72 protein-coding genes, 1 pseudogene and 1 riboswitch (1 of these 74 running past the window's edge) are annotated in these 99,339 nt (G+C 71.6%); of the genes and pseudogenes, 33 read left to right on the top strand and 40 right to left on the bottom strand.

Annotation, left to right across the window (positions count from 1 at the left end):
• From ABGB16_RS07725 to ABGB16_RS07715, 3 genes and pseudogenes are all read left to right on the top strand, one after another.
• Positions 1-191: pseudogene (locus ABGB16_RS07725) on the top strand (transposase); the annotation flags it as partial.
• 159 nt (positions 192-350) lie between these two features.
• On the top strand, positions 351-1,643 hold the full coding sequence (locus ABGB16_RS07720; RefSeq protein ID WP_347667268.1) for a serine/threonine-protein kinase: 1,293 nt from the start codon (positions 351-353) through the stop codon (positions 1,641-1,643).
• Positions 1,644-1,734: 91 nt separating this feature from the next.
• Positions 1,735-3,495, top strand: a complete 1,761-nt coding sequence (locus ABGB16_RS07715; protein WP_347667267.1) for an extracellular solute-binding protein — start codon at positions 1,735-1,737, stop codon at positions 3,493-3,495.
• Between the two features lie 47 nt (positions 3,496-3,542).
• Here ABGB16_RS07715 and ABGB16_RS07710 read toward each other — a convergent pair whose 3' ends face one another.
• Entirely contained in the window at positions 3,543-3,776 is a 234-nt protein-coding gene (locus ABGB16_RS07710; protein ID WP_347667266.1) for a LysR substrate-binding domain-containing protein, read from the bottom strand.
• A 2-nt stretch (positions 3,777-3,778) separates the two neighbouring features.
• Between ABGB16_RS07710 and ABGB16_RS07705 the strand changes: the two genes are divergently transcribed.
• A complete protein-coding gene (locus ABGB16_RS07705) occupies positions 3,779-4,384 on the top strand; it encodes a hypothetical protein (RefSeq protein ID WP_347667265.1) in 606 nt (201 codons plus the stop codon).
• Positions 4,385-4,433: 49 nt separating this feature from the next.
• Here ABGB16_RS07705 and ABGB16_RS07700 read toward each other — a convergent pair whose 3' ends face one another.
• The 3 genes from ABGB16_RS07700 to ABGB16_RS07690 form a co-directional block, all read right to left on the bottom strand.
• Positions 4,434-5,003 carry an MBL fold metallo-hydrolase gene (locus ABGB16_RS07700; RefSeq protein WP_347667264.1) on the bottom strand — a complete coding sequence of 190 codons (570 nt, stop codon included), beginning with the start codon at positions 5,001-5,003 and terminating at the stop codon, positions 4,434-4,436.
• The gene (locus ABGB16_RS07695) at positions 4,994-5,386 is read right to left on the bottom strand and encodes a winged helix-turn-helix domain-containing protein (RefSeq protein WP_347667263.1); all 393 of its coding nucleotides are present in this window, start codon (positions 5,384-5,386) and stop codon (positions 4,994-4,996) included. The genes ABGB16_RS07700 and ABGB16_RS07695 overlap by 10 nt, the downstream gene beginning before the upstream one ends.
• Positions 5,387-5,970: 584 nt before the next feature.
• Positions 5,971-6,567, bottom strand: coding sequence for a TetR/AcrR family transcriptional regulator (locus ABGB16_RS07690; protein ID WP_347667262.1), 597 nt, complete (start codon positions 6,565-6,567; stop codon positions 5,971-5,973).
• A gap of 99 nt (positions 6,568-6,666) precedes the next feature.
• Here ABGB16_RS07690 and ABGB16_RS07685 point away from each other — a divergent pair, with 99 nt between their 5' ends.
• Together ABGB16_RS07685 and ABGB16_RS07680 are read left to right on the top strand one after the other, a co-directional pair.
• Positions 6,667-7,605, top strand: a complete 939-nt coding sequence (locus ABGB16_RS07685) for an ABC transporter ATP-binding protein (protein ID WP_347667276.1) — start codon at positions 6,667-6,669, stop codon at positions 7,603-7,605.
• Complete coding sequence (locus ABGB16_RS07680; protein ID WP_347667261.1) at positions 7,589-8,323, top strand: ABC transporter permease; 735 nt, start codon at positions 7,589-7,591, stop codon at positions 8,321-8,323. Before ABGB16_RS07685 ends, ABGB16_RS07680 begins: the two co-directional genes overlap by 17 nt.
• A gap of 157 nt (positions 8,324-8,480) precedes the next feature.
• Here ABGB16_RS07680 and ABGB16_RS07675 read toward each other — a convergent pair whose 3' ends face one another.
• Positions 8,481-9,155: a LuxR C-terminal-related transcriptional regulator gene (locus tag ABGB16_RS07675; RefSeq protein WP_347667260.1), complete on the bottom strand. Its 675-nt coding sequence runs from the start codon at positions 9,153-9,155 to the stop codon at positions 8,481-8,483.
• Positions 9,156-9,560: 405 nt separating this feature from the next.
• Between ABGB16_RS07675 and ABGB16_RS07670 the strand changes: the two genes are divergently transcribed.
• Positions 9,561-10,295, top strand: a complete 735-nt coding sequence (locus ABGB16_RS07670; RefSeq protein WP_347667259.1) for a M23 family metallopeptidase — start codon at positions 9,561-9,563, stop codon at positions 10,293-10,295.
• A 144-nt stretch (positions 10,296-10,439) separates the two neighbouring features.
• Here ABGB16_RS07670 and ABGB16_RS07665 read toward each other — a convergent pair whose 3' ends face one another.
• The 14 genes from ABGB16_RS07665 to ABGB16_RS07600 all read right to left on the bottom strand — a co-directional run bounded on the left by ABGB16_RS07665 (position 10,440) and on the right by ABGB16_RS07600 (position 46,798).
• Positions 10,440-10,775: a hypothetical protein gene (locus ABGB16_RS07665; protein ID WP_347667258.1), complete on the bottom strand. Its 336-nt coding sequence runs from the start codon at positions 10,773-10,775 to the stop codon at positions 10,440-10,442.
• A gap of 20 nt (positions 10,776-10,795) precedes the next feature.
• Entirely contained in the window at positions 10,796-13,099 is a 2,304-nt protein-coding gene (locus ABGB16_RS07660; RefSeq protein ID WP_347667257.1) for an MMPL family transporter, read from the bottom strand.
• Positions 13,100-13,177: 78 nt separating this feature from the next.
• Positions 13,178-13,384: an MbtH family NRPS accessory protein gene (locus ABGB16_RS07655; protein WP_347667256.1), complete on the bottom strand. Its 207-nt coding sequence runs from the start codon at positions 13,382-13,384 to the stop codon at positions 13,178-13,180.
• A 46-nt stretch (positions 13,385-13,430) separates the two neighbouring features.
• Positions 13,431-14,087 carry a 3-isopropylmalate dehydratase small subunit gene (gene leuD, locus ABGB16_RS07650; RefSeq protein ID WP_347667255.1) on the bottom strand — a complete coding sequence of 219 codons (657 nt, stop codon included), beginning with the start codon at positions 14,085-14,087 and terminating at the stop codon, positions 13,431-13,433.
• A gap of 15 nt (positions 14,088-14,102) precedes the next feature.
• Complete coding sequence (gene leuC / locus ABGB16_RS07645; RefSeq protein ID WP_347667254.1) at positions 14,103-15,509, bottom strand: 3-isopropylmalate dehydratase large subunit; 1,407 nt, start codon at positions 15,507-15,509, stop codon at positions 14,103-14,105.
• 64 nt (positions 15,510-15,573) lie between these two features.
• Positions 15,574-16,953: a hypothetical protein gene (locus tag ABGB16_RS07640; RefSeq protein WP_347667253.1), complete on the bottom strand. Its 1,380-nt coding sequence runs from the start codon at positions 16,951-16,953 to the stop codon at positions 15,574-15,576.
• Between the two features lie 52 nt (positions 16,954-17,005).
• The gene (locus tag ABGB16_RS07635; protein ID WP_347667252.1) at positions 17,006-18,451 is read right to left on the bottom strand and encodes a pyridoxal phosphate-dependent aminotransferase; all 1,446 of its coding nucleotides are present in this window, start codon (positions 18,449-18,451) and stop codon (positions 17,006-17,008) included.
• A gap of 53 nt (positions 18,452-18,504) precedes the next feature.
• Positions 18,505-19,626 carry a 3-isopropylmalate dehydrogenase gene (gene leuB / locus ABGB16_RS07630; protein ID WP_347667251.1) on the bottom strand — a complete coding sequence of 374 codons (1,122 nt, stop codon included), beginning with the start codon at positions 19,624-19,626 and terminating at the stop codon, positions 18,505-18,507.
• A gap of 59 nt (positions 19,627-19,685) precedes the next feature.
• Positions 19,686-20,942 (bottom strand): enterochelin esterase, encoded by a 1,257-nt coding sequence (fes, locus tag ABGB16_RS07625; protein ID WP_347667250.1) that lies wholly within the window; start codon positions 20,940-20,942, stop codon positions 19,686-19,688.
• A gap of 60 nt (positions 20,943-21,002) precedes the next feature.
• On the bottom strand, positions 21,003-30,659 hold the full coding sequence (locus ABGB16_RS07620; protein WP_347667249.1) for an amino acid adenylation domain-containing protein: 9,657 nt from the start codon (positions 30,657-30,659) through the stop codon (positions 21,003-21,005).
• A gap of 16 nt (positions 30,660-30,675) precedes the next feature.
• Positions 30,676-41,376, bottom strand: coding sequence for an amino acid adenylation domain-containing protein (locus ABGB16_RS07615; RefSeq protein WP_347667248.1), 10,701 nt, complete (start codon positions 41,374-41,376; stop codon positions 30,676-30,678).
• A gap of 1,024 nt (positions 41,377-42,400) precedes the next feature.
• Entirely contained in the window at positions 42,401-42,778 is a 378-nt protein-coding gene (locus tag ABGB16_RS07610) for a MoaD family protein (RefSeq protein ID WP_347667247.1), read from the bottom strand.
• A 328-nt stretch (positions 42,779-43,106) separates the two neighbouring features.
• A complete protein-coding gene (locus ABGB16_RS07605) occupies positions 43,107-43,799 on the bottom strand; it encodes a LuxR C-terminal-related transcriptional regulator (protein WP_347667246.1) in 693 nt (230 codons plus the stop codon).
• Between the two features lie 293 nt (positions 43,800-44,092).
• Positions 44,093-46,798: a hypothetical protein gene (locus ABGB16_RS07600; RefSeq protein ID WP_347667245.1), complete on the bottom strand. Its 2,706-nt coding sequence runs from the start codon at positions 46,796-46,798 to the stop codon at positions 44,093-44,095.
• Positions 46,799-47,170: 372 nt separating this feature from the next.
• On the opposite strand from ABGB16_RS07600, the gene ABGB16_RS07595 reads away from it, so the two are divergent.
• From ABGB16_RS07595 to ABGB16_RS07575, 5 genes are all read left to right on the top strand, one after another.
• On the top strand, positions 47,171-48,154 hold the full coding sequence (locus ABGB16_RS07595) for a small ribosomal subunit Rsm22 family protein (protein ID WP_347667244.1): 984 nt from the start codon (positions 47,171-47,173) through the stop codon (positions 48,152-48,154).
• Positions 48,155-48,381: 227 nt separating this feature from the next.
• Complete coding sequence (locus ABGB16_RS07590) at positions 48,382-49,359, top strand: SRPBCC family protein (protein WP_347667243.1); 978 nt, start codon at positions 48,382-48,384, stop codon at positions 49,357-49,359.
• A gap of 12 nt (positions 49,360-49,371) precedes the next feature.
• Positions 49,372-50,547: a zinc-dependent alcohol dehydrogenase gene (locus tag ABGB16_RS07585; RefSeq protein WP_347667242.1), complete on the top strand. Its 1,176-nt coding sequence runs from the start codon at positions 49,372-49,374 to the stop codon at positions 50,545-50,547.
• 279 nt (positions 50,548-50,826) lie between these two features.
• On the top strand, positions 50,827-51,594 hold the full coding sequence (locus tag ABGB16_RS07580; protein WP_347667241.1) for an ABC transporter permease: 768 nt from the start codon (positions 50,827-50,829) through the stop codon (positions 51,592-51,594).
• Positions 51,595-51,928: 334 nt separating this feature from the next.
• Complete coding sequence (locus ABGB16_RS07575) at positions 51,929-56,293, top strand: ExeM/NucH family extracellular endonuclease (protein ID WP_347667240.1); 4,365 nt, start codon at positions 51,929-51,931, stop codon at positions 56,291-56,293.
• Positions 56,294-56,447: 154 nt separating this feature from the next.
• Here ABGB16_RS07575 and ABGB16_RS07570 read toward each other — a convergent pair whose 3' ends face one another.
• A complete protein-coding gene (locus ABGB16_RS07570) occupies positions 56,448-57,956 on the bottom strand; it encodes a glycosyltransferase family 2 protein (protein ID WP_347667239.1) in 1,509 nt (502 codons plus the stop codon).
• Positions 57,957-58,201: 245 nt separating this feature from the next.
• Between ABGB16_RS07570 and ABGB16_RS07565 the strand changes: the two genes are divergently transcribed.
• The 4 genes from ABGB16_RS07565 to ABGB16_RS07550 all read left to right on the top strand — a co-directional run bounded on the left by ABGB16_RS07565 (position 58,202) and on the right by ABGB16_RS07550 (position 61,864).
• Positions 58,202-58,645, top strand: a complete 444-nt coding sequence (locus ABGB16_RS07565; protein WP_347667238.1) for an ATP-binding protein — start codon at positions 58,202-58,204, stop codon at positions 58,643-58,645.
• A 161-nt stretch (positions 58,646-58,806) separates the two neighbouring features.
• Complete coding sequence (locus tag ABGB16_RS07560) at positions 58,807-60,051, top strand: DUF2786 domain-containing protein (protein WP_347667237.1); 1,245 nt, start codon at positions 58,807-58,809, stop codon at positions 60,049-60,051.
• A 206-nt stretch (positions 60,052-60,257) separates the two neighbouring features.
• Entirely contained in the window at positions 60,258-60,617 is a 360-nt protein-coding gene (locus tag ABGB16_RS07555; RefSeq protein ID WP_347667275.1) for a YciI family protein, read from the top strand.
• The gene (locus tag ABGB16_RS07550; protein WP_347667236.1) at positions 60,614-61,864 is read left to right on the top strand and encodes a sigma-70 family RNA polymerase sigma factor; all 1,251 of its coding nucleotides are present in this window, start codon (positions 60,614-60,616) and stop codon (positions 61,862-61,864) included. The genes ABGB16_RS07555 and ABGB16_RS07550 overlap by 4 nt, the downstream gene beginning before the upstream one ends.
• Before the next feature lie 16 nt (positions 61,865-61,880).
• Here the strand turns inward: ABGB16_RS07550 and ABGB16_RS07545 are convergent, their stop codons facing one another.
• The 6 genes from ABGB16_RS07545 to ABGB16_RS07520 form a co-directional block, all read right to left on the bottom strand.
• Positions 61,881-62,021, bottom strand: a complete 141-nt coding sequence (locus tag ABGB16_RS07545; protein ID WP_347667274.1) for an alpha/beta hydrolase — start codon at positions 62,019-62,021, stop codon at positions 61,881-61,883.
• A gap of 33 nt (positions 62,022-62,054) precedes the next feature.
• Positions 62,055-62,558 carry a hypothetical protein gene (locus ABGB16_RS07540; protein ID WP_347667235.1) on the bottom strand — a complete coding sequence of 168 codons (504 nt, stop codon included), beginning with the start codon at positions 62,556-62,558 and terminating at the stop codon, positions 62,055-62,057.
• Between the two features lie 190 nt (positions 62,559-62,748).
• Positions 62,749-62,922 carry a CsbD family protein gene (locus ABGB16_RS07535; RefSeq protein WP_347667234.1) on the bottom strand — a complete coding sequence of 58 codons (174 nt, stop codon included), beginning with the start codon at positions 62,920-62,922 and terminating at the stop codon, positions 62,749-62,751.
• 174 nt (positions 62,923-63,096) lie between these two features.
• Positions 63,097-65,358 carry a heavy metal translocating P-type ATPase gene (locus ABGB16_RS07530; RefSeq protein WP_347667233.1) on the bottom strand — a complete coding sequence of 754 codons (2,262 nt, stop codon included), beginning with the start codon at positions 65,356-65,358 and terminating at the stop codon, positions 63,097-63,099.
• A 12-nt stretch (positions 65,359-65,370) separates the two neighbouring features.
• Complete coding sequence (locus tag ABGB16_RS07525; RefSeq protein WP_347667232.1) at positions 65,371-66,387, bottom strand: hypothetical protein; 1,017 nt, start codon at positions 66,385-66,387, stop codon at positions 65,371-65,373.
• Positions 66,388-66,418: 31 nt separating this feature from the next.
• Positions 66,419-66,628, bottom strand: a complete 210-nt coding sequence (locus ABGB16_RS07520; protein ID WP_347667231.1) for a copper ion binding protein — start codon at positions 66,626-66,628, stop codon at positions 66,419-66,421.
• 150 nt (positions 66,629-66,778) lie between these two features.
• Here ABGB16_RS07520 and ABGB16_RS07515 point away from each other — a divergent pair, with 150 nt between their 5' ends.
• Positions 66,779-67,081, top strand: a complete 303-nt coding sequence (locus tag ABGB16_RS07515; RefSeq protein ID WP_347667230.1) for a metal-sensitive transcriptional regulator — start codon at positions 66,779-66,781, stop codon at positions 67,079-67,081.
• Positions 67,082-67,142: 61 nt separating this feature from the next.
• Here the strand turns inward: ABGB16_RS07515 and ABGB16_RS07510 are convergent, their stop codons facing one another.
• From ABGB16_RS07510 to ABGB16_RS07500, 3 genes are all read right to left on the bottom strand, one after another.
• Positions 67,143-67,796 carry a DUF305 domain-containing protein gene (locus ABGB16_RS07510; protein WP_347667229.1) on the bottom strand — a complete coding sequence of 218 codons (654 nt, stop codon included), beginning with the start codon at positions 67,794-67,796 and terminating at the stop codon, positions 67,143-67,145.
• An 88-nt stretch (positions 67,797-67,884) separates the two neighbouring features.
• Positions 67,885-68,388, bottom strand: a complete 504-nt coding sequence (locus ABGB16_RS07505; protein ID WP_347667228.1) for a hypothetical protein — start codon at positions 68,386-68,388, stop codon at positions 67,885-67,887.
• 9 nt (positions 68,389-68,397) lie between these two features.
• The gene (locus tag ABGB16_RS07500; RefSeq protein ID WP_347667273.1) at positions 68,398-70,407 is read right to left on the bottom strand and encodes a copper-translocating P-type ATPase; all 2,010 of its coding nucleotides are present in this window, start codon (positions 70,405-70,407) and stop codon (positions 68,398-68,400) included.
• A gap of 306 nt (positions 70,408-70,713) precedes the next feature.
• On the opposite strand from ABGB16_RS07500, the gene ABGB16_RS07495 reads away from it, so the two are divergent.
• Positions 70,714-72,105, top strand: a complete 1,392-nt coding sequence (locus tag ABGB16_RS07495; RefSeq protein WP_347667227.1) for a YibE/F family protein — start codon at positions 70,714-70,716, stop codon at positions 72,103-72,105.
• Between the two features lie 166 nt (positions 72,106-72,271).
• A riboswitch (cyclic di-AMP (ydaO/yuaA leader) is annotated at positions 72,272-72,402 on the top strand.
• A gap of 4 nt (positions 72,403-72,406) precedes the next feature.
• A complete protein-coding gene (locus ABGB16_RS07490; protein ID WP_347667226.1) occupies positions 72,407-73,429 on the top strand; it encodes a hypothetical protein in 1,023 nt (340 codons plus the stop codon).
• 170 nt (positions 73,430-73,599) lie between these two features.
• On the opposite strand, the gene ABGB16_RS07485 is transcribed toward ABGB16_RS07490, so the two are convergent.
• Positions 73,600-74,280 carry a carbonic anhydrase gene (locus ABGB16_RS07485; RefSeq protein ID WP_347667272.1) on the bottom strand — a complete coding sequence of 227 codons (681 nt, stop codon included), beginning with the start codon at positions 74,278-74,280 and terminating at the stop codon, positions 73,600-73,602.
• A gap of 198 nt (positions 74,281-74,478) precedes the next feature.
• On the opposite strand from ABGB16_RS07485, the gene ABGB16_RS07480 reads away from it, so the two are divergent.
• Positions 74,479-74,814: a helix-turn-helix domain-containing protein gene (locus ABGB16_RS07480; protein WP_347667225.1), complete on the top strand. Its 336-nt coding sequence runs from the start codon at positions 74,479-74,481 to the stop codon at positions 74,812-74,814.
• A 28-nt stretch (positions 74,815-74,842) separates the two neighbouring features.
• The gene (gene mycP, locus ABGB16_RS07475; RefSeq protein ID WP_347667224.1) at positions 74,843-76,084 is read left to right on the top strand and encodes a type VII secretion-associated serine protease mycosin; all 1,242 of its coding nucleotides are present in this window, start codon (positions 74,843-74,845) and stop codon (positions 76,082-76,084) included.
• A gap of 93 nt (positions 76,085-76,177) precedes the next feature.
• On the opposite strand, the gene ABGB16_RS07470 is transcribed toward mycP, so the two are convergent.
• From ABGB16_RS07470 to eccCa, 6 genes are all read right to left on the bottom strand, one after another.
• Positions 76,178-77,488, bottom strand: coding sequence for a hypothetical protein (locus ABGB16_RS07470; protein ID WP_347667223.1), 1,311 nt, complete (start codon positions 77,486-77,488; stop codon positions 76,178-76,180).
• Positions 77,489-77,504: 16 nt separating this feature from the next.
• Positions 77,505-78,047 carry a hypothetical protein gene (locus tag ABGB16_RS07465; protein ID WP_347667222.1) on the bottom strand — a complete coding sequence of 181 codons (543 nt, stop codon included), beginning with the start codon at positions 78,045-78,047 and terminating at the stop codon, positions 77,505-77,507.
• A 37-nt stretch (positions 78,048-78,084) separates the two neighbouring features.
• Positions 78,085-79,644: a S8 family serine peptidase gene (locus ABGB16_RS07460; protein ID WP_347667221.1), complete on the bottom strand. Its 1,560-nt coding sequence runs from the start codon at positions 79,642-79,644 to the stop codon at positions 78,085-78,087.
• Positions 79,645-79,727: 83 nt separating this feature from the next.
• Positions 79,728-80,009 carry a WXG100 family type VII secretion target gene (locus tag ABGB16_RS07455; RefSeq protein ID WP_347667220.1) on the bottom strand — a complete coding sequence of 94 codons (282 nt, stop codon included), beginning with the start codon at positions 80,007-80,009 and terminating at the stop codon, positions 79,728-79,730.
• 28 nt (positions 80,010-80,037) lie between these two features.
• Entirely contained in the window at positions 80,038-80,346 is a 309-nt protein-coding gene (locus ABGB16_RS07450) for a WXG100 family type VII secretion target (RefSeq protein WP_347667219.1), read from the bottom strand.
• A gap of 186 nt (positions 80,347-80,532) precedes the next feature.
• Positions 80,533-84,498 carry a type VII secretion protein EccCa gene (gene eccCa / locus ABGB16_RS07445; RefSeq protein WP_347667218.1) on the bottom strand — a complete coding sequence of 1,322 codons (3,966 nt, stop codon included), beginning with the start codon at positions 84,496-84,498 and terminating at the stop codon, positions 80,533-80,535.
• 242 nt (positions 84,499-84,740) lie between these two features.
• Between eccCa and eccD the strand changes: the two genes are divergently transcribed.
• A complete protein-coding gene (eccD, locus tag ABGB16_RS07440) occupies positions 84,741-86,138 on the top strand; it encodes a type VII secretion integral membrane protein EccD (RefSeq protein ID WP_347667217.1) in 1,398 nt (465 codons plus the stop codon).
• A 26-nt stretch (positions 86,139-86,164) separates the two neighbouring features.
• Here eccD and ABGB16_RS07435 read toward each other — a convergent pair whose 3' ends face one another.
• Positions 86,165-87,358, bottom strand: coding sequence for a type VII secretion protein EccE (locus tag ABGB16_RS07435; RefSeq protein WP_347667216.1), 1,194 nt, complete (start codon positions 87,356-87,358; stop codon positions 86,165-86,167).
• Between the two features lie 153 nt (positions 87,359-87,511).
• Here ABGB16_RS07435 and eccB point away from each other — a divergent pair, with 153 nt between their 5' ends.
• From eccB to ABGB16_RS07395, 8 genes are all read left to right on the top strand, one after another.
• Positions 87,512-89,113 (top strand): type VII secretion protein EccB, encoded by a 1,602-nt coding sequence (gene eccB / locus ABGB16_RS07430; protein WP_347667215.1) that lies wholly within the window; start codon positions 87,512-87,514, stop codon positions 89,111-89,113.
• 106 nt (positions 89,114-89,219) lie between these two features.
• On the top strand, positions 89,220-89,588 hold the full coding sequence (locus ABGB16_RS07425; RefSeq protein WP_347667213.1) for a hypothetical protein: 369 nt from the start codon (positions 89,220-89,222) through the stop codon (positions 89,586-89,588).
• Entirely contained in the window at positions 89,581-90,798 is a 1,218-nt protein-coding gene (locus ABGB16_RS07420) for a WXG100 family type VII secretion target (RefSeq protein ID WP_347667212.1), read from the top strand. Before ABGB16_RS07425 ends, ABGB16_RS07420 begins: the two co-directional genes overlap by 8 nt.
• 154 nt (positions 90,799-90,952) lie before the next feature.
• Positions 90,953-91,489, top strand: a complete 537-nt coding sequence (locus ABGB16_RS07415; protein WP_347667211.1) for a hypothetical protein — start codon at positions 90,953-90,955, stop codon at positions 91,487-91,489.
• A gap of 181 nt (positions 91,490-91,670) precedes the next feature.
• Positions 91,671-92,528 (top strand): hypothetical protein, encoded by an 858-nt coding sequence (locus tag ABGB16_RS07410; protein WP_347667210.1) that lies wholly within the window; start codon positions 91,671-91,673, stop codon positions 92,526-92,528.
• 95 nt (positions 92,529-92,623) lie between these two features.
• Positions 92,624-93,001 carry a YkvA family protein gene (locus ABGB16_RS07405; protein ID WP_347667209.1) on the top strand — a complete coding sequence of 126 codons (378 nt, stop codon included), beginning with the start codon at positions 92,624-92,626 and terminating at the stop codon, positions 92,999-93,001.
• 295 nt (positions 93,002-93,296) lie between these two features.
• Positions 93,297-93,938, top strand: a complete 642-nt coding sequence (locus tag ABGB16_RS07400; protein WP_347667208.1) for a C39 family peptidase — start codon at positions 93,297-93,299, stop codon at positions 93,936-93,938.
• A 201-nt stretch (positions 93,939-94,139) separates the two neighbouring features.
• A complete protein-coding gene (locus tag ABGB16_RS07395; RefSeq protein ID WP_347667207.1) occupies positions 94,140-95,027 on the top strand; it encodes an aminoglycoside phosphotransferase family protein in 888 nt (295 codons plus the stop codon).
• 77 nt (positions 95,028-95,104) lie between these two features.
• Here the strand turns inward: ABGB16_RS07395 and ABGB16_RS07390 are convergent, their stop codons facing one another.
• Positions 95,105-95,353, bottom strand: coding sequence for a ferredoxin (locus tag ABGB16_RS07390; RefSeq protein ID WP_347667206.1), 249 nt, complete (start codon positions 95,351-95,353; stop codon positions 95,105-95,107).
• Positions 95,354-95,578: 225 nt separating this feature from the next.
• On the bottom strand, positions 95,579-95,764 hold the full coding sequence (locus ABGB16_RS07385; RefSeq protein ID WP_347667205.1) for an antitoxin: 186 nt from the start codon (positions 95,762-95,764) through the stop codon (positions 95,579-95,581).
• A 225-nt stretch (positions 95,765-95,989) separates the two neighbouring features.
• Between ABGB16_RS07385 and ABGB16_RS07380 the strand changes: the two genes are divergently transcribed.
• A complete protein-coding gene (locus ABGB16_RS07380) occupies positions 95,990-97,222 on the top strand; it encodes an AI-2E family transporter (RefSeq protein WP_347667204.1) in 1,233 nt (410 codons plus the stop codon).
• A gap of 27 nt (positions 97,223-97,249) precedes the next feature.
• Here ABGB16_RS07380 and ABGB16_RS07375 read toward each other — a convergent pair whose 3' ends face one another.
• Positions 97,250-97,888 carry a dienelactone hydrolase family protein gene (locus tag ABGB16_RS07375; protein ID WP_347667203.1) on the bottom strand — a complete coding sequence of 213 codons (639 nt, stop codon included), beginning with the start codon at positions 97,886-97,888 and terminating at the stop codon, positions 97,250-97,252.
• A gap of 357 nt (positions 97,889-98,245) precedes the next feature.
• On the opposite strand from ABGB16_RS07375, the gene ABGB16_RS07370 reads away from it, so the two are divergent.
• Both ABGB16_RS07370 and ABGB16_RS07365 read left to right on the top strand, forming a co-directional pair.
• Positions 98,246-98,620, top strand: coding sequence for an SCP2 sterol-binding domain-containing protein (locus tag ABGB16_RS07370; protein WP_347667202.1), 375 nt, complete (start codon positions 98,246-98,248; stop codon positions 98,618-98,620).
• Positions 98,617-99,339, top strand: partial view of a glycogen debranching N-terminal domain-containing protein gene (locus tag ABGB16_RS07365; protein ID WP_347667201.1) — the 5' end (the start) only. It continues 1,299 nt past the right edge of the window; only the first 723 of its 2,022 coding nucleotides appear in the window; the start codon lies at positions 98,617-98,619; the stop codon falls past the right edge of the window. The genes ABGB16_RS07370 and ABGB16_RS07365 overlap by 4 nt, the downstream gene beginning before the upstream one ends.

The following is a 99,339-nucleotide window of genomic DNA, read 5'->3' as shown; positions in this document are numbered from 1 at the left end:
CCCGGGTCCGCCGCGGGTTTCGGAACCTCCGGCCGAAGACCAGCCATCCCGCACAGGCACCAAAACCCACCCGGCCAGGCCCCGGACGCCCACCCGGCAGCCCCAACCGACACCGCGCACCCCGCCACGACGTCGGTAAAACCATCCACCGCGCCCGCACCCAAGCCGACCAGCAAAAACGCAAAGGTTAAAAATCAAGACTAGTCGAACCGGGAGACGACAGGACACGCGAAAGGCGAGTGGTTCGTGCTGGCCGGGTCGTGACACCATACCTGTGTCGTCCGTAGCATCGGCGCGGCTCGTCAAGGGTTTCGGTGGAGTCACAATGGCCGGGCTGACAGGGGGCAACGATGCCGGGTACCACGCCGCTGAGTCCGCATGATCCACGCACGGCGGGGCCCTATCAGCTGATCGGGCGGCTGGGTGCGGGCGGCCAGGGCATCGTCTACCTGGGCAGAGACGGGGACGGCAACCAGGTGGCGGTCAAGATGATCGACGTTGACCTGCGCCACAGCCCCCGGATCAAGTCTCAGTTCGCGAAGGAGATCGCCGCCGCGCGACGGGTCGCCCCTTTCTGTACGGCTCAGATCCTGTTCGCCGAGGTGGACGCGGACCCACCGTACGTGGTCAGCGAGTTCATCGAGGGCCCGACCCTGCAACGGCACGTCCGTGAGCGGGGCCCGATCTCCGGGAACGCGTTGCACCGACTGGCCGTTGGCACCGCCACCGCGCTGACCGCGATCCACCAGTCCGACGTGGTCCACCGCGACCTGAAGCCGGACAACGTCATTCTCGGGCGGGACGGTCCACGCGTGATCGACTTCGGCATCGCCCGCGCGCTCGACGTCACCGAAACGATGACCAAGCAGGTGATGGGAACGGCGCCGTACATGGCACCGGAGCGGTTCCACAACCACCGGGTGGGCCCGGCCTGTGACGTGTTCGCCTGGGCGGCGACCATCGCCTTCGCGGCAGCGGGCCGACCACCGTTCGGCAACGATTCGATCGTCGCGGTGATGAACCGCGTCCTGCACGAGCCACCGGACCTGCATGGCCTCTCCGACGCGCTGGAGGACCTGATCCGGCAGTGCCTGCAGAAGGACCAGGATGCACGGCCGAACGCCGAACAGGTCCTGCTGCGGCTGCTCGGGCACACCGCGCGGCCCTCGACGGCCCTGCTGCTCGAGAGCGTCCTCAAGCAGGGCAACGAAGCCGCCACGGCGGCGGCGCCGTCGTACCCGGCGCCCGGATTTCCACCCCTGGGCCATGCGGCCGGGCCAACCCTGCCCGACGTCCCCGAGCACTCGCCGGTCACGCACGCCGCCGGCGCCCCGACGCTTCGAAGGAACAGCGAGCCCACCGCCCCGGTACGGCGGGGCTCCTGGTCGGGTCGGCTCCGCCGGGAGCTCGGGGACCCGTGGGGCATCTCGATCGCGATCTTCCTCGGTGCGGTCGGAATGGCGTCCGGCTACGTCGCCTCGACCGCGGTCACCGCCGCAGTACTCACCGGCGCGGTAACCTTCGTCGTGGCGTACGTCGTCCGCCTGCTGGTCGCCGCCGCGTTGGCCCCAAGCACCGAGCCGGATCCCGCGGAGGCATCGACAGCCGACCAGGCCACGGCCCTGCTGCGGGACGGGCCCTGACCCACGAACACGATCCGGTCGGTCCGCACGGCGGCTCGGCCGGGCTGCTGGCTGATGTCGACGCCGTCAGCCGACACCCTGGAGGGACCACATGGTTTCAGGCCGACCGACTGCCCGGCCGTGGCTGCCGTACACCGCGGCCATCGTGGCCGGGGTCGCGGTCGTCACGGCGGCCTACCTGATCGTCCAGCCGGCGGCTGACGTCGGATGCACGCCGCTGGAGGTCAGCTCGTCGACCGAGAAGGACGTGCTGCTCGGCGAGCTGGCAGAACGCTACAACAAGAGCGATCGGCGGGTCGGTGACCGGTGCGCTGTTGTGACCGTACACGGCCTCACCTCCGGTGCGGCGACGGACGCGCTGGCCGGCGACTGGGCAGTCAAGCAGCCCAACCTGCCCCGGCCGCAGGTGTGGTTGCCGTCGTCGACCCTGTGGACCGGGCAGTTGAGGTTGCTGGACGAGGCCGCCGGGCGTCCGGCACAGACCCCCGGCCGGTATCCGTCGATCGCGAACAGCCCGCTGGTCATCGCCATGCCGCAGCCGAAGGGAAAGCTGCTCCAACAGCAGGGTCCACTCGGCTGGGGTGACATCCTGGGCTTGTCCGGGCGCACGGGCTGGGCCACCTACGGTCGCCCCGAGTGGGGGCGGTTCACCTTCGGCAAGGTCAACCCGCACCTGTCCACCTCTGGGCTGGCAGCCACGATCGCGACGTATTACGCGGCCATCAACCGGGCCAGCGACCTTACCGAGAGTGACCTCGCGAATCCAGCGGTGACCCAGTTCGTCCGCCGCATCGAGGCCAACGTGTCCCACTACAGCGACGACATCGTGGATCTGCTGAAAACCCGCGCCGAGGCGGACCTGTCCGGCGTCGGCGCGGCGGTCGCGGCCGACATGAGCGCGGTGGTGACGCAGGAGGAGTTGGTCTACCAGTACAACGAGGGGGAGCTGAGCCCGACCCGGGGCGAAAAGCCGAGAGTTCCCCTGGTCGCGGTGTATCCGAAGGAGGGCACGTTCAACCTCGACCACCCGTACGTGGTCCTCCCCTCGGCCAGCCCGGAGCAACGTGACGCCGCTGCCGACTTCCTGGCGTTCCTCCAGGAGTCGCCGCAGCAGCGGAGCTTCAGCCGGCTCGGTTTCCGCGATCACGAGCGGAACGCGTCCGGCCCGCTGATCGCCTCCGTCGGCGGGCGCGGGGCCCACGACCTCACCTACTTCGACCCGCCGGATCCCACCGTGGTCAAGGCGATCCTCGCCGGCTGGGGCACGCTGCGCAAGAAGGCGAACATCCTCGTGGCTGTCGACACGTCCGGTTCGATGAACGCGAAGATCGGTGACCGGACCAGGTTCCAGGTGGCGACCAGGGCCGCCGCCAAGGGCTTTGGCCTCTTGAACGCCGAGGACCAGGTCGCGCTCTGGTCGTTCTCGTCCGAGACGGGACAGCGGCCGAAGTCGCCGTACAGCGAGGAGGTCCGGCTGTCGGCGTTCGACCAGGCGGCGCTCACCAATGAGATCAACAATCTCCATGTCGAGGGCGGCACCGCTCTGTACGCCACCGTACGGGCGGCACACCGTCACATGCTCGACCACTACGACCAATCCCGGATCAACGCGGTGGTCGTACTGACGGACGGCAAGAACGAGTACAACAAGGACAACGATCTCGCCCGGTTGCTCCAGGACGTCGCGCTGGATCCGGAACGACCGGTCAAGATCTTCTGCATCGCCTTTGATGAGCAGTCCGATTTCGGGACGCTGGACCGGATCGCCAAGGCGTCCGCGGGCAAGGCATTCGATGCCCGCGACCCGGCGAAGATCGACGACGCATTCGTCAAGCTGGTCAGTAGCTTTTAGCTGTTAGTGCTTTGCCAGGTCGTTGTGGCGTGTCGCTTGTAGGAACATCATGGTGGTGTATGGCTGCGGCGGTGGATGGGCCGGCGGGCGATTGTGTGGAGGTCGCGGACGGGGCCGGTGAGCTCTCGGCCGGCGGGCCAGACGGCGCGGAGCTGGCGGTGCAGGCTCAAGCCGCTGACGGCTACGGCGACCAGAGCGCCGGCCGGGAGCTCGGTGCTGACCGCCAGGGAGCTGAGGACGGCGGGACCGCTGCCCGCCGCGACGGCGTGCGGTGGTCCCACCGATGGTCTCGGCCGCCAACGGTGCGCTGCTCGTGCCGCACCTGCCGGCCGGGCAGGCCCGGCTCGACATGGTCGTCGCCTGCTACGCGATGTTCGGCGCCAGCCTGCTCGCCACCCTGATCATCCTGCCGCAGCTGTGGTCACGGCTGGTCGTGCACGGGGTCGGGGCCGCGCGGATGGTCCCCACCCTGTGGATCGTGCTGGGGCCGCTGGGGCAGTCGATCACCGCCGCCCACCTGCTCGCCCGGTCCGCCGACGGCGTCCTGCCTGAACCGTACGCGGCAGGGGCGCAGATGCTCGCCGTGCTCTACGGCGTACCGGCAATGGGGTTCGCCCTGCTCTGGCTGACCCTGGCTGCCGCGATCACCATCCGCACGGCCCGCGCCGGGCTGCCGTTCTCGCTCACCTGGTGGAGCTTCACCTTCCCGGTCGGCACCCTGGTCACCGGCGTCTCCGGCCTGGCCGCGCGGTCCGGCTCGGCCATGCTGGCCACGCTCGCCGTGCTGCTGTACGGGCTGCTGCTCGCCTCCTGGGCGGCGGTCGCGACCCGTACTGCCCGGGGTGCGCGGCACGGGCACCTCTTCCTCCCCCCTGCCGCGCCCAGGTGACCAGTGGCAGAAGTAGCGCCGGGGTGCCGCGCCGCCGACCCGTACGGGCTCAGACCGGTTGCCCCGGTTTCCAGCCCATGATCGTCCGGGGCACCTCGCCGGTGCCGTCCCAGGCGGCCGCCTGCACCATGAACTGGTTCTCGACCCGTTCCCGGCCCACGGTGCTGTCCTCGCCGTGGCCGGTCAGCAGCACCGTCCGGTCGGGCTTGCGGAGGAGGCCGCGCAGTGAGGTGAGGGTCTGCGCGCGGCTGCCGCCGGGCATGTCGGTGCGTCCGATGGTGCCGGCGTAGAGGGTGTCACCGACCAGACAACGATCCCCGGGCAGGTTGAACATGACCGAGCCGGGGGTGTGCCCGGGCGTGTGGTCGACCCGCAGTTCCAGCCCGGCCAGGGCGAGCAGGTCGCCGTCGCCCAGGGAGCGGACGTCGTGTGGCTGCCGCCAGGTCCACTCCGGGCCGAGCACCTGCGCGAACTGCGGGCCGAACTCGTCGCCCAGCCCGCTGAACGGGTCGGCCAGCATGCCGTGGTCGGCCGGGTGCAGGTAGATCGGCAGGCGGTGCGCGGCCTCGATGGCCGCCACCGAGTAGGTGTGGTCCAGGTGGCCGTGGGTCAGCAGCACCGCCCGGGGGGGGTGAGGCCGTGCCGGTCCAGGGTCTGCGCCGCGGTGATCTCCTGGGCCGCCTCGGCCGGCCGGCCCGCGTCCAGAGCCGCCCGTGCCGCACGCACGCCCCGGTCGAAGACGTGCAGGTCGAGGGCGTTCTGTCCGATGTGCAGCTGATAACCGGCGCCGTGGCGCACGATGCACTCGGGGCCCAGTTTCGTACGTAGTTGGGACACGTACTTGTGCAGTTGGGCGACGGCGGTGGGGGGTGGTTGCTCGCCCCAGAGCATGGACACCAGCCGCTCGGTCAGGACGACATGGTTGGCCCGCAGTAGCAGTGCGGCCAACATGGCCCGCATCTTGCGGCCGCTGAGCTCGACCTCACGACCGTCTCGCCACACTTCTATGGGCCGAGCACGCGAAATTCGAGCATCGCGCCTGCGCTCTCGAGACACACATCGCTGACCGATCCACCTAGATCCCGTACGCCCCGAAGCACGGCAACTCGCAACTCCGAGGACTCTACCCACGCCGATTCGGAATGTCCAAGGTGGACGTCATGTCGGCGGAATTCCCGCGCTTGCCACCGCTTTGGGGCTGGCGTAACGGGACGTCACGGGCCCGGGGGTGGACCCGTGCGCCGATCGCAACCAGCACCATGGCTGAGTCGGCGATCAGCCGAGAACGCGTTAAAGCGGAACGTATCGCCAGATTCCTGCCACCTCCACGGTAATTGAACGCCATCTAGGTTCATATGGCGCCGACGGGTCGACACCCCGATAATGAGCAGGCGCCCGCGCCGCCCTTGAACGAGAGGAACGCCGGCGATCAGACGCGCAATTCCTGGTTGTCGAGGTGCCGCGCGACGGAATGGTTGTTCCGCGTCGCCGTCCGCAATTCTCCGAAGGAGCGGTGCGACGGGCCCGACCGCACACCGTTCCGCGGCCCCCGGACGCGCGTGTCACGACTTCGGAGACCGGACGGGTCAGCCGCCCGCGCCGCCGGAGTCCATGATCGCCTTGAGGCCGAGGGCGTACACGTCGGCGGGGACACCCTCGGGATCGATGAGGTGCTGGAGGGCGACACCCACGTCCAGCGCGGTCATCAGGATCGCCAGCTGACTGGCCGGGATCGGCGGCTGGCCGCCGGTCCGCTCGGTGATCCGCTTGGCGTTGTGCTCGCGTACGGCCTGGAGCCACTGCGCCATGGCGTCACGGGCGGCCGGGGTCCGCATGCTGTACAGCCAGAACTCCAGGAGCGCCATGGCGAACCTGCGGGTCTCCGGCAATGAGATCACGGACTCGTAGCTGTCACCCAGCGAATCGGCCGCGGCACCGGGGTCGACGGCGAGGCCGGCGTCGGCGACCTGATCGGTGTAACGGCGCTCGAGGATCGCCGCCAACAGGCCGTGCTTCCCGTCGAAGTTGGCGTAGATCGCACCCTTGGTCAGCTCCGCCTCGGCGGCGACCTCCTCGAGCGAGGTCTGGTGGATCCCCCGCTCGGCGAACAGCGTCTCCGCCGCGTCGAGCAGGCGCTGGCGGGTCCGCTGCTGTTGTTGCGCCCGGGTCAGTCGCTCACCCATGTCGCGATCCTTCCACACCACCAGGGTGCTTGACATCCCCGACGGTATCCAGATACTCGACGGTATGCGGATATCGGCCGGAATCTGGAGGATGTGATGTTGCTCCAGATCGATCACTTGACCAAGATCTACCAGCGCGACGTACGGGCCAACGACGACCTCTCGCTACACGTAGCCGAGGGAGAGGTGCTCGGCCTGCTCGGGCACAACGGTGCGGGGAAGACGACCCTGCTCAATCAGGTCGCCGGCCTGGTGAAGCCGACAGAGGGCACGATCAGGATCGACGGCCGGGACCCCGTCGCCGACCCGGCGTTCGCGCGACAGGTCTGCTCGCTGCAGCTGCAGGCCCAGGCGCCGCTGACCGGGGTCACCCCGAGGCAGGCGATCGACATCCTCGGCCGGATCCGTGGCGGCAGCCGCCAGCAGGTGAAGGAACGCTCCGAGCAGCTGATGTCCGCCCTCGACATCACCGAGTGGGCCGACACGCCGGGTGAGAAGCTGTCCGGCGGCATCCGCCGGCTGACCGCCTTCTGCATGGCGGTGGTCGAGCCCGGTCTCCTGGTCATGCTCGACGAGCCCACCAACGACGTCGACCCGGTGCGCCGCCGGTTGATGTGGGAGCAGGTCCGCAAGCTCGCCACCGACGGCTGCGCCGTCATCATCGTCACGCACAACGTGACCGAGGCCGAGCGCAGCGTCGACCGGCTCGTCGTGCTCGACCACGGCCGCGTCGCCGCTACCGGCACGCCGGCCGAGCTGCGCCGCCAGGCCTCCAGCGATCTCCGGCTGGAACTGACGCTGACGCCCGGCGCGGCCGTGCCCGAGGCACCGGCCTGGGCGAGCTCCACGAACGTGACCGACCAGCGCATGGTCATCTCCATCGCCTCGGCCGACGCCCCGCAGGCGATCGCGTGGGCGCAACAGCTGCACGCCGCCGAAGGCGTCGCCCAGTTCGTCCTGAACCCGATCAGCCTCGAAGACATCTACGTCGGCCTGACCAACACCTCCGAGGAGAACCACGATGCGGTGGCTGCGTAGTTACCTGCTGCTCCTGCGCTGGCACGCGATCCGGCTCAAGTTCATACTCCCGCTGATGCTCGTCATCCAGACGCTGCTGGCGGTCGGCATCGTGGTCGGCTTCTCGTTCCTCATGCCCGAGGTCGACAAGGCCACCGCCCTCTACCTGGCGACGGGGGCCCCCACCCTCGGCCTGATCACCGTCGGCATGGTGCTCGCCCCTCAGATGATCGCGCAGAGCAAGACAGAGGGAACGTTCGAGTACAACCGGACGCTTCCGGTGCCTCGGACGGCGATCCTGGCCGCGGACGTCACCACCTGGCTCCTGACGTCCCTGCCGGGCCTGGCCCTGGCCCTGCTCACCGCCACGCTGCGGTTCGACCTCGACCTCGACGTCAGTCCACTCGTCGTCCCGGCGATCCTGCTCGTCGCGCTGACCGCCACCGGCCTCGGCTACGCCGTCGCCTACGCGGTGCCACCCGCCGTCGCCAGCCTGATATCTCAGGTGATCGTCTTCATCGCCCTGATGTTCTCCCCGATCAACTTCCCGGCCGACCGGCTGCCGGGCTGGTTGCAGGCCGTGCACGAGGTGCTGCCCTTCCAGTACATGGCCGACGCCATTCGTGACACCCTCGCCGCCGGCGGGAACGGTGTCAGCGGCCTCCCGTTCGCCGTACTCGCCGTCTGGTGCGTGGCCGGTCTCGCGCTCACTCTGCGGGTCATGACCCGCAGGAGCTGAGCAGGCGTTCGGAGAGCTGGAATGCGGGTGCGGGGTGTGGCGTCCTTTGACGGCGCCGCACCCCGCCACCGGCAACCGCGGTGCGCCGGGCGCCCGCACCCGAAACGCCGAACCGGCCCAGGGCAGCGCCCGGAGCCGGTTCCTTCAACCGCCCGCCCTACACCTCTTCGAGCAGGCCCTGCTTGATCGCCACCGCCGCGGCCAACGTCCGGTTCGAACAGTTCAACTTCAACAACACACTCGCCACCAGCCGCTTCACCCCATGCTGACTGATCAACATCCGACGAGCGATCTGCTTGTTACTCAACCCCTCAGCCAACAACACCAACGTCTCACGCTCCCGCGGCGTCAACCGCACACCCTCCACCCGCTCCGGCGACACCGCCCCACGCGCCCGCTCCAACAACCGATTCGCCAACACCGCCGGCATCGGCACCTCACCCACCAACATCCGACCCAACGCCTGCCCCAACGCCTCCCGCGTCACCTCGTCCTGAATCAAAAACCCATTACTCGGCAACCGCGTCACCGCATCCAGACACGCCCCACCACGACCGATCAGATGCAGAATCCTCACCCCCCGACGATGCGCCGCCTCAACAACCCCATCCAGACTCCCCACACCCACGTCCTCACACGCCACAACCAGCACGTCAAAAGAACGACCAGCAGGAAACCGCTCCAGATCCGCCACCACCGCATGCACCTCAGCCACCAGATCAAGCGAGCCGAGCATGTCGTGGAGACCCCGACGCGTCACCTCGTTGTCGGCGAGAACGAGGACGGTGAGGCCGGGTTGCCCCTGTTCAAGCGGGTTGCCGGATTGCTCCACATCGACCAGCCCCTTCCCCGTCGCGACCCCGTGAAGGAGAGTGTTACTTGGCTGTTACAGCCTACGACAGAAATCCGCAAGAGATCAAATCCCCATGCAACAAATCCCGCCGATCGGATTAGCTAGTGACGCCAACCGATAGGTCAACATGTTTTGGCAGGTCGGGACCGGTCTTGGGGCCCAACCCCCGACACCATCGGACACAGCGGACCTGACGGCCGACGCCGTGCCGAGCGGCGAACCGACGGGTGACCCGCCGCGGCGTCCGCAGCGAGAGTCCGCAGGTCCGACCGGCTCTGTCCACCAGTCACACAGGACATGCCGCCCCCCGGAACCAGTTCCGCCAGGCCCGGTCGAGCGTGCTCGATTCGGGCCGATGCCTGGAATCCTGCCTATACTAGGTCGATGGTCGAGAAACTGCCCGCCGAGAGTTCAGTGACCCGGGAGGTCGTGCTCTCGCTGCCGTTCACGGGCTTGTGGCTGGCACGCAACAGCCCGGCCCGGCGGGTCCCGAGCCACGGGTCCGACCTGTTGGGCGAGCGTTACGCCATCGACTTCATCGGTGTGGACGACCACCGCCGGACCGCCGGCACCCGCGACTGGCGGACCTTCCTCGCCACCGAACCGCCCGAGCGGTTCTACGCCTTCGGCCGGCCGATCCTGGCACCGGCCGACGGCGTCGTCGTCGACGTACACGACGGCGAGGTCGATCATGCCGGACGACGGTCACAGCTGGCCCTCGTGCCGTACATGTTGGGTCAGATGGAGCGGCTCCGGCAGGGAGTGGGCGCCGTTGCCGGCAACTACCTGATCATCGCGCTGCGCGACAGCGACGTGTTCGTCGCCCTCGCGCACCTGCGGGCCGGCTCGATCCGGGTAGCCGTCGGCGAGGAGGTACGGACCGGGCAGCCGGTCGCGGACTGCGGCAACTCCGGCAACTCGACGCAGCCGCACGTGCACGTGCAGGTCATGGACAGCGTGGACCTGTCCGTTGCCCGCGGCGTACCGATGGCCTTCCGGCACTTCCGCGAACGCCCCCGCGGCGCGCGGCAGTTCCAGGTGAGGGAGTCCGGCATTCCGGGCGAGGAGGCTGTCGTCGAGCCGCTGCCCGTATCGGCCGCGGAGGACCTGGGCACCTGACGAGGCACCACACGCCGCGGCGTCGCGCCGCGGCCCGGGGTGGGGCCGCGACGCGACGCCTACGCGACAGTTGGACCGGCCGGGTCGGGTACCCGATGATGCCCGTGCGGGCGTCAAGGGTGAGCACGATCCGGCCGCCCGCGACTACGCGGCCTGCGCCTCCTCCAGCTTGAGGTGCCCGGTGCCGCTGAGCGACGCCAGGTCGATGTCGGCGACGCACCGGACCTTCACGTAGTCGAGGGTGAGCGTCCCCTCGATGTGGGCGCTACCGCTGCCGTTGGCGAAGTCGGCGCGGCTGAGATCGGTGGCCGCCTCGTCGACGCGCACGCCCAGGTCGGTTCCGCCGCTGGTGTCCGGGAACTTGATGAAGACGTACCCGATCTCGGTGGCACGCTTCTGGAGCTCGTCCAGGGAGGGATCGGGGCCGCCGACGACGACGCTCTGATTCTCCACGGAGAGGCGCTGAATAAGGTCGTTCACAGGAACATCCTCCACATCTGCTAGTAGGCGGCCGGTACGGCTTCCTTGGGTTCGACCGGCACGTCGTCGATGATTTCCCGTCGCTTCCCCGGCCACCAGCTGCGCTCACCGACCTTCACGGCGATGGCCGGCACGAGGAGAGTCCGGATCACGAATGTGTCCAGCAGGAGGCCGACGACGATGGCGAAGCCCATCTCGAGGTACGACTTGATCCCGGAGAACAGCAGCGGCATGAACGTGCCAGCCAGGATGATGCCGCACGAGGTGATGACGGACCCCGTGCCGGCAAGTCCCTTCCTGACGGCCGCCACAGTCGCCTGCCCCTGCGTGTGGTACTCCTCCTTCACCCGCGTCATCAGGAAGATGCTGTAGTCGATGCCGAGGGCGACCAGGATGACGAAGGCGGCCACCGGCGCGTCGATCCACAGGCCCTCGTGGCCGAAGCCGTACTGGAAGACGGCGACGGTCAGTCCCATCGTCGCCGCGTAGGCCAGGACGATGGTCGCCACCAGGCAGATGGGGGCGACCAGGCTCCGCAGGAGCAGCGCCAGGATGATGAAGATTCCGACGAGCACGATGAGGGCGATGACGACGGAGTCCCGCTTCTGCGTCGCCAGGTTGTCCCGCACCTCCGCGGTGCCACCGCCGACGTACGCGGTCGCCGATGCGAGATTCGTCCCCTCCAGGGACTCCTTCAGCCTGTCCCTGATGTCGGTGATGGTGTCGAGCGCCTCGTTCGAGTAGGGATCCTGGCTCAACGTGGCGCTCAGGCGGACGGTCGTACCGTCCGCGGAGACGAACCCCTGGCTCGCTGCCTGCGTGGGGGTGACCACCGTGCTCACGCCCGGCAGAGCGTCGATGTCGCGGGCCACCTCCTCGATGGTGGCCAGCTTGTCGCTGCCCCAGCCGGCCTGGTCGGACTCGATGAGGATCGGTACCGCGTTCTCCGCTCCCGCCGCCTGACCGAAGTTCTCCCGCAGCACGGTCAGCCCCTGGTAGGAGTCGGTCGACGTCGGAAGCAGGGCCCGCAGCTCGTTGTTGTCGAAGCGGAACCCGGCCAGCAGGGCGATGAAGGGAATCAGCGCGATCAGGGTGATCGCGATGAACCGGTTCGGCCTGCCGGTGACGGTGGCGGCGATCCTCTCCCAGACCCCCGCCTTCTTCGCCTGCCCCTCAGTCCCCTTCCGCACGCGGCGGGCCCGTGCCCTGGACGGAAGGAACGGCCAGAACACCTTCTCCCCGAGGATCGCCATCGAGGCCGGGATCAACGTCATGATGACGAGGAACTCGATGGCCACCGCGATCGCGAGCGCCGGGCCGATTCCCTTGAGGTTCAGGTCCTTGGCGAAGAACATGCCGCCGAAGGCGACGATGACCGCGCAGACGCTCGCGAAGATGGCCTCGCCGCCGTAGCCGACAGCACTGCGCAACGCCTCGCTCTTCTCCTTGCCGGCGAGCAGGTTGTCACGGAAGCGAGAGAACATCAACAGCGAGTGGTCGGTGCCGAGGCCGAAGAGCACGATGACCAGGAACACCAGTGCGTTCGGCGAGACGCCGAGCCCCGCGTCGGCCGCGAATCCCAGGACCGCCTGCGAGATCGCCAGCGCGAGGCCGACGGCGACCAGGGGGAAGAGGGCGGCCACCGGCGAGCGGTAGATGATCAACAGGACGACCAGGATGAAGATGAAGGTCATCACCAGGGTACGCGCGAGGCTTTCCTCCTGCAGCCTGAAGATCTCTTCCCAGATGGCGTTCCCACCCGTGAGGTGCACATCCAGGCCCGCCGGTACGGCCGGAGCCCCTTCCCGCTCACTCGCGTCGGTGGACAGGTGACTCCTGATCTGCGGGATGACATCCTGCGTCTGGCTCAGCCATTCGTTGCTGTCCCCGTCGAAGTACTCCATGTCGAGGTTGAGCGCCAACAGAGCGGCTTCTCTGTCCGCGCTCAGGAGGGTGCTGGAGTTCTGCGGGTCCGAGAATGGCGAGACAGTCGACTTCAGCCGGATGTTTTCCTTCCGGGTGGCAAGAAACTGTTCCAGGGCCTGGGCGTAGGCCTCGTCCTCGGAGGTCAGGCCGTTCTCCCGGTAGAGGGTCACGGTGACCTCGTTGTTCATGGCCTCCCGGACGTCCGGAAACTTCTCGGCAACCAGTTCGTTGGCCTTGAACGCCTCCAGGGTCGACTGTGAGCGGGCCTCCTGCTGGCTGCTGTTCGCTTCCTCCTGCAGATTGGGCGCGACTTGCACTCCGACCGCCGCCAGGACGATCCAGAGCAGCACAGACAGCCAGCGACCAGCGATAATCGCCTTGCTAGCCTTCAGAAACAACGCCGTCTCTTTTCTGTCGCACACGCCCAGGCCGTTTGACCGCCGAGCCCTTCACAGTTTCTTGCCCACGCCGCGGTCCTAGGCCCCCTGAGCCGACTCCTCCATCTTCTTGCGGAGGCTCAGCGGGCGCATGTCGGTCCAGACCTCCTTGACGTAGGCCAGGCACTCGTCCTTGGTGCCGGAGACCCCCGTGTCCTTCCAGCCGGCGGGAACGTCGAGGAAATCGGGCCAGAGCGAGTACTGCTCCTCGTGGTTGACGAGAACCTTGACGGCGGTGTCTTCCATCGGATTCGCTTCCTATCTGCGTCGGGTGCTTTTTCTCAGTGCACGATCAGCTTGCCGGAGCGGAGGCGCTTCGCCGGTCGGCATCCTTGCCGATGAAGAGCCACGGCGCCTCCTTGCGGCGCCGCTCCTCGTAGGCCAAGATCTCGCCCTTGCGGGAGAGCGTCCAGTCGACGCTGTCGAGGCCTTCCAGGAGGGCACTCTTCTTGAACGGGTCCAGGTCGAAGCCGAAGGTCCGCCCGTCGGGCATCGCGACGGTCTGGGCGGGCAGGTCGATCTGCAGCTTGTACTGCTCCTGGCCGGCGAGGGTCGCCTGGATGTCCTCCACCGTCGATTTGTCCAGGACGACCGGAAGGATGCTGCTGTTGAAGCAGTTGTTGTAGAAGATGTCCGCGAAGCTGGGCGCGATGATGCAGCGGAAGCCGAACTCGCGGAGCGCCCAGGGAGCGTGCTCGCGCGAGGAGCCGCACCCGAAGTTCGGGCCGGCGACCAGGATGGTGGCGTCCGCGTAGGCCGACTGGTTCAGCTCGAAGTCGGGGTTCGGCGCCTTGTCGTCGTTGATGTAGCGCCAGTTCGCGAAGAGGGCGTCGGCGAATCCGGTGCGTCGGATCGTCTTCAGGAAACGGGCCGGCACGATGTCGTCTGTGTTGACATTCGACCGGGCCAGCGGCGCGGCCACCCCGAGATGTGTGACGAACTTTTCCATGGGAGCCTGGCCTTTCTACAGGTTGCGAGCGTCGACGAAGTGCCCGGCAACCGCCGCGGCGGCGGCCATGAGCGGGCTGACGAGGTGGGTGCGGCCGCCGCGTCCCTGACGGCCCTCGAAGTTCCGGTTGCTCGTCGAGGCACACCGCTCGCCGGGGGCGAGGCGGTCGCCGTTCATGGCGATGCACATGCTGCAACCCGCCTCGCGCCACTGGAAGCCGGCCGCCCGGAAGATGTCGGCCAGCCCCTCCTCCTCGGCCTGGCGGCTGACCAGCATCGAGCCGGGTACGACCAGGGCGCGCACGTTCGGCGCCACCTGCTTGCCCACGACGTAGCTGGCCGCCATGCGCAGGTCTTCGATGCGCGAGTTGGTGCACGAGCCGATGAACACCGTCTGGATCTCGATGTCCTCGATCTTCTGGCCCGGAGTCAGCCCCATGTACTCCAGAGCCCGTTCGTACGCCTGGCGGGTGACGACGTCACTTTCGTCCGCCGGGTCGGGTACGACGCCGGTGATGTCGGCGACCATGCCCGGATCCGTGCCCCAGGTGACCTGAGGTACGAGATCATCGACGTTGATGTCGAGGACGGCGTCGAAGTGGGCGCCGGGGTCGCTGGCCAGCTCCCGCCAGTTGGCTGCGGCCAGCTCGAAGAGGTCGCCCTCGGGAGCGTACGGGCGGCCCTTCACGTACTCGATCGTGACCTCGTCGGGGGCGACCATGCCGGCGCGCGCGCCGGCCTCGATCGCCATGTTGCACAGGGTCATGCGCCCCTCGACGGAGAGGGAGCGGATGGCCGACCCGCTGAACTCGATGACGTGGTTGGAGCCGACGTTCGTGCCGAACTTGCGGATGATCGCCAGCGCCACGTCCTTCGCCGTGACGCCGGGCGAGAGCGTCCCCTCGACCCGGATGTTCATCGTCTTCGGCTTCTGCTGCTGCAGGCACTGGGTCGCCATGACGTGCTCGACCTCGCTGGTGCCGATGCCGATGGCGAAGATTCCCAGGGCGCCGTGGGTGGAGGTGTGCGAGTCTCCGCAAACGACGGTCATGCCCGGAAGAGAGATGCCGAGCTCAGGGCCGACGACGTGGACGATGCCCTGGTACTCGTCCTTCATGTCGAAGAGGGTGACCCCGAAGTCGCGGGCGTTCTCCTCCATCGTTTCGATGCATTTCACGCTCGCGGCGTCGACGACGTCGATCATGCGACGACCAAGAACGGTGGGCACGTTGTGGTCGATCACGGCGATGGTGGCGTCGGTGCGGTGGACCGGGAGGTTACGGGCCCGCAGACCCGCGAAGGCCTGGGGCGACGTCGCCTCGTGGGTGAGGTGACGGTCGATGTAGATGACCGGCACCTCACCGGGCTCGTCGCGCACCACGTGGGCGTCCCAGATCTTGTCGAACATTGTTCGTGGACTCATGTCGTATCTCCAACCTGGGGGATCGTGTGTGGTTCCCCCGCGTCTTCTGCGTGTTCGAGCGGACTCAGGACTTCGCGAACCAGGCCTCCAGTTCCTCGCCTTCCAGTTCGCGACCCAGGCCCTTGGCGTAGTTGAGGATTTCCTCGGCGCGCTCGGTGGAGAGCTTCTCGGGGTCACGGCCGCTCTCCAGCCAGGCGAGCTTCACCGAGCTCAGCCCGCTCCACTGGCTGACGCCCACCGAGTAGGCGCCGCCGATGGTGGCGGGGTCGATCGCCGAGTAGACGGTGCGGGCCATCGTGCGCAGCTTGCTCTCCAGCTCGAAGTCCTGCGCCTTCCGGGCGTTCTCGGCGAGGGCGTTCGCCTTGAGAATGGCGTCGGTGTGGATGCCGGAGCTGGTGTAGCTGTAGCGCTTGCCCAGCACACCGTGCTCGGCGGTGGCGACGCCGACCATCTCCTGGTAAAACGAGATCAGGCCGAGGAGCTCGGACATGTTCCAGCCGACCGGCAGGCCACCCTCCTGCCGAATGGCCGCCAGGTTGAGCACCAGTTCCTCGAGCGAGGCATTGCCCGAACGCTCGCCGACGCCACGCGACACGACGTGGATCCGGTTGGCACCGGCCACGAGGGCCATCATGGCGTTGCCCAGCGCGTTCCCGGTGTCGCGGTGGCCGTGCCAGTCCAGCTTCATGTCCGGTGTGCCCAGCTCGTCGAGGGTCTCGCGGACGAAGCGACAGAGCCGGTAGGCGCCGACCGGGCGCGCGATGCCGATGGTGTCCGCGACCGCGACGCGGTAGGCGCCGTTCTCGACCTGGACGCGGGTGATCTCGCGGACGTCCTCCGGTGACGTCTGGGTCGTGTGCTCGGTGCCGCCGATGACGGGAATGCCCTCGTCGACGGTCTGCTTGACGAACGTCTCCAGCTTGCCGAGGACGAAATCCAGGTCCCAGCCCTGGACCATCCGGCGCGACGGCGAGCTGCCCATGAAGACGATGGCCTCGATCGCGGGGTGAATCTCCTTGCACTCGGCGGTCCACTTGAGGGAGGCCGGCGTGCAGACGGAGAGCACCGAGGGGACGATGTCGGGGAACTGGTCGTGCATACCCGCGAGCAGTTCCTTCATCGTCGCGTCGAGGGCGCCGGCCCCGGCGTAGATGCCGACCGTGGCGGACCGGATGCCGAAGTTGTTCAGCAGTTCGAGGTACTGCAGCATCTCGTCGACCGACGGGTACCTGCCGACGCCCTGGAGCCCGTCCCGCAGGCACTCGGACAGAACGATGTCGGGCTGGGAGGCCTGCAGCGGGGTCGGCTCGCCCGGAAGCGCCCCGGGCAGCGGCGCGAGCGGATTGGGATCGCTGTTCCAGTTGAAGTCGACAACCACGCCGGTGGAGCGCAGCTGGGCCTCCCCGAAACCGTTTGTCGGTGTTCCACTCGCCGAGTTTGTCATTGGAACCTCCTGTATTAAGCGATCACTTGTATGGTGTTTCGGAGACGACGAATCAGTCCATCACCACCGGCAGGATCCCGACCGAGAAGCGGATGTACTGGTCGGAGTAGCCGAAGGTGGAGCCCGGAATTCCCGCGATGCCGGTCTTCTCGAGTACCGAGAAGCAGTCCTCTCCCTCGCGGAGCTTGCTCCAGTTGTAGATGGTCGCGTCATCGTCGAGGTAGATGTGCTCGAAAAGCTGGTGCTGCTCATCGAGGCGCCGGAGCTGCTTCCTCAAACGAGTCCGCCGCATGCCGTAGAGGCGGCGGATTTTTTCGATGAGATGCGGGTTTTCGCGGAACAACTGGTAGTAGGCCATGAGGCGCAACTGCCACTCGCCCGGCATCGAGGCGACACTGTTGATCCAACTGCTGACCATGCGGGCCGCCAGGCCGGTGTCGCCGAACGTGACCCACCCGAAACGCTCGCCCGTGAGGGTGTGCGTCTTGGAGAAGCTGCTCACGTAGATGATCTGGTCACCGATGTCGGAGGCAGAGGTCAGGGCGCGCATACGGGCCTCGTCCTCCGTCGGGATGCCCGTGCCGACGTAGGCCAGGTCAGCCAGCAGGTGGACGACACGTCCCCGCTGCCGCTGCAGACGCAGGACGTCGAGCAGGCCGCGCAGCTCATCGGGCTGGTAGGCGAAGGTCGCCGGGTTACTGGTGACGGTTAGATAGATGACCTTGATGTCCGGGTGCTCGTCGAGCGCCCGCGCGAGCTGCCCGCCGGTCATCTTGAAGCAGTCCTCGGGCCGGGTCTCGATGCGGCGGACCCGGTAGCCGTTGGCGAGGGCCTGGGCCTCGAGTATGTTGAAGCCCGGCGTGGGGCAGAGCACCGCGCCGACGTATCCCGGGCCCTGACGGACGAGCGGGCCCAAGCCACCGAGAACCTTGTTCATGCAGTCGGTCGCGCCCAGCCCGATCGCGATGTGTTCAGCGGTGACCGACAGGCCCCACTGCTGCATGTCCTCGGCCAGCCAGCCCCGAAGGATGGGGTTGCCCACGGTGGCCAGGTCGTAGCTGCGCGGGTCGAAACCGTTCTTCAGGAGCAGGCGCTCCGCTTCCAGCATCTGGTCGCGCAACCATCGGTACATCTTGCCGTTCGCGATGTATCCCTGCAGGTCCTCGCCGGGCAGCGCAACTCCCAACTCGTCACCGAGTCGCCGGTAGTCCCCCGGGCCACCCTCCTCTCCGTCGCATTCGGAGATGAGGCGCACGTTGACGTCACCGATCGTGCGGTTCACGATTTCCAAACGCATTGCGGTCTCGTCCAGATGGCGTTCCGCACACTCCCGCTCGAGCGCTTGCACGATGGATGCCATCATGCGGATAGGGGGCTCGCCACTGGCCTGCAGCTGGGCGCGATACTGTTGCACCAGCTCCATGCGGAGCTGTCGAACGATCAGGCGCTGTTCTTCCAGGTCGATCTCCGGCCTGGCCACACTGTTCTGCAGTACCATGAGCGACGAACCTCCCCTGAATAGTCAAGCGGCACAACCGGAACCGGCCGATATCACGGCCGGCGTACCGCTGTGGCGATTCGCTTCCCCATTTCGCGGGTGCCGATCACCTTCGTCCCCTCTTCCTGGATGTCGACGGTGCGATAGCCGTCCTGAATCACCTCCTCGACGGCTGCCTCCACGGCAAGGGCCTCCTCGTGGAGGCCGAGCGAGTGACGCAGAAGCATCGCGGCCGAGAGAACGGCGGCGACCGGATTGGCCTTGTCCTGCCCCTCGATGTCGGGCGCGGAGCCGTGGATGGGCTCGTACAGGCCGAAGGTGCCCGAGCGGGTCCGGCGCACTCCCAGGCTCGCCGACGGGATCATGCCGATGCCGCCGGTCAACATCGAGGCCTCGTCGGTCAGGATGTCGCCGAACAGGTTCTCGGTCACGATGACGTCGAAGCGGGACGGCTCGCGGATGAGATACATGGCGCAGGCATCGACGAGGATGTGCTCGTAGCTCACGGTGGGATAGTCCGCGGCGACCCGGTCGACGATGCGGCGCCAGAGGATCGAGGAGCTGAGCACGTTGGCCTTGTCGACCGAGGTGACCTTACGGCGACGAGCGACCGCGATGTCGAAGGCGGCCCGTACGACGCGCTCGATCTCCTGCTCGGTGTACAGGAGAGTGTCGATAGCTTCCTCGCCCTGCTCGGTGCGGCGGATCTCGCTGGGCTTGCCCGGAATCGATTCCAGGTGCCCGTAGTAGAGACCGGCGGACAGTTCGCGGACGAAGATCAGGTCGGTGCCCTCGAGATAGTTCGGCTTGAGTGGCGAAGCACTGTAGAGGCTTCTCGACGGCCGGATTGGACGCAGGTTCGCGAAGAACTGGAAGTCCTTGCGCAGCCGGAACAGGGCCTGCTCCGGCTTGACCTTGGCGTTCTGCCGCTCGTGCGCCGGCAGGCTGCCGATGGCACCGAAGAGGATGGCATCGCTCTCGGCGCAGGTCTGCATGGTGGCCTCGGAGATGGCCACCCCCTCAGCCGCGATGCTGGCCAGGCCGGCGAGACGCCGGTGGATCGTGAGCTTGTGCTCGTAGAGGTCCGCAACGGTGAGCAGAACCTCGAGAGCCTGCTCCGTGACCTCTGGCCCCACACCGTCGCCAGGCAGGACGGTAACCGCATAATCACCCATGTTCTCTACCCTTTTCGAAGTGGTTCGGCGCTGTATTCGTGCGGGGCCAGAGGCGGAGTTCAGGACTTCGGCTTCGGCTTCTTACCGGCCAGGGCGAGCAGGCGCTGAACCAGCGTGCCGCGCCAGGTGATCATGTCGTGCCCGCCGGTGTACTCGTTGTAGTGCACCTCGTAGCCCTTTTCGAGCAGGACATCGCGCAGCTTGCGGTTCGTCGCCAGCTGGTCGAATTCGGCAATGGCGGCCTCGAGCGAACCGACCTCCATGGAGAAGCGGACAGGAAGCTTGGGGCTCTCCGCGAACTGCCGGGTCAACCACTCCATCTCGACATCCGGCGTCGTCGGCTCCGGCCACCAGAAGGAGCCGGACTGGGAGATGACATTGCCGAAGACGTGCGGCAGCTTGAACCCCACGTAGGCCGCAGCCAGTCCGCCGTAACAGGACCCGCCGACATACGCCTTCGCCGGATCGTCGCTGATGTGGTAGTTCTCGCGCAGGAAAGGCATCATCTCCTGCTCGAGGAATTCGGCGAACGGCTCGTAACAGGGCAGTTCCGTGGCGCGGACCGCCTGGTCCATGTTGCTGTGCATCACCAGGATGAACGGGTCGATCCGGCCGGCGTACAGGAGGTTGTCCAGCACGGTGGGCGTGGCCGCGAAGCTGAAGTAGGACCAGCCGTCGAAGAGCACGAACACGTTGTACTTGTCGCCGTCGGTCGAGTAGCCCGGCGGCACGTACACCGAGACGTGGTGCTGGGTCTTCAGGATCTCGCTGTCGAGGATGTGCATGTGGTTCTTCCCCTTCGGCACGCCACGCCGCGCGATGTTCCACGGCTGCTTCGGCGCGTCGGGAAGCTCCAGCACCGACACCACGAGGTCGTCGAGGATCGTGACCTCGCGGGGGTTCAGCGGATCCCGGCGATAGAAGGGAATGCGCGCCATGACGTCCGAGTACTTCTCGGTCGGCTCCAGCGGGTCGTTGACCGACAGCAGGTAGGTCGTACGCAGGTCGGACGGCAGGATGTACGCCTTGTAGAAGACGTCCGTCCCCGGAATCCGCTCGAAGAGGTACTCGTCGAAACCGTCCTGGGTCGGCGCGCTGTAGAAGAGCACCAGCACGTTGTCCGTGTCGCCGGGATCGCGCCACAGGAAGGTGGCGAGAGTCCGACCCTCCTCGCCTTCCATCGGCTGCATCAGCGGAGACCCGTCGGCCTCGACGGTCTTCCAGAAATCGTCGAGGGCCCCCGGGTCACCCGCGGCGAGAGCCTCCTTGAGCCGAACGATGCGGTGATCCGTGTGCGAATTAGTGGGAGCAATCATCGCGTTCTCCTAGCGCCGGGCCGGCGCGTCGTCGTGGACGGGCGGGTCGTTGGCGTGACGTCAGTCCAGGTCGAACAGATCGTCCGCATCCATCTCCTCCCCGTCGTCTCCGGCGAGGCTCTCGTCGATCACCCGGGCGAGGGCCTCCAGGGTCCGGTTCTGGAAGACCATCGGGAGCATCACCGACACGTCCCATTCCGACTGCACCTCGGTGGCCAGGGAGGCCACCAGCAACGAATGGCCACCGAGATCGAAGAAGTCGTCGTGGACGCCCACCCGCTCCACGTTCAGCAGCCTCGTCCAGATCTCGCCCAGCGCCCGTTCGGTCTCCGTTCTCGGCGCGACGAAGCTCTCCCGTTCCTGCGTCTGCCGCACGATCGAGGACAGTGACGGCAGAGCCTTGCGGTCCACCTTTCCGTTCGGGCTCAAGGGGAACTCCGGCAGGTCGACGAAGTAGGTGGGAACCATGTATTCGGGGAGCTGCTGCAGCAGGTGGTCCTTCAGCTCGTCGACGGTGACCGCCTGTCCCTCGTTCACGGTGTAGAAGGCCGCCAGCCGCTTGTCGGCGGCGGAGACCTCGTGCACCGTGATCAGGCAGGACTGGAGCGCGGGGTGCTGCGCCAGGACGGCCTCGATCTCGCCGACCTCGATCCGGTGGCCACGGATCTTGATCTGGTGGTCCTTGCGCCCGACGTACTCGATGACGCCGTCACGCCGGTGGCGGGCCAGGTCGCCGGTCGCGTACAGCCGCCCCTCGCCGAAGGGATTGGCGACGAAGCGCTCCGCGGTCAGGTCGGGCCGACCGAGGTAGCCACGCGCCAGCTGCACGCCGCCGATGAACAGCTCGCCGATGACGCCGTCCGGCACCGGCATCATGGCCTGGTTCAGGACATAGAGCTGGGTGTTCGCGACCGGGCGGCCGATGGGCACCGTCGTCGCCCCCTCGACCGGGTGGCACTCCCAGAAGCTCACGTCCACCGAGGCCTCGGTCGGGCCGTAGAGGTTGTGCAGGCGCACGCCGGGCAGCAGGCGCAGGAACCGCTCCTGCAGGTCGAGCGGAAGGGCCTCGCCACTGCACATGACGTGCCTGATCTTCTGGCAGTGCTCGGCCACGGACGGCTGCTCCAGGAACGACTGGAGCATCGAGGGGACGAAGTGCAGGACAGTGATGCGCTGCTGGTCGATCACCTCGGCCAGGTAGGCCGGGTCACGGTGCCCGTCGGGGCGGGCGACGTGCAGCCGGGCGCCGGTGATGAGCGGCCAGAAGAACTCCCAGACCGAGACGTCGAAGCTGAAGGGGGTCTTCTGCAGTACCCGGTCCTCGCTCTGCAGCGAGTAGGTGTCCTGCATCCAGAGCAGGCGGTTGCAGATGCCCTGGTGGCCGAGCATGGCGCCCTTGGGCTTGCCCGTCGAGCCGGACGTGTAGATGACGTAGGCGAGGTTGTCCGGCCCCGACAGGTTCGCCAGCGGCTCGGCGCTCTCCTGCGGCCACTGCGCGTCGCCTCCGCTGAGCTGGACCAGCGGAACGTCCTGGCCCACCAGCGACTCGATGCGCTCCTGGGTCTGCGGCTGCACCAGGACGGCCTGGATCTGGGCGTCGGAGACCATGAAGGCGAGCCGGTCCGCCGGGTAGGCGGGATCGAGGGGAACGTAGGCCCCGCCGGCCTTCAGGATGGCGAGGAGACCGATCACCAGCTCGAGCGAGCGCTCGGCGCAGATGCCGACGCGCGACTCGGGCCCCACGCCCTTCGCGCGCAGGGTCCGCGCCAGCTGGTTGGTGTGTCGGTCCAGCTCCGCGTAGGTGAGGGTCTGGTCCTCGAACGACAGGGCGATGTGGTCGGGAGACCTGCGCGCCTGGGCCTCGAACAGCCCGTGGAGGGTCGCGGGCCGCAGCCACCTGTCGTCCCGGGTCGCGTTCCACTCCTCCAGCCGTTGTACGACCTCCGCGTCGCTGAGCAGCGGCAGTTCGGACACCGGCTTGCCGGGTGAGCTCAGCGCCTCCTGGATCAGGGTCTCGAAGTGCTCCGCCATGCCGACGACGGTGCGCTCCTCGAAGAGGTCGGTGTTGTACTCGAAGCCGTACTGGAGCGCGCCGGCCTTCTCCTGGATGCTGAACAGGAGGTCGAACTTCGCGATACCGATGCCTTCGTCCAGCACCTCCCGCATCCAGGCCGGCTCCTCCTGCTCCTCGGGGATCTCCTCGAAGAGCTTGTCCAGGCCGGTGAACATCACCTGGAAGATGGGGCTGTAGCTCGAGCTGCGCTCCGGATTCAGTTCCTCGACGATCTTTTCGAACGGAATTTCCTGGTGGCTCTGGGCGTCCAGCAGCTTCCACCGGACCTGCTTGAGCACGTCCGCGAATCCGGGATTGCCCTGCAGGTCGACGCAGAGAGCAACCGTGTTGACCAGGAAGCCGATCAGGGGCTCGGTCTCGATCCGGTTCCGGTTGGCGATCGGGACGCCGATGACCACCTTCTCCTGTCCGCTGTAGCGCGACAGGAGCACCGCGAACGCGCTCAGCGCGGTGATGAAGTGGGTGGTCTGGTTCTCGCCGCTCACCTGCTTCAGCTGCTGCGTCACCTCCGGCAAGAGCGAACCGGTGAGGTTCGCGCCCCGGAAGCTCTGCACCGCCGGCCTGGGCTTGTCGAGCGGCAGCGAGATCAGTTCGGGGGCGTCGGCCAGTTGCTCCTTCCAGTAGTCCAGGTGCGGACGCAGCCGCTCCTCCTCGAGCCACTGCTGCTGCCAGACGGCGTAGTCCGCGTGCTGGATGGGCAGCGCCGGCAGCTGCGCGGGCCTCGCCTCGGCGGTCGCGTGGTAGAGCTCGCGCACCTCCTCGTTGAAGAGCCGGATGGAGTAGCCGTCGAAGACGATGTGGTGCGCGCTGAACACCAGGACCGCCTCGACGGCGGAGAGGCGGATGAGCATCGTCCGGAGCAGCGGCCCCTGCGCCAGGTCGAAGGGCCGGTTCCACCACTCCTGGATGAGCTCCTTCGCCGACGCCTGCTGCTGCTCGGGCGCGGTCGACGAGAGGTCGACCTCGGTCAGCGCGACCTCGCCCTCTTCGGCGACCACCTGCCAGACCCGGCTGTCGTGCTCGTGGAAGGTCGTCCGGAACGGCTCGTGGCGCCTGGTCAGCTCCGCGAGCGCCGTCCGGAGCGTCTCGCCCTCCAGCGCCTCGGGCCAGTGCAACAGCCAGCCGATCGTGTAGAAGGCGCTGTTCGGGTTGAGCCGGTCCATGAACCAGAGCCGCTGCTGGTCGAACGTGGCGGGCAACGGCTGGTCCCGCGAGACGGGCACCAGGGGCGGCGCCGCCTGCTGCGGCGACTGGTCCTGCTGCAGGCGCTCCAGCTCGCCGGCCAGCCGGGCGATGATCGGGTGTTCGAAGAGCAACCGGATCGGCATCTCGACGCCGAAGGCCTGCCGGATGCGCGCGACGACCTGCACCGCGAGCAGCGAATGGCCACCCAGGGCGAAGAAGTCGTCGAAGATGCCGATGGGAGCGCGGCCCAGCACCTGCTCGAAGACCGTCGCCAGCAGGGCCTCGCTCTTGGTACGCGGAAGGGCGTTCGCGGCCAGGGCCGCCGCCGGCGTCTCCTCGGGCAGCGGAAGCGCGCGCCGGTTCAGCTTGCCGTTCTGGTTGAGCGGCAACTGCTCCATGCAGACGAACGCCGAGGGCACCATGTGCCGGGGCAGCTTCTCGCCCAGGTACGCGCGCAGCGCCTCGCTGATGTCGCCGGCCCCCGACTCCGGCTCCACGTAGGCGACCAGCCGCTGGCTCGGGCCGTCCGGGAGGACCAGCACGGCACAGTTGCTCACCTGCGGGTGCAGGCCGAGGACGGCCTCGATCTCACCCAGTTCGATCCGGAACCCGCGGATCTTCACCTGGTGGTCGGTCCGGCTGACGTATTCGATGTTGCCGTCGGGCAGGTACCGCACCAGGTCGCCGCTCTTGTACAGGCGGCTGCCCGGCTCGCCGAACGGATTCGCCACGAACATCTCAGCCGTCAGCTCGGGGCGGTTCAGATACCCGCGGGTGACACCCACACCGCCGATGTACAGCTCCCCGGGCACCCCGACCGGCACCGGCTGCATGTACGGGTCGAGAACATACGTCTCGACGTTCGTGATCGGCCGACCCATGTGCAACACGTCGAGGTGCTCGTCGATGGGCGTACCGGTGGCGAAGACGGTGGTTTCCGTCGGGCCGTAGACGTTGAAGAACGTACGCCCCGGCGCCCAGGTACGGATGAGTTCCGGCGAGTACGCCTCTCCACCGACGACCAACGTGCGCAGGTGCGGAAGTTCCGCCTTCGGCAACGTGGCCAACGCACCCGGCGTGAAGCTCAGGTTCTCGATCGCCCGCTCGACCACCACGTCGTGCAGATCGTTGCCGATCATGTGCAGGCCGTGCTTCGGGATGTACAGGGTGCCGCCCGCCAGCAGCGGCAGGATGATCTCCCACACCGAGAAGTCGAAGCTGTACGACGCCACCTGCAACACACGCTGCCGCCGGGTGAAGCACTCGTGCTCGTGCCGCCACGGCACGATGTGGTTGACGCCGCGGTGCGGCACCATCACACCCTTCGGCCGACCCGTCGAACCCGAGGTGTAGATGATGTAGGCCAGGTTCTCCGGAGTCAGCCCGGTCCGCGGAGCCTCCGTGGGCTCCCCGGCGACCGCCGACCACTCGGAGTCCAGGCTGAGCGTCGGAAGGTCCCCCGACGGCACGCGCTCCCGCACGTGCGACTGCGTGAGCACGACCCTCACCCCGGCGTCCTCGATCAGGAACGACAACCGCTCCGGCGGGTAACCGGGGTCCATCGGCACGTACCCGCCGCCGGCCTTGAGGACGCCGAGCAGACCGACGAGCACCTCGATCGAGCGCTCCATGCACAGAGCGACCAGCACCTCGGGACCGACCCCCCGGGCCTGGAGCCAGTGCGCCAACTGGTTGGCCCGCCGGTTCAGCTCGGCGTAGCTGAGCTGCTCCTCCTCGTACACCACCGCGATCGAGTCGGGCGTCCGCTTCGCCTGCGCCTCGAACAACTCGTGCAGGAACTGCGGCTCGGTGCCGGTCGCCGTGGACGTGGGCCACTCGTCGAGAATGTGCGCCCGCTCGGTCTCGGTGAGCATGGTCAGCTCGGCCAGGTTCTTCTGCGGCGCGCTCGCCAGTTCCCGGCAGATCTGCCGGATGTGCGCGAGCATGCCGTCGACCGTCCGGCCGTCGAAGCGCTTGGTGTCGTAGAGGATGCTGACCCCGAGCTGCTCACCCTGGTTGATCACCACGTTGAGCGGGAAGTGGGTCCGCTCCTCCGCGTCGACCAGCGTGAAGCGCAGGGCTGCGGCCTCGTTCTCCTGCACCGGGTAGTTCTCGAAGACGAAGAGGCTGTCGAAGAGCTGCCCGTCGGCCGGGATCTCACTCCACTGCTGGACCTGGAGCAGCGGGCTGTACTCGTACTGGCGCATCTGCGTGTTCTGGTCCTGCAGCCGCTGGAGCCAGTCGAGCCTGCGCGCCTGGCCCGGCATCTGCACCCGGACCGGCAGCGAGTTGATGAAGAGGCCGACCATGCGCTCGGCGCCCTCGAACTCCGGCGGGCGGCCGGAGACCACGGTGCCGAAGATGACGTCCTCGCTGCGGCTGTAGCGGCCCAACAGCAGGGCCCAGCAGCCTTGCAACACCGTGTTGAGGGTCAGGTGGTGATCCTGGGCCAGCTTCTGCAGCGCCGCGGTGTCCTCGTCGTCCAGGAACGTGCTCACGAGGCGTACGGCCGGCCCGTCGGGGGCCTGGCTCACCGGCTCGCTCTTCTTCTCGACGCTCAGCGGGGCGGCCTGTTCGGCCCCCTGCAGGAGCTCACGCCAGTAGCGCTCGGCCTCCTGCATGTCCTGCTCGCCGAGCCAGGCGACGTAGTCCCGGTAGGGACGCGCCGGTTGCAGGGCCGGCTGGCGGCCGTTGACGAACGCGCCGTAGGACTGGACGACCTCGGCCAGGAGCAGGCTGTTGCTCCAGCCGTCGAGGATGGCGTGGTGGGCGCTCAGGACGAACTGGTAGTTCTCGTCGCCGGTGCGGGCCAGGAGCATGCGCCACTGCGGAATCTCGTGCGGGTCGAAGCCCCGGTTGCGCTCCTGCTTCAGGTACGCGTCCAGGCGCTCCTGCTGCTGCTGCGGCGAGTCGGAGCGCCAGTCCTGCACCTCCATCGGCACCGGGATGTTCCGCCAGACCAGCTGGATGGCCCCGTGCTCCGGCACCGACCAGAAGCTGGTCCGCAGGATGGGGTTGCGCCGCATGGCCTCCGCCCAGCTCTGCCGGAAGGCGTCGACCTGCAGGTCCTGCTCGATCTGCAGTACCACCTGGACGTGGTAGAGGCCCTGGCCCTGGGCGTACTGGCTCTGGAACCACAGGCCCTGCTGCAGCGGGGTCTGCGGGTAGACGTCCTCCAACGGGCGGGCCAGCTCGCTGCCCGTCCAGGCGGGCAGCGCCCGCAGCTGGTCGACCAGCTCGTCGATCTCCGCCTGGTTCAGGCCACTGATCGGCAGGTCCGACGGGCTGTAGCCGTTGACGCCGGGGCGGCGCGCCTCGGCGGCGAGCTGGTTGAGCACCTCCAGCGCCTGCCGGGCCACCCGCTCGACCGTCTCCTGCTGGTGGGCCGTCTCGTGGTAGTTCCACTGCATCCGCAGCTCGCCGTCCTGGATGCGGCTCACGACGTCGATCAGGTAGAGGCGCTGGTTCTCCGGCCCGACGTCCGGACCGATGGCCTCCTGGGCGAGGGCGAAGTTGCCGGTGAAGGCCCCGTCGAGCTCCCCGATGTAGTTGAAGCTGACCTGGGCGGCGGGGGCCTGCCGCAGCTGCGCGCCGGCCTCGGTCTCGTTGGAGAGCAGCAGCCCGTAGCCGATGCCCTGCCGCGGTCGCCGGCGCAGCAGCTCCTTGATCTCCTTCAGCCCCTCCACCGGGTCGGCGGCGGACGGCACCGGCAGCCGCACCGGCGAGATCGTCGTGAACCAGCCCACCGTCCGCGACAGGTCGATGTCGTCGAACAGGTCCTCCCGACCGTGACCCTCGAGATCCACCCGCACGTGCGAGCCCTGCGTCCACGACCCCAGCGCCGCCGCCACCGCGGTCAGCAGCACGTCGTTGATCCGCGTGTTGAACGCCGCCGGAACGTCCTGCAGCAGGGCCTGCGTCTCCTCCCGGCCCAGGCTCACCTCGCACGCCCGGCTGCGGCTGACCGTGTTGTCGCTGTCCGGGCCGTCCAGCGGTAGCGGCTGGACCGGCTCGACCTGCTCGAGCCAGTACGGAAGCTCGCCCAGCGTCGTCTCGCTCGACGCCTCCTGCCGTAGCCGGCCCGCCCACTGCTGCCACGAACTCGACTTCGCCGGCAGCACCAACTCCTGGCCCTGCCGAACCTGCTCCGACAGCGCCGCCAGGTCCTCCAGCAGGATCCGCCAGGAGACGACATCCACCACCAGGTGGTGCACCGCCAGCAGCAGACGATGCTTACCGTCCGCCAGACCCGTGAACAGCACGGCACGGACCAGCGGGCCATCGGCGAGATCGAAGCTGGCCTGGACCTGCTCGGTGATCTCCCGCAGTTGGTCGGCCCGGTCCGCGGGCGGCGTGGCGGAGAGGTCGTGGACGTGCCACGGCACCGCCTCCGGCGACCCGACCAGCTCGGCCTGCCAACCGCCGTCGCCCCGGACGTAGCTCGCCCGCAGCCCGTCGTGGTGCTCCAGCAGCCGCAGCAGCGTCCGCTGCCACTGCTCCGGCGCCAGCTCCGCCGGCACCTCCAGCAGGAACGCCTGGTTGAAGTGCTCCTGCCGGACGAAATCCTTGGCGAAGAACCACCGCTGGATCGGGGTCAGCTCGACCGGCCCGGTAACCGGGCCCTGCTCGGCCTGCACGCTCGCCGCGTCCTGCTGCACCACCACGTGGCTCAGCTCGGCGATCGTCTGGTACTGGAACAACTGCTTGACGTTGAAGTGCAGACCGGCCTGCTTGGCCCGGAAGATGACCTGCAGGCTCAGGATCGAGTCGCCGCCCAGCGCGAAGAAGTTGTCGTGGATGCTCACCGGGTCGGCCGCACCCAGCACCGCCTGCCAGATCTGGGCCAACTGCTCCTCGACATAGGTACGAGGAGCGACGTACTCCGCCTTGGCGCCGGAGGCGTACTGCTCCCAGGGCAGCGCGGCCAGGGCCCGCCGATCCAGCTTGCCGTTGGGGTCGAGCGGGAGCTGGTCCAGGGGTACCAGGATGCTCGGGATCATGTAGCTGGGCAGCCGGTCACCCAGGAAGGCCTGTGCCGCGTCCAGGGACAGGGGTTCCCGCGCGACGACGTAGGCGATCAGCCGTTTGGTGTTCGCCTCCTCGTGGACCAGCACCGCGGCGCTCTGCACCTGGGGGTGCTCGGACAGCGCGCTCTCGATCTCACCCAGTTCGATCCGGAAGCCACGGATCTTCACCTGGTGGTCGATCCGGCCGAGGAACTCGATGTTCCCGTCCGGGAGGAACCGGGCGCGGTCGCCGGTCTTGTAGAGGCGGCCACCCGGGTGCTTGCCGAACGGGTCGGCGATGAAGACCTCGGCGGTCAGATCGGGCCGTCCCAGGTAGCCGCGCGTCACGCCGCTGCCGCCGATGTAGAGCTCCCCGGCGACGCCGACGGGCAGCGGTTGCAGGCGCGAGTCGAGGATGTAGACCTGGGTGTTGGGAATGGGCCGGCCGATGTGGATCCGCTCCAGGTCCTTCCCGTAGCGGGCGATGCTCGCACCGACCGTGGTCTCGGTCGGGCCGTAGCCGTTGAAGAAGGCGCGGTCGGTGGCCCAGGCCCGGGCGAGGTCGAGGGGGCAGGACTCGCCACCGACGCTGATGAACTGCAGCGACGGCAACGATGCCGGCGGCAGGGTGGCGAGGGCGGACGGAGTGATGGAGATGTTCTCGATCGCCTGCTCGATCACGAAGTCGGCGAGGTCACCGCCGATCATCCGCAGGTCGGCCGGGGGCAGGACCAGAACGCTGCCCGAGAGCAGGGCAATGGTGATCTCCCAGACCGAGATGTCGAAGCTGAGCGGGGTGCCCTGCATGACCCGTCGCGGCGTGTCGAGGCCGTAGTTGTCCCGATGCCACTGCGAGATGAACCGGATGCCCCGGTGCGGCACCTGGACACCCTTGGGCTGCCCGGTGGAACCGGACGTGTAGATCACGTAGGCCAGGTTGTCCGGGGTGACCCCGATCGCGGGAGCGTCCGCGGGGTGGTCGGCCAACCGCGGCCACACCGTCTCGACGTCCAGCAGGGTCGCGCCGGAGTCGGGCAGCAGCTCGGCCAGGGACTGCCGGGTCAGCAGCACGCGCGCCTGCGAGTCCGCGACCATGTACGCGAGACGCTCACGCGGGTACGTGGGGTCGAGCGGAACATAGGCGCCACCGGCCTTGAGGATGCCCAGCAGGCCGACCACCATCTCCAGGGACCGCGGGACGCACAGCCCGACCAGCGTCTCGGGCCCGACGCCCTGGCTCCGAAGCAGGTGGGCGAGCTGGTTCGACATCCGATCGAGGGCGGCGTAGCTCAGCTGCGCGTCCCCGGAGACCACGGCCACGCGATCCGGGAAGCGCCGGGCCTGCTCCTCGAACAGTTCGTGGAAACACGACGGGCGCTCCGCCTGCTGCTGCTTCATCTGCGCGAGGCGCAGACGCAACAGCTTCTGCTGCTCCGGAGAGAGCTGCGACATTTGCTGAGGGAGACGCTCACTCATTGGCTTCACTCTTCTCTGCAGCAGGCGACGAATCCTGGATCTGTGCGAGTAGGTCGTCCGACGAGAGCCCCTGGATCTCCGCAAGAAGTTGCGCGAGAAGCTCCGGGTCGGCTGACTGCTCCATACCTTCGGCGATGGCCGCCAGATCAAAGTCCGCGCCGATGTCCGAGTCGTCCGACGGGGTGTTCCATTGCTGAAGCAGTTGGCGACGTTCCTGCTCGGTGAGGATGGAGAACTGGGCCAGTGGAGCCTCGGGCGACTCGACCATCTGGGCGCAGAGGTACCGGAAATGCGCCATTACCCGGTCGATCGTCTCCCCCTCGAAGCGCCGCGGGTCGTACTGCACGGTCATGTGCAGTTGCTGGCCCCGCAGCACCACGACGGCGCCCAACGGATAGTGGATCCGCTCCTCCGAGCGCTCTGGCTTGGTCAGCCGCAGTGCGGTGTCGCGCGGCTGCTCCACCGGATAGTTCTCGAACACGAACAGGGTGTTGAACAGCTCGGCACCGGAGGGCAGCCCGCTCCAGCGCTGCACCTGGTCGAGCGGGCTGTATTCGTACTGCCGCAGCTGGAAGTTCTGCTCCTGCAGGCCCCGCATCCAGTCGAGCCGGGTTGTCTCCGCGGGCACGCGGACGCGCAGCGGCAGGGTGTTGATGAACAGGCCGCTGGTCCGCTCGACCTCGGGGACCTCCGCGGGCCGTCCCGAGACCACCATGCCGAAGACGACGTCCTCCGTGTCCTCGTAGCGGCTGAGCATCAGCGCCCAGCAGCCCTGCATGACGGTGTTGAGGGTGAGCCGGTGACGCTGGGCGAGCTCCTGCAGACGGAGGCTCTCCTCTTCACCGAAGAGCAGGCTCGTCTCGACGTGCTCCCTCGTCTCCGCGGCCGCCGCCACGTCGTGCCGCTCGATGCTCAGGGGGGCGGCTTCCTCGACCCCTTGCAGCATCCCGCGCCAGTACTGCTCGGCCTCCTGCATGTCCTGCTCGCCCAGCCAGGCCACGTAGTCCCGGTAGGGGCGCACCGGTTGGGCGATGTCCTGGCGGCCGTGGCTGAGCGCCTCGTAGCACTGCACGACCTCGGACAGCAGCAGGGTGTAGCTCCAACCGTCGAGGATGGCGTGGTGCATGCTCAGGACGAACTGGTAGTCCTCGTCGCCGGTGCGGGCCAGCAGCATCCGCCACTGCGGGATCTCGTACGGGTCGAAGCCCCGGATGCGGTCCTGCTCGAGGTAGTCGTCCAGGCGCTCCCGCTGTCGCTCGGGCGGGTCGGACCGCCAGTCCTGCACCTCCAGCGGCACCGGGATCTGGCGCCAGACCAACTGCATCGCCTCGTGTGAGGGCATCGACCAGAAGCTGGTCCGCAGGATCGGGTGGCGCCGCATGACCTCCGCCCAGCTCTGGCGGAAGATGTCGACCTGCAGATCCAGGTCGACGTCGTGGATCATCTGGACGTGGTAGAGGCCCTGACCCTGGGCGAACTGGCTCTGGAACCACAGGCCCTGCTGCAGCGGGGTCTGCGGGTAGACGTCCTCCAACGGGCGGGCCAGCTCGCTGTCCGTCCACACGGGCAGCACCCGCAGCTGGTCGACCAGCTCGTTGATCTCCGCCTGGTTCAGGCCGCCCACCGGCAGGTCCGACGGGCTGTAGCCGCTGACGTCCGGCCGACGGGCCTCACCGGCAAGCCGGTTGAGCACCTCCAGCGCCTGCCGGGCCACCCGCTCGACCGTCTCCTGCTGGTGCGCCGCCTCGCCGTAGGTCCACCGCATCCGCAGCTCGCCGTCCTGGACAAGGCTCACGATCTCGATCGGATAGGGGCGGTGGTTCTCCCCGGCGATGTCCGAATCGACGGCCTCGTAGGCGGCGGCGAAGCTGTCGGCTCCGTCGAAGGCTCCGAGGTGGTTGAAGCTCACCTGGGCGGCGGGAGCCTGCTGGAGCGGGGCGGCGGCGTCGGACTGGCTGTTGAGCAGCAGCCCGTAGCCGATGCCCTGCCGCGGCCGCCGGCGCAGCAGCTCCTTGATCTCCTTCAGCCCCTCCACCGGGTCGGCGGCGGACGGCACCGGCAGCCGCACCGGCGAGATCGTCGTGAACCAACCCACCGTCCGCGACAGGTCGATGTCGTCGAACAGGTCCTCCCGACCGTGACCCTCGAGATCCACCCGCACGTGCGAGCCCTGCGTCCACGACCCCAGCGCCGCGGCGACCGCCGTCAGCAACACGTCGTTGATCCGCGTGTTGAACGCCGCCGGAACGTCCTGCAGCAGAGCGTGCGTCTCCTCCCGGCCCAGGCTCACCTCGCACACCCGGCTGCGACCGAGTGTGTCGTCACCGTCCGAGCCGTCCAGCGGAAGCGGCTGCGTGGGCTCGACCTGCTCGAGCCAGAACGGAAGCTCGCCCAGCGTCGTCTCGCTCGACGCCTCCTGCCGCAGCCGGCCCGCCCACTGCTGCCACGAACTCGACTTCGCCGGCAGCGCCAACTCCTGGCCCTGCCGCACCTGCTCCGACAGCGCCGCCAGATCCTCGAGAATCACCCGCCACGACACCACGTCCACCACCAGGTGGTGAACGGCCAGCAGCAGCCGGTTCCGACCATCCTTGAGACCCGTGAACAGCACCGGCCGGAAGAGCGGAGCCTCGGAGAGGTCCAGGCTCCCCTGAACCTGCTGCGCGATGTCCAACAGCTGGTCTCGTTGGGCCGGCGCGAACGAGAGGTCGTAGACCTGGCACGTCATCGCCTTCGGCGGTGCGGCCAGCTCGGCCTGCCAGCCGTCCTCGCCCCGGACGTAGCGCGCCCGCAGGCCGTCGTGGTGCTCCACCAGCCGCAGCAGGATCCGCTGCCACTGCGACGGCGTCAACTCCGCGGGCACGTCCAGCAGTACGGACTGGTTGAAGTGCTCCTGCCGGTCGAACTCCTGCGCGAAGAACCACCACTGGATGGGCGTCAACTCCACCCGCCCCGTCACCAGACCCTGCTCGGCCTGCACACTCGCCGCGTCCTGCCGCACCACCACATGGCTCAGCTCGGCGATCGTCTGGTACTGGAACAACTGCTTGACGTTGACGTGCAGACCGGCCTGCTTGGCCCGGAAGATGACCTGCAGGCTCAGGATCGAGTCGCCGCCCAGCGCGAAGAAGTTGTCGTGGACGCTCACCCGGTCGGCCGCGCCCAGCACGGCCCCCCAGATCTCCGCCAACTGCTGTTCGACGAGATTGCGCGGGGCGGTGTACTCCCCGATGCGAGCAACGGCGTGCTGCTCCCAGGGAATGGCGGCGAGGGCCCGCCGGTCGATCTTGCCGCTGGAGTTGAGGGGTAGCTGGTCCAGACGGACGAAGACCGTGGGCACCATGAAGCTGGGCAGTCGCTCGTTCAGGAAGGTCTGCAGGTCTTCCGGCGACAGCTTCTCGGGCGAGCCGACGTAGGCGATCAACCGTTTGGTGTTCGCCTCCTCGTGCACCAGCACCGTGGCGCTCTCCACCTGGGGGTGCTCGACCAGCGCGCTCTCGATCTCACCCAGCTCGATCCGGAACCCGCGGATCTTCACCTGCTGGTCGATGCGCCCGAGGTATTCGATGTTCCCGTCGGGCAGGTACCGCACCAGGTCGCCGCTCTTGTACAGGCGGCTGCCGGGCTCCCCGAAGGGATTCGCGACGAACATCTCCGACGTCAGCTCCGGGCGGTTCAGGTACCCGCGCGCGACACCGACACCGCCGAGGTACAGCTCCCCGGGCACCCCGATCGGCACCGGCTGCAGGTAGCGATCGAGGACGTATGCCTCGACGTTGGGAATCGGCCGGCCCATGTGCAGCACGTCGAGGTTCTCGTCGATGCGCGCCCCGGTGACGATGACGGTCGTCTCCGTGGGGCCGTAGACGTTGAAGAACGTACGCCCCGGCGCCCAGGTGCGGACGAGTTCCGCCGAGTACGCCTCACCGCCGACGACCAGGGTGCGCAGGTGCGGAAGGTCGGCCTTCGGCAGGGTGGCCAGCGCAGCCGGCGTGAAGTTCAGGTTCTCGATGGCCCGCTCGACCACCACGTCGTACAGGTCGGAGCCGATCATGTGCAGGCCCCGCCTGGGAATGTAGAGGGTGCCGCCCTTCAGCAGCGGCATGATGATTTCCCAGACCGAGAAGTCGAAGCTGTAGGACGCGACCTGCAGCACGTGCTGCCGCCGGGCGAAGCAGTCCTGCTCGCGCTGCCAGGGCACGATGTGGTTGATGCCGCGGTGCGCCACCATCACGCCCTTCGGCTGACCGGTGGAGCCCGAGGTGTAGATGATGTACGCCAGGTTCTCCGGAGTCAGCCCGGTCCGCGGAGCCTCCCGGGACTCCTGGGCCACCGACGACCACTCGGTGTCCAGGCTGAGCGTGGGAACGCCCTCCGCCGGCAGCCGCTCCTCAAGGTGCGACTGCGTCAGGATGAGCTTCAGCCCGGCGTCCTCGATGAGGAAGGACAGCCGCTCCGGCGGGTAACCGGGGTCCATCGGCACGTACCCGCCGCCGGCCTTCAGGACGCCGAGCAGGCCGACGAGCACCTCGGCCGAGCGCTCCATGCACAGGCCGACCAGCACCTCGGGGCCGACCCCCTGCTTCTGGAGCCAGTGCGCCAACTGGTTGGCACGGCCGTTCAGCTCGGCGTATGTGAGCTGCTCCTCCTCGTACACCAGCGCGATCGAGTCCGGCGTCCGCCTGGCCTGCGCCTCGAACGACTCGTGGAGGTACTCCAACTGCGGGGTGTCGTTCGTACGGGCGCCGCCCCACTGGTCGACGAGCTGCGCGCGTTCGGCCTCGGGCAGCATCAGCAACTGCTGGACGCGCTGCTCGGGCTGCGCCAGGGCCGACTCCACGAGCACCTGGTAGTGGTCGGCCATCCGAGCGACCGTGCGCTCCTTGAACAGGTCCGTGTTGTATTCGAAACCCAGCCGGAGCCCCTCGGCCTCCTCGCGGACCATGAGCACGAGGTCGAAGCGCGAGATGCCCAGGCTCATGCCCTCTTCGACGAGGTCGCGCATCCAGGGCGCCGCCTGCACCGAATCCGGCGCGTGCTCCAGCAGCGGAATGCTCTCGTCCGCGACCATCACCTGGAAGATCGGGTTGTAACTCAGGTTGCGCTCCGGCCGCAGCGCCTCGACGACCCGGTCGAACGGGATCTCCTGGTGGGCCTGCGCGTCGAACAACTGCTTGCGCACCTGCAGCAGCACGTCGGAGAAGCTGGGGTTGTCCCGCAGGTCCACGCACAGGGCGACGGTGTTGACCAGGAAGCCGATGACCGGCTCCAGCTCGACGCGGTGCCGGTTGGCGATCGGCACGCCGATGACCACCACGTCCTGCCTGCTGTAGCGGGCCAGCAGCACCGCGGCGCTGGCGAGCATCGTGAGGTAGTTCGTTACCTGCGCCTCGCCGCTGAACTGCTTGATCTTCTCGGTCAGGTCGGGAGAGAGCTCACGCCGCAGGAACGACCCCTGGTACCGCTGCACCTCGGGGCGCGGGAAGTCCGTGGGCAGGGTGAGCAGGTCGGGAGCCTCGGCCAACTGCTCCTTCCAGTACGCCAGGTGGAACTGGATCCACTCCTCGCGTAGCCAGTTCTGCTGCCACACGGCGTAGTCGGCGTACTGGACCGCCAACTCGGGCAGCGGGTTGGGCGCGTCGTTGGCCAGCGCGTGACACAGCTCGAGGAACTCCTGACCGAACAGGCCGATCGAGTAGCCGTCGAACACCGTGTGGTGCGCGTTGAACACCAGCAGCTGCTCGGTGTCCGAGAGGCCGATCAGCATGCTGCGCAGCAAAGGCCCCCGCGCCAGGTCGAAGGGCTCCGCCCACTGCCTACGGATCTCCTCCTGGGCCCTGGAGACGCGCTCGTCGGCGGCGACCGTGGAGAGATCGAGTACCGGCAGCTCGACCTGCCAGTCGTCCGCGACGATCTGCCAGACCTGGCCGTTCTCCTCGCGGAAGGTGGTACGCAGGGTCTCGTGCCGGCGGATCATCTCGTGCAGGCCGGCCTCGAGCACACCCCTCGGTACGGCGGCCGAGACCGGGATGAGCCAGTTGATGGTGTAGAGGGTGCTGCCCGGGTTGAGCCGGTCGAGGAAGAAGAGCCGCTGTTGGTCGAAGCTCGCCGGCATCGCCCCGTCCCGGGGCACAGCGGCCAGCGGCGGCAACTGCAGCGGCTGCGCCTCCTGCTGGAGTCGCTGGAGCTCGGGCCCGATCCGGGCGATGGTCGGGAGGTCGAAGAAGGTCCGCACGGGAAGGTCGACGGAGAAGACCCGGCGGATACGCGCGGCGAGCTGCACCGCGAGGAGGGAGTGGCCGCCGAGCTCGAAGAAGTCGTCGTGAATGCCGATGGGGCTTCGCGACAGGACCTGTTCGTAGATCGAGACCAGCAGTCCCTCGGTCGTGGTGCGGGCCGGCGCGTAGGCGCCCGAGCCGACCGGCTGTGGGGCCTGCGTCAGCGGCAGGGCCCGGCGGTCCAGCTTGCCACTCGACGTGACCGGCAGGTTCTCCAGGACGACGAGATCGGCCGGCACCATGTAGTCGGGCAGCCGCTCCTGCAGGTACGCCTTGATCTGCGGGAGCAGGAGATCCTCGATCTCGGCCCGGAGCGGGTGGTTGGCGTACCGCTGCCAGTCGGGCTCGTCCTCACTCGCGGCCGGCTCGATCCGCTCTTCCTCGTCCACCTCGACGCACTCGGCATCCGCGCGCCGCAGCAGGACCGTGTAGCTGCCGTCCACACCGTGGCGGCCCCAGTTGATCGTCGCGTCGTAGCCGAGCTGCTCGGCCAGTTCCCAGACGTCCTCCGGGTCCACGCCGTCGGCGGGTGCGGCCTGCGCCCGCCACGCCTCGACCGTCTCCCGGCTCGAATCGCCCTTGAGCCAGCGCAGGGTGTGCGTCGCCGTGACGACGCGCGCGTTGGGCACGTCGCGCAGTCGGAGCCGGTCAGGCCGGTCCCGCTCCAACATCTCGCGCAGGCCCGCGAGGGTCAGGCCCGCCGCGGACCAGTCCTGCTCCGGGGCGGCCGGCGGCTCGGGGGCCTGGTCGGCGGGGACCGGCTTCCCGACGTGCAGCACCACCTGGTACCGGAACTGCGTCAGCTCGTTGAGGTGACGGCCGCGCTTGAGGCGGATCTCGACCCGGGAGATGCGGCCGGTGCTCGCCGCCCAGTCCCGGAAGAAGGACGGGTCGAGCGTCAGCTCCTTCTCCTGCTGTACGCGCTGCTGCACCCGCTGCCAGAGCTGCTGGCGGGACGTCGCGTCCGACGCGCGGCCGACTTCCACGGCGGCGGCGAAGGCCTCCAGCAGCGGGAGGCTGCGCACGTCGCCGACGATGATGCGCCCGCCGGGGTCGACCCGTTCCAGGGCGCCGTTCAGGACACGCACGAGGTAGTGGATGTCGGGGAAGTACTGGATGACCGAGTTGACCAGGACCGTGTCGACGGCTTCGGTGTGCAGGTCAGCCAGGTCGTCGGCCTGCCGCTGGAGCAGCGTGACGGAGTCCCGGAGCTGCGGCATCCCGTCCAGGCGCCTGCGGACGGACTCCAGCACCGAACGGGAGAAGTCGGTGCCGTAGTAGCGGACGCAGTCGGGGGCGAGCGGAAAGAGCAGCAGGCCGGTGCCGCAGCCGATCTCCAGCAGCGACTGCGGCCGGTAGGCGCGTACCAGGGCCAGGGTGTCCTGCCGCCATGCCTCCATCTCCTCCAGCGGGATCGCCTGGCCGGTGTAGCTGCTGTTCCAGCCCGAGTAGTCGGCGCCGTCCTCGGTGGGCGCGACCTCCAGCTCGTCGAAGGCGTCGTAGACCTGCTGCCAGTGCTGCAGCCGGTCGTCGAGCAGTCCCGCCTCCTCCCCTTCGACCGCGGACTGGGTACGCAGCGGGTCCAGCACCACGAAGGAGATGAGGGAGGCGCCGCCGGGCTGGTCGGTACGCACCAGCGTCGCCGCCGTCTTGACCACGGGGTGCCGGCTCAGCACGGTGTCGATCTCGCCGAGCTCGATGCGGTAGCCCCGGATCTTGACCTGCGAGTCGGTCCGCCCGAGGAACTCCATGTTCCCGTCGGCGCGCCACCGGGCCATGTCGCCCGTCTTGTAGATGCGGGCGCCGGGTTGGGCGCTGAAGGGCGAGGCGATGTACTTGCCGGCGGTGAGCTGCGGATCCTGGGCGTAGCCGAGGCTCAGGCAGTCGCCCCCGATGTAGAGGTCGCCCGGCACGTCGATCGGACAGGGCTGGAGGTTCTCGTTGAGGATGTAGTAGCTGGCGTTCTGGATCGGCTTGCCGTACGGGATGCTGGTCCAGGCGGGGTCTACCTGGTGGACCGGGAAGAAGTTGGACCAGACCGTCGCCTCCGTCGCGCCGCCCAGGCCGATGACCTGGACGTTGGGGAACGCGGCCTTCATGATGTCCGGCGAGTTCACCGGGATCCAGTCGCCGCTCATGAAGATCAGGCGCAGCGAGTTCGACACGACCTGTCCCGCCGCGTCGCCGCTGGCGGGCAGGAAGGGCACGATCTGCATGAGCGCGGCGGGCGCCGAGTCCCAGAAGGTGATCGGCTCCGTCGCCAGGATGTCCAGCAGACGCGTCGGCTCCTTGATGTCCTCGCTCGACGCCAGACGGATGGAGCCGCCGGCCGCGAGGACGCCGAAGATGTCGTAGACGGAGAGGTCGAAGCTCAGGGACGTGATGAACAGCAGCCGGTCGTCGGGGCCGACGGCGAACGTGTTGTTGACCCACTCGATCAGGTTGATCGCGGCGTGGTGCTCGACCATGACCCCCTTCGGGGTGCCGGTCGAGCCGGACGTGAAGATGATGTAGGCGAGATCCTGCGAGGAGCCCTGGAGCGGCAGGTCGTCCTGCGGCATGCCGACGATGTCGGCCGGCGCGTGCAGCCGGTAGGGGTGCGGCTGCAGGGGCTCGGAATCCTCGTCGGCGTCGTCGAGGTACACGATGTGGGCGAGCGCGGGCAGCGGATCGGCCCCGAGGAGCGCGGGCACCAGGGCCCGCTGCGTGAGGATGCAGGTGATGTCCAGCGAGTCGAGGATCCCGTGCCAACGCTTGACGGGGGCACTCGTCTGGAGCGGAACGTAGATGCCGCCCGCCTTCAGGATGCCCAGCAGGGCCGGGATCATCTCCATGGCGCGTTCCATCAGGATCGCGACGTGGACCCCGGGGCCGACACCCAGGCCCTTCAGGTAGTGCGCGATCTGGTTCGCCTGCCGGTTGATCTCGGCGTAGGTCCAGCTCCGCTCGTCGAAGAACAGGGCCGGAGCGTCGGGCGACCGCCGCACCTGCTGCTCGAACAGCTGATGCATGCAGAGTTCCCGGCCGTACGGCTTCTGCGTGTCGTTCCACTCGTAGACGAGCCGCGCGTGCTCCTTGGCCGTGAGCACGGAGATCTGCCCCAGCACGGCATGCGGAAGCCGGACCAGCTCCGAGCCAACCTGGCGCAGGTGCCCCAGCATCCCCTCGACCGTCCCGCCGTCGAAGCGCTGGGTGTCGAAGTGGATCGTGATCGCCAACCGCTTGCCGGCAGTGACGACGACGTTCAGCGAGTAGGGGACGCGGAGCTCCTCGCGGCGCCTGGCCATCGCCAGGGATCGGCCGGACTCCTCCTGGACGCCCGGCTCGACGGAGACGACGCTCTCGAACAGGGCGTTGCCCGAGCCGATCTCGCTCCACTGCTGGATCAGCAGCAACGGGCTGTGTTCGTACTGCTGGACCTGGGCGTACTGGGTCTGCAGGGAACGCATCCACTCGGCCCACGGCATGGACTGCGACACCCGGACACGGATGGGCAGCGTGTTGATGAGCAGACCCACGACCTGCTCGACTCCGGGCAGGTCACCGGAGCGACCGGACACGGTGGCGCCGAGGACGACCTCCGTCGCCCCCGTGTAGCGGCTCAGCAGCAGGGCCCAACAACCCTGGATCATCGTCTCGAGCGAGAGGCCGTGCTGCTCCCCCACCGCCGACAGGCGGGCCGTCTCCTCCTCGTCGAGCAGAAGACTGACCTGGTCGTAGTCGGACAGGGACGCCTCGACGCCCGGCTCCCCGCCGGCGGGGGCTTTCCGCTCCATCGGCAGCGGCGCGGCCGGTGCGACCGATTCCAGTTCGGCGCTCCAGTAGCGCTCGGCCTGATCGACGTCCTGGCGGCCCAGCCACTGGACGTATTCCTGGTACGGCGTCGCCGGCCGCAGGTCCAGCGGCTGCTCGGCCGTCAGGTGGCCGTAGTACGACTCGACCTCACGAAGAATGATCGCCTGGCTCCACCCGTCGAGGATGATGTAGTGGAGGCTCCAGACGATCTGGTAGCTGGCCTCGTCCAGCCGGGCGACGTGAAGTCGCCAGAGCGGCGGCTCCTCCAGGGAGAAGCCCTTCGCGAGGTCCTGCTGCTTGTAGGACCGCAGTCGGCCCCGCTGCTCTTCGACGCTCAGCCCGCGCCAGTCCTCCATGGTGAAGGGAACGTCCACCCGTTGGAGCACTGCCTGCACCGGGGTTTCGCTCTGCAGGTCGCGGAAGCCCGTGCGCAGCGCGGCGTGGCGATCCATGACGTGCACCCAGCTCTGGCGGAACGCGTCGACGTCGAGCTCCTGATCGACCTGGAGCTCCACCTGCACGTGGAAGAGCCCTGGCCTGCCCCCGAAGTCGCTCTGGAACATGACCCCCTGTTGGGTGGGAGTCATCGGGTAGCGTGCTTCAACGATTTCCTCGCTCATTGCGGATCGGACACCCTTTGCTGCCGAGTTCCACCTGCATTCCAGGCGGACCTTTGGATATGCCAATGAGTCGCGGACCGTCTGTCGGCGGCGGTCATCGTCGTATCGGGCTGACCCCTGCCTATCGGCAGCCGGCCGGGATTAGTTGAACCCAGCCACCACCGTGGACGCTGAAGCCGGAGGGCACACCCGCCTCTACGGCGCTCAGACGGCGAGCAAATCAATGCCTTTTTCGAGGCCGCAGCAGGTGGGACTCGTCAGCGTCGGGTGATTGGCGATATTCGCCTTTACGGTCGACGGGTACGGGTCGATGCAGATGTCCCCCCAGACGTCGTCTCCCTCATGATGTCGATATCGCTACACCGCAAGGGACGCAGTAGCGCGGGCGACGTCAATAGGTCCGCGTCGGTGGCGTGCGCCGAGACCACATTGACGGGGATGCCACCCCATCTGCCGACGAGGAAAGCCGTCCTGCCTGCGAGACGTGGCGCGCCCTGCGTCATGGGGCAACTCTATGGCGAGCCGCAGGAAGAGCGGCACGGCTCATGTGGCTATACCCGATCGGCACGAGAGCGCCCAGATCGGCGAGTAACTTGTAGCCATCTGGCTATGTTGACGGCCACCGTTCGGCGCCCGATCGAGCCGTACCCGCGCCGGTCTTGCCGGATTTGCACGGACGCACCCGATCATTGGGTGCGGGAACCGGCACGACCGTCAAAGCAGACATCACAGGCGACCACGCCGCGACCGTCGAACAGGGGACCACGGAGCACCGAAACAATCGCGGTCATTCCGCTTTCCGTCACACCCGTCCGAGCTTCACTTCCGGAATCGACGGAACGATGACCGCCATGGGTGCGGCGGCCTCAACGCCGGCCACCCTACCCGAGCTTAAATGCCCGCGACAAACGGGCCACCGGAAAATGTACGGGGGCCGAACCAAACTCGCACGGAATGTCGCCGCCGTGGGCGGCCGAGGGCGAACCCTCGCCGCCGCTCGTGGCCGCCCGCCAGGAGCCACCTGTCAATGCCGCGCTCGTGGGCGCTCGTGAATGACCCGCGCGGCTTCCGTCGACCGGACGGGCACGCGGTGACCGATCAGGGCGGCCGCGGCGGCGAAACCAAGCGCACCCCCGGCCACGGCCGGCAGGATCGCCACTATGTCGCCGTCGGACACCTTGGCCCCCAGGCCGCCGAGCTGGCGCGCGTCCTCGCCATTGACATAGACGTTGAGAATTCCGTGAAGCGCGCCGGCATCGGTGACCAGGCGCCCCCGGACGCCGGAGTACCGGGCGTCCAGGTCGGTCAGCAGGTCCGCCAGGGTCTCCCCGGCGGCCTCGACGGTCGACGCACCGCCGGTGTAGCTGCGCAGGATCGTGGGTACGCGAACTTCGATCGGCATGACGGCGTACTCCTCAGTGGAAGCGACGAGGAGGGGCGGCCGACGACGAGGGCCCGAAGCGCGGCGCAGCCACTCGTGATCGACCTCGTCGGACGCCGCGCGAATCCTCGGGACCGCGCCGCGCGCCGAACGGGGCCGCCGGCGGCCCCGTTCGCTCGTCGCGCCACCCCTTTCGTCCCTCAACGGTCCCACGACGGAGCTTCAGGCGAACGCTGACCATTCGGGCAGCCCGATCGGCGTCACCGGGACACCGGAGGTCACGCCACGATCAGGCCGGGAGGTCCGCCGGGGGCCACGGTGCGGGGAGCCGGGGGTGCCGGGGCGGATCTCACGCCTTCTCGAGCAGGCCCCGCTTGATCGCCACCGCCGCGGCCAACGTCCGGTTCGAACAGTTCAACTTCAACAACACACTCGCCACCAGCCGCTTCACCCCATGCTGACTGATCAACATCCGACGAGCGATCTGCTTGTTACTCAACCCCTCAGCCAACAACACCAACGTCTCACGCTCCCGCGGCGTCAACCGCACACCCTCCACCCGCTCCTGCGACACCGCCCCACGCGCCCGCTCCAACAACCGATTCGCCAACACCGCCGGCATCGGCACCTCACCCACCAACATCCGACCCAACGCCTGCCCCAACGCCTCCCGCGTCACCTCGTCCTGAATCAAAAACCCATTACTCGGCAACCGCGTCACCGCATCCAGACACGCCCCACCACGACCGATCAGATGCAGAATCCTCACCCCCCGACGATGCGCCGCCTCAACAACCCCATCCAGACTCCCCACACCCACGTCCTCACACGCCACAACCAGCACGTCAAAAGAACGACCAGCAGGAAACCGCTCCAGATCCGCCACCACCGCATGCACCTCAGCCACCAGATCAAGCGAGCCGAGCATGTCGTGGAGACCCCGACGCGTCACCTCGTTGTCGGCGAGGACGAGGACGCTACAGCCAACCTGAGTCTGGGCGAACGGACTTCCGACACGTTCCACGTCGACCAGCTCCCCCATAGCAACACGCGACGAACAGTGCGCGCCATGCCGGCCACAGAGTACGCGAGGGGCCTACAAGGGACCGAAGGGTAGAGAATGGACATCCGTTCAGCCCGCCACGGCCGTCGGCCCTGGTCAGCGCTGGGCACACCCGTTTGGACAAGGGCCGGGCCGCCTGAGTGGTCAGTTGTAACAACCATTAGGACTATGTTACGGAGAGCAAGCGGCCGGCCCGTGTTCCGACCGCGTTCACCGGGCCGCCTACGGCGCGGCGACGACGCCGCGTCACACCCGGGCCGTCGGCGGCCGCCTCACCCGTCCTTCGTGCACGGCCGACGTACGGGCGACGGGGTGCCGTACCGCCTGTCCTCCTCGGAGTCGCTCGGGTGCCGGTCGATCTCCCTCGGCACGTCGGACGGCGAGCTGAACGCCTCCTTGATGTTCGGCACGCAGAGCAGGGTCAGGCGCTTCCGGTCGGCGATCCCGTTGGCGTCGAACCGGAGCAGCCCCGTCACCCCCTGGTACGCGGGGTTCGCCACGTCACGGATCGCGACGTACACGCTGGTCGGGCTGATCGCCGTCGGGTCCCACTCCCGGCCGGCGGAGCCGGCGAGGTTGCCGGCGATGCTCTGGACGGCCGCCAGGTGCAGCCGGGTGGCGTCGTACGCCAGGCCCACCCGCTCGCCGATCGGGCTGTTGGGGCTGCACATCGACAGGATCTCCCGCACGTCGCTGAGGAAGGACCGCCGCTCGACGTCGTTCGCGCCGAAGAGCCGGTGGCAGTACGCCAGCTCGCCCTTGGCCACGTACGCCAGGGGCAGGTTGTCGGGGGCGACGGCCCGCGCGGCCGCGTTGGCGAGGTACCGGTTGACCGAGTCGTCCCCGATCAGCTGCGGCACCCGGCCGCTGCACGCCTGCGCGAGCTTGCTCGCGAACGCGCCGAACTCCGTGTAACGCCCGCCGAAGAAGACCACGCCGTCCGGGTACCTGTCCGCGCAGACCGGGGTGAGGTCGACGCCGTTCCGCCAGTACGTCTCCTGGTAGTTCCCCTCGCCGAACTGGGCCCGGAGTCCGTCGCGGAGCGTGTTGACGTAGAGGTCGTCCTGCGCGCCCACGCCCGGGTCGACCCGGCCGAACGTGTAGTAGTTGAAGATCTTCTTCTTTCCGAGCACCCGGGTGGCGTGCTCATGGACGAGCGTCGCCTCGTCGATGTTGGGCGCGGAGATCTGCAGGTACCTGCTCGACGCGTCCGCGATCCGGTCGGCCGACAGGGTGGGCGCGAGCACGGGCAGGTCGAGGTTGCCCAGCGCCCGGATCGCGTCCTGGACCGCCTTGCGGCTCTCCACCAGCCCGACCACCCCGAGCACCGTCGGCTCCTCCGCGGCCAGCGCCGACAGCATCCGCACCACGTCGGCGGAGTACCTCATCTCCTGGCCCGCGTTGGCCACCACGATCCGCAGGTACGGGTGGGCCGGGTCGTTGTTGGCCTCGAGATAGGCCCGGCTCTGCGCCGCCGCCATGCCCTGGAGCTCCTCCCGCTCGCCGGCGAAGGTCTCCTCGCCCGGCAGGGCGTCGGGCTTGGTCAGCGAACCGAAGTAGACCAGCGTGACCCGGGGGTGCGTCTTCTTGACCCGCCAGGCGGCCTCCACCTTCCGGTTCTGGTCGAAGATCCTCCGCTGGACGTCGAGCAGCGACTCGTCCGTACTGAACATCTGCCGCTCGGAATCGCTGTAGCCGACGCACTGGCCGTCGCGCACCGCCGTGCGGACGAGGCCGCCCGAGGCCGTCGGCGGCCACTCGCAGCCGGCCCGCAGCCTGCCCACCTGGTCGGGTATCTGCCAGACGCCGACAGCGGCCAGGACGACGGCCGCCACCGCGACCAGCGCCACCGGCCGGGCCAGCCACGGCGGCTTCGGCGGCACGATGCGGGACAGCCGGTGCCGGTACGGCGTGAGGTCGGCCGGCGGGATCTCCACCTGGAGGTACCAGGCGTTGTCCTCCCGGGCCCGGCGGGCCCGGGGCAGCCCGCTGCGCCAGGCCCGGTACGCCCCCTCCACCCCGTCCAGCGGCACCAACTGGCCGGCGACCGCGGGGTCGGTCGGCGCCAGCCCGTCCGGCGGGACGTCGTGGCTGTCGGTGACGACCAGCAGCGGGTCGGACTGGCCGGTCTCGTCGCGCACCGCGTTGATCAGCCTGACCAGGGCGTACCCGCCGTTGTCGGGCGCGATGTCGTCCAGCAGGAGGACCGGGCACGCGGTGCGCCGCCACGACTTCAGCCGCCAGGGCCAGCGGCGGTAGTCGACGCGCAGGTCCTGCAGGAACGCATGGACCAGCAGCAGGTCGATCTGTTCCTGATCCTCGGTCTCCCGGGACGGGACCGTCAACCGGCTGGCGAAGGTGAAGAAGTCGCCCGCCGCGAGCTTGGGCGCGAGGTACTGCTGGCGCATGAACCAGCGGAACCGGCGGCCCGCGCCGAACAACCAACCGGTGGTCAGCAGCCAGAACATCAGCCCGGGAAGGACACCCAGGGCCAACCACAGCAGCAGGCCCGGCCAGCCGCCGACGTCGGGCGGCGCCTGCTGGCCGGCCCAGGGCGCCCGCTGCCAGATGCTCTGCCGCAACTGCCGGGCCAACTCCCGGCGCCGCCGGTTCGTCGGCACCCCCGAGAGGTCGACCTGCATCAGCCCGTCGGCGAGCGCGTAGTGGCGGAACCGCAGCCGATCCGCGCCGCCGAAGTTCCCGGCCGCCAGCCCCGTGTACGCCTCGTGCAGCAGCGTGCGCACGTTTTGGCCCGCTGCGCTCATCCGGACGTGCGGGACCCGGCGCTCCTCGCCGGCGAACACGTGCGCCATCATCGCCAGCGGCGAGCCGGCCCCCGGCCGGGAGACCAGACACAGCAGCGGCAACTGCCAGCCATTGCGCATCGGCCGCAGGACCATCGACTCGACCAGCTCCACCAGCCGGTGGAACTCCGCGTAGACCCGCCTGCCCCACTCGGGGAACCTGTCGTCCGTCATCTGCTCCCGTTCCGTTCCGAGGCCACCCGCAGAACGCGGATAGGTCGGCCCAGGCGAGAATGGAGCGCCGCGCCGGGCACGAAGCGCCGGAATGCACCAGGGCGCACGCCTTCGTGCCGCCATTGTCGCAGTGAAGCCGGCCATTGGATCGTAACGCGGAACACTGTCGCCGAGGGGCGGCCGGACATCTCCCTGACATCGAGGGTCAGCGGATCCGGCACCGCCCGCCGGAACACCGGGCGGCCGCCCTTCGTCGATGTTCGGCTGGCGCCGGAGGGCGAACCGAGGCAGCCGGAGGGAGATCGACCGCAGGACCGCCGTCACGGACTGCGAGAATTGAGCGGACATCACCCGAACGGAGACGCGACCCCGATGGCAGACCTGCCCGACGACCTACGGAACAGCATGGCGTCGGCGTTGACGTCGGCGCGCGCCGAGGTGCTGTCCGCCTCGGTGCGCCGGCTCATGGACGAGTACCGGTCCGGCCGGGTGGGTCACAGTCCCATCCTCACGTCCACCACGGACGTCACGGCGTACGCGGCGTACCGGATGCCGGCCACCTTCGCCGCCGTCCGCGCGGCGCTCGGCCAGCTCGCCGAGGTGGTGCCGGACTTCCGGCCCCGTCGCCACCTGGACGTTGGCGGCGGCACGGGGGCCGCGACCTGGGCCGCCAGCCAGGTCTTTCCCGGTCTGGAGTCGGTGACGGTGCTCGACCAGGTGAGCGAGGCGCTCGCGTTGGGCCGCCGGCTGTCGGCCGGGGCCGGCCACCCCGCGCTGCGCTCGGCGACCTGGCGCCAGTGGCGCTTCGATCCGGACGGCGAGCTGCCCGCCGCCGACCTGGTGACCGTCTCCTACGTCCTCGGCGAGCTGCCGGCGGCGCACCGGTCGGCGCTGGTCGCCCAGGCCGCGGCGGCCGGCGCGCTGGTCGTGGTCGTCGAGGCCGGCACGCCGGCCGGCCACGGACGGGTGCTGGACGCCCGGTCGGCGTTCGCCGACTCGGGGCACACCGTCCTGGCGCCCTGCCCGCACCAGGGGACCTGCCCGCTGTCCGGGACCGCGGACTGGTGCCACTTCGCCGCCCGGGTCAACCGCTCTGCCCTGCACCGGCGCTTGAAGGACGGGCAGCTCGGCTACGAGGACGAGAAATTCTCCTACGTCGCCGCCGCGCGACGGCAGCCGCTGCCCGTGGCCGGCCGGATCCTGCGGCACCCGACCTTCCGCAAGGGTCTGGTGACCCTCCAGGTCTGCGCACGCGACGCCGGCGCCCGGCAGGAGTTGGTCTCCAAGCGGCAGGGGGACAGCTACCGGCGGGCGCGGGACGCCGAGTGGGGCGACGTCTGGCCGCCGACGGACTGAGCACTTCCGGGAAGGCGGCAGGAGCCACGGCCGACCACGGCGGCGCCCTGGTCAGACGGCCGGCGGGTGACGCGCGCGCCTGAGCCCGTCCGGGTGCCGGGCGGCGGCGTCGGGCCCGGATGCGCAAATCCAGCCTTGCCAGACACAGCGGGTTGCGAGGATGTGACTGTCGGCGTGGTGCCGGCGCGGCGACCAGCGACCGCCACTGTCGGATCGGGGAGAGGAACATGAGCCGTAGGAGCACGATCGGCGTCCGGTCGGTGACCGACGCCCTGGGTATCGAGCGGGAGGCCCAGAGCCGCAGATCGCAGGGGTTGGCGCGGTTCCTGGGCTGGTTCAGCCTCGGCCTGGGCGTCGCCACCCTCGCGGCGCGGCCGCGGGTGAGCCGGCTCTGCGGTGTCGACGACTCCCGCCCCGCGCAGGCGGTGCTGCAGGCCGCCGGGCTGCGGGAACTGGGCCACGCCGCGGTGCTGCTGATCCCGCGCCGGACGGGCTGGGGGGCGTGGACGCGGGTCGCCGGCGACGTCGTGGACCTCGCCGCGAGCACCACGGCCATGCGGAACCGGCGGGGCGACCGGCGGAACCGCCTGATGTACGCGACCTGGGCGCTCGCCGGGATCACCGCCGTCGACCTCTACGCGGCCATCCAGGTCACCCGGGGCAGGAAGATCAACGCGCCCAGCCGGGTGCAGGCGTCGGTGACCATCAACCGCAGCGCGGCGGACGCGTACCGGTTCTGGCACGACTTCGAGAACCTGCCGCGCTTCATGTCCCACCTGGAGTCCGTCCGGACGATCGGCGACCGGCGGTCGCACTGGACGGCCAAGGCCCCGGGCGGCAGGCGGGTGGAGTGGGACGCGGAGATCGTCGCCGACCGCCCCAACGAGATGATCACGTGGCGCTCGGTCGACGGCGCGACCGTACCCAACTCCGGGTCGGTGCGGTTCGTGCCGGCGGCCGGCGGGCGCGGCACGGAGGTCCGGGTCGACCTGGAGTACGCGCCGCCGGGCCGGATGTTCGGCGCGGCGCTGGCCAGGATCTTCGGCGAGAACCCGCAGCAGCAGGTCTGCGACGACCTGCGGCGGTTCAAGCAGGTGATCGAGACGGGCGAGATCGCCCGCTCGGACGGCAGCCCCGACGGCACGAACATGCAACAGCAGATCAAGCAGCGTCCGGCGCAGCCGCTGGCGATGCCGCGCGCGTAAGAGGAGGACGCGATGAAAGCCACCTGCTGGATCGCCCCGAACAACGTGGCGGTCGAAGAGGTACCCGAGCCGAAGATCCTCAACCCGCGGGACGCCATCGTCCGGATCACCTCCGCGGCGATCTGCGGCTCTGACCTGCACCTGATCGACGGCTTCGTCCCCACGATGAAGAAGGGCGACGTGCTCGGCCACGAGTTCATGGGCGAGATCGTGGAACTGGGCCACGGCGTACGGGACGGCCTGAAGGTCGGGGACCGCGTCGTCGCGGCGTTCCCGATCGCCTGCGGCAACTGCAGCTCGTGCCAGCGCGGCCTGTACTCCATCTGCGAGAACTCCAACCCGAACGCGGCGATCGCCGAGATGGCGATGGGCCACGCCCCCGGCGGCATCTACGGGTACTCGCACATGCTGGGCGGGTACGCGGGCGGTCAGGCGCAGTACGCGCGGGTGCCGTACGCCGACGTCGGCGCTCTCAAGATCGAGGACGACCTGCCCGACGAGAAGGTGCTGTTCCTGTCCGACGTGCTGCCGACCGGCTACATGGCCGCCGAGATGTGCGACATCAGGCGCGGCGACATCGTCGCCGTGTGGGGCGCGGGGCCGGTGGGCCAGTTCGCCGCCCTGAGCGCGTTCCTGCTCGGCGCGGAGCGGGTCATCGTCATCGACCGGTTCCAGTACCGGCTGCGGATGGTGCGGGAGAAGTGCGGCGCAGAGATCATCAACTACGAGGAGACGGACGTCATGGACGCGTTGCGGGACATGACGGCCGGCCGCGGCCCGGACGCGTGCATCGACGCCGTCGGCACGGAGGGGCACCACGCGTCGGCGGCGCTGTACGCGTACGACCGGGCCAAGCAGGCGGTGAAGTCGGAGATCGACCGGCCACACGCGCTGCGCGAGGCCGTGCTGAGCTGCCGCAACGGCGGAACGGTCTCCGTCATCGGCTCGTACGGTGGGTTCATCGACAAGTTCCCCATGGGCTCGTTCATGAACCGCTCGCTGACGATGCGTTCGGGCCAGGCCCACGTGCAGCGCTACTGGCGGTCGCTGCTGGAGCGGGTCCGCAAGGGTGAGATCGACCCGAGCTACATCATCACGCACACGATGCGGCTGGAGGACACCCCGCACGGCTACGACATCTTCAAGAACAAGCAGGACGAGTGCCTGAAGGTGGTGCTCAAGCCCTAACGACCGCGACAGAGCGACAGCAGGTCCGCCGCCCCGGGCAACGCCGCCCGGGGCGGCGGGCCGTCCTCGTGGGGGCCGGGACGGCGGCACGGCCGTCGGCGCCAATGGAGGTAGGCGGTGGGGGCCGGGACGGCGGCACGGCCGTCGGCGCCAATGGAGGTAGGCGGTGGGGGCCGGGACGGCGGCACGGCCGTCGGCGCCGCCGGATGCGGGCGGACGCGGGTTCGCTACAGGCGGGGGCCGGCGCGCCGGGTCCGCGGCACGCGGAAGACTGACCGGATGTCGTCGACGATGCTGGTCGCCGGCCCGAAGCTGGCCGTGGCGCTCGTCCTGCTCACCGCCCTGGCCGCGCTCGTGGCGACCGTCGGACGGCTCGGGCACGGCCGGCAGATCGCCGTCGCCGCCGTCCGAGCCGCCGTCCAACTCGGGGCGGTGTCACTGCTGATCGCCGCCATCGTGGCGTCGCTGTGGGCCACGGCCGCCTTCGTCGCCCTCATGTGCGCGGTCGCCGCCGGCACCTCGGGCCGGCGGATCACCGCCGGGGCGTGGGGCTGGTGGGCGGCCGCCCCGATCGTGGCGGGCAGCCTGCCGGTCGTGGCGGGGCTGCTGCTGGCGGGCCTCGTCCCGGTACGCGGAATCGCGATCATCCCCGTGGCGGGCATCCTGATCGGCGGCGCGATGACGGCCACCTCGCTGGCCGGCCGCCGCGCCCTCGACGAGCTGACCGACCGGCGCGGCGAGGTGGAAGCCGCCCTGGCGCTGGGCTTCCTGCCACGCGACGCCGTGTTGCTGGTGTGCCGCGACACGGCGGGACAGGCCCTGATTCCCGCGCTGGACCAGACCCGCACGGTGGGCCTGGTGACGCTGCCGGGGGCGTTCGTCGGGGTGCTGCTCGGCGGGGCGGGCCCGCTCGCGGCCGGCGTGACGCAACTGTTCGTCCTCGTCGGCCTCCTCGCCGTCGAGGCGGTCGCGGTCGTCCTCACCGTCGAACTGGTCGCCTGCGGCCGGCTGCGCCCGGCTCCGTCGTCGAGGCGGACGGAGCGGTGATCGTTGGCGGCCCAGGTGCGGTTCTCTCGGCGTGTCGAGTGCCTGAGCTGCCAAGGATCCCGGTTCCGCCGGTCGGTCCACCCCGTTGACCCGCTGCCGCCGGGACCGGTCCACACTGGATCGGGCCCGGCGGCCGTGTCCGTGGCCGGTCACGCCCCGGCCCGGCCCGGGCCACCGGGCTCCGGCCGCAGCGCCGGTCGGACGAGCCGCCACCGGCAGTGCGCCCGGCTCCCGCGCTCACCGTCGGGCCGATCTGTACATCTGGTGGCTCTCACCGGGACACCGAAAGCATCTATTCTCCACCCGGCCCATTCCGCATCGGAGGCTCGGTTTGATGAACCCCAAGAGGCGCAAACGTATCCAGAACGCCTCGATCGTCCTCGCCACAGGCACCGCCCTCGTCCTCTCCACTGGGGCCACCGCCCACGCGGAGCAGGCGACGGGGACGCCGACGATCAGTGAGATCCATTACGACAACGCCGGCACGGACACCGGCGAGGCCGTCGAGATCGAGGCCCCCGTCGGCTTCGACCTGACGGGCTGGCAGGTCGTCCTCTACAACGGCAACGGCGGCGCGGTGTACAACACCAGGACGCTGAGCGGTGCGGTGCCCGAGGCGGGCGTGGTCGTGGCGAGCTACCCGACGGACGGCGTCCAGAACGGCTCCCCCGACGGCGTCGCCCTGGTCTCCCCCACCGGCGCGGTCGCCGAGTTCCTCACCTACGAGGGCACGTTCACCGCGGTCGGCGGCCCGGCCAACGGGCTGGCCGGCACCGACATCGGGGTCGCCGAGACCAGCACCACCCTGGTCGGCGACTCGCTGCAGAAGGTCGGCGGCACCTGGCAGGCCCCCGCCCCCAACACGTTCGGCGCCCGCAACGGCGGCGGCACCCCCGACCCGGAGCCGGGCACCGGCTGCACGGTCACCGTCGACCACACCATCGCCGAGGTGCAGGGCATTGGCACGGCGACGCCGTCGGCGGGCACCCGGGCCACCGTCGAGGGCGTGGTCACGGCCGACCACCGCACCGGCGGCTACAACGGCGTCTACGTGCAGACCGCGGGCAGCGGCGGCGAGCGCACCGTCGCCGCCGGGACGGCCTCCGACGGCATCTTCGTCTACCTCACCTCGAACACCGCGAACCACCCGTCGGTCGCGATCGGCGACCGGGTCCGGGTCAGCGGCACCGCGAGCGAGTTCAACGGCCTGACCCAGCTGAGCATCGCCAGCAAGACGGACGTGCAGGTCTGCGAGCAGAACGTGGCCCTGCCCGCGCCCGTCCCGGTGAGCCTGCCGCTGGACGACGCCGCCCGCGAGTCGGTCGAGTCGATGCGGGTCGCACCCGTCGGCCAGTTCACCGTCTCCGAGGTCTACAACACCAACCGGTACGGCGAGGTCGTGCTCGCCGCCGGTGACCGCCCGGCCGCCAACCCCACCGACGTCGCCCGCCCGGGCACGGACGCCGCGAAGCAGGTGGCCGCCGCGAACAAGCTCCGCCGCATCCTGGTGGACGACGGCAAGACCACGAACCTGTCCACCGCCGGGCTGCTGCCGCCGTACCTGTCCAAGGCGAACCCGCTGCGCGTCGGCGACTCCGTCGAGGCGTTCGGGCCGTCGGTGCTGTCGTACAGCTTCAGCGAGTGGCGGCTCCAGCCGGCCACGCCGGTCAGCGCGGACACCCCCGCCGCCGAGCGGACCAGCTTCAAGGCCACCAACCCGCGTACCGCCGGTCCGGTGGACGTCGGCGGCGACGTGCGGGTGGCCAGCTTCAACGTGCTGAACTACTTCGTCCACTTCGGCGGCGACGCCCGTGGCGCGGACGACGAGGCCGCCCTCGCCAAGCAGGAGGCGAAGATCGTCTCGGCGATCAACGCCCTCGGGGCCGACGTCGTCGCGCTGGAGGAGATCGAGAACTCCGTCCGGTTCGACGCGAGCGACCCGCAGCAGGCGCTGAAGCGCCTCGTGGCGGCGCTGAACACGGCGGCGGGCGCGGGGACCTGGGACTACGTCCGCACCCCGGCCGAGCTGCCGAGCGCGGCCGAGCAGGACTTCATCACCACGGCGATCATCTTCAAGCCGGCGAAGGTGCAGCCCACCGGCCCGTCGCGCTCGGTCAACGACGAGAGCGTCTGGTTCAACGCCCGCGAGCCGATCGCGCAGGCGTTCACCGCGGGCAAGCTCACCTTCATCGTGGTGGCCAACCACCTCAAGTCCAAGAGCGGCACCGGCACCGGCGACAACGCCGACGCCGGCGACGGTCAGGGCTCGTGGAACGGCGACCGGGTCCGGCAGGCGCGGGCGCTGGCCGCGTTCGTGGAGCAGGTCAAGGACGACAGCGACACCGACAACGTGCTGCTGCTGGGTGACTTCAACGCGTACACCCAGGAGGACCCCATGCAGGTCCTCTACGACGCCGAGTACCGCGACCTGAACGACACGGGCAAGGCCACCTACGTCTTCGGCGGCGAGTCCGGCTCCCTCGACCACGCCCTCGCCTCGCCGTCGCTGGCGATGCGGGTCACCGGGGTCGACGTGTGGCAGATCAACGCGGTCGAGTCGTTCGCGTTCCAGTACGACGGGCTGGCCGCGTTCTACGAGGCGAACCCGTACCGGGCCAGCGACCACAACCCGCTCGTGGTGGGCCTCAGCACCCGGGCCAAGCCGGTCGACCTCCAGCTGCTGAGCATCAACGACTTCCACGGCCGGCTGGAGTCCCCGGCCACCAGTGGCGGTCAGCCGGTCGGCGGCGCCGCGCAGGTCGCGGGCCTGGTCGGGCAGCTGCGGGCGCAGAACCCGAACACCGCCTTCGTCTCCGCGGGCGACAACATCGGCGCGTCCACCTTCATCTCGGCGATCGACGGGGACAACCCGACGATCGACGCGCTGAACAGCGCCGGCCTGGCCGCCTCGGCGGTCGGCAACCACGAGTTCGACAAGGGCATCGCCGACCTGACGGGCCGGGTGTCCGACCGCGCCGACTTCCCGTACCTGGGCGCCAACGTGTACCGGGGTGACACCCGGGCGCTGCCCGCGTACTCCGTCAGCACCGTGGGCGGCGTCCGCGTCGGCTTCGTCGGCGTGGTGACGGAGCAGACCGCGTCGCTGGTCAACCCGGACGGCATCGCCGGCCTGACCTTCCGCGACCCGGTGGCCGAGGCCAACCTGGTCGCCGGCCAGCTCAAGGACGGCAACCCGGACAACGGCGAGGCCGACGTGGTCGTGCTGCTCGCGCACGAGGGCGCGGCGACGGAGCACATCGCCTCCGCCGAGGCGCTGGCCAACGACCCGGTCTTCGGCAGGTTCACCCGGGTCGACGCGACCATCGACGCCATCTTCAGCGGCCACACCCACCAGCCGTACGCCTTCGAGCTCCCGGTGCCGGGATCGGACCGGCTGCGCCCGGTGGTGCAGGCCGAGGACTACGGCAAGCGGCTGGGCAAGGTCCTGCTGACCTTCGACCCGAACACGGGCTCGGTCACCTCGGCCGACGCCGCGCTGGTCGACGTCGTGGGCGCGCCGCAGGACCCGGCGGTGGCGGACATCGTGACCGCCGCCAAGGCCAAGGCCGCCGAGCTGGGCAAGCAGCCGCTCGGCAAGATCACGGCGGACGTCAAGCGGGCCTACACCAACGGCAACGAGGACCGGGGCAAGGAGTCGGCGCTCGGCAACTTCATCGCCGACGTGCAGCTCTCCCAGACCAGGGACGCCGGCCGGGGCGGGGCGCAGATCGCGTTCATGAACCCGGGTGGCCTGCGGGCCGACCTGCTGTACGGGACCGACGGCACGGTGACCTACGCCGCCGCCTTCGCGGTCCAGCCGTTCGCCAACGACATGGTCACCAAGAGCCTCACCGGCGCCCAGGTCAAGCAGGCGCTGGAGGAGCAGTGGCAGCCGGACGGCGCGTCCCGGCCGGTGCTGTGGCTGGGCGTGTCGAAGGGCCTCTACTACACCTACAACCCCGAGGCGCCCAAGGGCTCACGGATCACCTCGATCAAGCTGAACGGCACGCCGCTCGACCCGGCCGCCACCTACCGGGTCACGATGAACTCGTTCCTCGCCGCCGGCGGTGACAACTTCGCCGCCCTGGGGCAGGGCACGAACAAGACGACCACCGGCGACAACGACCTCACCATGCTGGTGAACTACTTCGCCGCGAACTCGCCGGTCACCGCGGACACCCAGCCGCGGTCGGCCGTCGGGCAGGCCGGGCCGCAGTGCACCACGACGATCACCGGCGCGTACAACAAGCCGCTGGTCGTCACCGCGGGCCTGACCTGCCTGGAGAACGCCACCATCGGCGGCCCCGTCACGGTCGACCCGGGCGCCTCGCTGATCGTCGACGGCGGCACCATCGGCGGCCCGGTGTACGCCACCCGTCCGGTGCTGTTCGAGCTCGACGGCGCGATCGTCTCCGGCCCGGTCACCGTCAGCGGCGCGACCGGTGCGGTGGAGATCAGCCGGGGCAAGGTGATCGGCCCGGTGTCGCTCACGGCCAACAGCGGCGGGGTACGCCTCGACACCGTCACGGTCGGCGGCCCGGTCACCCTGACCGGCAACACCGGCAGCCAGCCGGTGGTGGTCGCGGCGAACACCATCGGCGGCCCGCTCGGATGCTCGGGCAACAGCCCGGCCCCGGGCAACGACAACCGGCCGAACACGGTGCGCGGCCCGGCCACCGGGCAGTGCGCGAGGCTGTAGCACGCCAGCGCTCCAACGCGAACACCCCCCTCGGCGGTTTGCCGAGGGGGGTGTTCGCGTAAAGGCCTTCTCAACGCCTCCGGTAGAAATGGTTCCCGCTCACGCCCGAGCCGTCGGTCCGGGCGAGGGCACCGGCGGGCGCCGGAGGTCGGTGTCAGCGCCCGAGCAGACGCCGCACGGCCCGGTGGAGCCGGGCGCGCGGGCCGACCCGGGCCTTCCGCAGGATCGGTACGGCCCCGTCGGCGGCGTAGTGCAGCGTCAGCGGCAGCCGCTTGTCCACCGTCCAGCCGTTCTCGCTGACCCGCGCCTTGAGCAGCCAGGTGCCCTCGGTGCGCCCCGAGTTCAGGGTGGCGAGGTCCAGCTGGGCGGTGGCGTGGTGGACGAGACGCACCCTGCCGGGCCCGGCGCCGGGGACGGGCAGCTCCTCCGTACTGCGCTCGACGGGCAGGAAGAACTCCTCGCCGCCCCCCTTGCGCCCGACGACGACGTCGACGCGCGCCCCGGCCAACTGGCCGGTCACGTCGAGCATCTCCGGGTCGACGCCGTCCACGGGAAGCACCAGCCGGCGGCGGTCGCCCGCGACGTCGAGCGTGACCGGTTGGTCGCCGGACTCCAGCATGGCGGTGACGGCCAGCGTGAGGGTGCCCCGCTTGGCGCGGTACCGGTCGAGGCGGGCCCGGACCTGGATGCCCGCCTCCCACTCGGCCACCCGGCGCAGGTCGGACAGCCGGTCCTGCGCGGTGAGGGCGGTGATCGCCCGTTGCAGCGCCGGCAGGCCGGCGGCGACACCCGGCGCGAAGCGGTCCCGGATCACCTTCCCGCACTCCGCCGCCACCGCCGCGGCCCAGTCCTCCGGGGCCTCCAGCAGGCGCTTGCCGCGCAGCCGACTGGTGATCTCGTTACGCAGCCAGCGGCGGTGCAGCCGGTCGCGCAGCGGACCCGGCTCGAGGTGCGCGTCGACGATGTCCAGCACCTCGCGCAGGTTGGTGAAGTAGCCGACGGGGTCGAGCCTGCCCGCGGTCAGGTTCCCCGCGTCCTGCCGCCGGATGTGGTGGTAGCAGACGTAGTCCGCCAGCACGCAGGTGCGCTTGGACAGCAGCAGCGCCCGGACCACCATGGCGTGGTCCTCCAGCCGGCGGCGCCCCTCCGGGAAGCGGATCTCGTGCTCGTTGAGGAAGGACCGCCGGAACAGCTTGTGCGAGGTCAGGCTGTCGATCAGCGGCGCGTTGGCCAGCGTGGCGTCGGGCCGGTTCTTCCGGAACAGCTCGCGCGGCACCGAACGCCCGTACCCGGCCATCTTGCCGATCACGATGTCGGCGTCGTGTTCGGCGGCGTAGGCGTACAGGCGCTCCAGCGCCTCCTCACCGAACCAGTCGTCGTCGTCCGCGAAGAAGACGTACTCGCCGCGGGCGTGGGCGACCCCGATGTTGCGGGGCCGGGACGGCCAGCCGGAGTTGTCGATGTGCACCACCCGCAGGTGCGGGTGGGCGGCGGCCAGCTCGTCCAGCCGGGCCCCCGTGCCGTCGGTGGAGCCGTCGTCGACGAAGACCGCCTCGAACTGCTCGGGCGGCAACGACTGGCGCAGCAGCGAGTCGATCAGTTTCTCCATGTGCGGTCCGGAGTTGTACGCCGGCACCACCACACTGACCTTCGGACCAGTCATGCTTCTTCCCCGTCGAGTCTGACGAACCCATGAACGGCTCACTGTAGATGGTGACCCGCGGAACGCGCCTCCAGCAGTCGGGTCCGTGTCGGTGGCGTTACGGATACCGCCCCGTTCCCACCCCGGTCACCCGCCGCCCCCGGCGTAAACGTTTCCACCGCCGCCGGTGCTGCCCGGCGGAAAGACGGTGGCATCGACCCGGCCCGACCCGTGTGAGTCGCGACTACCGAGGGTAAACCGAGATCATGGGATCGTTGCGTATCTCGCCGCCACCGCCCCACGCCACCGAACTCCAGCGCTGGGAGCTGGGCACCGGAGCCGAGCTGCGCGGGCTCCGCGCCTCCCTGCACGAGGCGCTGACCGGCCATGCCCTCGGGGCCGGCGAGCAGCTCGACGACATCCCGGAGCGGGTGGTGCTCGTCGCCACCGAGCTGGCCACGAACGCCCTGAAGCACGGGCTTCCGCCGACCACCGTACGGCTGCTCTGCGCGGACGACGTCTTCATCCTCGACGTCGCCGACCACGACCTGAGCACCGTACCCGAATTCGGCGACACCGATCCGCTCGGCGCCGGCGGCCGGGGCCTCCAGCTCGCCCACGCGTTCTCTCTCGACGTCGGCTGGTACGCCACCCCGCACGCCAAGCACATCTGGGCGTCCTTTCCCCGTGAGGCCGAGCCCGCCAGGTGAGTCGGGTCGCGCCGCGACGGTAGGTGCGGGCACCGGCCAACCGTGGTGGCGCTCACGCCCGCCGCGGGCCGCGGCGACGGTACGGTTTCCCGGCGGAGCCGCACCGGCCAGGCCGGAGACGCCGGCACCGGGCCGCGAGCAGGAACGACGGAGGGACGCCCGTGCCGGAGGCCGACGAGCTGATCGCCGACGCCCTCGCGGCGGCGCGCGGCACCGACGTACGCGCGGCGGAGCGACAACTGGACCGGCTGGTCGTCGGCGCCGGGGTCCCCGGCGGCCCGGCGGCGGTGGACGCCGCCCTGGTGGCGCGGCTGGTCCGCGGCGTGGCCCGGCTCTGGCCCCGGGGCTGGCAGCCGGCGGACCTCGCCCGGATCGCGACCCGACGGCTCGGCCCGCCCGGCGGGCGGCTCGTGGTGGACCTGGCCGCGGCCCAGCGCCGCAGCCAGCCGGGCCCGGTGCCGGGCTGGTGGGACGACCAACTCGCGGGCCTCGACGCGACCGTGTGGTGGGACGACGACGCCGGATACCTGACCGCCTGGGCCGCCCGGCAGGGCACGGACCGGATCGCGGCCCTGCGCGACGCGGTCGACGTGCTGGCGCTGGTGGAGAGCCTGCCCCCGATCGCGGTGCTGCGCCCGCCGCCCGGCGCGGCGGGGCCCCTGGCCGCCATCCCGGCCGGCGGCACCGGCTCGCGGATGCTCGACCGGGTACGCGCCCTGCTGGCCAAGGCCGAGTCGACCACCTTCCCCGCCGAGGCCGAGGCGCTGACCGGCAAGGCGCAGGAGCTGATGAGCCGGCACAGCATCGACGCCGCGCTGGTGGCGGCGACCGCCGAGCGGCCCGACCTGCCCGGCGGGGTACGGCTCGGCACCGAGCCGCCGTGCCCGGGGGCGAAGGCGCTGCTGGTGCAGGAGGTGGCGGCGGCGAACCGGTGCGAGTCGGTCTGGTCCGACGACCTCGGCTTCGCCACCGTGCTCGGCTTCCCGGCCGACCTCGCCTCCGTCGAACTGCTCTACACCTCGCTGCTGGTGCAGGCCACCGCCGCCATGCTGCGCGGCCGGACCGCGCGGAGGGGCGGCGGCCGGCGCACGAAGGCGTACGACGAGTCGTTCCTGAACGCGTTCGCGCTGCGGATCGGCGAGCGGCTGCGCGCGGCCACCGAGGAGGTCAGCCGGGAGGCGGCCCGGGAGCAGGGCTCCGACCGGCTGCTGCCGGTGCTGGCCGCCCGCGCGGACGCGGTGCGGGAACGCCTCGACGACCTCTTTCCCGGGGTCACCCGCAAGCGGCTCACCGTCTCCGACGAGGAGGGCTGGTCGTCGGGAACCTCGGCCGCCGAGCGGGCCTCGCTGACCCCCGGCGTACGCCCGCCCCGCCCAGTAGGCGGCGGCCGCCCCCGGGGCCGCTGACCCGCCCGCCCGTCGCCGGTCCTGCCCTGCGCGTCGCTCCCCGCCGGCCGCCGCGCGTGTCGGTGGCACCGGCGCGCGGCGGCCGGCAGGATTTTGGTTGAACTTTCTCCGGCCGGGGTGTCGGATCCGCGGCGCCCGCTCCGACCCCTCACCGGGACGCGCCGACGGGGCGCGGCCGAGACACGAGGAGTGCCACCGTGAAGTACATGCTGCTGATCTGGAACCGCCCGGGGTTTGTCGAGGGGCTGTCGGAGCAGGACCGCAACGCCATCTTCAGCGAGGTCGACGAGATCATGAAGGAGCTGACCGAGTCCGGTGAGCTGGTCGGCGGCCAGGCGCTGGCCGACCCGTCGCAGACCAGGACGGTGCGGCTGACCGGCGACCGGACGGAGGTCACCGACGGGCCGTTCATGGAGAGCAAGGAACAGTTCGCGGGGTACCTCACGGTGGACTGCGAGTCGCCGGAGCGGGCCGTCGAGATCGCCGCCCGCTGGCCGGACGTCCGGATGGGGTTCGGCGTGCTGGAGGTCCGGCCGCTGATGGACGACGCCGGGACCGAGATGTGACCGGTCCGGGCCCGGCCGTCGAGGACCTGCTGCGTACGCTCGCGCCGCAGGTCCTCGGCCTGCTCGTCCGCCGGCACGGGCAGTTCGACGCCTGCGAGGACGCCGTGCAGGAGGCCCTGCTGGCCGCCGCGCTCCAGTGGCCCGCCGACGGCGTGCCGGAGCACCCCCGGTCGTGGCTGGTCACCGTGGCGACCCGCCGGCTCACCGACGCCTGGCGCAGCGAGCGCGCCCGCCGGGACCGCGAGGTCGCGGTGGCCGTCCGCGAACCGGCGTACGCGGGGATCGCCCCGCCGCCCGACGAGGAGCCGCCGGCCGGCGACGACACGCTGCGGCTGCTGTTCCTGTGCTGCCACCCGGCGCTGAACCGGCCGGCGCAGGTCGCACTGACGCTGCGCGCGGTCGGCGGGCTGACCACCGCGCAGATCGCCCGCGCGTACCTGGTGCCCGAGGCGACCATGAGCCAGCGCATCCGGCGGGCGAAGCAGCGGATCGAGGCGGCCGGCGCCCGGTTCACCATGCCGTCGCCCGCCGAGCGGGACGAGCGGTTGCGGGCCGTGCTCCAGGTGCTCTACCTGGTGTTCAACGAGGGGTACACGGCGTCCAGCGGGCCGGACCTGCGGCGCGCGGAGCTGACCGTGGAGGCGGTCCGGCTGGCCCGCGAGCTGCACCGGCTGCTGCCCGACGACGGCGAGGTGGCCGGGCTGCTGGCGCTGATGCTGCTCACCGACGCGCACCGGGCGGCGCGGACCGGGCCGGACGGCGAGCTGGTCCCGCTCGCCGAGCAGGACCGCGGCCGGTGGAACCGGGCCGAGATCGAGGAGGGGACCGCGCTGGTCACCGAGGCGCTGACGTGGTCGCCGCCGGGGCCGTACCAGCTCCAGGCGGCCATCGCGGCGGTGCACGCGGAGGCACCGAGCGCCGCCGAGACCGACTGGCGGCAGATCGTGGCCCTGTACCGGCTGCTGGGCCGGATCGCGCCGAACCCGATGGTCACCCTCAACCAGGCCGCCGCGGTGGCCATGGTGGACGGCCCGCGGGCCGGGCTGGCCCTGCTCGCCCCGCTGGACGACGACGAGCGCACGGCCGGACACCACCGGCTCGCCGCCGTCCGGGCCCACCTGCTGGAGCTGGCCGGCGAGCCGGGCGCCGCCCGGGAGGCGTACCTGGCCGCGGCCCGGGCCACGACCAGCCTGCCCGAGCGGCGCTACCTGGAGGTACGGGCCGCCCGACTGACCGACCGGCGATGAGTACGCCGCCGCCCGGTCAGGACCGGAAGCCCGGCGGGATCGGCGGGCAGTGGGCGCCGGCGGTGGGAACCTCCAGCGAGACCAGGTACCGGTCGACCGCTCCACTGACGCAGGGGCTGGTGGTGTAGCTGCCGTGCCCCCACCCCTCGTACGTCAGCAGGGAGGGCGGGCGGAGGCGGAGGCCGGGTGGTCAGGCGCGGCAGTCCCGGGCCAGCCTCGGCGGGATGTCGACGAACGTCTCGCCCATCCACTTGGCGGGGCTGGTGGCGCGGGCACCCCCGTCGAGCCGCCGCGCGGTGTCCGCGAGCAGCGCCTCGATCCTCGGGTCCTCGGCCCGGGCCGCCTGCTCACGTACGTCGTCGGCGAGCCCGGCGAGGGTCCGCTTGAGCCGTGCGTTCAACTCCTCGGGGGTCGTCTCGTCGCGGGTCGCGGCGGCCGAGTCCGCGGCGATCTTCTTGCTGCCGGCGAGGATCAGTTTGTCGACCGCCTGGCACACCTGCGCGGTGTTCGCGGCCGTGACGGCGGTCGGGGACCCGGACGGCGTCGGGCCGGCGGTCGGCACGGTCGTGGCGGTGCGGGTCGGCGCGGCGGCGGGCGCTCCGGCGCCGTCCTCGGCCGACTGGCAGCCGGCGGTAAGCGTCGCCAGGGCCACCAGAACGGCGGCACGGAAGGCGGTCGCGGCGTGACGAGTCATGGTCTCCCCGTTCGATCGTGGACGGTCCCAGCATGCCCGTCGGGTCCGACGGCGGCACGCGGCAGCGCCGCGCTCCGAGGCGTACGCCGAAGCCGGTCGACCGCCGGCGGCCCGTCGGGCGACATCCGGCACGGGGCCGGGCGCACCCGCGCCGGGCCGACGCGGGTCGGCCCGGCGCGGAGTGCGGCACTCAACTCCTGAGCGCGTCCTTGATCTTCTCGCCGGCCTGCTTGAGGTTGGCGGCGGCCTGGTCGTTGCGGCCTTCGGCCTCCAGGCGCTCGTCGTCGGTGGCCCGCCCGGCGCCCTCCTTCAGCTTGCCGGCGGCGTCCTCGGAAGCGTTGGCGATCTTGTCGTCGATACCCATGCGAACCTCCACTGCCGCCTGTTCTCGTACGCCCTCCAGGTACCCCGCCCCGAACCGCCCAACCATGCCCACCGTCGGGGCGGCGTTTGGCCGACCCCGCCGAACCGCGTCGATCATGGAGTTGGCGGCAGGTTCGGGCACCGGAACCGCCGCCAACTCCATGATCACCGGGGGTCACCCGGCGGCGGCGCGGAAGCGGCGCAGGCGGAGGCTGTTGGCCACCACGAAGACCGAGGAGAAGGCCATCGCCGCGCCCGCGATCATCGGGTTGAGCAGGCCGGCGGCGGCCAGGGGCAGGGCGGCCACGTTGTAGGCGAAGGCCCAGAACAGGTTGCCCTTGATGACCGCCAGCGTGCGGCGGGACAGCCGGATCGCGTCGACCGCGGCGGTCAGGTCGCCCCGGACCAGGGTCAGGTCGCTCGCCTCGATCGCCACGTCGGTGCCGGTGCCCATGGCCAGCCCCAGGTCGGCCTGGGCGAGCGCGGCGGCGTCGTTGATCCCGTCGCCGGCCATCGCCACGGCCCGCCCCTCGGCCTGGAGCCGCCGGACCACGTCGACCTTGTCGGCCGGCAGCACCTCGGCGATCACCTCGTCGATGCCGACCTCGGCCGCCACCGCCCGGGCCACGGTGGCGTTGTCGCCGGTGAGCAGGACCGGGGTCAGGCCGAGCGCGCGCAGCCCGGCGACGGCCGCCGCGCTGGTCGGCTTGACCACGTCGGCCACCGCGAGCACGCCCCGGGCGCGCCCGTCCCAGCCGGCCAGCACCGCCGTCCGGCCGGCGGCCTCCGCGTCGGTCGCGGCCCGCGCGACCCCCTCCGGTACGTCGAGTCCGCGCTCGCGCAGCAGCCGCAGCCGGCCGACGGTCACCTCGCGGCCGTCCACCGTCCCGGCGACGCCCAGCCCCTCGGCGTTGGCGAAGCCGGTGACCGGGGCGAGCGGGCCCGCCTCGGCCGCACCGGCGGCGACGGCGCGGGCGATCGGGTGCTCGCTGGCGGCCTCCAACGCCCCGGCCAGCCGCAGCAGCTCGGCGGCGTCCTCGCCGTCGGCGGGCAGCACGTCGACCAGGGTCATCCGGCCGGTGGTGACGGTGCCGGTCTTGTCCAGCACCACGGTGTCCACCTGCCGGGTGGACTCCAGCACCTCCGGGCCCTTGATCAGGATGCCGAGCTGGGCGCCCCGCCCGGTGCCGACGAGCAGCGCGGTCGGGGTGGCCAGGCCGAGCGCGCACGGGCAGGCGATGATCAGCACCGCGACGGCGGCGGTGAACGCGGCCGCCGGCCCGGCGCCGGTGCCCAGCCACCAGCCCAGCGTGCCGACGGCGAGGGCGATCACGATCGGCACGAACACCCCGGAGATCCGGTCGGCCAGCCGCTGCACGGCCGCCTTGCCGGTCTGCGCCTGCTCCACGAGCCGCGCCATCTGGGCGAGCTGGGTGTCGCCGCCGACCCGGGTCGCGGTCACCACCAGCCGGCCGCCGGCGTTCACGGTCGCGCCGACCACGGCGTCCCCGGGGCCCACCTCGACCGGCACGGACTCGCCGGTGAGCATGCTGGCGTCGACGGCCGAGGTGCCCTCGTCCACCACCCCGTCGGTGGCGATCTTCTCGCCGGGGCGGACCACGAACCGGTCGCCCACGGCGAGCTGGTCCACCGGGATCCGGGTCTCCACCCCGCCGCGCAGCACGGCGACGTCCTTGGCGCCCAGCTCCAGCAGGGCACGCAGCGCCGCACCGGCGGTGCGCTTCGACCGGGCCTCGAAGTACCGGCCGGCGAGGATGAACGCGGTCACCCCGGCGGCCGCCTCCAGGTAGATGTTGCCGGCCCCGTCCGTGCGGGTGATGTCGAGCCGGAACGGGTGGGTCATCCCCGGCATGCCGGCGTCGCCGAGGAACAGCGCCCACAGCGACCAGCCGAACGCGGCGAGGGTGCCGATCGAGACGAGGGTGTCCATCGTCGCCGCGCCGTGCCGCAGGTTGATCCACGCGGCCCGGTGGAAGGGCAGGCCCCCGTACGCCACCACGGGTGCGGCCAGCGTCAGCGACAGCCACTGCCAGTAGTCGAACTGCCAGGCCGGGACCATGGCGAGCACGATCACCGGCACGGTCAGCGCGACCGACACCCACAGCCGGGTGCGCAGCCCGCGCAACTCGTCCGCCGGCTCGGCCGCGGACGGCTCGGCGCCGGCGGGCGCCGGGGGCGGTGGCACGGCGGCCGTGTAGCCGGTCTTCTCGACGGTGGCGATCAGGTCGTCCGGGGTGACGTCGTCGGGGTAGGAGACGCTGGCCTTCTCGGTGGCGTAGTTGACCGTGGCCGTCACGCCGTCCATCCGGTTGAGCTTCTTCTCGATCCGGGCGGCGCACGACGCGCAGGTCATCCCGCCGATCGCCAACTCGATCCGGTTCGGCGCGACCTGCAACGGCTTCGCGGGCGAGGTCATCGCTGCCTCCTGTCAGTCGTGGCCGTGACCGGGAGCGCCGTGGCCGGCGTCGGCGGTCGGGGTGGCGGTGGCGGTCGAGGTGGCGGCCGGGGCGGCCGTCGGGGTGCCGGCCGCCGTCGCGTCCCCCGCGCCGGCGACGACGGTGAACTCGGCCGTCCGCACCGCGTCGCCGTGGCGGAAGTCGAGGTAGAGCCGGTAGGCGCCGGCCGTGGGGAACTCCGCGGAGAACGTCACCGCGGGCCCGGCGGGGGTCCGCCCGTCGCCGGGCGCCCCCTCCGGGTGCACGTGCAGGTACGCCAGGTCCCCCTGGCGCAACGCGACCAGGTGGCCGTACGCGCCGAGGTAGGGCTGGAGGTCGGTGACCGGCACGCCGTCCCGGCTCACGGTCAGGGTCAGCTCGCTGGCGTGGCCGGGCCGTGGGGTGCCGGCCAGCGTGACGGTGTAGCCGTCGACGGTGGCGCTGGCCGCCGGGGCGGGCAACGGTCGGGCAGCGAGCGGGCCGGGCACGGTGACGTCGACGCCGAGGGTCAGCGCCGGGCCGCCGGTGGGCGTGAAGTCGGCGAACGCCCGCCAGACGCCGGGGCCGGCGAGCGGGGAGGCGACCCGCCAGGTGCCGTCCGGGGCCATCTCGGGGTGCACGTGGCGGAAACCGGACAGGTCCCGGCGGGCGACGATCAGGTGCATGCGCCTGTCGTGCGCGACGTCGTACCGGGTGACCGGCTGCCCGTCCGGGCCGGTGATCCGGAAGGCGAAGTCGCCGGCCGGGGCGGCGAGCGGGGTGAGGGTGTAGCCCCGGTCGGAGACGAGCAGCCCGCCCGGCAGGTGGGCGGGATCGGCGCCGGCCGGCGCGTGGGAGTCGGCGTGGTCGGGGCTCGCCCCGCCGGGGCGGTCGTGGGCGGCGTCGACGGCGTCGTGGCGGGTCTCGGCGGCCGGGGCGACGGGGCCGGCGACCTGGCCGACCCCGTACGCCGCGCCGAACACCGCCGCGAGGCCGAGGGCGAAACCGCTCAGCTTCGTCGCCGTGTTCATCGTGACACCTCGGTTCCTCGGTGGGCCGGCGTCACGCGCCGACGAGGTCGTACCCGGCCTCGTCGACGGCGGCGCGCACGGCGTCGGTGTCCAGCGGGCGCTCGCTGGTGACGGTGACCTGACCGGAGGCCAGGTCCACCTGGACCTCGCTGACGCCCTCGATCGCGCCGACCTCGGCGCTGACGGCGTTGACGCAGTGCCCGCAGGTCATGCCCTGCACCTGGTACGTCGTGGTGACCATCGGAGCTCTCCTCTCACCGCGCCCCATGATACCCCCGGGGGGTAGGAGCGGGACGCACGACTGCCTGTTCGCGTTACCGATACCGGGTGGGGGTATCGGTGCCATGGAGGACCGTACCATACCCCCCAGGGGTACGCTATCCTCGATCGCATGACCGGACCGACGCCCACCCCCATCCGCGGGTACACCGCCAGCAAGGACCAGCTGCTCGCGCGGCTCCGCCGCGTCGAGGGCCAGGTCCGTGGCATCGAGAAGATGGTCGACGAGGACCGCTACTGCATCGACGTGCTCACCCAGATCTCGGCGATCCAGGCCGCCCTGGACAAGGTCGCCCTCGGCCTGCTCGACGGGCACGCCCGGCACTGCATGCACGAGGGCGCCGCCGAGGGGCGGGCGGACGAGATGGCCACCGAGATGATGGCCGCCGTCGGCCGCCTGATGAAGCGCGGCTGACGACCCACCGCCCGGACGGACCGCCCCGCGCCGGCAACCTCCGACGCGGGGCGGACCTGGGTCACAGCCGGGCGAGAATCTTGTTCATCGCGTCGATCTCGGCCTGCTGGCTCGCGGCGATCCGCTGCGCCAGCGCCTTGGCGTCCTGGTTGGCGCCCTTCGCCAACTCGTCCTTCGCCATGCTGATCGCCCCTTCGTGATGGGCGATCATCATGGTCAGGAACCGACGGTCGAAATCGGTACCCGTCGCGCTCGCCAGGCTCGTCATGTCCGCGTCGGACATCATCCCCGGCATGTCGTGCGCGGTCGAGGACGGAGGCGCCCCGTGCCCGTGCCCGGAGCCGGCGGCCGAGAGCGGCCGGCCCCACGCGGCGAGCCAGCCGGTCAGCGTGGCGATCTCCGGGTCCTGGGCGCCCTTGATCTGGGCAGCCAGGCTCTTGACCTCCGCGTCGGCGGCCCGGGTCTCCGCGAGCTCCGCCATCTCCACCGCCTGCTGGTGGTGCGGGATCATCATCTGGGCGAACATCACATCGGCGTCGTTGAACGTGGTCGGCTCGCTGGCCGGGGCACCGCTGCTCACCGTCGCGGCCGGCGTTCCCTGACCGGACGAGGGGTGGCCGGAGTCGTCGGCGGAGCCGCAGGCGGCCAGGGCCAGGGCGGCGGTGAGCCCCACGCCGGCCAGGGCGGCGCGGCGGGCGGTCGTACGGGTTCTCATCGTCTTCGGATCCTTCCGGGTCGGAACGTACGAGGGCAGCACGGAGCGCCGGGCACCGGCCAGGGGCCGGGCACCCGCGCGGGGCGTCCTACGTACGCGACACCGAGATCTCGGCCAGCCGCAGGCCGACCGGACGGGGCGGCGGGGCGCGCGGGCCGGGCGAGCCTCCGTCGCTCGCGCCGCCCGCCACCCCGACGGCCCGTGCCCCTGCCAGCAGCAGCACGGCCACCAGCACGGCCAGCCCGAACGCGCCGAGGACCGCCAGGCAGACGCTCCACCCGGGCAGGCTCCCGCCGCTTCCGTCGCCGGGCAGCGGCCGGGCCTGGGCGCACCCGCCTTCCCGGCAGTCGCCGTGAATCGCGCCCGACCACGCCGACAGCTCCGATCGAGCGGCTGGGGCCGGCACGGCGGCGTGGGCGACGAGCACCGGCCGCGGTTCCGGCGACCCGGCGGGGTGGTGACCCTCGTGGGCCCCGCCGGCGGCGTGCCCGCCGTGGCCGAGCGTGTGCATCGCGGTCAGCCCGACCAGGGTGCAGAGCAGCAGGGCCAGCCGGGCCCACCGCCCGGTCGTCGCCTGCACCGCCGCCCGCACGCACCCACGCTAGCCTGCCCGGCCGGCGCCGCACCTGCGGACGCCCGGAGCCGGATCCGGTCGCCCCGGGCCGAGGCGCACCCGGCGCAGCAGTTGGGCGTTCAGGGCCACCACGATGGTGGACGCCGACATCAGGACCGCGGCGGCCGCCGGGCTCAGCGTCACCCCGGCCCGGGCCAGCACGCCGGCGGCCAGCGGCAACGCGACCACGTTGTAGCCGGCCGCCCAGGCGAGGTTCTGCACCATCTTCCGGTACGACGCCCGGGAGAGCCGGACGACGGCGGCCACCCCGCGCGGGTCGGACGAGGCGAGCACCACGCCCGCGGACTCGATCGCCACGTCGGTGCCGGCCCCAATCGCGAGCCCCACGTCGGCCCGGGCCAGCGCCGGGGCGTCGTTCACCCCGTCGCCCACCATCGCCACGGTCAGCCCCCGGCGCTGGAGTTCGGCGACCTTCTCGTCCTTGTCCGCCGGAAGCACCTCGGCGAACACCTCGTCCACCCCGGGCCGGAAGCCGAGGTCGGCGGCGACCGCCCGGGCCACCGGACCGGCGTCCCCGGTGATCATGGCGATCGTCCGGACGCCCTGGGCGCGCAGCTCGGCGATCGCCTCCCGGGCCTCGGGGCGTACCTCGTCGGCGAGGGCGAACGCGGCGAGCACCGTGCGGGGCAGGCGGACCAGGTGCAGCACGGCGGCGCCGTGGGCCGCCCAGTCCCCGGCGGTCGCGTCCAGTTCGGCGGGGAGGTCCGCGCCCAACTCCCGCAGCAGGGCCGGGCCCCCCACCGCGTACTCCGTACCGTCGATCGTGGCCTGGACCCCCCGGCCCGGCAGCGAGCGGAAGCCGGCCGCGCGCGCCGCCCCGCCGTGGGGCCCGGCGGCCGCCACGACCGCCCGGGCCAGCGGGTGCTCGCTGTCCGCCTCGACCCCGGCGGCCAGCCGCAGCGCGTCGTCCTCCCCGGTCCCGGCCGTGGTCGCGACGCCGGTGAGCACGTGCTCGCCCCGGGTCAGGGTGCCGGTCTTGTCGAACAGCACCGCGTCGACGCCGCGCATCCGCTCCAGCGCGAGCCGGTTCTTCACGAGGATGCCGGAGCGCGCGGCGACCGCCGTGGAGAGCGCGACGACCAGCGGGATCGCCAGGCCGAGCGCGTGCGGGCAGGCGATCACCAGCACGGTGACGGTCCGCACGACGGCCTCGCCGGGACGGCCGATGACGGTCCAGACCAGCACCGTCACGACGGCGGTGGCGGCGGCGACGTAGAACAGCCAGGCCGCGAAGCGGTCGGCGAGCACCTGGGCCCGGCCGCTGGAGCGCTGCGCCTCGGCGACCATCCGCTGGATACCGGCGAGGGTGGTCTCCTCGCCGACCGCCCCCACCTCCAGCCGGACCGCCGAATCGGTGGCGACCGTGCCGGCGACGACCCGGTCCCCGGCCGACCGGACGACCGGGCGGGACTCCCCGGTGATCATGGATTCGTCCAGCTCGGCCGCGCCCTCGACCACCTGCCCGTCGGCCGGCACCCGGCCGCCCGGCCGGACCAGCAGCACGTCGCCGACGCGCAGCCCCGCCACCGGCACCCGCTCGGTGTCGCCGTCCGGCCGGACCCGCTCCGCCTCGTCCGGCAGCAGGGCGGCCAGCGCGGCGAGCGCCCCGCGGGCCTGCCCGATCGCCCTCATCTCCTGCCAGTGCCCGAGCAACATGATGGTGACCAGCGCGGCCAGCTCCCACCAGAAGTCGAGCCGGAACGCGCCGACGCTGGTCGCCAGCGATGCCGCGTACGCCACGCTGATCGCCATCCCGATGAGCAGCATCATCCCCGGCGCCCGGTCGCGCAGCTCGCGGAGCGCGCCGACCAGGAACGGCCAGCCGCCCCACCAGAAGACCACCGAGCCGAGCACCGGGCCGACCAGGGACCGGCCGGGAAACTCCGGGAAGCGGCCGAGCCAGTCCGTCGCCACGTGGCTGGTGGCCACGATCGGCAGGGTCAGCGCCAGGCACAGCCAGAACCGGCGACGGAACATCTCCGGGTCGTGCCCCGCGTGCCTGTCGTGCCCGGCGTCTCCCTCCTGTGGCCCGGGGCCGCCGGTGCGACCCGGCGCGTCCCGGCTCCCGTGCCCCGCGTGCGCGTCGTGACCCATGTCTCCAACATGCCGCCCCGCACGGCCCGCCGTTCGCCGAACCACCGGCGGAATCCGGCGCGCACTCTGCGCCCGCAGGTGGGCCTGGCTACGATTCCGGGGCGATGGTCATCCGGAATCCGCTCCGTCCGCCCGCGCCGTCCGGGCCGCCGGCCCGCGTCCCAGCCTGACACCGTTTGGAGATCGTCGATGGGCGCCGACCACAGCCGAGCTGCTCCGCCCACCCCGCCCGGGGTGCGGCGGATCCTCGTCGCGACCGTGCTGCCGCTCTTCGCCCTCACGGTGGTCGCCGCGATCCTTCTCTGGCCGCGCGGCGGCGGTCCGCAGGCCGACGACGCGGCGGCCGTCCCCCGGTACCACGGCACGGTGACCCGGGTGGTGACGGAGCCCTGCCCGCCGCAGCCGGACGCGCCGGAGGGCGGGCCCGCCGCCGCGGCGGGCCCGTGCGGCACGGTCACCGTACGGGTCGAGCAGGGGCCGGACACCGGGCAACAGGTCGAGACGCCCATCCCGACCGGCCCGGGCGCCCCCACGGTCGCCGTCGACGACCGGATCGTCCTGGTCCGGCTGACCGACCCGGCGGACCCGGCGGCGACCAGCTACAACATCGCCGAGCACCAGCGCGGCAAGCCGCTGCTCTGGCTCGCGCTGGTGTTCGCGCTGGCGATCGTCGCGTTCGGCCGCTGGCGGGGGCTGGCCGCGCTGGCCGGCCTCGCCGCCAGCTTCGCCATCCTGCTGACGTTCGTGCTGCCCGGGATCGGCGGCGGCGGGTCGCCGCTGCCGATCGCGATCGTCGGCTCCGCGTTGATCATGTTTGTGGTGCTCTACCTCACCCACGGGATCACCGCGCAGACGTCGGTGGCCGTCCTCGGCACCCTGGGCAGCCTGGTGCTCACCGGCGTCCTCGGCGCCCTGGCGACCGCCGCCACCCACCTCACCGGGTACGGCACCGAGGACGCCACCACGCTGTCGATGTTCCAGGCCGACGTGGACCTGCACGGCCTGCTGCTCGCCGGCATCATCATCGGCTCGCTCGGGGTGCTCGACGACGTCACGGTGACCCAGGCGGCCACGGTGACCGAACTGGCGCACGCCAACCCAGGGCTGTCCAGGTTGCAGCTCTACCGGGCGGCCACCCGGGTCGGGCGGGCGCACATCGCCTCCACCGTGAACACCATCGTGCTGGCGTACGCCGGTGCGTCCCTGCCGCTGCTGCTCCTGCTCACCGCCGACTCCCGCCCGGTGTCCGAGCTCCTGACGAGCGAGTTCCTGGCGCAGGAGATCGTCCGCAGCGCGGTCGCCACGCTGGGCCTGATCGCCGCCGTACCGCTGACGACCGGCCTGGCCGCCGTGGTCACCGCGGCCGGCCGCACCGGCCCGGGCCGGCCCGCCGCCGACGGCGATTCCCCCGCCGACGTGCCCACCCCGCGCACGCCCACCACCGGCCACCGTCCCAGTCAGCGGGAAATCGCGCTGGAGGCGTTGAGCGGAGGAGGCGCCCACGACGGCTTCCGGGCCGGGCCGATCCACCCGCCGTCCCGGCCCGGAGACCGAGAAGGGAGCACGGACATCGCATGGTGAGACTGCTCAGCGTGACCGTCCCCACTGTGCGACCTGCGAAACGCGTCACCCATTACCGAAAGCAATTACGAAATGACGCATTTGGCGGGCTTCTGGGCGTAGATCCGCAGGAGTGCTCTCAGGTAACCTCGCTGCCGGTCACCGCCGAAGGCGCGCAGCGGCGCCTGCGGGGCCACCGCCCAATCGCCGCGAGGCGAGCCGGGGAACCAGGTAACCGGGGTGAATCCGCGACCGCGGTAGGGGCCACTTCCGCCCCGAACCCGTCAGCTAACCCGGTCGGCGGACGAGGGAAGGGAACACTGTGACGGCACCCCTACGCCGCTGGTTGACGCCCGTGGTGGCCGTGTTCGCGGCCCTGGCGATCCTCGCCGGACCGGCCGCCCCGGCGATGGCCGAGCCCTCCGGCCCCACCCCGTCCGGGCACGAGGAGGACGACGAGCCCCAGCTGATCACCGACGTCATCGAGGCCGCCAACCGCGAGTACAGCCAGGCCAAGGCGAAGCTGACGAAGTCCAAGCAGCGCCAGCAGCAGCTCGCCCTCGAGGTGCAGCGGGCCCAGTTCGAGCTGGACGCCCTCGCCCCGCAGGTCAGCGAGTTGGCCGCCCAGTCGTACCGGACGGGGCGGATCGGCGCCATGGCGGCGCTGCTGGAGAGCGGGAACCCGGACTCGTTCGTGCAGCGCGCGTCCGCCCTCGACGAGCTGAACATGATCAACGCGCAGAAGCTGGCCCGGGTCAACGAGGCCAAGACCCGCGCCGAGCAGGCCAAGCTGGCGCTCGACGCCGAGGTGCGCGAGCAGCAGAAGCAAACGGCGATCATGGCCAAGAAGAAGCACGACGCGGAGAAGGCCCTCGCGCTGGTCGGCGGCCGGGGCTTCACCGGCGGCCTGGTCTCCGCCACGTCCCCGGTGGCCCGGATCGCGCCGGGCCGGACCGCGGACGGCGGCTGGCGCCCGGAGTCGTGCAGCGAGAACGACCCGACGACCTCCGGCTGCATCACCCCCCGCACCCTGCACGCGTACAAGGAGGTCAAGCGGGCCGGTTTCAACCGCTTCGTGGGCTGCTACCGCCCCGGCGGGCCGTGGGAGCACCCGAAGGGCCGCGCCTGCGACTGGTCGCTGCAGAACAGCGGCTTCAGCCCGTGGCACAACAACGACACCCGGATGTACGGCAACAACCTCGCCGCGTTCCTCATCCGCAACGCCGATCGGCTGGGCATCTACTACGTCATCTGGAACCGGCAGATCTGGTTCCCGGCCACCGGCTGGAAGTCCTACAGCGGCCCGTCCAACCACACCGACCACGTGCACATGTCGCTGCTCTGACGCCGACCCGCGCACGAGGGCCGTCCCGGGCGGGGCGGCCCTCGTTCGCGTTCGGGTGCCGGCGACGCGGCCGCGGGGGAGGCCGGCGGCCTCCAGCGCGGCCGGGCAGACCAGGCGGCGGCCGGGCAGAGCAGACAGCGGCCGGGTGCGGCAGGCGGCGGCCGGGCGGGTCAGGCGGCGGCCGGCGGCTCGGTCAGGCCGGCCGGCACCGCGGCCACCGCCCGCGTCTCGCCCGCGCTGAGCCGGTACGACAGGCCGACCACCGCGCACCGTCCGCCGGCCACCTCGGCGGCCAACACGGACGAGTTGGCCAGGATCGCCTCGACGGTGTGCGCGATGTGGATGTCGACGATCTCGTCGAGGTCCTCGACTCCCCGCTCGGCGGCCAGGCCGAGGCTGGGCAGCACGGGGTCCACCACCGCCCGTAGGTGACCGGCCGGCGCGACGCCGGTGCTGGCCGCCGCCCTGGCCGCCTGCACGGCCCCGCAGGAGTCGTGCCCGAGCACCACCACCAGGGGGGTGCCCAGCACCGTCACCGCGTACTCGACGCTGCCCAGCACCTCTGGGCCGACGGTGTGCCCGGCCGTGCGGACCACGAAGAGGTCGCCCAGGCCCCGGTCGAAGATGATCTCGGCGGCCAGCCGGGAGTCGGAGCAGCCGACGATCACCGCGAACGGGTGCTGCCCCTCGGCCACGGCAGCCCGGTGGTCGGCGTCCTGGTTCGGATGGTGGGGCGTGCCGGCGACGAACCGGCGGTTGCCGGCGAGCAGCTCGGCGAAGGCCTGCTCCGGGGTGGGTGGGAAACCGGCGGCCGGCGCACGGCCGATCGACCGGGGGCCCAGCTTGTCCATCGAAGACTTCGAATTGTTCATGCCCTACCACCTCGCCATTTCACCCGTCGGCAACGGCGCCACTCGCGGCACGCGCGCCGTCGACCCACGGTCACACGCAGCGAAACGCACGTCAAGAATTACGTGATATGCATTTCATGTGTTGAGGTCGGTCGCGGGCGGCGGCAGGCGCCTACCCGGGGCCGTCGGGGCCATACCATGTCGGACATGGCGACGACAGGCGAGAACGGGAGCACCCGGAACTGGACGTTCCTCACCAACCACGCGCACGTGCTGCTCGCCATCGCCCGCAACCCCACCGCCCGGCTGCGCGACGTGGCCGACGAGGTGGGCGTGACGGAGCGGGCGGCCCAGGCGATCGTGGCGGACCTGGAGGCCGGCGGGTACCTGCGCCGGACCCGGGTGGGGCGGCGCAACGAGTACACGGTGAATCCCAGCGGCCACTTCCGCCACCCGGCGGAGTCGTACCGTCAGATCGGCGACCTGCTCGCCCTCTTCGCCGGCAACCCGGAGGAGGAGAGCGCCGCCTTCTGACCGGGGGCGGGAGCGGTAGTCTCTCCCGGTGCGCGAGAGCTTCCGGCCGGAGCGGATGGCAGTGAGCGGGCGTGGCGGGCGGGGCCGCCGGTCCCTCCTGTGTGGACTCGCGGCGCTGCTGGTCGGCGCCGCCGTCGTGCCGCCCACGCCGGCGACCGCCGCCCCCGTCTGCGGCCCCACCGGGGAGACCCTGCCGCCCGGGACGCCCTGGGCGCTGTCCCGGCTGGAGCCGTCGGCGGCCTGGCGGATCACCCGCGGCGAGGGCGTCACCGTGGCTGTCATCGACTCGGGAGTGTCGGCCACCCATCCGCTGCTGCGCGGGCAGGTGCTCCCCGGGGCGGACTTCAACAACCTGCCGTCGAACCAGGGCCAGTGCGACCTGGCCGGGCACGGCACGATCGTCGCGGGCATCATCGCCGGCAAGGAGGGCACCGGCAAGGCGTTCACCGGCATCGCCCCGGCCGCCGAGATCCTTCCCGTGCGGGTGCTGCCGGATGCCAAGACCAGGACGGACGAGGGCCTGCCGGCGCAGATCGCGCGGGCCATCGTCTGGGCGGTCGACCAGGGCGCCGACGTGATCAACCTGTCGCTGGTGACGCTGCCCCGCCCCGAGCTGGAGTCCGCCATCGAGTACGCGCTGGACAAGGACGTCGTGGTGGTGGCCGCCGCCGGCAACCGGCAGGAGCAGCAGCAGAACCTGCCGGCGTACCCGGCGGCCTACCCGGGCGTCATCGCCGTCGCCGGTGTCGACGAGCAGGGCGGGCACGTCGACAGCTCGGTCGTCGGCGACTACGTGGACATCGCCGCGCCGGGACTGAACATCGTCGGCCCGGCCCCCCGGGGGCAGGGGTACCGCGCCGAGCCGCAGGGCGGCACCAGCTTCGCCGCCGCGTACGTCTCCGGCGCGGCGGCGCTGGTCCGCGCCGCGTACCCGGACCTCAGCCCGGCGCAGGTCGCGTACCGGCTCACCCGGACGGCGGACAACCCGCCGGACGGGCGCAACGCCGAGCTCGGGTACGGGGTGGTGAACCCGTACCGGGCGGTGACCAGCCTGCTCGGCACGCGCGACGACCCGCCGCCCGGGGCGATGCCCGCGCCGCCCCCGCAGCAGGACCCGCTGGCCTGGCAGCGCACCGTCGCGGTCTGGGCGGCCGTGATCGGCGCGGCGCTGGCCGGGCTGCTGCTGGCCACCCGGCCGATCCTGGCACGGGGCCGCAGCCGGGGCTGGCGGCCGGGACGACGCCCCGCCGAGACCGGCCCGACCGCCTGAGCCCCGACACGGCGACGGGGCGCTGACCCCCGGCACGGCGACGGGGCGCCGCCGGCCGCGGAAGAAGCGGCGGACGACGCCCCGTCGACGGTTTCAGCGCAGGACGCCGGGCGCGCCGGTACCGCCGCCCGCACCCCAGATGTCCTCGTCCTCCTCCAGCCAGGTGTTACGCGAAAGCTCGTCCTCCTCGGCGTACCCGGCGCCGCCGTGACCCCCGGCGCCGCCCCGGCCGGCCATCGCGGCGCCCGGCCGGCCGGCGGCCCCGGCCGCTGCCTTGCCACCGGCGCCCCGGCCGGCCGCCCCGCCGGGCGCCATCATGCCGCCCATGCCGGGACGGGCACCGCCGAGCTTGCCACCCGCGCCTCCCCGGCCACCGGCGCCGGCGCCCATGCCGCCGCCGAGCATCGGGGGCAGGCCGGGGCTGACCGCCTTGCCGAGACCGGGAGGAAGCGAGCCGCCCGACCCGCCGCCGGACAGGCCCGGGCCGCTACCCAGACCGGGACCCGAACCGAGGCCGGTCGTGCTGGGCGGGGTGGCGCCGGCCAGGCCGGTGCCGTACCCGTCGGAGTCGGATCCTGGGTAGTCGTAGCCGCCGGGGCCGGGGATGTCGTCCCGGCCCGGGTAGTCGGTGGAGGGGATGTCGGGGCGATCGCCCGGCCCGGGGCCGGTCGGAAGGTCAGGCACCTTGCCGGTGTTGACCGACGGATCGCCGCCGAGGCCACCGCCCCCACCGCCGCCGCCGAGCGACGGCGGCTTGATGTTGCCGCCCCCGCCACCGCCGCCGGTCTCCAGCTCGGGAATCTCCGGCTTGGTGTTGCTGCGGCCGGTCGGGCTCACGTTGCCCGGAGCCTCCATGCTCCGCTGCTTGAAGTTGTTGTTGACCTCGTTGTAGATCTCCCGGGCCTCGCCCTCCTTGTCGGAGAACCAGCCGGTGACCCAGTCGCTGAGCTTGCCGATCTGCTCGGCCGGCCAACTGCCCAGCAGGTCCGCCTTGACCTTGGTCTCGAAGAGGCCGACCCCGAGGGTGAGCTCGCCGTTGCGCGCGGCCAGCACGTCGCCGACGCAGGCGGCCGGGATCGGCATCTTGCTCTGCGCCTCCTGCAGCTGGGTGGCGGCGGTCTCCAGCGTGGTCACGATGCTGACCCGGCCCCGGCCCGGCTTGTCGACGTCGTCGATGATCGTGCCGGCGCTCTTGGCGAGCCCCTCGATGTGCGTCTTGAACGACTCGTACGCCGGGCCCTTCCAGGCCACGCCGAGGTCCTTGACGTTCGTCTCCAGGCTCTCCTTGACCTGACCCAGGTTCTTGATCAGTTCCTTCCAGCCCAGCGCAGCGCTCTGCACCTTGTCCGGACGGCCCTCGACGAGCACCTCACGGGCCATGTCCTCCCAGCTCTTGTCGCCCACGTCCCGCTCCCCCGATCTAGCTGTCGCCGCCGCTGGCGGCGTCGTTGAAAGCCTGCTGCATCTGCTGGGCGGTCATCTTGTTGGCGCCCTCGGCGGTCTCGTAGTTCCGCTTGACCGTGCGCAACGCCTCGGCGGCCGTGTAGAGGTTGTCGGAGAGGGTGCGCAGCCCGTTCTCCGTGCCCGTGTACACCTGCTGGTGCTGCTGGGCGAGCTGCGTGGCGTACTGGAAGCCGCCGAGCGCCCCCTTGCCGGCGGCGGCCTGGTCACCGCCGAGCTGCTCCTTGATGTCCGCCATGTCGTACGACAGCCGGTGCAGGTAGCTCGCGTGGGTCTCCAGCCAGGTGATGGCCGAGTCGAGGCTGCCGGCGTTCCACTCCGTCTCGACGCCCTTCTCGCCGCTCCCGGCGACCAGCCCGCTCGGCGTCTGGGCCTGCTCCGTGCCGGTCTTGTCGAAGCTGATTCCCCGGATGTTCCCCATTCCGGGGTACATCGGGTTGACCGGCATCGGAACGTTGAACCGGACGTCCACCCGGTCCGGGTCGTTGTGCTCGTCAGTCATGGTGCCCTCCCCTGGCCCCGTGTCTCAGGTCTCGGTGTCAACGCGGCTGTGGATCCGCCGGGGGCGCCCCGGCGGGATGGCCGCCCGGCGTCGACCCGGGCGGGGGCGGCGCGCCGGGAACGCCCGGCGGCGGTCCCACCGGCCCGCGCGGCGGCGGCCCCTGCCACCCGGGCGGCCCGTACGGCTGCGCGCCCTGCGGCCCGTACGGCTGCGGGGCCTGCGGATTCCCCGGGCCGTACGGCTGCGGGGTCTGTTGACCTCCCGGGCCGTACGGGTGCGGGGGCGCCGGCTGCGCGGCCGGGCGCGGCGGGTACGGATGCGGGCCGGGACCGTGCCCCGGCGGTGGCCCGAACCCCGGGTGCGCAACGCCGGGCGGGGGCGGCGGGCCGCCGGCCGAGGCCGCCGCGGCGCGGCGGCGGACCGCCCGGCGGTTCGCCACGACCAGCACCACGGCCACCGCGCCGATCAGGAGCACCGCGAGCAGGCAGAATCCGAGCTGGAGCCCGGCGTTGTCGGCCAGGCCGAAGGAGATGGCCGGACCGTCGTCGCCGTTGTCGTCCCCCGCGGCCGGCTTCGTGGTCGGCGACGCGCCGGTCAACAGCGGATTGCCGTCGACCTGGGGCACCGAGCGGGTGAGCGCGGCCAGCACGTCCACCGCCCCGAAGCCGTACTCCGGGTCGCGGCCGCGCGCGCCCCGGTCCTCGGCGGTGCGGATCAGCCGGTTCACCACGTTGGCGGCGTTCAGCTTCGGGTGGCGCGCGCGCACCAGCGCGGCGACCCCGGAAACGATGGCGGTGGCCTGGCTGGTGCCGTCGGAGACGCCGTAGCCGTTGGGCGAGACCGGCGGCGGCACCGGCGCGATGACCTGCTCGCCGGGAGCGGTCAGCCCCACCTCCGGGCCGGTCACCGAGCCGCTCCAGAGCGAGCCGCCCTTCCCGGTGGCGCCCACCGCGAGGACGCCCGGGATGTTGGCCGGCACGGGCACGGCCCGGTCGACCCGGCGGTTACCGGCGGCGGCCACCACCACGGCGCCCTTGTCGAGCGCGTACCGCACGGCCTCGGTGATCTTCGGATCGCTGCCCGGGGCGCCGACGGAAAGGTTGATCACGTCCGCGCCGGCGTCGACCGCGTAGCGCAGGGCGCTCGGCAGATCCCGGCCCGGCCCCTCGGGGCCGAGGGCGACCGGCAGGATCTTCGCCTCCGGGGCGATGCCCAGCTCCCGCATGGCGCCGCCGCCCCGCCCGGCGATGATGCCCGCCATCGCGGTGCCGTGCCCGATCTCGGAATCCGGGTCGCTCCGGCCGTCGCGCGCGACGTCGGGCGAGAACGCGCGCCCCGGCAGCACCTGGCCCTTGAGGTCGGGGTGCGCGGCGTGCACGCCTCCGTCGACCACGGCGACGGTGACGCCCCGGCCCCTGGTGAGCTTGTGCGCCTCCGGAATGCGCAGCGCGTCGAGATACCACTGGAGGCCGCGTACGGTGTCGGCGGCCCGCGCCGGTTCGGGCGCGGCCAGCGGACCGGTGCCGGCGGCGGCGACCAGCGCCAGCACGGCGGCGGCGGACCGCAGCAACGGCCGGCGGTGCTTGCCCGTACGCATCGCTTCCCCCCGAGACTCGACCCCGTCACGCAGAACGGCTCCGGTCCGGTGAGAGCCGGACCGGAGCCGCGCCGGCGATTTTCTCAGTTGCCCCAGACCTTGGAGTTGCTCATCTCGGTGGTGACGTAGTTCTCGCGGGCGATGCCGACCGCGCCACCGATCTCGTTCAGGACCTTGTTGATGTCCCGAACGGCCGCGTCCCACTGGGCCTGGTGCTGCTCGTAGGCGGCCCGGTCCTGGCCGTCCCACTGGAGCTTCGTCAGCATGGACCGCAGCGTGTCGAGCTTCTCGTCGATGGTCCGCGAGATGGCCTGCATCTGCTGGTTGCTGCTCTCGAGGACCGCGTAGTCAACCTTGATCGTCACGATTTCCTCCTCTGCGCCTGGCTGCCGGTCACGGGTTCAGAGCAGCGTGGAACTTGTCCAGCATCTGCTGCTGCTCTTCGTCGTTGACCTGGTGGGTCGTACCGGACTTGTCCAGCAGGTCGGCGATGTTGTCCATCGCCGTCAGCAGCTTCGCGGTGTCCTCGTTCCAGCGCAGCATGAGCTGCTGGAACCCCGTGGACGCCGAGCCCTTCCAGGCCATGGCCAGGTCGTCAACGACGTTCCACAGCTTCTTCAGCTCGCCGTCGACGTCGCTGCGCGTGGACCGCACGTCATTCGCCGCGGTATGCAGAGTCGATGCTTCGACCTCGAACGCCATGCTTCACACCCTTCCGTCATCGTTGTGGCGGCGGCACCGCCGCGCCCCTCCCCCGCGGCAAGGCAACCAACCCCACCGACGGACACTCCGGAAGAGACGGTAACCGACCGGGTCTAACCGGCGCAGCCCTCCCCCGGCATTCCCTGCCAACTCTCCACTGTGGCCCCACAGCCGGTGAGGGGCCTGTCACGCCTGGTCCGACCAGGCGGTCTGAATCAGTTGCTGACCGTCGCGGCGGCGCACCAGCGTGCCCCGGCCCGGCGGCTGCGGGCTCGGCCGCAGCGTGCCGAAGACGGGGCCCTCCTCCCGGCTGCCGGACATCAGCAGCCCGGGCGAGTCCAGCTCGCGCAGGCGTTGCAGCACCGGCTCGTAGAGTGCCCGCGCGACGCCGCCGACCCGCCGGGTGATGATCAGGTGCAGGCCGATGTCACGGGCCTGCGGCAGCAGCTCGTGCAGCGCGCTGAGCGGGTTGTTGCCGCCCGAGGCGACCAGGTCGTAGTCGTCGACCAGGATGTACAGGTCCGGCCCCTTCCACCAGCTCCGGTCGCGCAGCTGGGCGGTGGTGACGTCGGGCCCGGGCAGCCGGTTCTGCAGGGCGCTGCGGATGGAGCCGAGCCCCTGGGCGAACACCTGGTTGGACGGGGCGTAGTCGAGCAGGTGCTCGCCCTCCACCGCGCCCAGCAGGCCGCGCCGGTAGTCGGCGATGACCAGCCGGGCCTGCGCCGGGGTGTACCGCTCGACGATGCCCCTGGCGACGACCCGCAGCAGGTTCGTCTTGCCGCACTCGGCGTCGCCGAACACGGTCAGGTGCGGCTCGTTGGCCAGGTCCAGGTAGACCGGGGCGAGCGCCGACTCGTTGACGCCGATCGGCAGGCCGGGCACCGACCGGTCGGCGACCCGGACCAGCTCGTGCAGCGGCAGCTTGCGTGGCAGCAGCCGTACCTTGGGGGCCGGCCGGCCCCGCCACGCCCGGGCCACATGCGTGGCCAGGGCGACCGACGCCTCGGTCAGGTCCTCGACCCCACGACTGCCGTCGATGCGGGAGACCGCCGCCAGGAAGTGCAGCTTGTCGCGGGTCAGGCCGCGGCCCGGGGTCTTCTCGGGCACGTTCTGCGCGGTCCGGCGGTCGATCTCCGACTCGGCCGGGTCGCCGAGCCGCAGCTCCAGCTTGGTGCCGAGCAGGTCCCGCATGTTGATCCGGATCTCCGCCCAGCGCACCGCCGTGATCACCACGTGCACGCCGAAGCCCAGCCCCCGGGCGGCGAGGTTGGTGACGGTCTGTTCCAGCTCCTCGTACTCCTGGCGCAGCGTGTTCCAGCCGTCCACCACGAGGAAGACGTCGCCGAACGGGTCGTCGGCGAACTCGCCGGCCGCCCGCCGCCGGCGGTACGCGGCCACCGAGTCGATCCCGTGCTGGGCGAACCGCTGCTCCCGCTCCTCGATGACGGCGACGACCTCGGCCACCGTACGGCGGACCGCCTCCGTGTCCCGCCGCCCGGCCACGCCGGAGACGTGCGGCAGCCCCTCCAGGCTCCGCAGCGCGCCACCGCCGAAGTCCAGGCAGAAGAACTGCACCTCACGCGGGGTGTGGGTGAGCGCCAGCGAGGCGAGCAACGAGCGCAGCATCGTGCTCTTGCCGCTCAGCGAGCTGCCGACGATGACCACGTTGCCGCCCGCGCCGTCCAGCTCCACCATCATCGGGTCGCGCCGCTGCTCGTACGGGCGGTCGACGACGCCCACCGGGACGGTGAGCCGGCCGCGCCCCTGCCAGCCGTCGGTGGTCAGGCCGTGGTTGGGGTCGACCTTCAGCGGAGCGAGCAGGTCGAGCAGGCTCGGCGGCTCGGACAGCGGCGGCAGCCACACCTGGTGGGCCGGTTTGCCGCGGCCCTTGAGCCGGTCGATCAGCACGTCGAGCATCGCCACGGCCTTGCCGTCGACGGGCTGCTCCGGCTCGGCCACCGGCTCCACCGGCAGCTCCGGGGCACGCATCGGCACGAACTCGGTGCCGTAGTGCACGATCCGGCGCTGCACCAGCGCCTGGGACGACTTCGCCTGCTGGCCCGGCGTCCGGTACGGCCCCGACACGTACGCCGCCCGGAACCGCAGCATGGTGGCGGTGTCGGTCTTCAGGTACCCGTGGCCGGGCGCGCTGGGCAGCTCGTACGCGTCCGGCACGCCGAGCACGATCCGGCTCTCCACCGCCGAGAAGGTGCGCAGACCGATCCGGTACGACAGGTGGGTGTCGAGGCCGCGCAGCTTGCCCTCCTCCAGCCGCTGGCTGGCCAGGAGCAGGTGCACGCCGAGCGACCGGCCCAGCCGGCCGATCATCACGAACAGGTCGATGAAGTCCGGCTTCGCCGCGAGCAGCTCACTGAACTCGTCGCAGATGATGAGCAGGCTCGGCATCGGCTCCAACCGCTCGCCGGCGGCCCGCGCCTTCTCGTAGTCGTACCGGGAGACGTAGTTGCCGGCCGCCCGCAGCACCTCCTGCCGGCGGTTCATCTCGCCGGCCAGCGCGTCGCGCATCCGGTCGACCAGCGGCAGCTCGTCGGACAGGTTGGTGATCACCGCGCTGGTGTGCGGCAGGGCGTCCAGCGAGGCGAAGGTGGCACCGCCCTTGAAGTCGACGAGGACGAAGTTCAGCTCCTCCGACGAGTGCGTCACCGCGAGCGCGGCCACCACCGTACGCAGCAGCTCGCTCTTGCCGGAGCCGGTCGCGCCGATCACCAGGCCGTGCGGGCCCATGCCCTCGTGCGCGGACTCCTTGAAGTCCAGTTCCACCACGTTGCCGTCGGGCCCCAGGCCGAGCGGGATGCGCAGCCGGTCCCGCTGGCTGCGCGGCCGCCACGTCTGCTGCACGTCCACCGTGGCGGCGTCGCCGACGCCGAGCAGGTCCGGCAGCTCCATGCTGCGGGCCAGCGGCTCGTCGGTGGCGGCCTGCTGCTGCGACAGCCGGTAGGGGGCGATCTGCCGGGCCAGCCCCTCGGCCGCCGCCGCGCTGAGCCCGTCCGGCGTGCCCAGGCGGGACGAGGACGCGCCGCGGACGAGGTCGAGCGAACTGCCGTCGCCGGCGTCCAGACAGAGCAGCCAGCGCCCGGCGTCCCGGGACACGGTGCCGGAGAGGTCGACGACCGTGGTGCCGAGCAGGCTCGGACCGTTCAGGTGGCAGGTCGCGGCGACCTCGCCGCCGTCGATCAGCACCACCAGGTGCGGCGCGGTGGTCAGCGGCTTGGCCTCCGGGGCGAACCGGGGCCGGCCGGCGAGCTCGTCGGCGAGGGCCTCCTCGGCCTCGGCGAGGGTGGCGAAGACGAGCCGGCGGGGGCCCGCCGCGTCGGTGCTGCCCGGGTGCTGGGCGTGCGGGAGCCACTTCACCCAGTCCCAGACCGGCTGCCGGTCCGGCGCGGCGACCACCGCGACGATCAGGTCGTCCGGGGCGTGGAACGTGACCAGCTGGCCGAGCACCGCCCGGGTCAGGTCGAGCACCGGCTCCCGGTCGCCGCGCAGCACCACCCGGGAGAACGCCCGCACCGACAGCGCGGTGGGCAGGTCCGGCACGGTGGAGTGGGCGCGGACGAACCGGCGCAGCGCGATCGCGCTCATCGGCTCCAGGTCCTCGACCGGCTTCGTCTCCGGGGGCACGATCTCCACCGCCAGCCGCTGCGGGCCGATCGCGATGCGGGCCTCGCCGAAGTCGTCCTCGGTGATCCGCCGCTCCCACAGCCGGCGCGACGCGGCGATCGACCAGAGCGCGTCCGGCTCCGGGTGCCGCCAGGTCATCGCGGCCCGCTGCTGCTCCGCCGCCCGCCGGGTGCGCTTGCGCATCTGCGCGAGGTAGCGCATGTAGTCGCGGCGCTCGGCGTTCAGCTCGGCCTTGCTGTCGCCACTGCCGTGACTCAACGAGCCGATCGCCATGCCGAGCATCGAGACGCCGAAGAGGCCGCCCGCGACGTACGTCATCATGCCGCCGCCCCGGCCGGCGTAGAGGAACGCCATCGCGCCCACGCCGCAGACCATCGGCAGGATCATCAGCAGCTGCCCCATGCCCCGGGGGGTCTGCTCGGGCAGCTCCGGCGGGGACTCCAGCAGTACCTCGCCGCGCGGCAGGGCGGGCCCCGGTTGGCGCGGAAGCCGGCGGAACACGACGGTGCTCACGGCTGTCTCCTCCCCCAGAAGCGGCCCGGACGCCGACCGGCGCGGCGCGGCGTGCGACCGGGGTGGCACGACGACGCTGTTCGACGCGGCGAGCTCCGCGGTGCTGCCCGCCCGAGCGCGGGCCGTCGGGTGGGCATCGTACGCGGACGTCATCCTAGGTAATCTCCCGTGGGCGTCGTGGACCCCACGGGGGATGGTGCCGTCCGGCGGATGGATCGTAGGCGAGCGCGAGGAGGCCATCAGTGGCGACGAAGACGGCGACGGGTGGTCTGAGCCGGATCACCATCGTGGCCCCCCGGACCCGGATGGACCTCGCCCTGCCATCGGACGTCCCGCTGGCCGACCTGCTGCCGACCCTGCTGCGGTACGCCGGCGAGGACCTCGCCGACGAGGGGGTACGGCACGGCGGCTGGAGCCTGTCCCGGCTCGGCGGGCAGCCGCTCGACGGCGGCCGTACCGCCGCGCAGCTGGGCGTCCGCGACGGCGAGGTGCTGTACTTCAACCCCCGCTCGGCGGCGGCCCCGGAGATCGTCTTCGACGACGTGGTCGACGCCGTGGCGACGGCCACCAACCAGCGGCCGGGCGCCTGGCAGGTGGGCACGACGCGGTCCTTCGCGGTGTTGTTCGCGGCGGCGGCGCTGGGGGCCGGCGCGCTGGCGGCGCTGTTCGCCGGCCCGCCGCAGCTGCCCGGGGCGGTCGCCGCCCTGCTGGTGGCGCTCGCCCTGGTGGTCAGCGCCGCCGTGCTGTCCCGCGCGGCCGGCGACAGCCGCACGGGTTCCGTGCTCGCCCTGGCCGGCCTCGGGTACGCCGGGGTCGGCGGCCTGCTGGTGCTGGCGGGGGACCGGACGCTGACCGAGCTGGGCGGCCCGCACCTGCTCCTGGCCGCGACCGCGGTGGTGGTGTTCGGGGCGGTGTCGGTGCTCGCCGTCGGGGACCGGGTCCCGCTGTTCTTCGGCGCGACGGCGGTCGCCGGTGCGGTCGGCCTCGGCGCGGCGGTCACCCTGGCGTTCGGGGTGGGCGCGCCGGCCGGCGCGGCGGTGGTGGCCACCGTGGCGTTCGCCACCGTGCCGGCCCTGCCGATGGCGGCCTACCGGCTGGCCCGGCTCCCCGTACCGTCGATCCCCACCGGCCCGGACGACCTGAAGAACGACACCGAGAGCGTCGACGGCCGCCGGGTGCTGCGGCTGAGCGAGCGGGCCGACGGGTTCCTCACCGGTCTGCTCTGGGCCGTGGCGCTGCTGGTGCTCGGCGGCGAGGTGATCCTCGCCCTGGACGCCCGGCTGCCGGCCGTGCTGCTCTGCCTGGTGCTGGCCCTGCTGTCGCTGCTGCGCGCCCGCCCGTTCCTCGGCCGCGCCCTGCGGGTACCCGTGCTGTTCGCCGGCACCCTCGGGCTGGGCCTGGCGGCGGCGGCCGCCTTCGCCGGCGCCTCGACCGCGGTGAAGCTCGGGCTGGTGCTCGGGGGCCTGGTGCTGGCCGCCGTGGTCAGCCTGGTCTACGGGCTGACCGTGGCCGGCAAGCCGATCTCGCCGGTCTGGGGCCGGCTGCTGGACATCGTCGAGATCCTGCTGATCATCGCCCTGGTCCCGCTCGCCGTCTGGGTCTGCGGTCTGTACGGCTGGATCGTCAACCTCCGCCCCTGACCTGACCCCACCCGCCCCGGGTGGGGTCAGTCGGCGGGGAGGTCGGCCAGCCGGAGGGCGACCGGGGCGGTGGCGTACACGCCGGGGCCGTGCTCGCCGTCCAGCGGGCGGGTCGGCACGCCGCCGCGCCGGGCCACGTCCCGCACCACCTTGACCAGCGCCTCGATGTGGTCGGCCGGGGCCGCCACGCGCAGCAGCGGGGCCGGCCGGGCGCCGGGGCGCACCACGGCGGCGAGGGTGTGCGAGGGGGCGGAGGTCGCGGTGACGGCGTCCACCAGGGCGCCCCAGGGCACCCCGGGCCGGGCCCGCAGGGCCAGGCAGCGCTGCGTCCAGCCGCCGCCGCGCAGCCCCGTCCAGGTCTCCGCCTGCGGCGCGGACGCGAGGTCCACGCCGGACGCCGAGACGACGGCGGCGCGCAGCTCGTCCCGGCCGAGGACGCGGTGGCTCAGGCCGGCCGCGTTGAGCGCCTTGCCGAGCCGGCCCACGGCAGTCGCCACCGTCCTGTGCACGCCGAGCATCCCGCCGCCCCGGGTCACCGCCTCGGTCCGGGCGTCCCGGACGGAGAGTCGTACCGCCACCCAGACGGTGCGGTGCGCGGCCGGGGGCGCGCCGGGCGCCGGGTACCAGACCAGGGTGTGCGAGACCACCTGGACGAGGGAGACCGGCGCGGCGAAGTCGGCCAGCACGGCCAGCGCCCGGTCCACCGCCGCCGCGTCGACCGAGCCCGCGGGTGCGCCGGGACGGGGGTCCAGCGCCACCGCCGCGAACCAGCCCTGGCCGTCCTGGCCGATCCCGAGCCGGGTGCCCCGCTCGGTCAGCTCGATGACGGTCAGCTCCGGCGCCAGGGCAGCCAGCCGGGGGTCGTTCGGACCGCCGTCGTGCACGGCCACGCGGGCCCGCCCCCGGCGGCGCCGCAGCCGGCGACGCAGCAGCAGGTCCTCGTACCACCAGCGGCCCCCGCAGCGGGCGAAGGCGGCGGCGACCAGCGCCACCGCCGGCACGGCCACGGCACCGACCAGCCAGGCCGGGCCGCCGAGCGCGGCGTACACGGCCACGGCGCAGAGTTCCACCACGACGAGTTGCCCGACCACGACCGGGCCGAGCCGGCCACGGCTGCGCCGGTCGGCCGCACGCACCGTACGGTCGGGCGGCGCCGACCGGGCGAGCGGACCGGCCGGGCCGGCGGCTGGGGGGCCGGGTGGCGCCTGGACCTGCGTCATCGGTGGCGTCCCTTTCTCGACTGCGGGCTTCCCTCCGGCGGCGCCGGGGCGGGCGGTGGTCCCGATCCGCGACCGGCGGCCCCTTATCGTAGGGAAGCCCGCGGCGGAGCTCCGACCTGATCGCCGCCGGACCCACCCCGCCGGAGGTAAGTCATGCGGACCCGCCGCGACCAGGTGCAGGCGTACCGCTTCGTCACCCGCCGGATCGTCTCCGCGCTGCTCTCCGGCGACCCGGAGACCACCAACCTGCCGATGCGGCGGCTCGGCCTGGCGGTCGTCGGCAGCGTGGTGGCCGCGGCCGTCGTGCTCGGCGGCGTCGGAGCGTACGGGCAGCTCACCGGCAACGCCGCCCCGCTCGAGGAGAACACCCTGGTGATCGAGCGGGAGACCGGGGCGACGTACGTCTACGCGGCGGGGCTGCTGAACCCCACCCTGAACTACACCTCGGCGCGGCTGATCCTCAACGAGGCGCAGCCGACGGTGCGGACCATGTCGCAGGCGTCGATCGCCGGCCGACCGCGCGGCCGTACGGTCGGGATCGTCGGCGCGCCGGACGCGCTGCCCGACCGCAAGTCGCTGGTCGAGCTGCCCTGGTCGGTCTGCGACGTGCCGGACCCGGCCGACCCGCGCCGCTCCACCACCCGGGTCGCCATCGACCGGCCGCTCTCCGGCGGCACGCGGCTGGGTGAGCGCGGGGTGCTGGTGACCGTCGACGGGGAGCGGTACCTGCTCACCCGCGACGCCCGGTTGCGCATCGTCGGCGGCGACCCGGCGATCGCGGCGTTGAAGATGGCCGGCTCGCCCACGCTGAACGTCGGCGAGCAGCTGCTCAACGCGGTGCCGGCCGGGCCGATGCTGCGGGAGCCCGACATCCCCGGCGAGGGGGAGGTCAGCCGGTTCACCCTGGGCGACGGGCCGGCCCGGGTCGGCCAGGTCTTCCGCGCCGCCGGCCTGCACTACGTGCTGACCCGGGAGGGGCTGGCGCAGATCGGCGAGGTCACGGCCCTGCTGCTGCTGCGCCGCGGCGGCGAGATCACCGAGATCACGCCGGACCAGGCCGGCCGGCTGCTCGTCGAGGAGCGGTTGGATCCGGAGGGCACGCCGCAGACGCTGCCGGCGCTGCAGCCGGTCCGGGCGGGCCAGACGGTGCTCTGCGCGACGTACCGCAGGGGCACCCCCGGCGGGCCGCCCGTCACCACCGTGGAGCTCTACGACCGGCTGCCGCCCGAGCTGAACGGCCCCGCCGTGCCCGTGCGGCAGGGCACCCGGGACGCGGTCCGCACCGCCGAGCAGGTGCTGCTGCCCGGCGGCAAGGGCGTGCTGGCGCAGGCCGCCCCGGGCGCCGGTGAGAGCGGCACGGGCGCGGCGGGTGCCACGGTCTATCTGATCAGCGCCCAGGGCGTGCGCTACCCGCTCGGCGCCGGGGCGCAGAAGGCGCTCGGGTACGAGGGGGTGACCCCGCTGGCCGTGCCCGCGTCGCTGCTGGCGTTGATCCCGACCGGCCCCACCCTCGATCGGGAGGACGCCTTCGCCCACTTCGCCCCCACGACCGGTCGCGCGACGGCCGAGCCGAGCCGCACGCCGACGGAGAGCCCGGGCCGCAGCGCCTCCCCGGAGCCGAGCCGTACGTCGAGCGCCGGGCCGAGCACCACGCCGGACGACCAGGCGGGCCGGACGCCGACGGACGGGGCCAGCCGCACCCCGTCGGACGGCGGGTCGACCGAGCCGAGCCAAAGCCCCGCCACCGGCGGGTGATCACATTGGTCGGGCGTCCGCGCCTCGTCGGGTCGCCCGGGCGGGTGGGCGTCGTCTAACCTGATCCACGCCAACAGGTATCAACGAGGACTACGGGGATGCTGCCATGACCGGGCGCACGACAGTCGACGTACTGTCCCTAGAGGACTTCCAGCAGCGGTTGGCCGGTCGGCTCAGCGAGGCCGAGGCCGTGCTGAAGAAGCTCAACACCGAGCTGCAGTGCCGGCCGCCGGCGCTGGGCGCGTTCGCCGACGCGACGAGCAACGCCCGGCGTTACACCGAACTCCACCTGAGCTACGCCCAGCAGGTCAAACGGCTCCGTGACGCGGTCAAGGCCGCGCAGAGCGCGACCAGCACGATCCTGACCAACTACCGGACCACCGAGGCGCGCAACGCGGCCAACGCGGCCGACATCGCCGCCGCCCTGAGCGGCGTCGACGACGCGCTGGGCAGGCAGGAGGACCCGCGTGTCTGAGTACACGGCGCGTTACCAGCACGTCAGCCACCAGGAGCTCTACAACGGCGTGAACGCCGGCGACCCGGCCCAGATCGACGGGCTGGCCACGGGGTGGGACTCGATGAAGGGCACCCTCGACGATCTCGCCCGTGACCTGAAGGGCGACCTGGAGAAGCTGGCCAACACCTGGACGGGCGACGCCGGCCGGGAGTTCCAGCGCCGGCTGTCGCTGATCGTCGACTACTCGACCACCCTCTCGGAGGGGATGACCGACGTCCGGCAGGGTCTGACCCTGATGGCCACCCATCTGCGCACGGCGCAGAAGGAGGCCGAGAGCCCGGAGGAGACCGACGACCACGACAAGGCCGTCTCGGGCGCGGTGAAGGGCGGCGCGATGTTCGGCCTGCCCGGCGCGATCGTCGGCGGGATCATGGGGCACCAGCAGGACAAGGAGGAGCAGGAGAAGGCTCACCAGCGGATGGTGCAGGTCGTCTCCGAGCTCGCCGCCGGCTACGACCTGTCCGCGTACGGCCGGATGGTCTCCCCGCCCGACCCGCACGAGGAGCTGCCGTACCACCCCGAGACGACCCCGACCAACCCGTCCGCCGGCCCCGGGGCCACCACGCCGGGGTCCGTCGGGGGCACCAACGGCACCCCGACCGCCGGCCACAAGACGATCACCGCGCCGGACAGCCCGGCGCACGGCCCGACCGGCGGTTCGGGGCTGACCGGCGGGAGCGACGGCACCGGAGACGGCACGGTCGGCGGCGGCACCGGCGTCGACCTGGGCACCGGCACCTCCCTCGCCGGCGCGGACCCGTCGCTCGGCGGTCCGCTTCCGGTCGCGGGCGGGCCGACCACGGGCCTGGCCGGAGGCGGCACCGGCACGACCGGATCGGGGCTGCTCTTCAATACGTCCGTCGGCGCCGCGGCGGGTGGCCTGATCGCTGGTGGCACCGGCGTGCTGGCCGGGTCGGGCAGCAGCACGACCGCGCCGGCGGCGCGGCCCGCCGGTCCCGCGCCGGGTGCCGAGAACCGCGCGGCGACGGGCGTTGGCCGGGCCCAGCTCGGCAAGGCCGGCGCGGCCGGCGGCCGGGGTGGCGTGCTCGGTGGGCACGGCGGCCGCGACGAGGACGACTCCGCCGAGCGGCTGACCTGGCTGACCGAGGACGAGATGGTCTGGAGCGACGGGAACACCGCCGCCCCGCCGGTCCTCGGCGCGAGCTGAACCGCCCCTCACCCGCACGGCGCGGCATCCTCCACCTGTGGATGTGGAGGGTGCCGCGCCGTTTCGCGATCGTCCACACCGGTCGTGGCCGGGCTCACCAGGGCGACACGCCGTTGAGGCTGCGGGTCTCCCGTGACGCAGTTAGGTTGGTGGGGTGCAGTCCGTAGCGTCCGCCCGCCCCGTCCGGCCGGCGACGCTGCGCGACGCTGATCCGTCCTGGCAGGCGACGCTGCGCGACGCTGATCCGTCCTGGCAGGCGACGCTGCGCGACGCTGATCCGTCCTGGCAGGCGACGCTGCGCGACGCTGATCCGTCCTGGCAGGCGACGCTGCGCGACGCTGATCCGTCCTGGTCGGCGCGCCTGCGCCGGGCTCGGGAGCTGGGTCGCCTCGCGGTGACCGCCCTGGTCCTCGCGGTCGGCCTCGGTGCCACGACCGCGGTGCCGGCCGCCGCCTCGCCCGCCGCCGAGCCGGCCCATCCCGTCGTCGTGGCCAGCCGGGTCGACGAGCTGCGCCGCGGCCCCCGCCCCGCCGCCGAACTGCCCGCCGACGCGACGGTTCCACCGGCCCGGCCCGCCCTCCGCGCCCCGCAGCCGGCGTCCGTCGCGATGCCGCCGACCGTCGCGGCCGATCGCCCGGCCACCGGCATGACACGGGACGCCGTCGCCCGGCGTGGGCCGCCCCGGCGCTGATCCCCGGGTTCCTTCCGGCACCGTACGGCTCGCCACGAGCCGTACCGCGTCGCGATCGACGCGTACGGAGAGCCGTCCGCCCGCTGACGGCTCGGCGTCACCCGGATCCCGCACCGCACCCCATCGCCCGTCACCCGGGCCACGAACCTCAGTCCACGTCGTACCAACCGAGGTGCCCCTGATGCAGACCGCGCTCTCCACCGTCCTGCTCGATGTGCCCCAGGCCGCCGCGATCTGGCTGGCCCTCCTGGGTGTCGCCGCCGTCGCCGTGGCGGCGCTGGTCGTCCGGCCCGACCTGTTCCGCTCGGTCGCCGGCGGGCGGATCCGCGAGGCCGCCATGCCCAGCCTCCTCGAGGAGGCGGCGGAGGAACGGGAACGACGACGGTACGCCGGCGAGGTGGCGACCGCGGCCGACCGGGCGGCGACCACGGCCCGGCGGCTGCGCGACGAGTGGCTGGCCGCCCAGGAGGAGGCCGACAGCGCCTGGCAGGCGTACGAGGCCGCGGAGGCCGACGTACACCGGCTGGTCACCGCCGCCGCCCTGCCCCGGCCGAACACCGAGCGCACCCCCGCCGAGTACGCCGACCGCGAGCGCTACCTGCACCGGGCCGCGCGGGAGGCGCACGGCCGCCGGGAACTGTCCGCGGAGCAGCTCGCGGACGCCCTCGCGCACCGCAACGGCTGGGACCCGCGGCTGCACCCGGTCGAGCAGGAGCTGGTGCTGCGCCGCGCCGTCCGGGACCACCTGCGCGCCCGGCAGCGGGCGGCCCGGGAACGGGAGCAGGCCGCCTGGCGTGCCGCCGAGCGGGCCGCCGTCGCCGCGCGCAGCCTGCGCGACGAGGCGCTGGCCGCGACCACGCCGGCACCGCATGAGCAGCCGTTGCTGCCCGGGGTGACCGACGGCCGGTCCGGGGTGACCGACAGCCGGTCGCCGGCCGCCGAACGGAGCCGGGAGACGGCGGCCGTCACCCGGGAGATCCCGGCTGTCAGCCGCGGCCAGTCGACGGCGGCCCGGGGCCGCGCGGCCGTCCCCGCGTAGCCGTCGCGCGCGGCCCCGAACCCGGTGAGAGGGGAATCCTTCTCCACTGCAGGCGTTGACAAGGTCATTCCCTTCCGTCGACTAACGTGGCGGGCATGTCGCAGGAGCAGTGGATCCTCGTGGGGCTGGCCGGCGTGGTCGCGCTGGCCACGCTGGTCGGCGCCGTCCTGCTCGCCGTGCGGGTGGTACGCGCCCGCCGGCTGCTCGGCACGCTGGGCCTCGGCGGCAAGGTCGCCTTCTGGGGCGCCCTGGCGTACACGGTCTTCCCGGTGGACGTGCTGCCGGACCCGATCTACCTGGACGACATCGGCGTACTGGCGGGCGCGCTGTTCTATCTCGGGCGGCTGGCCCAGCGGCGCCGCGCCGCCGACCGGCAGCTGCCCGACGCCGACCAGCAGCCGCCCGACGCCGACCGACAGCTGCCCGGGCGGCCCGGCACACCGGCGGAGTCGCCCCGCCGCCCCGTGCCCTGATCGGACCCGTCGGGCGGTGCGTGCCCGGTTGACCGGTTCGTCGCCCACGCCACCCGCTCGCCCGGCAGGTCCGGGTCTGCCGGGTCGCCCCGTGACGAGGGTCGCCCCGGGGCCGGGATGGCCGACGCGGGGCGGGCGGTTGAAATCCCCGTACGACCGAAGCCGGGCCGCCCGCACGGGCGCGACGCCCGTCGGAACGCCGACCGGGTGTGCTCCCGGAATCCGTCAGCCGAGCGCCATTCCCGGTGCTTGCGCCTCCGCGCCGAGTCGGCAAACCCCCGAACGGAGCCTCGACATGAATCCCATCCTGCTCAAGAGCGTGCTGTCCGTCGCCGGCCTGCTGATGACCGGTGGCGCCCTGGTGGGGCCGGCCGTGGCCGCGCACGCCGCCCCCGAGACCAGGAACGCGGCCAGCGCCGAGACGACCGACCACCCGGGCGGGCACCGGGCGGGCTACGAGTACCAGGCCCAGCCGAACTACTACTACTGCGGCCCGGCCTCGACCCGTATCGCCCTGTCCGCCGAGGGCAAGATCGTGAGCCAGGACGAGCTGGCCGCGAAGCTGGGCACGACCGAGAACGGTACGGACTCGGCCTTCGACATCACGCGGGTGCTGAACGAGTACGCGCCCGGCAGGTACAAGACCACCGAGATCGGCTCGGACGTGGCCTCGAAGGAGCAGGTCGAGGGGCTGCGGGCGGACGTGCGGGCCGCCGTGGACGCGGGTAGGCCCGTGGTCGCCAACGTCCTGGGCAGCGCGGTCGACGCCGACGGCGTCGGGCACAGCTACCCGGGCCACTACCTGACCGTCGTCGAGTACAAGGACGACGGCAACACGGTGAAGATCGCCGACCCGGCCGACCCGGCCGTCCAGGAGTACTGGATGGACGTGAACGCGCTGGCCAACTGGATCGCGAGCCGCGGTTACAGCTCCTGATCCGGCCACGGGCCGCAAAGGGCCGGTCCCCGCCGGGGGCCGGCCCTCGCGTCGTCCCTCCGCGGAATGTGGCACGGTGCCCGCACGCCGTCCGCGCGGAATCTCGTCGGCGGCGCGACCGTCGCGTGGTGAATCGTTGGCGGCGCGACCGCCGCGACAAATCGTTGGCGGGCGATCGCCGCGCGGGCCAGGATCGAGCCGATGAAGATGCACGCCGATCAGGTCGAGATCACCGGCGAGGTCGTCGCCGACCTCGTCGCCGGCCAGTTCCCGCGGTGGCGCGCGCTGCCGGTCCGACCCGTCCGGTCGTACGGCACGGTGAACGCGCTCTTCCGCCTCGGCGACGAGGTCGTGCTGCGCTTCCCCCTGCGGCCCACGGACCCCGGGGCGCGGGACGAACTCCTCGCCGAACAGGAGCACGCCCGCCGGCTCGCCGGCCGGCTGCCCCTCCCGATCCCCGAGCCGCTGGCGCTCGGCGAGCCGGGCGAGGGCTACCCCGGCCACTGGGCGGCGTACCGCTGGATCCCCGGCTCGACGGCGGACGACCGGACGGTCGGCGACGAGCACCCGTTCGCCCGCGACCTCGCCGGGTTCGTCGCCGCCCTGCGCGACGTGGACACGGGAGGCCGGCGCTGGGTCGGGCAGGGCCGGGGTGGGCCGCTCGCGCCGAACGACGAGATGGTCCGGCACGCCCTCGCCGAGAGCGCCGGGCTGACCGACAGCGCCGGCGTCGCGCGGGCGTGGCGGCGCTGCCTCGACGCGCCCCCGCACGCCGGGGCCGACGTGTGGCTGCACGCCGACCTCATGCCCGGCAACCTGCTGGTCCGCGACGGCCGGCTCGCCGCCGTCATCGACCTGGGCGCGGTCTGCGTCGGCGACCCTGCCGTGGACCTCATGCCGGCCTGGAACCTGCTGTCCCCGGCCGCCCGTGAGACGTACCGGCGGGCGCTCGGCGTCGACGACGCGACCTGGGAACGCGGGCGCGGCTGGGCGATCCTCCAGGCGGCGATGGCACTGCCGTACTACGTGGACACCAATCCCGTCATGGCCGACACGGCCCGCCGCACGCTCGCCGCCGTCCTGGAGTGACGGTCTGCCTGCCGGGCACGCGCCGCCCGCGTGGGAGGGCATCCTTCTCCACTGCGGGCGTCAGGAGGGGTTCCTCCCTACTCCTCGGGCGCGATCCGCCGCTGGCTCTCCAGGTCGGAGACGACGATCGCCCCCATCGGGCAGGAGTCGGCGGCGTCCAGCACCGGCTGGGCCGGAGCCACCCGTTCGGCCAGCGGGCGGGACAGCCCGTCCACGAGCTGGAAGTGCCCGGGCGCCGCGCCGGCGCAGATTCCCGTGCCGATGCACCTGGCCGGGTCGACGTGCAGCCGCCACCCGACGCCGGTCTTCTCGCCGTCCGTGCTCACCCGAGCCTCCTCCCTCCGTCCACTCCGGCGGGCGTGCTCACCCGCACGCACGGCTCGGACGGTGAGTCATGCCCCAAATGCGGATGGTAGTCACGGAATCGATGCCGGGCCAGTGACGGGGCTGAATTTCGTGCGACGCGAGAAAAGGCGTCCGGCGGGCACCGTGGCCGGACGCGCGACTCCCGGGCCACCGCGTTGCGGCGACCCGGGAGGGGCGTACGGGGGTCAGCGGGGCGGGGTGTCCCCGCTGCCGGTACGCCGCTGGGCCGCCTCGACGCCCTTGTCGATCTGCTCGCCGTACCTGCCGCCCGTGCGCTTGTCGGCCTCCCTGCCGGCCTTGGCGAGGCCCTCGTCCACCTGCTTTTCGTGCTTGTCGACGAAGTCCTCGGCCTTGTCCATGAAGTCCCTCATCGCGGCCTCCTCAACTCGGTCCGTCCGGGAGCGTTCCCTGAGTCCCACCGGCCAAACCGGGCCGCTCCCCCGGGCAAACCGGGCAGCACCTCCGGGCAAACCGGGCCGCTCCGAGGCGTTCCGGCGAACTCGTCCACCGTCCCCCGCGCGGACGAGGGCGCCGCCGGCGGGGGTGTCGAAGAGCCGCCGACCGGGTAGGGACGTGGCGGATCGAGGAGGGCCGAAGTGGTCGAGGACGGTGCCGGGCGGACGCCCGAGACGACGCCGGCCGGGGACAGCGCCCCGGCACGCCCGACGCCCGACGGGACGCCCGCCGCGGAGAGCACCCCGGCACGCCCGGCGCCCGGCGGGCAGAACCGACCCGGCCACGGGGCGGCGGCCGAGCCGGCGGCCGGGCCCCGGCAGACGTGGGCGGCGCTGCCCTGGCTGGTCCGCTCGGCGGTGGTGTGGAGCGCCTGCCTGGTGGTGGTCGCCGCCGGGCTCTACCTGCTCGGGAAGGTCGCCACGCTGCTGGCCCCGCTGGCCGTCGCCCTGGCCGCGGCCCTGTTCCTCGCCGCGCTGCTCGACCCGGCGCTGCTTCTGCTGCGCCGGCTGCGGCTGCCGCCGGCGCCGGCCGCCCTGCTCACCGTGCTGTTGCCGCTCGGGGTCCTCGTCGGGGTCGGCGTGCTGGTGTGGAACCTGACGGCCAGCCAGTTCGGGGAGCTGAGCCAGGAGCTGGGCCAGGGGCTCGAACGCGCCCGGGACTTCGTCACGTCGACGCTCCCGATCAGCGACGGGCAGTTGGACCGGCTGGTCCGGCAGGCCCGCCGGGCGTTCGGCGGGAGCGTCCCCGACCCGGTCGGCGGGCTCCGGACGGCCGCCGAGGTGGCCGGCTTCGTCCTGTTCGCCCTGGTGCTGCTGTTCTTCCTGCTCAAGGACGGCCGGTCGATGTGGCAGTGGACGCTGCGCCGGATGACCGGGCCGAACCGGGAGGTCGTCGCCGAGGCCGGTCGGGTGGGCTGGCGGACGCTCGGCGCGTACAGCCGGGGCACGATGATCATCGCGGCGATCGACGCCATCGGCATCGGCCTGGCCCTGGCGCTGCTCCGGGTGCCGCTCGCGCTGCCGCTGGCCCTGATCACGTTCCTCGGCGGGTTCGTGCCGATCATCGGCGCCACCCTGGCCGGGGCGGTGGCCGTCCTGGTGGCGCTGGCCGCCAAGGGGCCGGGGGTGGCACTGCTCACCCTGGCCGCCGTGATCGCGGTGCAGCAGATCGAGGGGAACCTGCTGGAGCCGCTGGTGATGAAGCGCCAGGTGCGGCTGCACCCCGCGGTGATCCTGATCGCGGTGACCGCCGGCACGCTGATCGCCGGCATCGCCGGGGCGTTCGTCGCGGTGCCGATCACCGCGGTGGCGTACCGGGTGGTCGACACCGTGCAGCGGCACCGGCGGGCCGCCGTCGAGGAGCCGCCCGGGTGAGCGGCGCGGCGGGCCCGGGACGGCGGGTCAGCCCGGCGGGCGCAGGTGGGTCGCGAACCAGTCGGCCGCGGCGTCGGCGACCTGCTCCAGGGTGCCCGGCTCCTCGAACAGGTGGGTCGCGCCGGGCACGATCCGCAGCTCGCCCACCGAGCCCAGCTCGACCATGGCCTGCTCGTTGAGGGTGATCACCTGCTCGTCCAGGCCGCCGACCAGCAGCAGCGTCGGGGCGTGCACCCGGGACAGGGCCTCGCCGGCCAGGTCCGGGCGTCCGCCGCGGGACACCACCGCGCCCACCCGCTCGGGGCGGGCAGCCGCCGCGACCAGGGCTGCCGCCGCCCCCGTGCTGGCCCCGAACAGGCCCGCCGGCAGCCGGCCCAGGGTCGGCTCGTCGGCCATCCAGTCCACCATCGCGGCCAGCCGGCCCGCGAGCATCCCGATGTCGAACCGCAGCTCGGCGGTCCGGACGTCGACCCGCTCCTCCTCGGGGGTGAGCAGGTCCACCAGCACGGTGGCCAGCGCCCGCCGGTGCAGCACGCGGGCGACGGCGACGTTGCGCGGGCTGTGCCGCGAACTGCCGCTGCCGTGCGCGAAGAGCACCACGCCCGTCGCCTCGTCCGGGACGTGCACGTCGGCCGGCAGCCGCGCGCCCCCCGCCGGTATGGTCATCTCGCCGCCGCGGGTCGTCGTACCCGCCCGTCCGCGCGTCGCCATTCCGCCCCCTCTCCGCCGGTCCCTGCCCGCATACCCGCCCCGGCGGCGGGGATTCGCCCGTCGCTGAGCAGCGCGATCAAGGAGTACGGGGCGTCGCGCCGCAGTCCGGGTGGGCTCCCCGCTCTGTGTCAGCCCGGCCGAGGCGAAGGAATGCCGTCGGCCCTGCCCCGGCCGATATCACCCAACCCGGGTGATGCGCGCCCACCCTGGTCGGGGCGATGCTGCCACAGTCCTGGCTTCGACATCTCGGATGCCGGCCAGCCGCTGGCGCCAAACGACCCTGGTCGGGGTGGGTCGAGAGGGGAGGAGCTGATGGCGGATCCCATCGCGGAGTTTTTCGCCGGGGTCGTACGCCGCAGGTACGACCGGCTCAATCAGGTCACGGGCACGATCCGCTTCGACCTCGTACGAGATCATCGCACCACCCACTGGCTCATGACGATCGAGAAGGGGGACGTCAGGGTGTCCCGGGAAAACCGCCGCGCTGACTGCACCGTCCGGCTCGACGAGGCGTTGTTCGCGCGCATCGTGCGCGGCGAGGCGAACGTCTACGCGGCCTGGCTGCGTAGCGAGATAAAGCTCGTGGGCCGGCTGTACATGCTCGACCTCTTCCAGCGGGTCCTTCCCGGGCCACCTCAAGCCCGGGATCCCCGGCCGGTCGCGCGGCGCGGAGAGCTGCGGCGATGAGCGAGGACACGGTCAGGATCCTGAACGGCAACACCTTCGTGGTCAGCGACAGGCGCGGCGACATCACCCCGTCTCCGGAGTTTCCGACCGGTCTGTTCTCGTTCGACACCCGATTCCTGTCGAAGTGGGAGTTGAGCGTCAACGGCGAGCGCCTCCAGGCGCTGTCAGTCGACGATCTGCAGTATTTCGAGACACGTTTCTTCCTGGTCCCGGGCAAACCGACCCACTACGTCGACGCCAAGGTGTCGGTCATCCGCCAGCGCTCGGTCGGCGGTAGCTTCGACGAGCAACTGACGGTACTCAACCACAGCCGTGAGGCGGTGGACCTCGTCATCCGGCTAGAGATCGAGAGCGACTTCGCCGACCTGTTCGAGATCAAGGATGTGAGGAACAAGAAGGGCAACGTGTACGTCCGGCCCGAGCACGGGCGCCTGCGGCTGGGCTACGAACGGGAGGCCTTCCGTCGGGAGACGCTGGTCTCGTCGACCGCGCCCGCCACGTTCGACGAACGCGGGGTGACCTTCGATGTCCGCATCCAGCCGCACGGCAAGTGGGTGACCTGGCTGCACGTGACGACGCTGGGAACGCGCGGAACCGAGATCCGCCGTAGCATGCACGGCCAGCCCGGTACCACCAACCGGCAGCTGCGCCGGGAGTTGGAGAGTTGGCTGGCGCGGGCGCCCCACCTCACCTGCCAGCACGAGTCGCTGCAACAGTCG

The organism is Micromonospora sp. B11E3, assembly GCF_039871625.1.
GTDB lineage: Bacteria > Actinomycetota > Actinomycetes > Mycobacteriales > Micromonosporaceae > Micromonospora.
The sequence above is the reverse complement of the archived record's forward strand: the minus strand, read 5'-3'. Positions and strand labels throughout refer to the sequence as shown.

Excerpts from the sequence above, each read along its gene's own strand:
- ABGB16_RS07720 (WP_347667268.1), top strand. The coding sequence starts at position 351 with ATGCCGGGTACCACGCCGCTGAGTCCGCATGATCCACGCACGGCGGGG.
- ABGB16_RS07715 (WP_347667267.1), top strand. The coding sequence starts at position 1,735 with ATGGTTTCAGGCCGACCGACTGCCCGGCCGTGGCTGCCGTACACCGCG.
- ABGB16_RS07705 (WP_347667265.1), top strand. The coding sequence starts at position 3,779 with ATGGTCTCGGCCGCCAACGGTGCGCTGCTCGTGCCGCACCTGCCGGCC.
- ABGB16_RS07690 (WP_347667262.1), bottom strand. The coding sequence starts at position 6,567 with ATGGGTGAGCGACTGACCCGGGCGCAACAACAGCAGCGGACCCGCCAG.
- ABGB16_RS07680 (WP_347667261.1), top strand. The coding sequence starts at position 7,589 with ATGCGGTGGCTGCGTAGTTACCTGCTGCTCCTGCGCTGGCACGCGATC.
- ABGB16_RS07670 (WP_347667259.1), top strand. The coding sequence starts at position 9,561 with ATGGTCGAGAAACTGCCCGCCGAGAGTTCAGTGACCCGGGAGGTCGTG.
- ABGB16_RS07655 (WP_347667256.1), bottom strand. The coding sequence starts at position 13,384 with ATGGAAGACACCGCCGTCAAGGTTCTCGTCAACCACGAGGAGCAGTAC.
- leuD (WP_347667255.1), bottom strand. The coding sequence starts at position 14,087 with ATGGAAAAGTTCGTCACACATCTCGGGGTGGCCGCGCCGCTGGCCCGG.
- leuC (WP_347667254.1), bottom strand. The coding sequence starts at position 15,509 with ATGAGTCCACGAACAATGTTCGACAAGATCTGGGACGCCCACGTGGTG.
- ABGB16_RS07640 (WP_347667253.1), bottom strand. The coding sequence starts at position 16,953 with ATGACAAACTCGGCGAGTGGAACACCGACAAACGGTTTCGGGGAGGCC.
- ABGB16_RS07635 (WP_347667252.1), bottom strand. The coding sequence starts at position 18,451 with ATGGTACTGCAGAACAGTGTGGCCAGGCCGGAGATCGACCTGGAAGAA.
- leuB (WP_347667251.1), bottom strand. The coding sequence starts at position 19,626 with ATGGGTGATTATGCGGTTACCGTCCTGCCTGGCGACGGTGTGGGGCCA.
- fes (WP_347667250.1), bottom strand. The coding sequence starts at position 20,942 with ATGATTGCTCCCACTAATTCGCACACGGATCACCGCATCGTTCGGCTC.
- ABGB16_RS07620 (WP_347667249.1), bottom strand. The coding sequence starts at position 30,659 with ATGTCGCAGCTCTCTCCGGAGCAGCAGAAGCTGTTGCGTCTGCGCCTC.
- ABGB16_RS07615 (WP_347667248.1), bottom strand. The coding sequence starts at position 41,376 with ATGAGCGAGGAAATCGTTGAAGCACGCTACCCGATGACTCCCACCCAA.
- ABGB16_RS07610 (WP_347667247.1), bottom strand. The coding sequence starts at position 42,778 with ATGCCGATCGAAGTTCGCGTACCCACGATCCTGCGCAGCTACACCGGC.
- ABGB16_RS07605 (WP_347667246.1), bottom strand. The coding sequence starts at position 43,799 with ATGGGGGAGCTGGTCGACGTGGAACGTGTCGGAAGTCCGTTCGCCCAG.
- ABGB16_RS07600 (WP_347667245.1), bottom strand. The coding sequence starts at position 46,798 with ATGACGGACGACAGGTTCCCCGAGTGGGGCAGGCGGGTCTACGCGGAG.
- ABGB16_RS07595 (WP_347667244.1), top strand. The coding sequence starts at position 47,171 with ATGGCAGACCTGCCCGACGACCTACGGAACAGCATGGCGTCGGCGTTG.
- ABGB16_RS07590 (WP_347667243.1), top strand. The coding sequence starts at position 48,382 with ATGAGCCGTAGGAGCACGATCGGCGTCCGGTCGGTGACCGACGCCCTG.
- ABGB16_RS07585 (WP_347667242.1), top strand. The coding sequence starts at position 49,372 with ATGAAAGCCACCTGCTGGATCGCCCCGAACAACGTGGCGGTCGAAGAG.
- ABGB16_RS07580 (WP_347667241.1), top strand. The coding sequence starts at position 50,827 with ATGTCGTCGACGATGCTGGTCGCCGGCCCGAAGCTGGCCGTGGCGCTC.
- ABGB16_RS07575 (WP_347667240.1), top strand. The coding sequence starts at position 51,929 with ATGAACCCCAAGAGGCGCAAACGTATCCAGAACGCCTCGATCGTCCTC.
- ABGB16_RS07570 (WP_347667239.1), bottom strand. The coding sequence starts at position 57,956 with ATGACTGGTCCGAAGGTCAGTGTGGTGGTGCCGGCGTACAACTCCGGA.
- ABGB16_RS07565 (WP_347667238.1), top strand. The coding sequence starts at position 58,202 with ATGGGATCGTTGCGTATCTCGCCGCCACCGCCCCACGCCACCGAACTC.
- ABGB16_RS07555 (WP_347667275.1), top strand. The coding sequence starts at position 60,258 with ATGCTGCTGATCTGGAACCGCCCGGGGTTTGTCGAGGGGCTGTCGGAG.
- ABGB16_RS07540 (WP_347667235.1), bottom strand. The coding sequence starts at position 62,558 with ATGACTCGTCACGCCGCGACCGCCTTCCGTGCCGCCGTTCTGGTGGCC.
- ABGB16_RS07535 (WP_347667234.1), bottom strand. The coding sequence starts at position 62,922 with ATGGGTATCGACGACAAGATCGCCAACGCTTCCGAGGACGCCGCCGGC.
- ABGB16_RS07530 (WP_347667233.1), bottom strand. The coding sequence starts at position 65,358 with ATGACCTCGCCCGCGAAGCCGTTGCAGGTCGCGCCGAACCGGATCGAG.
- ABGB16_RS07525 (WP_347667232.1), bottom strand. The coding sequence starts at position 66,387 with ATGAACACGGCGACGAAGCTGAGCGGTTTCGCCCTCGGCCTCGCGGCG.
- ABGB16_RS07520 (WP_347667231.1), bottom strand. The coding sequence starts at position 66,628 with ATGGTCACCACGACGTACCAGGTGCAGGGCATGACCTGCGGGCACTGC.
- ABGB16_RS07515 (WP_347667230.1), top strand. The coding sequence starts at position 66,779 with ATGACCGGACCGACGCCCACCCCCATCCGCGGGTACACCGCCAGCAAG.
- ABGB16_RS07510 (WP_347667229.1), bottom strand. The coding sequence starts at position 67,796 with ATGAGAACCCGTACGACCGCCCGCCGCGCCGCCCTGGCCGGCGTGGGG.
- ABGB16_RS07500 (WP_347667273.1), bottom strand. The coding sequence starts at position 70,407 with ATGTTCCGTCGCCGGTTCTGGCTGTGCCTGGCGCTGACCCTGCCGATC.
- ABGB16_RS07495 (WP_347667227.1), top strand. The coding sequence starts at position 70,714 with ATGGGCGCCGACCACAGCCGAGCTGCTCCGCCCACCCCGCCCGGGGTG.
- ABGB16_RS07485 (WP_347667272.1), bottom strand. The coding sequence starts at position 74,280 with ATGGACAAGCTGGGCCCCCGGTCGATCGGCCGTGCGCCGGCCGCCGGT.
- ABGB16_RS07480 (WP_347667225.1), top strand. The coding sequence starts at position 74,479 with ATGTCGGACATGGCGACGACAGGCGAGAACGGGAGCACCCGGAACTGG.
- ABGB16_RS07465 (WP_347667222.1), bottom strand. The coding sequence starts at position 78,047 with ATGACTGACGAGCACAACGACCCGGACCGGGTGGACGTCCGGTTCAAC.
- ABGB16_RS07460 (WP_347667221.1), bottom strand. The coding sequence starts at position 79,644 with ATGCGTACGGGCAAGCACCGCCGGCCGTTGCTGCGGTCCGCCGCCGCC.
- ABGB16_RS07450 (WP_347667219.1), bottom strand. The coding sequence starts at position 80,346 with ATGGCGTTCGAGGTCGAAGCATCGACTCTGCATACCGCGGCGAATGAC.
- ABGB16_RS07435 (WP_347667216.1), bottom strand. The coding sequence starts at position 87,358 with ATGACGCAGGTCCAGGCGCCACCCGGCCCCCCAGCCGCCGGCCCGGCC.
- eccB (WP_347667215.1), top strand. The coding sequence starts at position 87,512 with ATGCGGACCCGCCGCGACCAGGTGCAGGCGTACCGCTTCGTCACCCGC.
- ABGB16_RS07425 (WP_347667213.1), top strand. The coding sequence starts at position 89,220 with ATGACCGGGCGCACGACAGTCGACGTACTGTCCCTAGAGGACTTCCAG.
- ABGB16_RS07410 (WP_347667210.1), top strand. The coding sequence starts at position 91,671 with ATGCAGACCGCGCTCTCCACCGTCCTGCTCGATGTGCCCCAGGCCGCC.
- ABGB16_RS07405 (WP_347667209.1), top strand. The coding sequence starts at position 92,624 with ATGTCGCAGGAGCAGTGGATCCTCGTGGGGCTGGCCGGCGTGGTCGCG.
- ABGB16_RS07400 (WP_347667208.1), top strand. The coding sequence starts at position 93,297 with ATGAATCCCATCCTGCTCAAGAGCGTGCTGTCCGTCGCCGGCCTGCTG.
- ABGB16_RS07395 (WP_347667207.1), top strand. The coding sequence starts at position 94,140 with ATGAAGATGCACGCCGATCAGGTCGAGATCACCGGCGAGGTCGTCGCC.
- ABGB16_RS07385 (WP_347667205.1), bottom strand. The coding sequence starts at position 95,764 with ATGAGGGACTTCATGGACAAGGCCGAGGACTTCGTCGACAAGCACGAA.
- ABGB16_RS07375 (WP_347667203.1), bottom strand. The coding sequence starts at position 97,888 with ATGACCATACCGGCGGGGGGCGCGCGGCTGCCGGCCGACGTGCACGTC.
- ABGB16_RS07370 (WP_347667202.1), top strand. The coding sequence starts at position 98,246 with ATGGCGGATCCCATCGCGGAGTTTTTCGCCGGGGTCGTACGCCGCAGG.